At 61.7% G+C, this 93,540-nt stretch carries 77 protein-coding genes and 1 other RNA gene; 55 read left to right on the top strand and 23 right to left on the bottom strand.

Going from position 1 to position 93,540, the window contains the following annotated elements; genetic code table 11:
- The coding region (locus ABSB13_RS00835) for a PaaI family thioesterase (RefSeq protein WP_428104633.1) at positions 1–350 on the top strand (350 nt) is incomplete at its 5' end.
- A 118-nt stretch (positions 351–468) separates the two neighbouring features.
- On the opposite strand, the gene ABSB13_RS00830 is transcribed toward ABSB13_RS00835, so the two are convergent.
- Positions 469–903 (bottom strand): STY0301 family protein, encoded by a 435-nt coding sequence (locus ABSB13_RS00830; protein ID WP_428104631.1) that lies wholly within the window; start codon positions 901–903, stop codon positions 469–471.
- A 485-nt stretch (positions 904–1,388) separates the two neighbouring features.
- The gene (locus ABSB13_RS00825; protein WP_428104629.1) at positions 1,389–1,562 is read right to left on the bottom strand and encodes a hypothetical protein; all 174 of its coding nucleotides are present in this window, start codon (positions 1,560–1,562) and stop codon (positions 1,389–1,391) included.
- Between the two features lie 408 nt (positions 1,563–1,970).
- On the opposite strand from ABSB13_RS00825, the gene ABSB13_RS00820 reads away from it, so the two are divergent.
- From ABSB13_RS00820 to ABSB13_RS00770, 11 genes are all read left to right on the top strand, one after another.
- Complete coding sequence (locus ABSB13_RS00820; RefSeq protein ID WP_428104627.1) at positions 1,971–3,380, top strand: 3-oxoacyl-[acyl-carrier-protein] synthase III C-terminal domain-containing protein; 1,410 nt, start codon at positions 1,971–1,973, stop codon at positions 3,378–3,380.
- Positions 3,381–3,398: 18 nt separating this feature from the next.
- Complete coding sequence (locus ABSB13_RS00815; RefSeq protein ID WP_423949223.1) at positions 3,399–4,583, top strand: acetyl-CoA acetyltransferase; 1,185 nt, start codon at positions 3,399–3,401, stop codon at positions 4,581–4,583.
- A 467-nt stretch (positions 4,584–5,050) separates the two neighbouring features.
- The gene (locus tag ABSB13_RS00810; protein ID WP_428104624.1) at positions 5,051–5,827 is read left to right on the top strand and encodes a COG4705 family protein; all 777 of its coding nucleotides are present in this window, start codon (positions 5,051–5,053) and stop codon (positions 5,825–5,827) included.
- Positions 5,828–6,258: 431 nt separating this feature from the next.
- Positions 6,259–6,351 carry a K(+)-transporting ATPase subunit F gene (gene kdpF / locus ABSB13_RS00805; RefSeq protein WP_428104622.1) on the top strand — a complete coding sequence of 31 codons (93 nt, stop codon included), beginning with the start codon at positions 6,259–6,261 and terminating at the stop codon, positions 6,349–6,351.
- A 25-nt stretch (positions 6,352–6,376) separates the two neighbouring features.
- Positions 6,377–8,104, top strand: coding sequence for a potassium-transporting ATPase subunit KdpA (kdpA, locus tag ABSB13_RS00800; RefSeq protein ID WP_428104620.1), 1,728 nt, complete (start codon positions 6,377–6,379; stop codon positions 8,102–8,104).
- Between the two features lie 16 nt (positions 8,105–8,120).
- A complete protein-coding gene (gene kdpB / locus ABSB13_RS00795) occupies positions 8,121–10,163 on the top strand; it encodes a potassium-transporting ATPase subunit KdpB (RefSeq protein WP_428104618.1) in 2,043 nt (680 codons plus the stop codon).
- A gap of 10 nt (positions 10,164–10,173) precedes the next feature.
- The gene (gene kdpC / locus ABSB13_RS00790; RefSeq protein WP_428104616.1) at positions 10,174–10,758 is read left to right on the top strand and encodes a potassium-transporting ATPase subunit KdpC; all 585 of its coding nucleotides are present in this window, start codon (positions 10,174–10,176) and stop codon (positions 10,756–10,758) included.
- Between the two features lie 18 nt (positions 10,759–10,776).
- A complete protein-coding gene (locus tag ABSB13_RS00785; RefSeq protein ID WP_428104614.1) occupies positions 10,777–11,937 on the top strand; it encodes a histidine kinase in 1,161 nt (386 codons plus the stop codon).
- Positions 11,934–13,721 (top strand): sensor histidine kinase, encoded by a 1,788-nt coding sequence (locus tag ABSB13_RS00780; RefSeq protein ID WP_428104612.1) that lies wholly within the window; start codon positions 11,934–11,936, stop codon positions 13,719–13,721. Before ABSB13_RS00785 ends, ABSB13_RS00780 begins: the two co-directional genes overlap by 4 nt.
- A complete protein-coding gene (locus tag ABSB13_RS00775) occupies positions 13,721–15,052 on the top strand; it encodes a sigma-54-dependent transcriptional regulator (RefSeq protein WP_428104610.1) in 1,332 nt (443 codons plus the stop codon). The genes ABSB13_RS00780 and ABSB13_RS00775 overlap by 1 nt, the downstream gene beginning before the upstream one ends.
- A 55-nt stretch (positions 15,053–15,107) precedes the next feature.
- Positions 15,108–16,049 carry an aldo/keto reductase gene (locus ABSB13_RS00770; RefSeq protein ID WP_428104608.1) on the top strand — a complete coding sequence of 314 codons (942 nt, stop codon included), beginning with the start codon at positions 15,108–15,110 and terminating at the stop codon, positions 16,047–16,049.
- Between the two features lie 162 nt (positions 16,050–16,211).
- On the opposite strand, the gene ABSB13_RS00765 is transcribed toward ABSB13_RS00770, so the two are convergent.
- The 3 genes from ABSB13_RS00765 to ABSB13_RS00755 all read right to left on the bottom strand — a co-directional run bounded on the left by ABSB13_RS00765 (position 16,212) and on the right by ABSB13_RS00755 (position 28,347).
- Entirely contained in the window at positions 16,212–17,087 is an 876-nt protein-coding gene (locus ABSB13_RS00765; protein ID WP_428104606.1) for a hypothetical protein, read from the bottom strand.
- A 307-nt stretch (positions 17,088–17,394) separates the two neighbouring features.
- The gene (locus ABSB13_RS00760; protein ID WP_428104604.1) at positions 17,395–26,217 is read right to left on the bottom strand and encodes a glycoside hydrolase family 94 protein; all 8,823 of its coding nucleotides are present in this window, start codon (positions 26,215–26,217) and stop codon (positions 17,395–17,397) included.
- A gap of 198 nt (positions 26,218–26,415) precedes the next feature.
- Positions 26,416–28,347: a pyruvate kinase gene (locus tag ABSB13_RS00755; protein ID WP_428104602.1), complete on the bottom strand. Its 1,932-nt coding sequence runs from the start codon at positions 28,345–28,347 to the stop codon at positions 26,416–26,418.
- Positions 28,348–28,688: 341 nt separating this feature from the next.
- Between ABSB13_RS00755 and ABSB13_RS00750 the strand changes: the two genes are divergently transcribed.
- Positions 28,689–29,513, top strand: coding sequence for a hypothetical protein (locus ABSB13_RS00750; protein ID WP_428104601.1), 825 nt, complete (start codon positions 28,689–28,691; stop codon positions 29,511–29,513).
- Between the two features lie 4 nt (positions 29,514–29,517).
- Here ABSB13_RS00750 and ABSB13_RS00745 read toward each other — a convergent pair whose 3' ends face one another.
- Complete coding sequence (locus ABSB13_RS00745; protein WP_428104600.1) at positions 29,518–31,599, bottom strand: tetratricopeptide repeat protein; 2,082 nt, start codon at positions 31,597–31,599, stop codon at positions 29,518–29,520.
- A gap of 39 nt (positions 31,600–31,638) precedes the next feature.
- On the opposite strand from ABSB13_RS00745, the gene ABSB13_RS00740 reads away from it, so the two are divergent.
- Together ABSB13_RS00740 and ABSB13_RS00735 are read left to right on the top strand one after the other, a co-directional pair.
- The gene (locus ABSB13_RS00740) at positions 31,639–32,538 is read left to right on the top strand and encodes an RluA family pseudouridine synthase (protein ID WP_428104598.1); all 900 of its coding nucleotides are present in this window, start codon (positions 31,639–31,641) and stop codon (positions 32,536–32,538) included.
- 269 nt (positions 32,539–32,807) lie between these two features.
- The gene (locus ABSB13_RS00735; protein ID WP_428104596.1) at positions 32,808–33,197 is read left to right on the top strand and encodes an Hpt domain-containing protein; all 390 of its coding nucleotides are present in this window, start codon (positions 32,808–32,810) and stop codon (positions 33,195–33,197) included.
- 11 nt (positions 33,198–33,208) lie between these two features.
- Here the strand turns inward: ABSB13_RS00735 and ABSB13_RS00730 are convergent, their stop codons facing one another.
- Complete coding sequence (locus ABSB13_RS00730) at positions 33,209–33,790, bottom strand: HdeD family acid-resistance protein (RefSeq protein ID WP_428104594.1); 582 nt, start codon at positions 33,788–33,790, stop codon at positions 33,209–33,211.
- A 143-nt stretch (positions 33,791–33,933) separates the two neighbouring features.
- Positions 33,934–34,170 carry a hypothetical protein gene (locus ABSB13_RS00725; RefSeq protein ID WP_428104592.1) on the bottom strand — a complete coding sequence of 79 codons (237 nt, stop codon included), beginning with the start codon at positions 34,168–34,170 and terminating at the stop codon, positions 33,934–33,936.
- A gap of 249 nt (positions 34,171–34,419) precedes the next feature.
- Here ABSB13_RS00725 and ABSB13_RS00720 point away from each other — a divergent pair, with 249 nt between their 5' ends.
- Positions 34,420–36,210 (top strand): B12-binding domain-containing radical SAM protein, encoded by a 1,791-nt coding sequence (locus ABSB13_RS00720; RefSeq protein ID WP_428104590.1) that lies wholly within the window; start codon positions 34,420–34,422, stop codon positions 36,208–36,210.
- A gap of 72 nt (positions 36,211–36,282) precedes the next feature.
- On the opposite strand, the gene msrA is transcribed toward ABSB13_RS00720, so the two are convergent.
- The gene (gene msrA, locus ABSB13_RS00715) at positions 36,283–36,918 is read right to left on the bottom strand and encodes a peptide-methionine (S)-S-oxide reductase MsrA (RefSeq protein WP_428104588.1); all 636 of its coding nucleotides are present in this window, start codon (positions 36,916–36,918) and stop codon (positions 36,283–36,285) included.
- A 198-nt stretch (positions 36,919–37,116) separates the two neighbouring features.
- On the opposite strand from msrA, the gene ABSB13_RS00710 reads away from it, so the two are divergent.
- From ABSB13_RS00710 to ABSB13_RS00685, 6 genes are all read left to right on the top strand, one after another.
- Positions 37,117–37,779 carry a ZIP family metal transporter gene (locus tag ABSB13_RS00710; protein ID WP_428104641.1) on the top strand — a complete coding sequence of 221 codons (663 nt, stop codon included), beginning with the start codon at positions 37,117–37,119 and terminating at the stop codon, positions 37,777–37,779.
- A 113-nt stretch (positions 37,780–37,892) separates the two neighbouring features.
- Positions 37,893–38,159: a hypothetical protein gene (locus tag ABSB13_RS00705; protein WP_428104587.1), complete on the top strand. Its 267-nt coding sequence runs from the start codon at positions 37,893–37,895 to the stop codon at positions 38,157–38,159.
- 117 nt (positions 38,160–38,276) lie between these two features.
- Entirely contained in the window at positions 38,277–39,278 is a 1,002-nt protein-coding gene (locus ABSB13_RS00700; protein ID WP_428104585.1) for a hypothetical protein, read from the top strand.
- A gap of 79 nt (positions 39,279–39,357) precedes the next feature.
- Positions 39,358–39,855 (top strand): TlpA family protein disulfide reductase, encoded by a 498-nt coding sequence (locus tag ABSB13_RS00695; RefSeq protein ID WP_428104639.1) that lies wholly within the window; start codon positions 39,358–39,360, stop codon positions 39,853–39,855.
- Positions 39,833–40,507: an SCO family protein gene (locus tag ABSB13_RS00690; protein WP_428104583.1), complete on the top strand. Its 675-nt coding sequence runs from the start codon at positions 39,833–39,835 to the stop codon at positions 40,505–40,507. The genes ABSB13_RS00695 and ABSB13_RS00690 overlap by 23 nt, the downstream gene beginning before the upstream one ends.
- A 118-nt stretch (positions 40,508–40,625) precedes the next feature.
- The gene (locus ABSB13_RS00685) at positions 40,626–41,135 is read left to right on the top strand and encodes a cytochrome c oxidase subunit II (protein ID WP_428104581.1); all 510 of its coding nucleotides are present in this window, start codon (positions 40,626–40,628) and stop codon (positions 41,133–41,135) included.
- 306 nt (positions 41,136–41,441) lie between these two features.
- On the opposite strand, the gene ABSB13_RS00680 is transcribed toward ABSB13_RS00685, so the two are convergent.
- Positions 41,442–44,240 carry a vitamin B12-dependent ribonucleotide reductase gene (locus ABSB13_RS00680; RefSeq protein ID WP_428104579.1) on the bottom strand — a complete coding sequence of 933 codons (2,799 nt, stop codon included), beginning with the start codon at positions 44,238–44,240 and terminating at the stop codon, positions 41,442–41,444.
- 428 nt (positions 44,241–44,668) lie between these two features.
- Here ABSB13_RS00680 and ABSB13_RS00675 point away from each other — a divergent pair, with 428 nt between their 5' ends.
- The 4 genes from ABSB13_RS00675 to ABSB13_RS00660 all read left to right on the top strand — a co-directional run bounded on the left by ABSB13_RS00675 (position 44,669) and on the right by ABSB13_RS00660 (position 49,926).
- Positions 44,669–45,070: a DciA family protein gene (locus ABSB13_RS00675; protein WP_428104577.1), complete on the top strand. Its 402-nt coding sequence runs from the start codon at positions 44,669–44,671 to the stop codon at positions 45,068–45,070.
- A gap of 191 nt (positions 45,071–45,261) precedes the next feature.
- Entirely contained in the window at positions 45,262–46,929 is a 1,668-nt protein-coding gene (locus tag ABSB13_RS00670) for a DUF1800 domain-containing protein (RefSeq protein WP_428104575.1), read from the top strand.
- A 90-nt stretch (positions 46,930–47,019) separates the two neighbouring features.
- Positions 47,020–48,240, top strand: coding sequence for a DUF1501 domain-containing protein (locus ABSB13_RS00665; RefSeq protein ID WP_428104637.1), 1,221 nt, complete (start codon positions 47,020–47,022; stop codon positions 48,238–48,240).
- A gap of 54 nt (positions 48,241–48,294) precedes the next feature.
- Complete coding sequence (locus ABSB13_RS00660; RefSeq protein ID WP_428104573.1) at positions 48,295–49,926, top strand: N-acyl-D-amino-acid deacylase family protein; 1,632 nt, start codon at positions 48,295–48,297, stop codon at positions 49,924–49,926.
- Positions 49,927–49,979: 53 nt separating this feature from the next.
- Here the strand turns inward: ABSB13_RS00660 and ABSB13_RS00655 are convergent, their stop codons facing one another.
- On the bottom strand, positions 49,980–50,648 hold the full coding sequence (locus ABSB13_RS00655; RefSeq protein WP_428104571.1) for a HEAT repeat domain-containing protein: 669 nt from the start codon (positions 50,646–50,648) through the stop codon (positions 49,980–49,982).
- Positions 50,649–50,807: 159 nt separating this feature from the next.
- On the opposite strand from ABSB13_RS00655, the gene ABSB13_RS00650 reads away from it, so the two are divergent.
- The 6 genes from ABSB13_RS00650 to ABSB13_RS00625 all read left to right on the top strand — a co-directional run bounded on the left by ABSB13_RS00650 (position 50,808) and on the right by ABSB13_RS00625 (position 55,662).
- On the top strand, positions 50,808–51,803 hold the full coding sequence (locus ABSB13_RS00650; protein WP_428104569.1) for a DUF3108 domain-containing protein: 996 nt from the start codon (positions 50,808–50,810) through the stop codon (positions 51,801–51,803).
- A 48-nt stretch (positions 51,804–51,851) separates the two neighbouring features.
- Complete coding sequence (locus ABSB13_RS00645; protein WP_428104567.1) at positions 51,852–52,493, top strand: 2-hydroxychromene-2-carboxylate isomerase; 642 nt, start codon at positions 51,852–51,854, stop codon at positions 52,491–52,493.
- Between the two features lie 16 nt (positions 52,494–52,509).
- Complete coding sequence (gene thpR / locus ABSB13_RS00640; RefSeq protein WP_428104565.1) at positions 52,510–53,151, top strand: RNA 2',3'-cyclic phosphodiesterase; 642 nt, start codon at positions 52,510–52,512, stop codon at positions 53,149–53,151.
- 148 nt (positions 53,152–53,299) lie between these two features.
- Positions 53,300–54,367 carry a recombinase RecA gene (gene recA, locus ABSB13_RS00635; RefSeq protein WP_428104563.1) on the top strand — a complete coding sequence of 356 codons (1,068 nt, stop codon included), beginning with the start codon at positions 53,300–53,302 and terminating at the stop codon, positions 54,365–54,367.
- 81 nt (positions 54,368–54,448) lie between these two features.
- Positions 54,449–54,661 (top strand): helix-turn-helix domain-containing protein, encoded by a 213-nt coding sequence (locus tag ABSB13_RS00630; RefSeq protein WP_428104561.1) that lies wholly within the window; start codon positions 54,449–54,451, stop codon positions 54,659–54,661.
- Positions 54,652–55,662 carry a DNA methyltransferase gene (locus ABSB13_RS00625; protein ID WP_428104559.1) on the top strand — a complete coding sequence of 337 codons (1,011 nt, stop codon included), beginning with the start codon at positions 54,652–54,654 and terminating at the stop codon, positions 55,660–55,662. The genes ABSB13_RS00630 and ABSB13_RS00625 overlap by 10 nt, the downstream gene beginning before the upstream one ends.
- On the opposite strand, the gene ABSB13_RS00620 is transcribed toward ABSB13_RS00625, so the two are convergent.
- Together ABSB13_RS00620 and ABSB13_RS00615 are read right to left on the bottom strand one after the other, a co-directional pair.
- Positions 55,650–56,330 carry a hypothetical protein gene (locus ABSB13_RS00620; RefSeq protein WP_428104557.1) on the bottom strand — a complete coding sequence of 227 codons (681 nt, stop codon included), beginning with the start codon at positions 56,328–56,330 and terminating at the stop codon, positions 55,650–55,652. The genes ABSB13_RS00625 and ABSB13_RS00620 overlap by 13 nt on opposite strands.
- Positions 56,331–56,349: 19 nt before the next feature.
- Positions 56,350–57,330, bottom strand: a complete 981-nt coding sequence (locus ABSB13_RS00615; RefSeq protein ID WP_428104555.1) for a DUF445 family protein — start codon at positions 57,328–57,330, stop codon at positions 56,350–56,352.
- Positions 57,331–57,546: 216 nt separating this feature from the next.
- On the opposite strand from ABSB13_RS00615, the gene alaS reads away from it, so the two are divergent.
- The 9 genes from alaS (at position 57,547) to ABSB13_RS00570 (ending at position 69,800) form a co-directional block, all read left to right on the top strand.
- Positions 57,547–60,204: an alanine--tRNA ligase gene (alaS, locus tag ABSB13_RS00610; RefSeq protein WP_428104553.1), complete on the top strand. Its 2,658-nt coding sequence runs from the start codon at positions 57,547–57,549 to the stop codon at positions 60,202–60,204.
- A 114-nt stretch (positions 60,205–60,318) separates the two neighbouring features.
- A complete protein-coding gene (locus ABSB13_RS00605; protein WP_428104635.1) occupies positions 60,319–61,332 on the top strand; it encodes a PhoH family protein in 1,014 nt (337 codons plus the stop codon).
- Between the two features lie 5 nt (positions 61,333–61,337).
- Complete coding sequence (gene ybeY / locus ABSB13_RS00600) at positions 61,338–61,880, top strand: rRNA maturation RNase YbeY (RefSeq protein WP_428104551.1); 543 nt, start codon at positions 61,338–61,340, stop codon at positions 61,878–61,880.
- Positions 61,877–62,431, top strand: coding sequence for a hypothetical protein (locus ABSB13_RS00595; protein WP_428104549.1), 555 nt, complete (start codon positions 61,877–61,879; stop codon positions 62,429–62,431). Before ybeY ends, ABSB13_RS00595 begins: the two co-directional genes overlap by 4 nt.
- A gap of 2 nt (positions 62,432–62,433) precedes the next feature.
- Positions 62,434–64,053, top strand: coding sequence for an apolipoprotein N-acyltransferase (gene lnt, locus ABSB13_RS00590; RefSeq protein WP_428104547.1), 1,620 nt, complete (start codon positions 62,434–62,436; stop codon positions 64,051–64,053).
- A 71-nt stretch (positions 64,054–64,124) separates the two neighbouring features.
- A protein-coding gene (gene prfB, locus ABSB13_RS00585) for a peptide chain release factor 2 (protein ID WP_428104545.1) occupies positions 64,125–65,253 on the top strand; the annotation gives its coding sequence in 2 pieces (ribosomal slippage) (positions 64,125–64,181 and positions 64,183–65,253; 1,128 coding nt in all).
- A gap of 107 nt (positions 65,254–65,360) precedes the next feature.
- A complete protein-coding gene (locus ABSB13_RS00580; RefSeq protein ID WP_428104543.1) occupies positions 65,361–67,754 on the top strand; it encodes a penicillin acylase family protein in 2,394 nt (797 codons plus the stop codon).
- Between the two features lie 92 nt (positions 67,755–67,846).
- Entirely contained in the window at positions 67,847–68,566 is a 720-nt protein-coding gene (locus ABSB13_RS00575) for a glutathione binding-like protein (RefSeq protein WP_428104541.1), read from the top strand.
- A gap of 457 nt (positions 68,567–69,023) precedes the next feature.
- Complete coding sequence (locus tag ABSB13_RS00570; RefSeq protein WP_428104539.1) at positions 69,024–69,800, top strand: adenosylcobinamide-GDP ribazoletransferase; 777 nt, start codon at positions 69,024–69,026, stop codon at positions 69,798–69,800.
- Here the strand turns inward: ABSB13_RS00570 and coaE are convergent.
- Genes coaE through ABSB13_RS00555 form a run of 3 tightly spaced genes read right to left on the bottom strand, consistent with a single transcriptional unit; the run spans position 69,797 to position 74,664 of the window.
- The gene (gene coaE, locus ABSB13_RS00565; RefSeq protein WP_428104537.1) at positions 69,797–70,402 is read right to left on the bottom strand and encodes a dephospho-CoA kinase; all 606 of its coding nucleotides are present in this window, start codon (positions 70,400–70,402) and stop codon (positions 69,797–69,799) included. The genes ABSB13_RS00570 and coaE overlap by 4 nt on opposite strands.
- A 30-nt stretch (positions 70,403–70,432) precedes the next feature.
- A complete protein-coding gene (locus tag ABSB13_RS00560; RefSeq protein WP_428104535.1) occupies positions 70,433–72,211 on the bottom strand; it encodes an ABC transporter ATP-binding protein in 1,779 nt (592 codons plus the stop codon).
- The gene (locus ABSB13_RS00555) at positions 72,211–74,664 is read right to left on the bottom strand and encodes a glycosyltransferase family 2 protein (RefSeq protein ID WP_428104533.1); all 2,454 of its coding nucleotides are present in this window, start codon (positions 74,662–74,664) and stop codon (positions 72,211–72,213) included. The genes ABSB13_RS00560 and ABSB13_RS00555 overlap by 1 nt, the downstream gene beginning before the upstream one ends.
- 165 nt (positions 74,665–74,829) lie before the next feature.
- On the opposite strand from ABSB13_RS00555, the gene ABSB13_RS00550 reads away from it, so the two are divergent.
- Positions 74,830–76,125 (top strand): YhjD/YihY/BrkB family envelope integrity protein, encoded by a 1,296-nt coding sequence (locus tag ABSB13_RS00550; protein WP_428104531.1) that lies wholly within the window; start codon positions 74,830–74,832, stop codon positions 76,123–76,125.
- Between the two features lie 36 nt (positions 76,126–76,161).
- Positions 76,162–77,046 carry an alpha/beta fold hydrolase gene (locus tag ABSB13_RS00545; protein WP_428104529.1) on the top strand — a complete coding sequence of 295 codons (885 nt, stop codon included), beginning with the start codon at positions 76,162–76,164 and terminating at the stop codon, positions 77,044–77,046.
- A gap of 86 nt (positions 77,047–77,132) precedes the next feature.
- Here the strand turns inward: ABSB13_RS00545 and ABSB13_RS00540 are convergent, their stop codons facing one another.
- Entirely contained in the window at positions 77,133–77,882 is a 750-nt protein-coding gene (locus ABSB13_RS00540) for a tRNA1(Val) (adenine(37)-N6)-methyltransferase (RefSeq protein WP_428104527.1), read from the bottom strand.
- 232 nt (positions 77,883–78,114) lie between these two features.
- On the opposite strand from ABSB13_RS00540, the gene ABSB13_RS00535 reads away from it, so the two are divergent.
- The 5 genes from ABSB13_RS00535 to ABSB13_RS00515 all read left to right on the top strand — a co-directional run bounded on the left by ABSB13_RS00535 (position 78,115) and on the right by ABSB13_RS00515 (position 82,727).
- Positions 78,115–79,413, top strand: coding sequence for a 4Fe-4S binding protein (locus ABSB13_RS00535; RefSeq protein WP_428104525.1), 1,299 nt, complete (start codon positions 78,115–78,117; stop codon positions 79,411–79,413).
- Positions 79,414–79,620: 207 nt separating this feature from the next.
- Positions 79,621–80,043 carry an Hsp20/alpha crystallin family protein gene (locus ABSB13_RS00530; RefSeq protein WP_428104524.1) on the top strand — a complete coding sequence of 141 codons (423 nt, stop codon included), beginning with the start codon at positions 79,621–79,623 and terminating at the stop codon, positions 80,041–80,043.
- A 141-nt stretch (positions 80,044–80,184) separates the two neighbouring features.
- The gene (locus tag ABSB13_RS00525) at positions 80,185–80,745 is read left to right on the top strand and encodes a LemA family protein (protein WP_428104522.1); all 561 of its coding nucleotides are present in this window, start codon (positions 80,185–80,187) and stop codon (positions 80,743–80,745) included.
- A gap of 28 nt (positions 80,746–80,773) precedes the next feature.
- Positions 80,774–81,799 carry a M48 family metallopeptidase gene (locus ABSB13_RS00520; protein ID WP_428104520.1) on the top strand — a complete coding sequence of 342 codons (1,026 nt, stop codon included), beginning with the start codon at positions 80,774–80,776 and terminating at the stop codon, positions 81,797–81,799.
- 67 nt (positions 81,800–81,866) lie between these two features.
- Positions 81,867–82,727, top strand: a complete 861-nt coding sequence (locus tag ABSB13_RS00515) for a nucleotidyltransferase domain-containing protein (RefSeq protein ID WP_428104518.1) — start codon at positions 81,867–81,869, stop codon at positions 82,725–82,727.
- On the opposite strand, the gene smpB is transcribed toward ABSB13_RS00515, so the two are convergent.
- Positions 82,724–83,215 (bottom strand): SsrA-binding protein SmpB, encoded by a 492-nt coding sequence (smpB, locus tag ABSB13_RS00510; RefSeq protein WP_428104516.1) that lies wholly within the window; start codon positions 83,213–83,215, stop codon positions 82,724–82,726. The two genes, ABSB13_RS00515 and smpB, sit on opposite strands and share 4 nt — an antisense overlap.
- Positions 83,216–83,348: 133 nt before the next feature.
- Between smpB and ssrA the strand changes: the two genes are divergently transcribed.
- Positions 83,349–83,706, top strand: a transfer-messenger RNA (tmRNA) gene (gene ssrA / locus ABSB13_RS00505).
- 190 nt (positions 83,707–83,896) lie between these two features.
- The gene (locus ABSB13_RS00500) at positions 83,897–84,730 is read left to right on the top strand and encodes a high-affinity nickel-transport family protein (RefSeq protein WP_428104514.1); all 834 of its coding nucleotides are present in this window, start codon (positions 83,897–83,899) and stop codon (positions 84,728–84,730) included.
- Between the two features lie 61 nt (positions 84,731–84,791).
- Here the strand turns inward: ABSB13_RS00500 and ABSB13_RS00495 are convergent, their stop codons facing one another.
- Both ABSB13_RS00495 and ABSB13_RS00490 read right to left on the bottom strand, forming a co-directional pair.
- Positions 84,792–85,529, bottom strand: coding sequence for a potassium channel family protein (locus ABSB13_RS00495; RefSeq protein WP_428104512.1), 738 nt, complete (start codon positions 85,527–85,529; stop codon positions 84,792–84,794).
- Complete coding sequence (locus ABSB13_RS00490) at positions 85,526–85,648, bottom strand: hypothetical protein (RefSeq protein WP_428104510.1); 123 nt, start codon at positions 85,646–85,648, stop codon at positions 85,526–85,528. Before ABSB13_RS00490 ends, ABSB13_RS00495 begins: the two co-directional genes overlap by 4 nt.
- A 244-nt stretch (positions 85,649–85,892) precedes the next feature.
- On the opposite strand from ABSB13_RS00490, the gene ABSB13_RS00485 reads away from it, so the two are divergent.
- Both ABSB13_RS00485 and ABSB13_RS00480 read left to right on the top strand, forming a co-directional pair.
- The gene (locus ABSB13_RS00485; RefSeq protein ID WP_428104508.1) at positions 85,893–86,699 is read left to right on the top strand and encodes a response regulator; all 807 of its coding nucleotides are present in this window, start codon (positions 85,893–85,895) and stop codon (positions 86,697–86,699) included.
- 179 nt (positions 86,700–86,878) lie between these two features.
- Positions 86,879–87,562 (top strand): HAD family hydrolase, encoded by a 684-nt coding sequence (locus ABSB13_RS00480; protein WP_428104506.1) that lies wholly within the window; start codon positions 86,879–86,881, stop codon positions 87,560–87,562.
- A 22-nt stretch (positions 87,563–87,584) separates the two neighbouring features.
- Here ABSB13_RS00480 and ABSB13_RS00475 read toward each other — a convergent pair whose 3' ends face one another.
- The 3 genes from ABSB13_RS00475 to ABSB13_RS00465 form a co-directional block, all read right to left on the bottom strand.
- The gene (locus ABSB13_RS00475) at positions 87,585–88,283 is read right to left on the bottom strand and encodes a pirin family protein (RefSeq protein ID WP_428104504.1); all 699 of its coding nucleotides are present in this window, start codon (positions 88,281–88,283) and stop codon (positions 87,585–87,587) included.
- A gap of 13 nt (positions 88,284–88,296) precedes the next feature.
- Positions 88,297–89,556: a cytochrome P450 gene (locus ABSB13_RS00470; protein ID WP_428104502.1), complete on the bottom strand. Its 1,260-nt coding sequence runs from the start codon at positions 89,554–89,556 to the stop codon at positions 88,297–88,299.
- Positions 89,557–89,619: 63 nt separating this feature from the next.
- Complete coding sequence (locus tag ABSB13_RS00465) at positions 89,620–89,814, bottom strand: ferredoxin (protein WP_424673732.1); 195 nt, start codon at positions 89,812–89,814, stop codon at positions 89,620–89,622.
- A 229-nt stretch (positions 89,815–90,043) separates the two neighbouring features.
- Here ABSB13_RS00465 and ABSB13_RS00460 point away from each other — a divergent pair, with 229 nt between their 5' ends.
- The 3 genes from ABSB13_RS00460 (at position 90,044) to ABSB13_RS00450 (ending at position 93,511) form a co-directional block, all read left to right on the top strand.
- Positions 90,044–91,993 carry a S9 family peptidase gene (locus ABSB13_RS00460; protein ID WP_428104500.1) on the top strand — a complete coding sequence of 650 codons (1,950 nt, stop codon included), beginning with the start codon at positions 90,044–90,046 and terminating at the stop codon, positions 91,991–91,993.
- 103 nt (positions 91,994–92,096) lie between these two features.
- A complete protein-coding gene (locus tag ABSB13_RS00455; RefSeq protein WP_428104498.1) occupies positions 92,097–92,939 on the top strand; it encodes an LLM class F420-dependent oxidoreductase in 843 nt (280 codons plus the stop codon).
- Between the two features lie 113 nt (positions 92,940–93,052).
- Positions 93,053–93,511: an RrF2 family transcriptional regulator gene (locus tag ABSB13_RS00450; protein WP_428104496.1), complete on the top strand. Its 459-nt coding sequence runs from the start codon at positions 93,053–93,055 to the stop codon at positions 93,509–93,511.
- Positions 93,512–93,540: the final 29 nt, after the last annotated feature.

The raw sequence follows: 93,540 nt of genomic DNA, 5'->3' as shown, positions 1-93,540 counted from the left end.
CGGGACACGTGCACGGAGGATTTCTGGCCGCCGCGTTTGACGAAGTGCTTGGAATGGCGCAGTCGCTGACGGGCAATCCCGGCATGACGGGGACGCTTACGATTCGTTACCGGCGGCCGACGCCGTTGCTGACCGAGCTTACCTTCGAGGCGTACGTCGATCGCGTCGAGGGGCGCAAGATTTTCACCCACGGAACGCTGTCAGCGAACGGTCTGCTGACGGCAGAAGCCGAGGGACTGTTCATCGCAGTCGGGCAGGAGCGTTTCGCCGCGATGGCGGCGCTGGTCACCGCGCGCGCAAATTCGGCGGATGAAAAAAAATCCGCGGAAAAGGCCGCGCTTGAGAAGTAAAGAATAGGCAGTAGCCGGACGGAAACTATAGAAAGGATTACTCAATAGAGCATGCGCGTCATTAGCGCATGTATCGCGATATACTATTCAGAGAGTAATAAGATCGTCAGTCGATTGGCTATTCGCAGTTCACGCTCTTGACTACACGGCGGCCCTCGCCGCCGAAGCGAACGTTGCGCTCGTAGGCTACATCGCATCGCGAGACATTCACCGGCAAGCGCTGGTAGATCTGTGCCGTGGTGTTCGCATACTCGCACTGCAGCCAGTAACCGCGATCACTTTTCGCCAATTTCCAGGTTTGGAAGACCATGGCATCGGTCGTTTGCTCGCTGTCGGGCACGAGCGAAGCCTGCTCGGCGGGCGGACCCTCGAAGATAGTGACGCCCGCAATCGCGGTATTGTAGCCGGAGAAAGTAACGGTCCAGTTCGGAGCCGGCGCCGACGTTTTCTGTTCGACGGCGAGGGTGGGAGGACAAGTCGCCTGCGCGCAGGCGAGATGCGGCGCCGCAATCGCGCACGCGAAAGCAATCAGGTTGAGCGTAATTCGCTTCATCTCGTACCTCCCGGGCAGGCGCGAGTTTAGATTGCGGCGCGAAAAAAAACGAGAGGGGGCGGACCCACGAAAACAATTCGCACTCCGCCCCGCAGATGGGGAAAGTCGCTTGCGGCGTCAGCGCCGGATGCGGGTATGGCCGAGCGGGGTTACCGCTCAGCCTTTGGTCTCTTGTATAAGGGCTTGGCGGGGCCTACCACTATCACAATCGCAATTACCACTCCCGCCAGCAAAGATACTGCTTCCATCATCATGATCATGTTCCGAACTCGCTTTCGCGCGCGCGGATCCCGCGATCGATCCGACAGCGCGCGATTTCAGGTCGATTGTCCTTCGCCTTGCCGAGCGCACGTGCAAGTCGCTCATGCGTTCGTGCCGCAACGCGCGCATCTGTCGAGGAAGTAACTCAAGAACGCTTCGGGAAACCGATCGAAGTCGATTCGCTCGACCGAATTCCTCCCGTGCGTGGTATGCGATGCGTCGATTTAGAGGCCCACAAACGAGAGAACGATGTACGCCAGCGTCAGGAATGCGAACGCCGCGCCGGGCAATTCGCTGAGCAAACTGTTTTGCGCAATACGATTGGCAGCGACAGTCTCGGTCTGCTCCCTTACCTGCTGAAAGCCTGCGAGTCTCTGATTAGCCGTGGTAGCAGCCATTTTCCTCACCTCCCGTAAAATTCGCCGTCAGCAGGGGGAGAGCAAGGCTGATGCCAAAGACCCAAGCGTTCATTTCATTGGACTATTTTCGATAGGCGCAGTCTTTATCATTTGCGATTCGCAAAAAGTTAGCAGCGAGTCGCGAAACCTCGGCCATTTGCATAGAGACCATCGCTCAAGCTGGCTCGTCGATGAGAAGCAGCGGAGCGACTGCATGCAGCGCGATCGCGCCATTAAAATTGCAGCTATTGTTACGAATGCGTTACGCACGCGGTCGCGTCGCGATGGCTCCCACGGCGTACGCGCCGGTTCAAGTCGAGCGATGCGCAAGTGCGGCTCATAGCCGCCCGGCGCCCGAGCGCCGGCTTGAGTTGACGGCGTGGCCAGACTCGGCCTTTAATGCCCGTCATGGCTGGAATTGTTTCTTACGGTTCATACGTTCCGTACCGACGCCTCAAGCGCTCCGCGATCGCCGCCGTCCTGGGCACGCCCGCCGGCAAGGGCGAGCGCGCAATCGCGAGCTTCGACGAAGACAGCGTATCGATGGCGGTCGAGGCGGCTCGCGATGCGCTGAAAGCCGCGCCGCCTGGCGATGTGCAGGCGCTCATCTTTGCAACCACGACGCCGCCCTATGCGGAAAAACTCAGCGCCGCGGTGATCGGCGCAGCCGCGATGCTGCCGGCGGAAATTCGCGCGTCGGATATGACCGGCTCGGTCCGCGCCGGATTGTCTGCGCTGCTGCAAGGCGCCGATGCGATCGGCGGCGGCGCCAGGCGCGCGCTCGTCGCCATCGGTGATTGCCGGCTGGCAGCGCCCGAGGGCAAGGCCGAGCAGACGACCGGCGACGGTGCGGTCGCTTTCGTGCTCGGTGCGGAGCGCGTGATCGCCGAAATCGAGGCCAGCGCCTCGCTGACGCGCGAGTTCCTGGACAGCTGGCGAGCACAGGGCGAGCGTTTTTCGCATTCGTGGGAAGAGCGCTTCACGCTGACGCAGGCGCATTCTCCGCTGCTCGGCACGGTGATCAAGAACGTGCTGGAGAAGGCGAAAGTCGCGCCGGGCGATCTGTCGAAGGTAATCCTCGACGCGCCCAACGCTCGTGCGGCCGAGGAAATCGCGCGAGCGCTCAAAATCGATCCCGCCAAATTCTCAGATTCATTTGCTTTGACCGTGGGGCAAACCGGCGCCGCGCACGCGGGCCTGATGCTCGCGGCCGCGCTGCCATCGGCAAAGCCGGGCGACAGGATACTCGTCGCGACGGTGGCCGACGGTGCCGATGCGATCTTGCTGCGCGTCACGCCGGCCAACGCCGGCTTCAAGCCGGTGCATTCTGTCGGCCGCATGATCGAGTCCAAGGGCGACGTGTCTTACGCCAACTATCTCAAGTGGCGCGAAATTCTGCCCACCGAGCCGCCGCGACGCCCGGATCCCGACCGTCCGGCGGGACCACCGATGATGCGCTCGGAGAAGTGGAAGTTCGGATTCATCGGTTCGCGATGCACCAACTGCGGGACTCCGCAGCTTCCGCCGCAGCTGGTCTGCGTGAAATGCCATCAGCGCGGCAAGATGGAACCCTATGGATTCGCCGACCGCACCGCGAAAATCGCCACCTACGCCATCGATCGCCTCGCCTATTCTCTGAATCCGCCGACTGTTAACGTCGTGCTTGACTTCGCCGGCGGCGGCCGCTTCCTGTGCGAGATGACCGACTGCGAACCCGACAAGGTCGCGATCGGCGACGAAGTCGAAATGACGTTTCGACGGCTCTTTACCGCCGACGGCGTCAACAACTATTTCTGGAAAGCGCGCCCCAGGCGTTAACGCCGAGGAGAACCATCAATGGCTAGCAAAGGAATCAAGGACCGCGTCGCGATCGTCGGGATGGGATGCACCAAGTTCGGCGAGCATTGGGACAAGGGGACCGAAGACCTGCTGGTGGATGCCGCGTACCAAGCCTATGAATCGGCGGGCGTCGAGCCCAACGACATCGATGCGTACTGGCTCGGCACCATGGGGTCGGGAATCTCGGGTCTGACGCTCTCCGAGCCGCTCAAGATTCAGTACAAGCCGGTCACTCGCGTCGAGAACATGTGCGCGACGGGATCGGAGGCGCTGCGGCAGGCGTGCTATGCGGTTGCGTCGGGCGCGTTCGACATTGCGATGGCGATCGGCGTCGAGAAGCTCAAGGACTCCGGCTACTCGGGATTGGTGATCAACAATCCGCCCAACGACGGCACCCAGGGCAGCATGACAGCGCCCGCGTCGTTCTCGCTGCTGGCGCCTGCCTATTTCAAGAAGTACGGACTCGACCCCGACAAGGGCAAGGACGTGCTGACGCGCATCGCGTGGAAGAATCACAAGAACGGCGCGAAAAATCCCAAGGCGCAGTTCCAGAAGGAAGTGTCGCTCGAGGCAATCAAGAACTCGCCCAAGATTGCCGACCCGCTCGGAATCATGGATTGCTCGGGCGTGTCCGACGGCTCCGCGGCGGCGATCGTCGTCCGCGCCGAGGACGCGCACAAGTACTGCAAGAATCCCATCTATATAAAGGCGCTCTCGTTCATCGCGGGGCCCGCGGAAGGACCGCTGTCGCAGGACTACGATTTCACGACCTTCCGCGAAGTCGTCGCCACCGCCAAAGACGCCTACGCGCAGGCCGGCATCACCAATCCTCGCGAACAAATCAGCATGGCCGAGGTCCACGACTGCTTCACGCCCACCGAACTCGTGCTCTATGAGGATCTCGGCTTCAGCCCGCGCGGGACCGCATGGCAGGACGTGATGGACGGGTTTTTCGATCTCGAAGGCAAGCTGCCGGTTAATCCGGACGGCGGTCTCAAGTCGTTCGGCCATCCGATCGGCGCGTCGGGCCTGCGGATGATGTACGAGATGTGGCTGCAGATGCGCGGTGAGGCTGGACCGCGTCAGATCAAGAATCCGAAAGTCGGACTGACGCACAACTTAGGCGGCGCGCCGGGCCGATGCGTCAGCTTTGTGTCGGTGGTCGGCAGCCAGGTCGGCTAGCCGCATCGTCATTCTGAGCGACGCGAAGAATCCCGGATCTCACTTTGTCATTCTGAGCAGAGCGAAGAATTCCGGGCCTTTGTGGCACTATTACTCAAACGAATAGCCACAGCAGTAGTAGTGCTAGTGTGTATCTACTATGCGGGCGAATTTATTTCAGTTAAGTATCGAATTCCCGCGAGCCGAGAGCCTTTCGGAACCGTGCAGATCAACAAGTATTACGCGGTACCTCAGAAGAGCGGTAAGACCGAGTTCGAACCGGGCGAGCCTGAGACTCAGACCTGCGTTAAATCGATTTTCCCGCACCTCGGTTACAGCCCATGCTGGTACGTCAAGCGGCACAGAAACCAGCAGATAAATCTCTGACGTCGCAATCCGAGTCCCCGTAGCTGACAAGAGAGTTTTGGCTAATCGATGGTGGTGTTGGCGGGACCTGACTACCAGCCGCTGCGCGGAGAGACGATAGCATGAGCAGGGTTACCGAGATCAGTTTGAACAAGGTGCCAGAAGTTACCCTGGCTTTCTGGGTCATCAAGATCGCCGCAACTACGATGGGTGAAACAGCCGCCGATGCGGTATCCATGACGATGCATCTGGGGTACGTGATCGGCACCGCCATTTTCTTCAGCTTCTTTATTGCCACCGTCGCAGCTCAGGTCACCTCGAAATCCTTCCATCCATTTCTGTATTGGGCCGTTATCGTCGCAACTACCACCGTGGGCACAACGATGGCGGACTATGCGGATCGTTCTCTCGGAATCGGTTACACCGGAGGTTCGCTGACCCTCTTCACGATGTTGATGCTGGTTCTTGGGATATGGCGGTTCACCATGGGCTCTGTGTCCGTCAACAACATCACGTCGCCCAAAGTCGAAATGTTCTACTGGACGACGATTCTATTCTCCAACACGCTGGGTACCGCCCTTGGCGACTTTCTAGCCGACGATTCCGGACTCGGATTCGCAGGAGGGGCGCTGGTTTTTGCCGGCGCGCTGGTGCTGGTCGCAGCCGCATACTTTTATACCAGGACGTCGCACACATTGTTGTTCTGGATGGCGTTTATCCTGACCCGCCCGCTCGGCGCGACGCTCGGCGATCTCCTGACCAAGCCGCATGCGGATGGCGGCTTCAATCTCAGCCGCATCAGTTCTTCTTTAATCATCGCGATTTTCATGATCGCTTGTATTTTGTTCACGCCCCAACGAGCGGGGATTCATCCGGGACAGCAGGAAGCGAACCCGTGAGAGAACGCTGGGCGACGCATCGGTGCGTTTCGGCAATTTCGATGAAGTTTGCATTGAAAAGCATGATGCATTTTGAAATGTCATGCGATTGATGGATGCAAAAAGCCTTGCGAAATTTGAGTTTCTGCATTGGCACGTGCGGTGCTGATAATCGTGTCGCAAGAGATGCGACGGAGGGTAGCCGCTTAAATGAAACAGACCGTAGTAGCGACGATGCGCCATATGTTTGCGATCAAAGTACTAGACGGACCGGACGGCCATGCTGCTTGGTTACCGCGGGAACGCTCTCGTCGCTCCGAATTGTGTCCACACTAACAAGCCGCATTAAACTTTACTAAGTCGAGAAACATTATGTGGGATTTGATTTCAATTCTCGGCGGCATCGCGTTTTTTGCGATCGCGATCGCCTACGTTTGGGGGTGCGACTCCTTATGAGCCCGGTTGAAACGATTCTTGGAGGGGTATGCGCCGTGTTGCTGGGTGCTTACCTGATTTACGCGTTGCTGCGTCCCGAACGATTCTGAACCGCACTAGCCGGTACATACCTACATGCTATTCAATTCGGTTATCCAGGTCATTGTTTTTTTCTTGATCGTCGCGGCGATCAGCGTGCCATTGGGCTTGTACATGGCGCGAGTGTTCTCGAACGAGCGCACCTTTCTGGACCCGGTGCTCTCGCCAATCGAGAAATTGATTTACAAGCTCTGCGGGATAAGCCCAGGCGTCGAGATGGGCTGGGCGGGATACGCGGTGTCGATGCTCGCGTTCAGCCTGATCTCGATGATCTTCCTGTACGCGGTGCAGCGGCTCCAGTACTACCTGCCGCTGAATCCGCAGGGACTCGCCGGGGTGCCGCCGGGACTTGCGTTCAACACCGCCGCAAGCTTTGTGACCAATACCAACTGGCAAGCATACTCGGGCGAGCAGACGCTGAGTTATCTGACGCAGATGGTCGGGCTGACGTCGCACAACTTTCTCTCGGCGGCGGCTGGAATCGCGATGGCGGCGGCGGTGATTCGCGGATTCGCGCGCCGCAGCGCGAAGACGATCGGTAACTTCTGGGTCGATCTCACCCGCGCGACGCTGTGGGTGCTGATCCCGATCTCTCTCATCTTCGCGCTGGTGCTCGTTTGGCAGGGTGTGCCGGACAACCTAAGTCCGTATGTCAATGCGACGACGCTCGAGGGCGCTTCGCAAACGATCGCCGAAGGGCCGGTGGCGTCCCAGGAAATAATCAAGGAACTCGGCACCAACGGCGGCGGCTTCATGAACGTCAACTCGGCGCATCCGTACGAGAATCCGACGCCGCTGACGAACCTCATCGAGATGCTCGCGATCTTCTCGATCGGCGCGGGCCTGACCCACACCTTCGGCAAGATGGTCGGTGACCGGCGCCAGGGATGGGCACTGTTCGCAGTGATGGCGATTCTGTTTCTCGGCGGCGCGACCACAGCCATTTGGGCCGAGCAACGCGGCAATCCACAAATCAGCGCGATTGGAATCGATGAAATTGCCTCTGCTGCGCAAAGCGGCGGTAACATGGAGGGCAAGGAAGTCCGCTTCGGAATCGTCGAATCCGCGCTGTGGGCGACCGTTACCACCGACACCTCGTGCGGCGCCGTCAACGCGATGCACGACAGCTTTACACCACTTGGCGGGATGGTGCCGATGGTCAACATGCAGCTCGGGGAGGTGATCTTCGGCGGCGTCGGCTCGGGCCTTTATGGAATCATCGTGATGGCCGTGCTGGCGGTGTTCATCGCGGGTCTGATGGTGGGGCGGACACCCGAGTACCTGGGCAAGAAAATCGAGGCGCGGGAAATGAAGCTCGCGATGCTCTACGTGCTCATCTTTCCCACCGTCATCCTGATACCGACGGCGCTGGCGGCCGTCTTGCCCGCGGGCCTGTCGAGCATTTCCAATCCGGGGCCTCATGGCTTCTCGCAAATCCTGTACGCATACACCGAAGCGGGCGCGAACAACGGCTCCGCATTCGGCGGGATCAACGCGAACGTGCCCTTCTACAACGTGTCGATCGCGATCGTGATGCTGCTCGGCAGGTTCATGATGGCGATCCCGGCGCTTGCGATCGCGGGCTCGGTCGCGGCCAAGAAATCCACTGCCGCCAGCGCCGGGACTTTCCCGACCGACGGCATCCCGTTCGTGTTCCTGCTGATTGGCGTAATCGTGATCGTCGGCGCGTTGACATTCTTCTGCGCCGTCGCGCTCGGACCGATCGTCGAGCAACTGCTGATGATGTCCGGGAAACTCTTCTAGGTCTGGTGTTTCAACCATGAGTGATCGTAAGGCTCCCGCACTTTGGAATCGCGAAATCGTCTCGCGCGCGTCGATCGAATCGTTCATCAAGCTCGATCCGCGCCTGATGATCAGGAATCCGGTGATGTTCGTCGTCGAGGTCACCAGCGTGCTGGTGATGTTCACGCTGCTTCGCGACCTGCTGGCTCATCGGATGGCGCTGGCCGGGTTCGAATTTCAAATCGCCCTGTGGCTGTGGTTCACCGTGCTGTTCGCAAATTTCGCCGAAGCAATGGCGGAAGGCCGCGGCAAGGCGCAGGCCGACAACCTGCGCAAGACTCGCACCGAAACCCAGGCCAAATTGATCATCGAAGGCAGCCAGACGAAACTCGTGCCGGCCGCGCAGCTCCGGCGCGGTGACGTCGTAATGGTCGCCGCCAACGACGTCATTCCGGGCGACGGCGAAGTCATCGAGGGCATCGCCGCGGTCAATGAGGCCGCCATCACCGGCGAATCCGCACCCGTGATTCGCGAAAGCGGCGGCGATCGCAGCGGCGTCACGGGCGGGACCACGGTGATCTCCGACTGGATCAAGGTGAAGATCACCGCCAACCCGGGCGAGACCTTCCTGGACCGCATGATCGCGCTGGTCGAGGGCGCGCAGCGTCAGAAAACGCCCAACGAAATCGCTCTCAGCATTCTGCTGTCCGGCCTCACGATCGTTTTCCTGCTCGTCGTCGTTACGCTCTACCCGTTCGGGCTGTATGGCGGCACGCGGCTGGCGCTGCCGGTGCTGGTGGCGCTGCTGGTATGCCTGATACCGACGACCATCGGCGGATTGCTCTCGGCGATCGGAATCGCCGGGATGGATCGCCTGGTGCAGCACAACGTGCTCGCGATGTCGGGCCGCTCGGTTGAAGCAGCCGGCGACGTCGATACCCTGCTGCTCGACAAGACCGGAACCATCACACTCGGAAACAGGATGGCGGCGGAGTTCATCCCGGTGCAGGGCGTGGATAAGCGCGAACTCGCCGAGGCCGCGCAACTCGCATCGTTGGCCGACGAGACTCCCGAAGGACGCTCGATCGTCGTGCTGGCCAAACGCGAATACAACCTGCGCGGCCGCGAACTCGGCGAGGACGGCGCCACCTTCATACCGTTTTCCGCGCAGACCAGGATGAGCGGCGTTGACATCGGCGGGCGTCGAATCCGCAAAGGCGCTGCCGACCAAATCATACGTTTCGTCCAGGAAAATCGCGGCACGCCGCCGACGGACTTGAAGGCGATCGTCGAGCGCATCGCGCGCAGCGGTGGGACTCCATTGGTCGTCGCGGACGAGTCCAAGGCGCTCGGCGTGATTTATCTCAAGGACATGGTCAAGGAAGGAATCCGCGAGCGCTTCGAGCGGCTGCGTGCGATGGGTTTGCGCACCGTCATGATTACCGGCGACAACCCGCTGACCGCCGCGGCGATAGCCAAGGAGTCGGGGGTGGACGACTTCCTGGCCGAAGCCACTCCCGAAACCAAGCTGCGCCTGATTCGCGAGGAGCAGAACCAGGGCAAACTGGTGGCCATGATTGGCGACGGCACCAACGATGCACCCGCGCTCGCGCAGGCCGACGTCGGGATCGCGATGAACGCGGGCACCCAGGCCGCGCGCGAGGCCGGCAACATGATCGACCTCGACTCGAATCCGACCAAGGTGATGGAAGTCGTCGAGATCGGCAAGCAACTCCTGATGACGCGCGGCGCCTTGACGACGTTTTCGATCGCCAACGACGTCGCCAAGTACTTCGCTATCATCCCGGCGCTGTTCATCGTCGAATATCCCCAGCTGCAGCGGCTCAACGTGATGCATCTGGCGACGCCGCAGAGCGCGATTCTGTCGGCGGTAATTTTCAACGCGCTGATCATCGTCGCGCTGATTCCGCTGGCGCTGCGCGGCGTGCGCTACCGTCCGGTCGGCGCGGCCGCCATTCTAACCCGCAACCTTTTTATCTATGGCGTCGGTGGCGTGATCATTCCGTTCATCTTTATCAAGGCCATCGACATCATAGTCACGGCGCTCCATCTCGCCTGAGGTCAAATCCGTGCGAAACTTCATAACGGCACTCGTTGCGACTACCGTGCTCACCGTACTCACCGGCATCGTCTATCCGCTGGCAGTATGGGGCATTGCGCAAACGATTTTCCCGGCCCAGGCAGGCGGCAGCCTGATCGTTGCGGGCAACAAGGTCGTCGGCTCTAGCCTCATCGGCCAGAATTTTTCGTCGCCCCGCTATTTTCAGAGCCGGCCTTCCGCCGCGGGTGACAAGGGCTACGACGCCGCCAACTCGAGCGGCTCGAATCTCGGGCCCACCAACAAGGCGCTGATCGACGCGGTCAAGTTGCGGCTGAAGAGTTTCATCGAGAGCAACCCCGCCGCCAATCCGCGCCAGGTTCCGGTGGACCTGGTGACGGCTTCAGGCAGCGGCCTCGATCCCGAGATAAGTCCCGCCGCCGCCGACCTTCAGGTGGCGCGTGTTGCCCACGCGCGCGGCATAAGCGAAGATCAGGTCCGGCAGTTGATTGCCGAGAACACGCGGCCGCGATCGGCGGGAATCTTCGGTGAGCCGGGCGTAAACGTCCTGCTGCTGAACCTGGCGCTCGATCGCGCCGCGGGAAGTCATGGCTGAGCAACTCCCGCGACTTGAATGGACGATGAAAAAAGGCCTGAGCCCGAAGCTTTTCTCGATCTTGTGCCCCAAACTCAACGGGGACGGCTCAAAATCTATATCGGCGCCGCCGCGGGCGTAGGCAAAACATACAGGATGCTCGAGGAGGCGCATCAGCTCCGCGATCGGGGAGTGGATGTCGTGCTTGGCTTCGTTGAAACGCACAACCGCCGCGAGACGGAAGAGCGGATCGGCAACCTCGAGATCGTTGCGCGCCGCAAGATTTCATACCGCGACGTTACGCTGGAAGAGATGGACGTCGATGCGATCATCGCGCGCAAGCCCGAGGTTGTTATCGTCGATGAGCTCGCGCATACCAACGTCCCCGGCTCCAACCACGAAAAGCGCTACCAGGACGTCGAGCAGATCGTCACGACCGGCATCAACGTGATTACCGCCATGAACATCCAGCACGTCGAAAGTCTCAACGCGGTGATGAGGCGCCTCACCGGCATCGACGTGCGCGAGACGGTACCCGATTCGTTCCTTGCGCGCGCCGATCAAATCGTTGACATCGATATGCCGATGGAGGCGCTGCGCGAACGACTGCGCGAGGGGAAGATTTACCCGCAAGAGCAGATCGAAAATGCGCTGAAGAATTTTTTCAAACCGAGCAATCTTGCCTCGCTGCGTGAACTGGCGCTGCGCGAGGTCGCGCGCAGTCTGGACCGCCAGCGCGTCGATCGCGAAGCGCTCAAGCGCGAGGGCGGCCGCCACGCGAACGTGATCGAGCGCATCATGGTCGGAATCTCGTCCAACGCCGCCGACACCGGACAGCTGCTGCGCAAGGCTTCGCGCATCGCCGGACAGCTCAACGCCGAATGGTTCGCGGTGCATATCGAGACGCCCGCCGAGTCGGTGAAAAATATCGGCACCAGCGATTTCGTCGCGCTGCTCAACAACATCAATGTGGCCAGCGACCTCGGCGCAGAGACCGTGTGGCTCAAGTCCGACAATGTGGTCAAGGCGTTGATCGACTTCGCGCACGACAAGGGCGTGACCAAGCTAATCGTCGGCCGGACCCATCAGCCGCGATGGCGCCGGTGGCTCAAGGGCGACGTGCCGGCGCAGCTGGTTGCGGAGGCGCGCGACCTCGACGTGGAAATCGTCGCGACCGAAGAACGGGAGGAACCGCGATGAGCGCGCCGTCGCTGCAACGCCAAATTCGCAACGGTACCTTGCTGATGCTGGCGTTGGTCGTTGTGCTGGGACTCTACACGCTGCCGCGGGTCTACTCGCTTGGCGGGGCAATCCGCGAGACCCTCTATCGCAACTACATCAGCATCGAGGCCGCACAGAACATGCACGCCGCGCTCACGACGCTGCAGGTCGCCGAGCGCGACGGCAAAGCCAGGGACGTCCTGCCCAGTGCGCGGCAAAATTTCATGCAGTGGATCGACGTCGAGAATCACAACCTTACTGAAAGCGGCGAGCCTGAACTCGCCGCCGATATCGCCCGGCGGGGCAACCATCTGTTTGCCGGCATCGCCGCCGCGCCGCCCGGCGCGTTTCACGATCGCGAATTCGCCGAGTTGAACGGCCGCCTCGACGATCTGATCGCGATGAACAGGGTCGCGATGTTTCGCGCCGATAGCCGCTCGGTAAGGCTGGGCCGGCGGCTCGCGTACGAATTCGCCGGCGGGCTTGCGCTGGTGCTGCTGGTGGGCGCCGCCGTCTCGTGGGGGCTGGGCTGGCGGCTCTCAAACCCACTCACGGAACTTGCCGAGCGGCTGCGCGGAATCAGTCAGCGCAAGTCGCAGGTGCGGCTTGGCCCTCAGCCGCTGGCCGAGCTCGAGGCGGTCGCGCGCGAGTTCAACCAGATGGCCGAGCGACTCGAGCAGTACGACAAGCTCAACGTCGAGCGGCTGGTTTACGAAAAGAGCAAGACCGAAGCGATCATCGAGAGCCTCGAAGACGGGGTCGTGCTAATCGACACGGAAGGAATCGTTGCGCACATAAATGAGATCGCGTCGCTGATCCTCGGCGTCGATCTTCAGGACGCACTGGGCAGTCCGTTCGACGATCTCAGCAGCAACCATCCTCATTACCTCCGCGTTCGCGATGCGCTGCGCACACTGCAGAGGGCCGGGCCGGCCGGCCAGCGCACTGAAATCGAACTTCACGTCCGCGGCCGCGCTCATTCCTACGTGCTGAAGGCTGTCCCGCTTCATCATACGGTCGGCAAGTCGCTCGGCACGCTGTTGATTCTGCAGGACGTGACCTACATCCGCGATCAGGATCGCGCCCGCACCAACCTGGTCGCCACCCTGTCGCACGAACTCAGGACCCCGCTCACCTCGCTGGCGCTGTCGGCGGAGCTGCTGAGCCGCGAGATGCCGGATTCAAATCCGAAGAGCAGCGAACTGCTGCAGGTGATCCTGGAAGAATGCACGCGGATGCGTCAGCTTACCGACAACCTGCTCAACCTCGCGCGCGGCGAGATCCCCGCGATCGCCGTCCAGCAAGAGCGTCTCGATCTTGCCCGGCTGGCGGCCGACGTGACCAGGCGCTTCGCAATCCAGGCGCGCGAGAAGCACGTCGAGATCCAGGAGCACATCGGAGCGGTGCCCGAGATCATTGGTGACCCGGTCAAGCTCTCGTGGGTGATTTCAAACTTGCTCGGCAACGCGCTGCGCTACACCCCGGCTGGCGGAACTATCACAGTCTCGACGCTCGCCGCCAAGCAGGCCACGCGGCTGGAAGTCACCGACTCGGGGCCCGGAATTCCGCCCGAGCTGAAAGACTATATTTTCGAGCGTTTCGTGCAGTACGGTTCTGGCGGGCTCGAAAGGGGATCGGCCGGGCTGGGTCTGTCGATCGTCAAGGAAATCGTCGAGGCCCATGGCGGCAGGATTTTCGTCGAGAACGCCAACTCTCACGGCTCCCGATTCATCGTGGAAATTCCCGCCGCGCAGGAGATTTGATGGCCAAGCTGCTCATCGTCGATGACGAGCGCAATATCCGCCGAAGTCTCGTCTCATTTTTCGAGTCGCTTGGCCACGAGGTTCGCGCGGCCGAGAACGGCGAGCAGGCCGTGGCTCTGCTTGCCGAGACGCAGTTCGATCTGGTTCTGACCGACTACCGGATGGCCGAGATGAGCGGGCTGGAACTGCTGCGCGAGATCAAGCGGCGCGCCCCCGAGTGCCTGGTAATTCTGATGACTGCTTATGCGACCGTTGAAAATGCCGTCGAGGCGATGAAGTCCGGCGCTTACGATTACGTCACCAAGCCGTTCTCGCTCGAACAGATTCAGCACACCGTCGATCGGGCGCTGCACGTCGGGGTGCTTCAGGTGGAAAATCGCGTACTGCGCAGCGCCATCGATGAGGAGCCGTTGCTCGACTCGCGCAGCCCCGCGATGCAACACCTGCTCGAAACTGCCCGTCAGGCCGCCGCCAGCGACGCGACTATTCTGCTCACCGGTGAGAGCGGCACCGGCAAGAACGTTATCGCGCGGCAGATCCATCGATGGAGCCGGCGCCAGAGCAAGCCGTTCGTCATCGTCAATTGCACCACGCTCTCGGAAGAACTTCTCGAGAGCGAGTTGTTCGGGCACGTCCGCGGTGCGTTCACCGGCGCGGTCAAGGACAAGCCCGGGCGGCTCGAGGCGGCCAACGGCGGGACCGTTTTCCTCGACGAGATTGCCGACTTGACGCCGACGCTGCAGACCAAGTTCCTGCGCTTTCTGCAGGATCAGAACTTCGAGCGCGTCGGCGGCGAACGCACGATTCACGTCGATGCGCGAATAATCGCCGCGTCCAATCGCGACCTCGAGTCCGAAGTCGCCACGCATCACTTTCGCGAGGATCTCTATTACCGCCTCAACGTCATCACCCTTCGCGTGCCTCCGTTGCGCGAACGCCGCGAGGATATTCTGCCGCTGGCGCAATGGCTGCTGAGCGTCGCCGCCGTGCGCAATTCGCATCCCGGCCTGGCATTTTCACCCGGAGCGACCGCGGCGCTCACGCGCTATCGATGGCCCGGAAATGTGCGCGAACTTCGCAACGCGATCGAGCGCGGCACCGTCCTGATGCACGGCGAGACGATCGCCCCCGATGACCTGCCCGATTCCCTGTTTCACGATTCGCCCGAGGCGCTCACCGGCATCCCCAACGCTGCCAGCCTCGATGAAGTCGAGCGCGGCCACATCGCGCGCGTGCTCGCCGCCAGCGCCACGCTCGAAGAAGCCGCCGACACGCTCGGCATCAACGTCACGACGCTGTGGCGCAAGCGCCGGCGCTACGGAATCGAATAGCCGCAAGCGGCCGCGGTTGGCGGGATGCTGAAGCCGCACGCCGAAAGGAGCAATCGTGGAATATCGCAAGCTCGGCAACTCGGGACTCAAGGTTTCGGCCGTCGGACTGGGATGCAACAACTTTGGCATGCGATGCGACGCGGAGCAGACGCGCGCCGTGGTGCATCAGGCGCTCGACGACGGCATCACGCTGTTCGACACCGCCGACATATACGGCAATCGCGGCGGCTCCGAAGAGCTGCTTGGCAAGGCGCTCGGAGATCGCCGTCGCGAGGTCGTCGTCGCGACCAAATTCGGCATGGCGATGGGCGACGGTCCCTATCTGCGCGGCGCGTCGTACCGCTACATCATCGCAGCCGCCGAGGCGAGCCTTAAACGGCTGGGCACTGACTATATCGATCTCTATCAGATTCACGCCCCGGACGCGGAGACGCCGCAACAGGAAACGCTCGAGGCGCTGAACGATCTCGTTCGCGCCGGCAAGGTCCGCTATATAGGATGCAGCAACTTCGCCGCGTGGCAAACCGTCGATGCGCTCTGGATATCGCGCAGCCGCGGACTTGCCTCGTACATCTCCGCGCAAAACCAGTACAACTTGCTCGACCGCCGCATCGAGCGCGAGCTCGTCCCCGCATGCCGCCAGTTCGGAGTAGGTATCCTGCCTTACTTTCCACTGGCTAGCGGATTTCTGACCGGGAAATACCGGCGCGGCGCCGAGCCGCCAAAGGGCACGCGGCTTTCTCTAGTGCAACGGATGGCGCAGCAGGCCCTCACCGACGAAAATTTCGCGACGCTCGAACGGCTCGAGAAATTCGCGAGCAGCCACGAGCACACGATGCTCGAGCTCGCCGTGGGATGGCTCGCGTCGCAGCCGGAGGTTTCCAGCGTAATTTCCGGCGCGACCAGCCCCGAGCAGGTCACCCAGAATGTGAAGGCGGGAAATTGGAAATTGTCCGCCGAGGAACTGGCCGAGGTCGACAAGCTCACCCGCCGCTAAGCGACATAGGTCGCTCCGGTCAATCGCCGCTATGAGTGGAGCGGCGTTGCCGATTTTCTATCTGCAGTTGACATGAAGCGGCCTCGCCGGCGTAAGGACCGGCGAGGCCATTCGATCTGAGTATCGCGCGATACGCCCGTTCAGGCGGTATCGCGCCCGCGGTTATTTCTTCGCTTCGCGCTCTCCGCCCTCGTGACCCGCACTCGCTTGCCTGTTCTCTTCAGGTCGCTGGCGAGACGACTGCTGCTGGTGGGCCGCCGGCTGATGTGCGGCTTGCTGCGGACGCGCCTGCTGCCGTTGTTGAGTGGCCTGCGGTTGACGGTCCTTCTGCTGGACTTGCGCCTGCTGGCGAGCCGCTGGCTTCGTCTGCTGTTCGCGCGACGCTTGATCCTGACGATTCGCCTGATTCCGCTGGTCGGTTGCAGCCTTGTGCTGAGTCACCTGCTTGGGTTGATTGGAGGCCTGTTGCGGGCGACTGGGCTGAGTTCCCTCGTTCACCGTCCGCATGACGGCCCGATGGTTTTGCGGCTCAGTGTTACTCACCCAGTTTTGGTGTTGGCTAACCCAGTTGGGATGGTTTGCGGTAACCCAACTCGGGTTCTGGTTGTACCACCATTGGCCATAATGCCAGTTGTGCTGGGCGTCGTAGGCGCCGTCCTGAACAAGCCACTGCGAATCCCACGATATCCAATTCGGATGATTGGCGTAGAAGAAGTCAGGATTGTTCTGATGCCACCAGTAGGCATCGTGCCAGGTGCCGTAGTTGTCGTAGTCGCCATCCTGGATGAGCCACAGCGCGTCCATCACGGCCCATTCCGGATGATTGGCGTAGAACCACATGATGTCGTGCTGATGCCACCATCGGGCGCCATGCCAGGCGTGACTATTGTCATATGCGCCCCATCCGGCTTCTCCGGGGCCTCCGTAGTAGCCCGGGCCGGCGTAGCCGGGACCGTATTGCGCGAACGCCGGCGCTGCGAACGCGAGCACCAGAATGGCGCCAGACAAGGTAATCGTCTTTCTCAGTTTGTTTTTCATCAATTTTATTTCCATGGGCAACGAATACCGTGAAACCGGGTCGCCGCGCGCGGATCTCCTCGAGCCTTATGCTTTGACGATTTGCGATGGTCTAGCGGAACGTGGTCGAAGGCGAGCGGAAAGGCCACTGTTGGGCTGGATCAGAGTCGGCCTCGAATCCTATATCGATTCCGACCAGTTGATAATATATTTAGAAATTCGAAATGTCAAAATGATTAATACTAGTATCGTGAATACTGTTCTCAAGGGAACGAACTAGTTGAATATATTTCCAATACTCACTTTACTATCGCCGGTCGTCGCACAATCAGCCAAGTACAATCCGCACTCGATGCGTGATGCCGTCGTCGGCCAGCGCGATTTGCGCCGGGCGCCCGGCGAGCGCCTTGCCGTCGAGCTCCACGCTGCTCACTCCGCGACTAACGCTGCGTGGGTTTTTGACCGCTATTTCATATCGGGTCGAGCCGTATCGATAGACGATCTCGAACCCCGGCCACTTGCTCGGGATGCAGGGATCGATCAGTAGCGCTTTGCCGTGGAGGCGAAAGCCCAATATCCATTCGAGACCCGCCCGATACATCCATCCCGCCGAGCCCGTGTACCATGTCCATCCTCCCCGCCCGACGTGCGGCGGCATCGAGTACACGTCGGCGCACGCGACGTACGGCTCGACTTTGTAGCGATGGATTCCGGCGCGCGTGTTCGCATGATTGATCGGGTTCAATAGCGAGAACAATTCGCCCGCCTTGTCGCCGTCACCGAGCATCGCAAACGCGATCACGGACCACAGCGCGGCGTGCGTGTATTGGCCGCCGTTCTCCCTGATGCCGGGCGGATAGCCCTTGATATATCCGGGGTCCTGCGGAGTGCGATCGAACGGCGGGGTGAACAGCAGCACCAGGCCGTCTTCGCGACGGACCAGGTATTCGTCAACCGCCGCCATCGCGGCAGCAGCGCGGACCGGACTTCCGGCGGCGGAGATTACGCTCCACGACTGCGCAATCGAATCGATTCGGCATTCGAGATTGCCAGCCGAGCCGAGTGCCGTGCCGTCGTCGAAGTAGCCGCGCCGATACCAGTTGCCGTCCCATCCTTCGCGCTCCAGCGATCCTGCAAGCGCGGTTGCGTTGCGCCGCCACGCCGATGCGCGCGCCTCCTCGCGGCGGATTTCCGCCAACGGCGCAAACTCCAGCAGCGTCGTGTAAAGGAACCAGCCGAGCCACGTGCTCTCGCCCTTGCCCGCCTCGCCGACGTGGTTCATGCCATCGTTCCAGTCGCCCGACCCGAACAGCGGGATCCCGTGGATGCCAACCGCGAGGCTATGGTCGAGCGCGCGCGCGCAGTGTTCGAAGATCGTGCCGCGCTGCTCGGAGACCGTGGGCTGAAAGAACGATTCATCCTGGCCGGGATGCAGCTCCGGACCGTCGAGGAAGGGGACTGTTTCGTCCAGAATACCCAAGTCGCCCGTCACCTCAATATAATGAGCCACCGCGAACGGCAGCCAGACGCGATCGTCGGCGATGCGGGTGCGGACTCCCTGGCCCGCGGGCGGAAGCCACCAATGTTGCACGTCGCCGGCGACAAACTGGCGCGCCGCCGCGCGGATCAGTTGCTCCCGCGCCGTGGCGGGCTGCGCCACCGTCAACGCCATCACGTCCTGGAGCTGATCGCGAAAGCCGTACGCGCCGCCGGCCTGGTAGAAGGCCGATCGAGCCCAGACGCGGCACGCCAGGGTCTGATACAGCAGCCATCGATTGAGCATGACGTCCATCGCACGGTCTGGAGTCTTTACCTGAACTGTGTTCAGCAGGCCGTCCCATCGATGCACAGCGGCGGACAAAACCGAATTGAGGTCCGCGCCGCGATATTTTTTAATCGAGGAAATCGCCGCCGCCCTGTTTTCCGCCTCGCCGAGAAAGAAAACGACCTCGGTCACAGCGTTGGATTTCAGCGACAGGGTGGTTTGCAGCGCCGCGCACGGATCGATCGCGGCTCCGGCCCTGGCGTACAGCGGCTTGCCTTCCGCGAGCGCCGCGGGATTGTCCAGCGTGCCGTTGCGGCCGAGAAACTCGGTTCGGTCCGCCGTCCACGACTGTTGCTGGCCGTTCAAGTCTGCGAATGCGATTCGGGTTCCGTATTCGGTGCTGAAGGAGTTGCGCGCGAGTACCGCGTGGGTCTCGGGCTCGATCTCGGTCACGATGTACGGCGCGGATGCGCCGCGCGCAGTGCCGAGCACCCATTCCACGTACGCGGTGATCGACAAACGCCGCGCGCGCGTCGAAAGATTTCGAATCCTAAGCCGCGAAATCTTGATCGAGTCGTCCAGCGGCACGTACTGCGTCAGCTCGAGCGATATACCGTGGGCGGTGTGCTCGAAGACGCTGTAGCCGTGGCCGTGGTGAACGACGTACGGCGCGACATCCTCGCGAATCGGGTTCGCGGTCGGTCCCCACAGCTCATCGGTATCGAGGTCGTGAACGTAGATCACCTCGCCGGGACGGTCACTCACCGGATCGTTTGACCACTGGGTAATCTGATGCTGCTGGCTGTTGATTGCCCAGGTGTAACCCGCGCCCTCGACCGAGACCTGGAAGCCGAACGATGGATTTGCGATCACGTTGATCCACGGCGCCGGCGTCCATTGTCCCTCGCCGAGAGTCGTCACGTATTCATGGCCGTCGGCCGCAAACCCGCCCAGGCCGTTGAAAAATTCGAGCTCGCGCCGCGGCGCTGAGGTCTCCGCCCGGCCTGCCGCGGGGGTTCGCCGCCGCGGCGGCGCCGCCGCCGGCTCGAACATCTCGAGGCGTTTGACTTGCTCGGATAACGTCCCGCGGCGGCTGAGCAGCACCGCTCGCGCGACGGTCTGCAAAACGTTTCGCAGCTCGACCGAAACCAGATCGGAGCGCAGCACGAACACATTTCCGCATGCGCCTTGCCCGTCGGAAGACGAACGCGCCGGATCGGACCGAACCATGGCCTCGAGCGCGATTTGCAACTCTTGATCGTATGACGGGGGCCGCTCGTTCAGGATCACCAAATCGACGCACAGCCGCTTCATCCGCCAGTAATCATGGGCGCGGACCAGCTCGCGCACGATCTCCAAATCCCCGACCTCGTCGATCCGAACCAGCACGATGGGCAGGTCGCCGGAAATCCCGCTGGGCCACAGCTTGGATTGTCCGCCGGCGCCGCGCTTGAGCAGGTCGGAGGAAGGCCGCAGGGTCGGATCCGAGTAGAGCACGCGATTGGCGATGCGCTGAAAGAGATGCGCTTCGTCGGCGTCGACCCGCAGGTGATGCAGTTGCACTTGCGCCTGCGTCCACGCCAGCGTCACCGCGCGCTCGAAGGCGTTCGAGTCGTGATGCTTGTCCACCAGGTCGAGCGCTTCGGCCCGGGTCGGCGCGACGATGGTCCAAAACGCGACCCGCGCCGTCGCTCCCGCCGGTATCCGCAGCCGCCGGCGAACGCTGAAGATCGGATCGAGAACGGTGCCCACCGTGTCCGAGAGCGGGCGCCCGTCGATCACCGAAATCGCATCGCGGACATCGCGCCCGCGCCCAAGAAACCGCGCGCGGTCGGTCTCGAACTGTATCTCGCCGACGGATTCTCCTTCGGCCACCGCCAGATGCGCCGCCCAGATCGGCGCGTCGGTGGGCGAGCGAGGCCGCCGCGTCGCCAGCAGCGCGCCGACCTCCGCATCGAACTCCGTCTGCACGAACATCTTGGAGAAGGCCGGATGCGCGGTGTCCGACGCCTCGGGCGCCAGCACGATTTCGGCATACGAGGTCAGCTCGACCTCGCGGACGCGATTGCCGAGATTGGAAATCGACACGCGCCGAACTTCGGCGTCATCTTCGGGCGACACTGCGACTTCGAGCGTGGTCGTTATGCTGCCGTCGCGGCGCACGATTTCCGCCCGATCCTCGGAGAACTCGACTTCGTAGCTGTCCGCCTCGACGCCGGCTGGTTGAAAACCCGCCGACCAGACCTTGCCGCTGTTCACATCGCGGATGAAGACATAGGTCCCCCACGAATCGCAGGTCACGTCCTCATGCCATCGCGTCACCGCCAGGTCGTGCCAGCGGCTGAAGCCCGAGCCGGCCGCGGTGATCATCACGGTGTACTTGCCGTTGGATAACAAATGAGTGCGCGGAACCAGATCGTGCGGCGAATGGAAGCGGCGAATCGTCGGCGGAGTGCTCTCGCGGACGTTGGCTTCCGCCTTGACCTCTTCGGCACGCGGGCGCGCCACCGCGACGTCGCGCGGGGTTCGCTCCTGGAGCAGCAGCTCAGTGGCCTGGATTATGGGTTCGGTGTGAAAGCGCCTGCGCATCGCGCCGGTGTTGAGCGCGTCGGCAAGCGCCACCAGCGTCATCCCCTGGTGATGCGCCATGTATGCGCGCACGATGGCAACGCTCTCGCCTTCGGGAACGCGCGACGGCGTGTAGTCCAGCGCCTCGTACCAGCCGAAATGCCCAAGCCCGCCGGCGGTCAACAGCCGCGAGAAATTATGCGCGGCGGCTTCCGGATCCACCATCGCCGCCAGCGCGGTAGCGTAGGGTGCGATCACCGCGTTCTCGCTGAGCCCGCGCTTGAGCCCGAGTCCGGGCACCCCGAAGTTCGAGTACTGATAGGTGAGCTCGAGGTCGCGCGCGTTGTACGCGGATTCCGAGATACCCCACGGCATTCCAAGCTCGGCGCCGTACTTCATCTGCCGGCGAACGATCAGCCGATTGGTTTGCTCGAGCAGGCTGCCGGGCGGCGCGCGCATCACCAGCGACGGCATCAGGTACTCGAACATCGATCCCGACCATGAAATCAACGCCGAGCCGCGATCGACCGGGGTCATGGCGCGCCCGAGCCGGAACCAGTGCTTGACGGGTACTTCCCCCTTGGCGATTGCGACAAAACTCGCCAGCCGCGCCTCGGAAGCAAGCAAGTCGTAGCAGTTGGGGTCGAGGCTCCCGTCCGTGACCCGGTAGCCAATCGACAGCAGTTGGCGTGCGGGATCGAACAGGAAGTCGAACTTCATCGCGTCGAGCATCTTGCCCGCGGTTGCGGCCACGCCGGTCAGTCGCCGCTCGAGCGCTTTGGCCGCATCGCGGGCGCCGGCAAGCGCATCGAGCGCCGGGTCGATCGATCCCGTCGCGGCGCCAATCGCGCCGGCGGCGGCATCAGCCACGCTGGCGGCGGCATCAGCCGGGTGCTCGCCGTTGTGGCGCTTGAGTCCGCCGATCGCCTCATCGTACAGGTCCGGCAGATCGCCCAAAGCCGGTATCGAATGGAGTTGGGACACGGGATCGTCGAAAGCCGCGTCGTCAGCACTGCGAGTTGGCCACGGCTTGAGCAATTCGACGTCGCGTCGATGACTGCGGATGGATGCGCGGAGCGCTTCAGCCCATGCGAGCACGTCGCCGGCGGCGGAGTCGGCGCGCTCCAGGGTCAACGCGCGCGCAATGTCGCTGATCGAATCGCTCTGAATCCCGAGTTCGGCCAGCCACGCGGTGAGTTCCACCACGGATTGCGGCTGCGACTGGATAAGCGGCGCCATGGCGTCGAGCGCTTCCTGGAGCTGCTTTGGAGTGACAGTGAGGCTTCGGCGGTCGGCGGCCAGCGGGACCAGCGCCTCGCGAACGAGCGCGATCGAGTCTTCGATTCCCTTGAGCCATTGGCTACCCACAACCGGCCGCGCGATTATCTCGCGGCATGCGTTGCCGAGCGCGATCAGATGGCCCGCGAGATTGCCACTGTCCACCGACGATACGTATTTGGGGTCCAGCGGCCGCAGATCGCGGGTGGCGTACCAGTTGTAGAAATGCCCGCGGAACTGCTCCAGGCGCTTCATCGTGTCGAGCGTGGTGCCCAGCCGGTCGACGGCTTCATGGGTTCCTATCCAGCCGAAATCGTGAGCCGCGATGACCGAGAGCAGATACAGTCCAAGGTTGGTGGGCGAAGTCCGATGAGCCAGCACGGGTTTGGGGTCTTCCTGAAAATTGTCGGGCGGGAGCATGTTGTCTTCCGCGGTCACGAACTTCTCGAAAAAACGCCACGTGCGCCGCGCGCTCAGTCGAAGCGCCTTCGTGTCGGCGAGCGAGAGCGGCTTGGTGCCTTCGATTCGCGGCGGAAGACTTGCCCATCGCGCGACGGCCGGCGACAGCATCCACAGGATCACGAAGGGAGCAGCGATTAATCCGCCGCCCCGGCCTGCGAATGCGACGAAGATCGCGGCAGCCGCGCCGAGCACCGCGGCACCGGCCATCATGGCGTAAAAGCCGCGAACGTCGAGACGGCTCGAGCGCTTGGCTTGCGCCGCGGTCGTCCACTCGAGCATCAAGCGATGACTCACGTACAAGCGGTAGAGCGTTCGCGAAATTGCGTCGCTCATCAGCCACGCCTGATGCGCAAGCAAGGTCAGCATCATCGCGAGCTGCGCGAGCCCGACCGCCAGATCGGTGACGACCGCGCGGATATGGCTGCGCTTGGATATATCGCGCCGCCGCGGGATGATTCCGGTGAGGAACGGAAGCATCGGCGCAGTCGCGATCGTCGCGACAATGAACCCGGTCCAAATCAAAGCGGCGGGTTCGGGGAGCCGCCATCCCGCGATCAATGCCAGCAACAACGTCGGCGCCGACAGCGTGCGGCGCAGGTTGTCGATCATTTTCCAGCGCCCGAGCGGCGGGATCGAAGAGCGGGCGTCGCGCGGGGCCGTCGATGCCGCGGCGGCGCTGGAACCATGGCCGAGAATCCACGGGATCAATTGCCAGTCGCCGCGGGCCCATCGATGCTGCCTTGCGGCGGCAACGTCGTAGCGCGATGGAAACTCCTCGACCAGCTCGATGTCAGAAACCAATCCCGAGCGGGCGAAAGTTCCTTCGAAAAGATCGTGGCTCAGAAGCGTATTGTCCGGGACGCGGCCCGCCATCGCGTCTTCGAACATGTCCACATCGTAAATTCCTTTGCCGCTGTAAGAGCCCTCATCGAGAAGATCCTGGTAGACGTCGGAAACTGCGAACGCGTACGGATCCATGCCCCTGGTGCTGGAAAAGACGCGCTGGAAAACCGAACCCTCGCGGCGGGTCGGCAATGCAGCCGTGATTCGCGGCTGCAGAACCGCGTGACCTTCGACGACGCGGCCGGATTGCTTGTCGAATCGCGGAGCGTTCAGCGGATGCGCCATTTTGCCGACCATCCGCTTGGCGGCGCCGCGCGGGATGCGCGTGTCAGCGTCGACCGTGATCACGTAGCGGATGGCGTCGGGAACCGCCGGCGGATGTCGATCCGATGCGGTAAACGTCGTATCCGTCGCGCCGCGCAGCAGCCGATTCAGCTCGTGCAGCTTGCCGCGCTTGCGCTCCCACCCCATCCACACACCTTCGGCTTCGTCCCAGATGCGGCGGCGATGGAGCAACAGAAATCGCTTGCCGCCCGGCCCCGGCCCGTGACGTTGGTTCAGGCGCGCAATCCCGGCCGTGGCGGCAGCGAGCAGGTCGTCGTCGCCGGGCGCGGATTCGGTGGCGGAGTCGGTCCAGTCCGAGAGGATCGCGAAGTACAGCTCGCCGTCCGAACTGGCCAGGTAATGAACCTCGAGACGCTCGATCTGCTCGTCGATCTCGTCGCGCGTGGTCAACAAAGTCGGCATCACGACCATCGTGCGCAGGCTCGGCGGCACACCATCGTGAAGCTCGAGGGCGGGAATGATCGCGGGGCCGATGAAAGTCGTGACGCCACGATTGACGATCGCGACCGCCGCATCGGTGGCGGGGATTATCGCGAGCATCGCGAGAATCAACCGGGGCCATTCACCGATTTGCGCGTCGGCAATGGCAAGCATGGCGACTGCGACGATGATCGCGGTAACCACCGCGATCGTGCCGAGGTAGCCCGCGATTCCGGCGGCCGCGTGGGCGCGAGCTACCCAGTCGCGGACCGGGGCGCGAAATCCCAGTTGCGCTTCCAGAGAGTGACGCCCCTCTGAAATCAGGTAGTAGCCCGGATGGTGCTCGCGACGCGCCCTGGCGCCGTCGCCGTTTGGCACTTCGGACGCCGCACCCCGCGCAGAATCAATCGCACTTTGAGCGACCTCGATTTCGGTGTGCCCCGAACCTCGTGCTAGTTCTTCGATCGCATGCCGGTAGCGATCGCGGGTGGCAAAGTCCATCGCGGCAAAGTCGCTGGCCGCGCGCAGCACCGCATCGACCGCGCTCACGCTCTCGAAAAAATCCGCCCAGTCAACCGCGGACATCAGGCGCATGCTGGTGATGACGTTGCGGACGGTAACGTTCATCGCGCCCTGTCCTTGATGCACCTGACGGACGATCTCGTCTGCCGTGGTCCCCTGCGCCAGCAGCCGCTGGTCCAGCCAGCGCAGCGCCGGCGTCACCTTGGGATCCTGATCGCGCAGGCGCTGAACCATCTCCACCGCGAAGGCCGCCGATAGCGGCGACTTACCCAAATCCTTGAACACCGCCTCGACAGGCTCCGCGTCGCGGCCGTTGGATCCGAGCAGCCGGTTCGCCAGCAGGTCGGCATGGCGGCGTTCGGCACGGCTGTGTCCCATCTGTTCAGCCAGGCGGCGCAGGTTTTCGACGAGCACGATCCGAAGCGTAATCGCGACCGCCCATAGCTCGCCGATCGTCAGCGGCTGCACCCGCTGGTAAGCCTGCACGAACTTGGCGAGCGTCTGCGTATCGAAGTGGCTGTCGGTATGCGCGACGTAGGCCCACGCGATCCCGAAAACGCGCGGATAGCCTTCCAGCGGGCCATCGGCGAGCTTGGGCAGTTGCCGATAGAATCCGCGCGGCAGGTCGTCGCGAATTTCGCGAATCTGCTCTTCGACGACATGAAAGTTATCGACCAGCCACTCCGCGCCGGGCGTTATCGCGCGTTCCTCGCGGATTGCGGCCGCGATGCCGCGATACGCCGCGAGCAATACTCGCGCGTTGTCGCGCACCCGAGCCGCCATCGGCCGTCCGCGGCCGGGGTAGGCCGTGACGCGCTGCGCGACCGCCAGCGTCTCGCCATGCTGTTCCAGGCGCTCGACACTGAACAGTTCCGCACGGATCGGCTCGTCGATATGCGCGAAAGAGGCTGCCGGCTTCTTAGGCGCGCGAAAAAATACGAAGTTCAAAAAAACCTGCCTCTCGATCCGGACGATCCGGCCACGGGCTGACTGACGCGCGAGCTACGCAATAAAAATGCGCACGCGATGCAACGAAAAGCGAACGACGAACAACCGCGTTCGTGCGTCGCCCCGTCGCTTAGAATATCAGAACGCGGGCCGCGAGCCTCGACATGAAGCTCGCCAATTTACCTGGCCCGAGTCAGGCTACAATTTCTCGGATTCTTCCGTCGCTCTCAAATGCAGCGAGCGCAGGCGCGACGACTTCTTGGACTGATGGTCCTGCATGCGGCGCAGGATGTCGTCGAGCGCGCTGACCGCCGCGACGATGTGAGGTCCCTTGTTCAACATGACGCATTCCGCACGTTCTCCCATCGCCGCGTCAGTAATTTCCGCGCGAGATGCCTGACCTTTCTTGGCGAGCGACTCGAGCACCTGCGTAGCCCATACGACGGGCAAATGCGCCGCCTCGCAGATCCACAGAATTTCCTCCTGAACTTCCGCCAGCCGTTCATAGCCGCACTCTACCGCCAGATCTCCGCGTGCGATCATGATACCCACTGGTTGCTGCCGCATCGCAGCGAGCATGAGGTTAGGCAAACGCTCGAAGGCCTGGCGCGTCTCGATTTTCAGGATGATTCCCAAATGACCGCCGCCAAGCTCCAGCAGTCGCGATTGAAGCTGAACGATGTCGCGCTCATGGCGCACGAATGACATCCCGACCAGGTCCGCGTGTCGAACGATAAACTCAAGGTCTTCGAGATCTTTCGGCGTAAGTGCGGGCAGGTTGATGCTCGTATCGGGCAGATTAATACCCTTGTCGACGCCGAGGCGACTCCCGCCTGCTTTGGCCTCGGTAATCTCGATGCGAAGCGCGCCAGGTTCGACCTCGCTCACGATTCCACCTATCTTGCCGTCGTCGAACCAGACTTTCTCGCCCGCGCGAACCATCGGGAAAACCTCCGGCAGCGTGCACGAGATCGTCGCCGGACTGAGCGTCCGGCCGTCCGAATCGATCGAAGCGCTCTTGCCCACGATGGGTTCACCCGTGAGCAGCAGGAAGTCGCCTTTGCGAAGCAGGATTCCTTGGTCGCGGCGCGGTAAATCTCCGACCTGCGCTTCGCGCTTTGCGTCGCTGCCCACGTCGACGCGGATCAAAACTGTTTCCGGAGTCACGTACGCGGTTTGGCTGCATTGAGCCCATCGCCCGGCCTCGCCAGTGCCGACCACTTCGAGAACTCGTCGTTTCCCGCGTGCATCTTTGAAGTGAATGCGTTCTCCTGGTTTGAGATCATCAAGCCATTGCGCTGGCACGGGCAATGCCGCGTCGGCACCTGGGGGAGCCGGACGGCCTGGCTGGGCAGCAGTAAGCCAGATTCGCGCGGGTTCCGTCACGCGTCCAAAACTATCGCGCCCGGGATGCCACACGACCACCTGGGGCCCCGGCTCTGTCGGCCCGGTTCGGAGCTTCGGCCCGGCAATATCCATTAGAATACGGCAGGGCAAACCCAATTCCTGGCGCGCGCGCTCCAAATGATTGACCATTCGGTCCCAGATTTCCGGGGTATCATGCGCGCAGTTTATCCTCATGCAGTTCATTCCGTGGGAAACGAGGTCGCGCACCAACGAATAGTCATCGGCAGCCTCAGCCGACATCGTCACCATGATGCGGACCGCGCGATGCTCCGGCGCAGGACCGAGCAGCGCCTCGGTATTCGCCGCGAGGATCGACCTGCCCTCGCGAAAGCCCGGAGATTCCGAGGGCGCCGGCGCTTCAATCTGCCGCCCTGCCATATGATGGAGAGCTACGAGCACGGCATCCAGCGTGCTCATCACATGGGCTTCTGTCCTGCCGAGCGATGAGAGACCGAGAGCCGCGAGTTCGTCCTGGAGCGTCCGAATATCCTGGCGTCTAAGCGCGAGATAATGGATCAAATTGATCGCGCTTTTTCGATACGCGGGATGGACAGTCGATGCGCGCTTGTGAAGTTCGCTTTCGTGCCCGATCAGCGACCGGCGGATTTCACCAAGCCTCGAGATTAGAGCTTGGAACGAATCCGGGCTGGCTAAAGGCGATTCGAGTTCATCTTTCACGGCGGCAATAGGATTCGTGCAATCGACGTGCCGGTTCGAGTTCATCTTGCGTAACAAAGCGAACATCTGCGCGACTTCGTGGAAGCCTTGGCAAAGTCATTAGATTGGTTAATTTAAAATGTCATTCGCTTAGATCCGGCGCTGTCGCCCATGGCATCACCGACTTACTCTGCTGATGCGTATCGACACAGTTGCGCAATCTTCGGATTACCGAGGCGGCCTTCCTGCGTCATCCCGAGCGAAGCCCAGCGACCCCGGATCCTTCTCCTAAATTGCCTCGCCCGAGTAAGGGTTCACTTGCCAGTGCGTGATCCCGTTGCCAGACTCGTGCACGATCGAACCGATTGGTCATGCGGTGGCGAACGGCGAAAAGTGAAAAGTGAAAAGTGAATAAGCAAACAAACAGTCAGCGGCGATTCACGGTGATCGAGCTGCCTGTCTTCCCCATCGTGGCGGATTCATTGGGGTTGCCGTTCAAATATCTGCCGGAACTCGTAAAGTATGGCGGCGTACCATTTCTGCTGATGCTTGCGGTAAGTGCGATCAGCTTTCTGCTGGCGCGCGAAGACGCGTCGAAGAATGCAATGAGTGCCTTGATGGCGGTTGCGCATTTTGTTCTGTTCACGCCGTTTTCCGTAACCTGGTCGAAGCTGGCGATCTATGGCCGTCCGGCTATCGCAACCGACCCTCCGTTCGCCTACTCGCGGACTCAATGGCTATACCTGCTGGCGACCACCGTGATGGTGATCTCGCTAGTGATCATTGCCGGCTCCTCGGTCGCACTCGTGCGCTATGGGCAGCGAAACTTTGACCACGAGGTCGTGATGTGGGCGGGAGTGCTGATGGTCGCAGGACTTGTTCTGTTCGCGATCGGATTCGTCCGGCTCTCCTTCGTTTTTCCGGCGATCGCCATCCGGAAGTATGCGGGAATATCGGCCGCATGGAAGCAAACCAGGGGAAATATCGAGCGGCTCGCCGCGATCATCGTTCTCTCTTCCGCTCCATACTTCGTCATCCGCCAAATTCTCGACTCGCTAATCGGATATCACCCGCCCGGCCTTGCGGCGGCCACCCGGGGATCTCTGGATATGCTGCTGATCGCGATGGCGACGACGGCGCTCGCGGGGCCCGCGCTCGCCTACAAGAGGGTCGTTCTCGACGAACACGAAGAGGCGCCCGCGCTGGGCGGGGCCACTCCGAGCCGCGAGTAGTTTTTCAACTGCCCTTCCAGCCGCGCTGATGCAGGTCGTCGAGCGCAATCTTGAGATTGTCCTGTATCTTTCCCCACAGTTCCGGCGACTTATCTTTCGACAACACGGTCAGCGCGTCACGGTAGTTATCGACTGCTTCCTTGAGATGCCTGACCCCTGCGTCCCGCTCGCCGAGCTCAACCAGCGCGCCGGCCAAGTTGTACTTCGTCCATGCCCACGCGATTGGATTGAGGTCCGGCGTGATGACCTTGAGCGCGTCATGGTAGGCGTCGATCGCCTGCTCGATATAATAAGTGTCCGACCCGGTTTTCTCCCCCAACTCCGAGAGGGCATTTCCGAGATCGGCTTTTGCAGTTGCCCAATCCGTCGGTTGATGCTCGATCGATAGCTCCTCCAAGGCGGCGCGAAATGCGCGAGCGGCTTGGTCCGCGTACCCGGAGTTTTCGTCAAGGTTGTTCAGTGCCAGATATGCATTACCGAGATCGATTTGGATCCCTGCCCAGTCCTGCGGATTGGTCTGGCGCGGGTACCCATCGAGGATTTGCCGGTATAACGCGACCGACTCTTTCAATACGTCGCGATTCGAGGTTTTATCGCCTAGCTGGCAGAGGCTCTGCGCGAGTTGGTGCTGAGCTACCGCCCAATATATTGGCCATGTCTGCTTGCGATAGAACTTCAATGCTTCCCGATCGGCCGCGATTGCCTCGTCGAGTTCTTTGGTGCCCGGAACCCGGTCGGCCATCGTCGCAAGGGTGTTGCCGAGGTAGCGTTGAGCGTCTGCCCAGTAAACCGGGTAATAGCGAGGGTCAAATCCTTTCAACGCCGCGCGATAACAATCCACCGCCCGACGCAGGCTCTCCACGCCCTCTTCATGCGCTCCGATTTTCTCGAACGCGATTCCGAGTCTGAATTGCACCTTTGCCGAATCGAGCCGATCAGATCGTGACTGATATACTGCGAGCGAGTTCTGGTAAGCCGCCACCGCCGGCTGTAGAGGCGCAGCCTGCAGGTTGATGGCGGATAGATCGCTCAGCGCGGAACCAAGATTTTGCTGCACCATCGCCCATTCGAGCGGATCGCGTTCGCGCGTCCAATCGGCCTGCGTCCGCTGAAAGTAGGCGATGGCAGTATGAAGGGAATCTTCGGACCTGAGCTCGCGGCCAGAGGTGGTGTTGGCGAAGCCGAGCACCAGGTTGACTCGCGCGCGCGTGTCGGCGCTCCAGCCCGCGGTCTTGCGCGGATCGTCGGCGATAGCGCGGACCTGCTTGATCAAAGGCTCCAGCGCGTCGCCAAATTTGTAATCCCACTGCTGCATGAACTCGCCGCTTTGAGTCGCGACGATCAAACGCAGCACCGTGCACAGATCGTCCATCGGCAATTCCGGCAGCTTGAAGTCGGCTGGAAGGTACGCCCCGCCGAATTGCGCGTTGCTGCCGAAACTCGTCTCGTAGAGTGGGCCGACAGCCGGCTGTGCGACGCCCTTCGCGCCGCCCCAGATCAACGCATCGACGCGCACATCGGTTACCGCTCCAAGCGCGTCAAGGTGCGCGATCCCTTGCGGACGGCCCGAAACCGCAATGATGCGATTCAGGATGACTGGCGTGATGTGCAGACGGCGGTCGAGGTCAGCCAGCGCGTCGCGCAACCGCCCTTCGAGTTGCTTGCCGTCGTCACCCTCGAGATGCGCGATCGCGACGACGACCTGGATTCGCCAGCGCTTCATGTCCGGGTAGGCTTCCGAAGCTTCAGTAACGACCTCGCGCGGGCTACGAAGATAGATCGAGGCACGCTGAATCAGTAGGAACGGCAGACAGGCTAGGGCGACGATGCCCGCGATTCGTCGCACCGCCTTATATCGAAGCCGTCGCCGCCCAATCTGAACCCGAGCTCTCGACCAGAACGTCAAGCCGAACCCGATCGCCCCAATCGTCCCCGGAATAGCCGTGACGATGACTAAATCGGTAACCAGCCGAGCATGCGGCCAGATGAAAACAACCAGCAGCGCGATTCCAAAGGCGCCCGCCACCGCGCGTGCGCGGGTAAGCCACGGAAACCTGTCGGCGATATGTTGATTCGGGCTGCTCATCTTGCCGCTTCATCGATAGTGGGCGACCATATTACCGCAATGCCTACGCGTGACCATCAGTTCAGCGTCTCGTCGCGATGCGAACTGCTGCCGTATCTGATCGGCCTGCCACTGGGACTGTCGCGCAAACAGGCGAAGGATCTTCTGCGCTTCCGGGCGGTGAGCGTAAAGCGAATGACCGCCGTCAGGCATGATACCCAGCTGGAGCCGGGCGACGTGGTGACTATCGCCGCGGGCAAGCAAATCCCCGCCGCGTCGATCGAGCGCCAAGGCCTGAAAATCATTTATCTCGACGATGATATCGTCGTGGTCGACAAACGAGCGGGGCTGCTTTCGATGGGATCGGAAGGCGAGAAAGAGAGAACCGCGCATCGGATCCTCAACGAACATCTTAAGGCGCTCACAAAATCGCCGGCGCAACAGGCCTTCATCGTGCATCGACTCGACCGCGAGACCTCCGGCTTGATGATGTTCGCAAGAAGCCGCCCGATCCAGGCGGTCCTTCAGCAGAATTGGAAGGACGTCACCAAAAAATACCTTGCCGTCGTGGAGGGCGCGCTCGCGAAGGCCAATGGCACGATTCGGGACAATCTTGTAGAGAGCAAGTCATTGCGGATGCATCGCGTCGAGCGCGGTGGCGAGCCGGCAATCACGCACTATCGGGTCTTACGAACAGGCCAAGACAAGTCGCTGGTCGAGCTGACGCTCGAAACCGGCCGCAAAAACCAGATTCGCGTGCAGATGGCCGGCCTGGGTCATCCGATCGTCGGTGATCGTAAATATGGCGCGACGATCGATCCGGCGCGGCGCCTCGCGCTCCATTCGTGCGAGCTCAAGTTTTGCCATCCGGTGTCGGGCGCCTCGATGGATTTCCGGATCGCTATGCCAAGCCGGCTGATGGCGCTGATCGAGGTGCGCGGAGTCGCGCGGGCAAAGTGAGCATGGCCGAATTCCGCCGCGGCAAACAAATGACACTGCGGCGCGATTTTGACGACTCTCGCGGCTCGCGATGGGACCGGGTATCGACGTTCAAAACTTCCAGGAATTCATAAGGCGCGCGACTGCCCGCCACAGCCAATCATTGCAGGCGTCGGTCCCGATTTGCACGCCGTGGTATCGCGGCGGCACGCAACTTGGATCGATCAGGCGCGAAGGCATGCTGTGCGCGCTTGGTGGGATTGAGCGAACCAGGCACCGGATGAAAAAGAGTGAGCATTGAAACCGCGAGGGTTCCGGCGATCGACATGCGGGCGATTACTCAGCTCGCCGAAAGCGATGAACTGGGCGAGCAATTTGTCGCCGAGATCATCGGCGTGTTCCTTACCGATTTAACCGAACGGGTACACGCAATCGGCTTGCAGATGAGCCGCGACGACCGCGCCGGAATTGCGGCGACCGCACACGCGGTCAAGGGCAGCAGCGGTCATTTTGGCGCGCTGCGCCTTATGGAGTTGTCGCATGAGATCGAAGCGCGGGCCAGGCACGGGCAGACCGACGGCCTTCAGACGGCGATCGGTTCCATGGTCGTGGAAGCGCAACGAGTCCGCACCGCGCTGGAAGCTTATCGATCCAACTATATGCGCGGCCCTGTGGGTTAACTGGGGCAGGATCACGGACCTGCGGTTTGAGCGGTTGCAGATCCTCCGCTGCCCCCGCTGCTCAACGCAAGCATCACTTCGGTCCAGCCGTCGAAAATCATATCGATGCCGATGAATAGTCCGATGACCCACAGTCCTGAACTCGGCCACCAACTCATGATCGAAAATCCGAGGAACAGCGAAATTGCGCCGTTCAGGATCAGCCATCCCCGATGATGGATTGGAGTCGAAAAGGCTACGAAAATTCTAAAAGTGCCGGCGACGATCAGCAGCATCGCGATCATCAAGGTGAGCGTCACGGCCGCCACTCCCGGATGCGTGATCATCAGGATGCCGGTCACCGCGTATAGCGCGCCGCCCATGAGATTAATGAAGAAGCCGCCCCAGGCGCGTCGCGCGAATCCGTGAACGATTTCGAACAGGCCGCCGAAGATCAGCAGCCATCCGAGGAGCATCACGGAAACCATCGTCATGAGTTCGGTGCTACCTATCGCAATGGTGCCTATGACGATCAGCACCGCTCCCAGGCAGAGGAACCAGGTACGATGCGCCCTTACTTCTTCGATTCCCAACTGCGATACAAGCAAAGCCATCCTGATCTCTCCTTGATTACCTGGTTTGAGTAAACAAGTTGCGCATCAGCTGGCGGGCGGCTGCAATCGCCTCCCGCCGATTGGCGCTGCCAACTCGCGCGGACAGCGCAGGCTTATGTCTTCGCGTCGATTCGAGCAGTTTGCTACAGAGCCTTCTTCCTGCGCTCTGCCCAACGCTTCTTCATCGCGATCGACAACCGCTTTCTGCCTTCCGGCGTCAGGCCTCCGCGCTTGCGCCTCTTCGGCGTGGCCGCCTTTGGCCTGCCGGCGCGCGTCTTCTTGCCGCCCCCTGAAAGGGGATATCCCACCAGCGCCGCAATAGCTCGACCGAGCCGGTCGGCCTCCTCCTTCAACTCTGTCACTAATTTATCCAGGTCCAAGATTCGCTCCTTTGACGCGCTTGCTATATGCAGCTCGCGCCGTTGTGTAACCGCTCATTATGATTCGCGTCCTATCAATACTCTGATAGGAGTGCATGCCAACTTGTACCAGCGCAATACCTACTCTTTCTCCCGGCTCGATCCAATCCGCAGAATATCGAGGTTCCTCCGCGCGAGCAGCGGACAATGCCGCAGGTAGCCAGAATTGTGGATAACCAATAGAGTAAATTGCTCATGCTTGGGAAAAAAATGAAAGAAGCGGGTCGCACCGCGTTTCTTGTCGAGCTGATCAAGCCGTCGCATTACGACGACGACGGCTATCTCATCCAATGGTGGCGCGGCTTCGTGCCGTCGAGCTCGCTGTCGAGTATCTACGGCCTCGCGCTCGACGCGCAGGCGCGGTCCATCCTCGGCGCGGGAGTTGATCTCGAGATCGCGGCGCACGACGAAACTAACGCGAAAGTCCCGGTGCGTTCGATAATTCGCCGGTTCAAGCGCAACTCGAACCGTGGCGTCGTGCTGATGATCGGAGTGCAAACCAACCAGTTTGCCCGCGCGGTTGATATCGCGCGCGAACTGCGCACCGCGGGAATCCAGGTCGCGATCGGCGGATTCCACGTCAGCGGGTGTCTCGCGATGCTTCCCGAGATGCCGCCCGAGATGAAGGACGCGCTCGCGCTCGGAATCACTCTGTTCGCCGGCGAGGCCGAGCACCGGCTTGACGAGTTGCTCGTCGCTGCGTTCGAGGGCCGTCTCCCGCCGGTTTACAACTTCATGGCCGATTTGCCGGCGATGGACGGCGAGCCGCTGCCGTTCCTTCCGATGAAATACGTCAAGCGCTACGCCGGGGCGCTCGGATGCTTCGACGCGGGGCGCGGATGCCCGTTCAGCTGCAGCTTCTGCACGATCATAAATGTGCAGGGGCGCAAGTCGCGGTATCGCAGCGCCGACGACATCGAGCAGTTGATTCGCGCGCACGCGGCGCAAGGCGTGCGGAGCTTCTTCATCACCGACGATAATTTCGCGCGCAATCGGAACTGGGAAGCCATCCTCGACCGCATCATCCTGCTCAAGCACCGTGACCGGCTGAAGATAAACATCATCATGCAGGTCGACACCATGTGCCACAAAATTCCGAACTTCGTGGAGAAGTCGGTGCGCGCAGGGTGCAAGAAAGTTTTTATCGGCCTCGAGAACATCAATCCCGACAGCCTCAAGGGCGCATCGAAGGGTCAGAATCGCATCACCGAATACCGCAGGATGCTCCAGGCGTGGAAGCGCGCCAAGGTTCTGACCTATGCCGGCTACATCCTCGGCTTCCCGTCCGACACCCCCGAGAGCATCGAGCGTGACATCCAGATCATCCAGCGCGAACTCCCGATCGACATCATGGAGTTCTTCATGCTGACGCCGCTGCCCGGCTCCAAGGATCACCAGGAGATGTACCTGCGCGGCGAGCGAATGGAAGCGGATACCAACAAGTATGACGCCGAGCACGCGACCGCCGATCATCCACGGATGAGCGCCGCCCAGTGGCAGGATATCTACCAGCGGGCATGGCACCTGTACTATTCGCCGGCGCACATCGAGACGCTGATCAAGCGGGCCGCCGCCAGCGGAATGCGCACGCGGCGGATCGCCTCGATGATTTTCTATTTTTATGGGAGTCACGCCTACGAGCGGGTGCATCCGCTGCAAGGCGGCGTTATTCGCCGCAAGCCGCGCACGCAGCGCCGTCCTGGTTTTCCGCGCGAGAACGCGCTCAGATTTTTTCTGCGGCGCGCGCGAGAGATGTCAGCGACCTATGTGCCCGGCCTGTGGTTTTTCTGGCGGCTGGAGCGGCTGCGACGCAAGATCGAGAACGATCCGGCGTCGAAGGATTATACCGATGTCGCGCTCAGCCCGGTTGCTGATGGTGAATTCGGCCCCGAGCTCGAGCTCTACCAGACAACGGATTCAGCGCGCCGTGCCGCCGATCAGGCCCGCACGCGCGCCGAGGAGATGCGTCAAATCGAGAGTCGCGGCGACACCGTCGCATGATCGCGCCGCGATCGTTTTGCATCGCACGCTGGCCTGCTCCACGCGGAGTAGTATGCTTCTCCGCCTTCGGGATTATGGCTGATACAGGCCGGGGAAGTCTTGCCGGAGCCGTTCGAGTTTCGGCATATCGTTGACGACGATGTAGGGATTATCCGGGTGCAGAGCCAGATAGTTTTGATGATAGTCTTCGGCCGGGTAGAAAGCGGTGAGCGGAACTACCTTGGTTACGATTGGCTTGAGGAATGAATGCTTGCGTTCGAGTTGGGCGATGTAATCATCGGCCATCTTCTTTTGATCGCCGTTCTCATAGAAAATCGAGGACCGATATTGAGTTCCTGAATCCGGGCCCTGTCGATTCAGCTCGGTCGGATCGTGCGCGACGAAAAAAAATACTTTCAACAGATCGTCGTACGAAACCTTCGAAGGATCGTAAGTGACCTGCACCGACTCAGCATGCCCCGTCGTTCCCGTGCCGACGGTTTCGTAGTTCGCGGTGTCGGCAGTTCCTCCCGCGTATCCGGAAACAACTTTGGACACCCCCTTCACATGCTTGAAAACGCCGTCCACGCCCCAGAAACAGCCGCCCGAAAAAACCGCAGTGGCGCCGCCGTTGCCCGCGGCTTCGGCCGAAACGCCAATCGGCGTCAGCGCGAACAAAACGCCGCCGGCCAGCAAGACCGTTAGTATCCACTTCGTTCGTGACGTCATCGGTGTGGTTTCTCCGGGTGCATGGCGCGTATGTTTCCCCATGCTCATTCATACTAGCATCCAGCAATTCTCGAGGAACGCGGCGTACCGCGACTGGCTTTTTGACCATCGGTATTGAACTCTGAGCAAAGTCCATCCATGCGATTCGCGCCGATACTTCTTGCTCTAGTCACGCTCATCTCCACCGGGTTGGGCGGCATGGCGGCCATTCGGTTGCGCGACCGGCTTCATTTGCTGCTCGGCTTCAGTTCCGGCGCGGTGTTGGCGGTGGCGCTGTTCGACATACTGCCGGAAGTCTTCGCTTTCCCTCACGGCTCATCGTACATGCCGATCACCGCGCTTGGATTCCTTGCCTTCTTCGGACTTGAACGTTACACGGCAATGCACCGTGCGCGCGAACATCCTCACTTGGCGCCATCTCATGAGATGGAGCTTGGCGCGATGTCCGCGGGTGGCCTGGCCTTTCACAGTTTTCTGGACGGCGTTGCAATCGGTGTCGGCTTCCAGACGAGCGTCGAGATGGGACTCTTAATTGCCTTCGGCATAATCGCGCATGATTTCAGCGACGGACTGAACACCGTGACGGTCGTTCTTGCGCATGGAAATTCGCCCAGACGCGCCATTTTCTGGCTGGTAGTGGATATGTTGACGCCGGTCCTCGGTGCGGCCTCGACGCTGATGTTCAATTTGAGGGCGGGACTCCTGCCGTGGCTGCTTGCATTTTTCGCCGGTTCTTTTCTTTACATCGGCGCCTCGGATCTACTGCCGGAAGCTCGCGAACATGACTCTCCATTGGTTGGCGTCGCCACCTGTATGGGGATGCTCATAATTTTTCTGATTACCCGCTTGCTGCGCGGATGAAACGAACATAAAGCCAGCGGAGCTTGAACGCGAGCGGGGATTGCTTTAGAACTGGTCGCTGCGACATGAGGCAGTTGTTTTCAAAGGCGGACTTGCGGGACCTGAGTCTAATTGTGGCCATCGTCATGTTGTTGGCCAGCGTTCCCTCGAATCCCGGCCTGATCGTCGTCTCCGGACCGAGCCGGCCAGAATTGACCATCAACATTTGCCAGCCGATTCAAATGTTCGACCGCGTGTCGAACACCTTGATTGCACGCCCTGCGACGGCTTTGCCGGAGTTCATTCTCCGCGCGCTGGGCTCGACTGCCGTGAAGAACGCAGTGCGACTAGTCGATGTTAAGGTCGCTCCCGACACCCCGCCGCCAAAGCACTTCGCCTAGGAACTTTCGTTCGACGGCGTTCCCGATATGGGTTCCCGGCGCCGCAAGATGTCTTGGCGCGATGGTTTCTCTTTCAGGCAAGCGGCGCATCGCAAGGTGTCTGCTGGGAGATGTTCTATGCGACGGATTTCTGAGCTTGGCCCTTTGGCGGGAGTGGCTAACTCCCTGCCTGGCGCCGCCAAAGCTACCCGGCGCTTTTTGCTGACTGCCCTTCTGCTCGTAGGTCTAACGCCCGGTCTGAGCTGGGCCTGTGCATGCGGGTGCGGTGTCTTCGAGGTAGCGACGCCCTCGCTGCTTCCAACCGGCTCCGGGGGGATGGTGTGGACCGAGTACGATTTCATGAACCAGTACATAGACTGGCACGCGACGCAGCCAGCCTCCGGCTTCTATAATAACGACAAGAAGCTGGCGACCAACTTCGTTACCGTCGGCGGCCAATACATGTTCGATCGGAGCTGGGGCGCGATGCTGGAAGTGCCCTACTGGGAAAGGAACTACCGGGGCGCCTACAGTGGTAACAACGACGATGTCCATTCGTACGACTCGAACTCGATAGGTGACATCCGCATCATGGGTATGTGGACCGGCTTGCAGGAAGACATGTCGACCGGTTTTTTGGGCGGCCTCAAGGTTCCGTCGGGCGACTGGCACTATCCGAAATGGGATCGTGACACCCAGATTGGGACGGGCAGCACCGACTTGCTGCTCGGCGTTTACCATCTGGGCACTATTCCGATAGTCAGACTGGAGGATCGGCCCTTCGGCTATTATGTACAAGGCATGTACGACCAGCCGTTCGCGTATCAGGACCACTACAAGAACGGCCGCGAGTTCGACTCAGGGTATGGGGCATACTACGACTTCGGTAAGGTCGGTTATGTAACGGAACTTGCCCCCATGCTGACGTTTCTGGTCAGCGACCGCGCCCGCGACCGTGGCACCAATGGGGACGCCTATGACAGCGGCTACTTCAGAGTACAAGTTGCCCCCGGTTTTGAGACGGCATTTAAATCCCTGAGGTTCTATACCGATATCGAACTGCCAATATTTCGGAACATGAACGGCTATCAGTTGTCGGCGCCCTACGCGATCAAAGCAATCCTGAGTTATAGCTTCTGAAGCGAGGAAAGCAATCGTGAGGCGAGCGACATTGTGGCCTGCTGCAGCAGGAGTCGGCATGATCCTATGTGTGGCTGCAATGGCGTTTGCTTCCGCGACTGTTGGTAAGGCAGCGCCGGCGCTGGCGGTGCCCGAACTGGATGGTCAGGCATTCGATCTAAGTGCACAGCACGGGAGAGTCGTAGTGGTAAACTTCTGGGCCACCTGGTGTCCGCCTTGCCGAGAGGAAATGCCGGCTCTCGACGCGTTCTATCGGCGCTATCATGGCCAGGGGCTCGAGATGATAGGTCTCAGCACCGACCGCCCGCACGATCGGTCCGACGTGACCAAGGTCATGCAATCATACAGCTATCCGGCGGCGGTGCTGGATGACGCCAAAGTCAACGATTTCGGCTCGCCCGATGTTCTGCCCGTCACATTCGTTGTGGATCGCAGCGGAGTCATCCGCGCGAAGCTGACACCCGACCAAACGCCGGTTACCGAGAAGAGTCTATCGGACGCCGTGCTGCCGCTGCTGGCGGAGAAACCCGCGACGCAGACTTCAGGGAATCCAGGTGACCCCAACGCTAAGCCTTAATCTCAAGAAGCAGAGCTTCAGTAGAGTCCTTTGCCTGACGATGCTGGCTGTCATCGTGAGCGCGGTAACTCTGATTGGTTGCCGTCGGCCGGCTGAAGATATCGGGGAGCGCGGAGGATTCCCGGTGCTCCATACCTCCGACTGCTTACCCGACATCACGTTGGTCGATCAGCATGGCCGCAACGTTTCGCTGGCCTCGCTGAGAGGGAAACCGGTGCTGTTCGATTTCATTTACACCAACTGTCCCGGACCGTGTCTTCTGCTCACGGCCCAGATGAAACAGATCGCGAATCGACTCGGTCCCAAGCTCGGAACCGAGGCCCGCATCGTGTCGATCACGGTCGATCCCGAACACGATCACCCGGAGCAGCTTCTCGAATATGCGAACAAGCAGGGCGCCGACGTTAGCGGCTGGCTGTTCCTGACTGGAACGCCCAAACAGATCGACGACGAGATGGCGCGATTCAACGTGATTCGACAGCGCGAACCCGATGGTACGGTCGATCACGTTCTCGAATTCTTCCTGGTCGATGCCAACGGTAATGCATTGCTTCAGTACCTGGGTCAAAAGGCCGATCCGGGTCGGGTCGCGAGCGACGTGGAGCGAACCGTGGCGCGCGAGCCGGTCACGGGTGGCGACAGCGGCAATTAGGCAGTACCCTTTAAGAAGTGAACGCATGAAATCGTCGAGGCCATTGGTAGGAGCCATGATAGGTCTGGCATGCATCTGTGCCGGAGCGGTCCTTCTAGGTCGAACGCTCGGTGCTGGCGTGACCGGGCCTACGCTTACGGTCCGAGTGGTCGCGCATCAGTGGTGGTGGGAATTCGATTACCCCTCTCTGGGCATCAGGACCAGCGATGTTTTGCACGTTCCAAGCGCTACCAACGTTCGGCTCGAGCTTGCTTCCGCCGACGTGCTCCACAGCTTCTGGGTGGCTGGGATGAAGGACCCCGTAGAACTCGTGCCCGGCAAGACGCGCCCGCTCGATCTGGTCGTCAAATCACCGGGCGAGCTCCACGGAAATTGCGACTCGAGTTGTGGCTGTGCAACCGTCTGCATGCGATTTCGCGTGCTGGCGAGCAGTCCCGGCAGCTTCGATCAGTGGGCGGCTCGCGAGCGTTTGTTCCCCTCGGAGTTCAAGCCGCCGCATACGAGCGTTGCGCCAGCCTGCGCTTTGAATAGCGGCCACGATGGCCACGCGGGGCGCGATTCTCCCGCCGGTCATTTGCAGCGGTTGCTTGATGAAGCCGAATCAACCGACAAAATCCCTTCCCACTGACTACGCCAATCCCTCGCCCGTTATTTCAGGCGAGGTAAGAAAAAATTTGGGGGCTGGGATTGCTCCCAGCCCCCTGCCGTCACCACATCCGCCGCCCCACCACAACCTTTAAGGGCGCAGCCCCTGCCGCGCCTGCATTTAAGGTGGGTCCCGGAGAATTCGTCATCCACAATTTCTCCGAGGACTGGCTAAAACTCTTCGCGCCGCCGCTGGTACCTACCTACCCGTCCCCATCCACCTCATTCTCATCGCCAGTCTCTCGAAAGCCTCCCCCGCCAATTCTCCGGGACCCTTGAAACTCCTTCTTTATGAGCACCCGCTGGTGGTGCCGCAGTTCATGCACTTGTAGCAGGCGCCGTTGCGCACCATGATGCTGCCGCAGTCGGGGCAGGGAGGCGCGTCGGCCTGATTGATGAAGGCCTGGCGAATGCCGCCGTCCTTGCCGTCGCGTAGACTGGCCACAGGAGCCATCGCTACAGTCGCCAGCGGCGCGTGCGCTGCTTCGGATTTTGCCGACAGCGTTTTCTCCGACTCGATAATTCCGACCTCGCGCTTTGCTTCCTCGTCGAGGAACTTCGACGCCATCCACCGGAACAGGTAATCGACGATCGACTTGGCGTACGGGATTTGCGGGTTCTTGGTGAAGCCCGAGGGCTCGAAGCGCATGTGCGAGAATTTGTCCACCAGGAACTGGAGCGGAACGCCGTACTGGAGCGCGAACGAAATCGCGGTCGCAAACGAATCCATCAGGCCCGAGATCGTCGAGCCCTGCTTGGACATCGTGACGAAGATTTCACCCGGGGTGCCGTCCTCGTACATGCCGACGGTGATGTAACCTTCGTGGCCGGCGATATCGAATTTGTGGGTGATCGATTTGCGCTCGTCGGGCAGCTTGCGCCGCTGCATCCGATCGTCGGTCGGCGCGATCGACGCCACCGCGTCCACCGCTTTTTCTATTTCCTTCCTGCCCGTGTTGAGCGGCTGCACGCGCTTGGATCCGTCGCGGTAAATCGCGACCGACTTGAGCCCGAGCTTCCACGCGGTGACGTAAGCCTCGGCGACTTCGTCCACGGTCGCTTCCGCGGGCATGTTGATGGTCTTGGAAATCGCGCCCGAAATGAACGGCTGCACCGCGCCCATCATCTTGAGGTGCCCGTTGTAATGAATCGTGCGGGCGCCGGCGCGCGGCTTGAAGGCGCAATCGAAGACGGCGAGATGCGCGTCGGCGAGCTGCGGCGCACCTTCGATAGTCTCGTTCTCGTCAAGATATTCGACGATTTCCTGGACTTCCTTCGAGTCGTAGCCCAGGCGCTTGAGCGCGCGCGGGACGGTGTTGTTGACGATTTTCAGCATCCCGCCGCCGACCAGCTTTTTGTACTTGATGAGCGCGATGTCGGGCTCGATGCCGGTGGTGTCGCAATCCATCATGAACGCGATGGTGCCGGTCGGCGCGATCACCGTGGCCTGCGAATTGCGATAGCCGGCGGAAATGCCGAGCTTGAGCGCGTCGTCCCATGACTCGCGCGCGGCGCGAAGCAGGTCGAGCGGAACGTAGGAAGAATCGAGCTTGTAAGCGGCGGCTTTGTGCCGCTCGATCACTTTCAGCATCGGCTCGCGATTGGGCGCGTAGCCGGCGAACGGACCCATTTGTTCGGAGATTCGCGCCGACTGGAGATAGGCCTCGCCGGTCATCAGCGCGGTAATCGCGCCGGCGTAGCTGCGGCCCTGGTCGGAGTCATAGGGCATCCCAAGCGCCATCAGCAGCGCGCCCAGGTTTGCGTAGCCGAGCCCGAGTTCGCGGTACGCGCTGGCGTTCCTGGCGATCTCGTCGGTCGGATACGAGGAATTATCGACGATAATGTCCTGCGCCGTGATCATTACGTCCACCGCGTGGCGGAATGCGCGCACGTCGAACTCGCCGCGGTCGTCGATGAACTTCATCAGGTTGAGCGAGGCGAGATTGCAGGCCGAGTTGTCGAGATGCATGTACTCGCTGCACGGATTGGAGGCGTTGATTCGTCCGCTGGCCGGGCAGGTGTGCCAGAGGTTGATCGTCGTGTCGAATTGCATCCCGGGGTCGCCGCATGCGTGGGCGGCCTCGGCGATCATGTGGAGCACCTTGCGCGCGGGACGGGTCTCGGCGACCTCGCTGGACCTGACGAAGTGGGTCTGCCATTCGGCGTCATCGAGCACCGCCTGCATGAACCCATCGGTGGCGCGCACGGAATTGTTCGCGTTCTGGAAGAATACGGAGCCGTAAGCCGGCCCGTCGAGCGAAGAGTCGTAGCCGGCTTCGATGAGCGCCCAGGCCTTCTTTTCCTCTTCGACCTTGCACTTGATGAAATCGACGATGTCGGGATGATCGGCGTTGAGCACCACCATCTTGGCCGCGCGCCGCGTCTTGCCGCCCGACTTGATGACGCCGGCACTCGCGTCGGCGGCCTTCATGAACGACAACGGTCCCGACGCGGTGCCGCCCGACGTGAGTTTCTCGCGGCACGAGCGCAGTGCGGACAGGTTCACGCCCGCGCCGGAGCCGCCTTTGAAGATCATGCCTTCGTTGCGGTACCAGCTCAGGATCGAGTCCATGCTGTCATCGACCTTGAGGATGAAGCATGCAGAGCACTGCGGCTTGGCCTCGATGCCGACGTTGAAATAGACCGGGCTGTTGAACGAGGCCTTCTGATTGAGGAGCAGGTACTTGAGCTCGGCGTGGAAGGTCTCGCGTGCGTCGGCGCCGGCAAAGTAGCCCTGCTTCTCGCCCCATCCGGTGATGGTATCGACGACGCGGGAGATGAGCTGGCGGACGCTGGTCTCGCGCCGCGGCGTTCCGAGCGGGCCGCGGAAATATTTCGAGACCACGACGTTGGTCGCCGTCTGCGACCATCCGCGCGGTACCTCAACGTCTTTCTGCTCGAAGACTACGCGGCCGTCTTCGCCCGAAATGACGGCGCTGCGGAGATCCCATTCGACCTCGGAATATGGATCGACGCCGGCGGTGGTAAAGAAACGCTCGAGCACGATACCGCGGCCGGGCGCGGCCGAGTCGGCGGGCGAGGGGTTGGCGGCTGGCGCGCGGTCGGTTATTTTTGACTTCGAACCCATTTCCAGATCTATCGCTCCCCCGCCCATCACCGCATCCTCCCCACCCCAGTTACATACGCGTTAAGCCCGCATTCAATCTAGAAGTTGCTCAGCAACTCATGAGCTACTCGTGGGCGACAATATGCGCGCGAGCCATACGGCCTGTCAAGCCCCAAACCCCTATAGGTAGTGTAGGACGATCTGTTCATAAACCATATATTAGGTTGTTGATAACTTTTGGTAAATCTTCGCTTCTATTTGAAATTCATGAGCAGCCGCTGGTCCAAAATTAGCCTGGCTAATAGAAGTTATGCTCGAATCCGGCGACTCAGGTGCGTGCCGAAAGTCTCCCGCCAAGCGCCTTGGTATGCGTGCGATGCGTGGGGCGCTATCGTGAAGCGCTCATGCCGACTCGACGCCACAGGGCTCCTGAACAGATCGGAGCCGCGATGCAGCCGCTCCTCGATCGCATCGACCGCGAAGGTCATTTCGCGATCGTGCGGCTGGCAAAAGCATGGCCGGAGATCGTCGGCGAGGCGATCGCGCGGCGCACCGAAATCGTCTCGCTGAAATTCCACACCGCAGTGGTGAAAGTGTCGGGTGCGATGTGGATACAAGAACTGAACCTGATGAAGTCGCAAATTCTCGCGCGCGTGACACAGAGGTTGGGCGACGACGCCGTGCGTGAGCTGCGATTTGTGCAGGGACGGCTCAGCCGGCGCGAGCGGCCGAAATTGCGCACGGTGCCGCGTGCGACGCGGAAATCGATCGAGCTGCCGGAGTTGAAGGATCCCGAGTTGCGCAAGGCGTTCGAGCGGCTGATCGAGGCGTGGGGCCGGGCGTCGAGATGATGATGGGCAGGGCTGAGCCCTGGGCGTGGCGACGGCAGCGCAGTATTAAGCCGTTGGCAGGGGCCGCGCGCGACAACGGAGCGCGGCCTTAACATTGGGTGCAGGGGTCACCCCTGCCTGAATCCGCGCGGGCGCGCGTTCGTACTAAATAATCGAGACAGACAGGCCGTCGTCGAGAGAGGCAGGTCGTGGTGGAATCAGCCGAAGAATCAAAGCGGGACCGGATTCTGCACGTACTGAACCGCGTCGGGTTCGGTCCGCGGCCGGGCGACTTCGAGCGCGTCAGCGCGATGGGACCCGGACGCTATGTGCAGGAGCAACTGCATCCCGAGTCGATAGCGATTCCCGGCGATCTGATCGAGCGCGTCAACCAATATCGCACGATCCACAGGTCTCCGATCGCGCTGTTCGTCGAATATCAGCGGCCGATCATGGAGGCGCGCAGGGACGCCAGGGCCGAGAGCGGCGGCAACAAGGCGGCGATAAAGGACGCGACCAAAGACTTGAGAATCCAGCAGCGGATCGTGATGCGCGAGGCGGTCGAGGCGCGGATGATCCGCGCGATCGAAGGGCCGCGCCAATTGCAGGAAGTGATGACCGCGTTCTGGTTCAACCACTTCAACATCTTCGCCGGCAAGGGGCTGGACAACATCTGGACGGGTGTGTTCGAGGAGACTGCGATTCGGCCGCATACGATGGGCAAGTTCCGCACGCTGCTGGGCGCGACCGCGCATCATCCGGCGATGCTTTTCTACCTCGACAACTGGCAGAACACTGCGCCCGGCAGCGCCGGCTCGAAGGGGAAGTTCGAGGGAATAAACGAGAACTACGCGCGCGAGCTGATGGAACTGCATACGCTGGGCGTCAACGGCGGATACTCGCAGGCCGACGTAATCGCGCTGGCGCATATCCTGACGGGATGGGGACTTCCCAAGGGCGGCGGTGGTGGCGGCGGAAATCGCAGGCCCGGCGCCGCGGGCATGCAAGGCGCCGGGATGGGCGGATTTTTTCCATTCATGCGGCGTCGGCAAAACTTCAGGCGGCCGGGCGCGGCGCCGGTCGATCCGAGCGGCTTTTACTTCGACGCCCAGCGCCATGATTTCTCGAGCAAGAATTTTTTGGGGCAGGAAATCGAAGGCGGCGGAATCGCGGAGGGCGAGCATGCGCTGGACATCCTGGCGAGCAGTGCCGCCACGGCGAAGCATCTGAGCTTCAAGCTTGCGCAGTACTTCGTCGCCGACGATCCACCCAAAGCGCTGGTGAGCCGGATGGCGGATCGCTACCTCGCGACCGACGGCGAGATTCGCGCGGTGCTCGAGACGATGTTCACGAGCGCGGAATTCCGGGACCCCCGATACTACGGCGCCAAATTTAAAACGCCCTACGAGTACGTGGTCTCGTGCGTGCGCGCGACGGGCGTGCCTGTGCGCAATTACCGGCCGCTGTACGGCACGATGCAGATTCTCGGGATGCCGCTGTACGGATGTCAGACGCCCAACGGCTACGCCAACACGCAGGACGCGTGGCTCAATCCCGGCGCGATGATGACGCGGCTCAGCTTTGCCACGGCGCTTGGCTCGGGCAATCTGCCGCTGGAAAATCCGCCGTTCGAAGAAAACGCGGGCGGTGGTGCGATGCGCCGCGAGCCGGCGGCGGTCCCCAGGAATGGCGCCGGCAAAGTGAACATCAAGTTCGACGCCGGGCCGCACGGACCCAAGATGACGCCACCCGATCCCGCGCAACTTGCGGCTACGCTCGGCAATTATTTTTCACCGTCGACGGCCAACGCCGTGGAGGCGTCGCCGACGCAACTTCGCGCACCGCTGATACTAGGCAGTCCCGAGTTCATGAAGCGCTGAGAGTTTAAAATGGGAAAAAAACTCCAACCTATCGATGGATGCGTGGTGTGCAGTCCCGGCCCGGCGGCTTCTTTCAGCCGGCGGGCGTTCATGCGCCGCGCGGCGATTCTGTCGGCGTCGGGAATCGTGTTGCTGAGCCCGCACGCATGGGCGGCGCGCTCGCTCGACGGCGCCAGCAAGCGAAGGCTCATCGTAGTCTTCCTGCGCGGCGCGGTTGACGGCCTGAACGTGGTCGTGCCGCATGGCGAGCCGGCGTACTACGACGCGCGCCCGACAATCGCGATCGGACGCATGGGCGCGGACGGCGGGCTCGTCGATCTCGACGGCCATTTCGGGTTGCATCCCGCGCTCGCACCGCTGGAGAGCCAATGGCGCGACGGCACGCTGGCGTTCGTGCATGCATGCGGCTCGCCGGATCCGACGCGATCGCATTTCGACGCGCAGGACTTCATGGAGAGTGGCACCCCCGGCATCAAGTCGACGCAGGATGGATGGCTGAATCGAGCGCTGGCGGTGATTCCAGGTACGCATGGCCCGACCGAGGCGTTGAGTCTCGGTCCGACGGTACCGCGAATTCTAAGCGGCAAGCTGCCGGTCGCGAATGTCGCACTGGGGCGGGCAGCGGAGCGGCCGATGCCGATGGACCGGCCGGTGATCGAAGCGGCCTTCGATCGGCTCTACGCAGGCAACGACTCGATCAGCCGCGCCTATCGCGACGGACGCGAGGCACGGATGCGCCTGATGAGCGAACTGGCGGGTGACATGGCGCAGGCCAATGGCGGCGCGCCCTCGCCGGCTGGATTTTCCGACGACACCGACCGACTGGCGCGTCTGATTGGCCGCGATCCCACGATTCGCGTCGCATTCATGGCGCTTGGCGGCTGGGATACGCATATCAGCGAAGGCTCCGCCAACGGCCAGCTCGCGGGACATCTCAAGCCGCTCGGCGAAGGGCTGGCGAGCCTGGCCAGGCAGCTTGGGCCGAGCTACCAGGACACCGTCATCCTGGTGATTTCGGAGTTCGGCCGCACCATGCACGAGAACGGCAACGGCGGAACCGATCATGGGCACGGCAACGTGATGTGGGTGATGGGCGGGCCGGTGAAGGGCGGAAAAGTTTACGGAAAGTGGCCGGGTCTGTCGCCGGGGAGCCTGTACCAGGAGCGCGACCTGGCGATCACGACCGACTTTCGCGAGCCGATCGCGGCCGTCTTGCGATCGCACATGCAGTTCTCTGATGCGCAGATCGATCGAGTATTCCCGGGACGTCCACGTTCCACCGGCCATGTCGATGGATTGATCAAGGTGTAATCCGCGCAGGCGCGGGTTTGCGCTGCGCGCCACGATTCGCGAATAATCCCGTTCATGAAATATGACGTAGTCGTCCGCAACGGCGTCGTGGTCGATGGCAGCGGCGCGCCGCGCTACCGCGCCGACGTGGCAATCAAGGATCGCAAAATAGCCGCGCTGATCGATCCGGCCGACGCCCCGAGCGCCTCCGCGGCGCGCGAAATCGATGCGACCGGACTCGCGATCGCGCCGGGCTTCATCGATATGCATTCGCACTCCGACTGGGTTCTGCCGGTTGCCGATCACGGGAAAATCCTGAAGCCATTTCTGCTGCAAGGCGTGACCACGTTTGTCGGCGGCAATTGCGGCTTCTCGGTGGCGCCGGTGATGCGCGAGCGGAATCGGATGCTCGACGAGTCGGGCCGCCTATGCGCCGAGCGGAAGTTCGATTGGGAATGGGAAGACGTGGCGGGCTTCGCCGCGTATCTGAAGCGCCGCGGGCTCGCGCTCAACGTCGCGCATCTGGCGGGGCATGGCAGTATCCGCCTGAGTGTGATGGGCTCGGACGCCGGAGAGCCGTCGGCCCAGCAGTTGCGCGCAATGCAGGCGATGGTCGAAGGCGCGATGGCCGATGGCGCGGTGGGGCTTTCGTGCGGGCTTGGCTATTTTCCGGGGATGATCGCCAAGCCGGCCGAGCTGGGATCGCTGGCCCGGGTGGCTGCGGCGGCCGGGGGCGTGCTGACCTCGCATCTGCGCGCATACACGGAGCGCTCGTTGTTCTTCGACAGCCGGACGGTTCCACACAACATCCTGGCCGTGCGCGAGATGGCCAACGTCGCGCGCGAGGCGGGCGTACCGCTGCAAGTTTCGCATCTGATTTTCGTTGGCCCGCAAACCTGGGCGACTGTCGATGACACGATTGCCGAAGTCGAGCGTCACAAGAGCGACGGCGTCGATATCGCGTTCGACACTTTCCCTTACACCTGCGGCAACACGACGATTCGGGTCATTTTTCCGGCGTGGGCGCAAACGGGCCTCGAGGGCTTGCTCGATTCATCGGAGGGTTGGGCGAAATTGCGCGCCGGATTCCGCCCGCTCGCGCCGTTCATCGCCGACGCGGTTCAGCTCATGTGGGCGGTCAAGCCCGAACTCAGTCATCTCGAGGGCAAGTTCTTCGGCCAGATTGCCGATGAACTGAAGCTCGATCCGATCGATGCGTACCTGACGATCACGCGTGAGAGCGGGACGCGCGCCCGCGTGCTGAACCATCTATACAGCGGCGACGACTACGGCGACGAGCGTGCGCTGCGGGAAGCGATGAAGCATCCGCTGAACATGTTCGAGATGGACACGATTCTGACTTCGTACGGACATCACAATCCCGCCAGCTTCGGCACCTACCCGCGAATCCTCGGGCATTATGTGCGCGAGTTGAAACTGCTGACGCTCGAAGACGCGGTTCACAAGGCGACCGGGATGGCGGCGAAGCGGATGCGGCTCGGCGGGCGCGGCCTGGTGCGTCCGGGATACGCCGCGGACCTGGTGATATTCAATCCGGAAACGATCAGATGCGCCGCGGATTCCAGAACGCCGACAGTCGCGCCGGTTGGAATCGAGCATGTGATGGTCAATGGAAGCGCGGTGGTCGCCGACGGCAAGTGGTGCGGCGACGGCGTGATGGCCGGCGAATGGATCGGCCGAGGATAGACGCGCCGGCGCGCTGCAAGAACGGGAGCAATCGCGGGGGGGCAGGGGCGCGGTCAGCGCTCCGAGTCCTGCATCTTCTTGTCCATCTCGCGCAGTTTGGCGAGCTTCTGATCGGTCGGCTCGTTCTGCTTGTTCGAATCGGAAGCCACTGTCTTGGCGCGCTCGGTCGGCAACTGGCCGCTGACCTTTTGCAGCGCTTCCTTCGCCAGCCGACGGACCATCGGGCTTTGATCCTCGGCAGCGACCGTGTTCAGCAGCGAGACGGCCTTGTCGCTTCCGATCTCGCCAAGGGCGAAGACGGCGGTGCCGCGGGCGCGCTCGTCCTGATCCTGGCCGAGATACTGCATGACCGGCATCACGCCTTGCGCATCGCCGATCCTGCCAAGCGCCGCCACCAGATGCAGCTTGACGATGGGCTCGGTGGAACGCAGGAACAGCATCGAGGACATCGGCGGCACGGACTCATTGGCTTCACGCGCGCCGAGGATGTCGACGGCCTTGATCTTGACACGCGCGTCGGGGTCGGACAGCGAGGTCATCAGGATCTGGTTGACTTCCGGATCCTTCAGATAGCGGAGTTTCAACAGCTCGGAGACGCGCACGGCGGGGTCGGCGTCCTTGAGGCCCAGCTTTACGTCCTTGATGATCTTGAACGGCGTTTCCTCGGTCGCGCGATTCTGCATATCGTCAACGCCGGGTTTCACTTGCCCCTGATGCGACATTGGACTGGAACTGAGAGCGCTGCCCAATCCCTGACCGCCATACTGCGCAAAGGCGAGGTGCGGTACGGCAAGAGCGACGCCAAGCGCGAAGACAGCAAATAAATTTCGCGTGATAGTCATTTCCCGCACCTCTGCAATCGGCCAGAATTATTGGTGATTATGACAGGTATTGCAAGGAAGCATGCCGCCCGGCCACGGCGCGCTAACGCTCATGCCGGTGCGCTGGCGAGCATTATAGTCGCCGCGTTCATGCTCATGATAGTCGCCACCGGCGCGGGCGCTATCGCGGGGCCGATACTGGCATCCGGGCCATCGGATTCGGATCCGCCGGCCCAGCCTCAGCCGGCGCCGCCCTTTCACAAGCATCGCCATCTGCCGACTCCGGCGCCGACCCCGATGGCGCTGCCGCCCGAGGTCAAGGCGAAGGTCCCGGCGTACAAACCGGGGCCGATACCGTTTCACGACGGCGAGCAGTTGATCTACCAAGCGTCGTGGGTCGGGATTCCGGCGGCGCAGGCGCGTCTCGAGTTCCACAAACCACAAAAAAATCCTTCGCGATGGACCGGGGAAATCTGGATCGAGACCAACCCGTTTGCCGATCTGTTCTACAAGATGCGCGACTACATGCGAGAGAGCATGGCCGACGACACGCTCCACACCAGCGGTGTTTATCTGGTCCAGCACGAAAAATCGCGGCTCAATTACTACGACGTGACGATCGATCGGCCCGCGCAGACGGTCACGATGACCAAGAAGAATCACAAGGGAACGCAGAGCAAGGAATTCATCGCGTCAGATCCGTGGGGACCGATATCGGGCGCGATGATGGCGCTGACGCAGAACCTCGAGCCGGGCAAGACCTATGCGTTCGACGTGTTCAGCGGCAGCCAGCGCTATGTCTTCGCATTCGAGGTCGAAAAGCGGGAGAAGATTCACCTCGCACTCGGCGACTTTGAAGCGTGGCGCATCGTGCCCGACGTCTGGTACGTCAGCGACGGCTTGCTGCGCAGCCAGGCGCACGGGACGGTGTTGTGGATATCGGCGGACGAGCGCCACCTGCCGCTGCGAATCGAGGCGCAGGCGTTCATCGGGTACGTGCGGGCGGATTTGATCAAGATCGATGGCAAGGGCGGAGTCGAGAGTGCGCAGAAGTGATGGTTCCGCGGGTTGACTGAGCTACTATGAGTTGGGGGGAATCGGACGATGCCCAAGAAGCTCGAATTTTTTTACGACTGCTCCAGCCCGTGGACGTACCTGGCGTTCACCAAGATCGAGGACGTCGCGCGACGCCACGATGCGGAACTGATCTGGCGGCCGATCCTGGTCGGCGGCCTGTTCAACACGGTCAATCCTTCGGTGTACGAAAGCCGCGCCAAGCCGGTCCCGGTCAAGGCCCGGTACTACGTCAAGGATCTGGCCGATTGGGCGCGATTCTACGGCCTCAAGATCGGCAACCCCACGGTGTTCCCGGTCAATTCGGTCAAGGCGATGCGTGGCGCGTTCGTCGCCGACGAGCATCGGGTGATCTCGCGTTACTCCAGGCGCGTGTTTGAGAGCTATTGGACGGACGACAAGGACATCAGCAAGGACGACGTACTGCGCGAAATCGTGCGCGAAACGGGCCTCGACGAAAAAGAATTTTTCACCAAGATCGCATCCGATGAGTACAAGGCCAAGCTGCGCCAGAACGTCGAGGAGCTGATCGCGCGCGGCGGTTTTGGATCGCCCACGATGTTCGTCGAGGGTTCGATGTTCTTCGGCAACGATCGGCTGCCGCTGGTCGAGCATGAACTGGCGGTAGGAGTCGGCGGGGCCCTGGACGAAGGATCGGGCGGCTCAACTTGATTTCAAGCGGGATCGAATGACGCATTGGGCGGAAGATCAGGCGCCAGCGCATCTGCGCGACGACCTCGGGGATCGCGAAGCCGGGAGAGTGCGCGCGTTCGTCGCAGTCCGGATGAACGAGCAGGTCGAGGAGTCGGTGGCGGAGACGATCGGCGAGCTGAAGCGTCCACGCGACGGTGTCCGATGGGTGCCGCGGGCAAATCTGCATATCACGCTCAAGTTTCTGGGACCGGCGGTGGATTCGCATCGATTGCAGCGGCTCACCGCCGGGCTTCATCAGCTTGCGGCCAGGACGGCGCCATTCGAGGTCGCCGCGGCGGGAGTCGGCGCGTTCCCCGACCTCGAGCATCCGCGCACGATTTGGGTGGGATTGCATAGCGTGGAATCGGGGGTGCTTGCCGCGCTCGCCGCGCGGGTGGAGACGGTCGCGGCTGACTATGGATTCGAGCGCGAGAAGCGGCGCTGGAGCGGGCATCTGACGATCGGGCGGGTTGGCGATCAGCCGATCGCGGCGAAAATTCGCCAGGCGCTACACGCGGCGCGGGACCGCGAGTTCGGCGTCTCGAGGATCGAATCGATCACGCTCTACCGCAGCCATCTCGGGCCCGGCGGATCCAGCTACGAAGCGCTGGCGACGTTTCTGTTCCAGTCGCGCTAACCGGGTGTCACGCTTTGTTCCCTTCGTAACATCGTCGTCAGCTTCTCAACACCCCTGTGGACACCAGCGCCGGTGCGGATAGAGCTATCGACGCGAGTTTGTGGCAAGATTCGCATCGCGATAGACAAATCCCGCATGGGCATAATCGATGGCGATAGAGATCAAAAGTAAAGCGCTCGACCTGGCGTTGAGCCAAATCGAGAAACAGTTCGGCAAGGGCTCGATCATGAAGCTCGGCGAGCAGGCGATTTCGGCCGATGTCGCGGTCGTATCGACCGGCTCGCTCGGACTCGACCTCGCACTGGGCGTGGGCGGATTGCCGCGCGGGCGCGTAGTCGAAATATACGGCCCGGAATCGTCGGGCAAGACGACGCTGGCGCTGGAATGTATCGCGGAAGCGCAGAAGACGGGCGGTACCTGCGCGTTTATCGACGCGGAACACGCGCTCGACGCGGCCTACGCGCGCAAGCTCGGGGTCAAGGTCGAGGACCTGCTCATCTCGCAGCCCGACAACGGCGAGCAGGCGCTGGAGATCACGGAGACCCTGGTGCAATCGGGCGCGATCGACGTGCTGGTAATCGACTCGGTGGCGGCGCTGGTGCCGCGCGCGGAAATCGAAGGCGAGATGGGCGAGCCGCAGATGGGCCTGCAGGCGCGCCTGATGTCGCAAGCGCTGCGCAAGCTTACGTCGATCATATCGCGCTCGCGCACCATCGTGATCTTCATCAACCAGATCCGGATGAAGATTGGCGTGATGTTCGGGAATCCGGAGACGACCAGCGGCGGCAACGCGCTCAAGTTTTATTCGTCGGTGAGAATCGATATCCGGCGAATCGGCACGATCAAGAACGCGACCGAAGTGATCGGCTCGCGGACCAAAGTCAAAGTGGTGAAGAACAAGGTCGCGCCGCCGTTTCGCGAGGCCGAGTTCGACATCCTGTACGGCACCGGCATTTCGAAGGAAGGCGAGCTGGTCGATATGGCCAGCGAGCACGGTATCATCGAGAAGCTCGGCGCCTGGTACTCCTACAACGGCGAACGAATCGGGCAGGGACGCGAGAACGCGCGCGATTTGCTCAGGGCGAATCCGAAGCTGGCCGACGAGATCGAAGCCAAGGTGCGCGCAAAGCTGGCAGCCAGGCCGGTCGCGATACCGCCCGACGCGGCGGTCGAGGAGCCGGCGGAGACCCCCGCGTCGCCGCCAAAGAAAAAGTGACGCGGGCGCTGCCGCGGCTATTTTCTCGTCTTCTTGCCCTGCAAGACTTGTAGTGTTTGATAAGGTTTGATAAGGTTCTGAATGGGTGCGAAGTCGCCTTCTGGGTTGCTCAGCGATTTTCTTACGGTAAGGGCCGCAGCTTTGTACTTGGGTGTCTCGGCCTCCACCCTTCGGAACTGGGATCGCGCCGGGAAGCTGAAAGCGTTTAGGCACCCTATCAATGGGTACCGGCTGTATAACAGGAAGCAACTCGATAAGCTGCTGGCAAAGGTTGTCCGAGGAAAATGGGGTTGAATGACAGCTTTCTGAGCTTGGGACTCGACTTGAAGTCCCACCGGATTGGTCAGTCCCTACTGCTTTATGGCGATTGCTTCGATTGGCTCGCGCGCTTACCGGAAAACTCGATCCACGCGATCGTAACGGATCCTCCTTATGGCGTGAAGGAATTCGACGCCCACGAACTCGAGAAACGCGCCAGCGGGAAAGGGGGAGTCTGGAGAATTCCACCTTCCTTCGACGGTTCAATCCGGGCGCCACTACCACGCTTTACCGCGCATTCAGAATTGGAACTCAAGCGACTGTCTAAATTTTTCGAGGATTGGTCGCGGCTGATCCTTCGGGCGCTCAGGCCCGGAGGGCATGTTTTTGTTGCTACTAGTTCTGTCGTGGCGGCGCTCCTTTACGAAGCCGTCCGAAAAGGTGGCCTCGAGTTTCGCGGGCAAATCATGCGAACAGTTCGCACGCTGCGTGGTGGTGATCGTCCCAAGAACGCACACGAGGAATTTCCCGACGTGTGCGTTATTCCCAAGGGGTGTTATGAGCCTTGGGGTTTATTCAGAAAACCAGTTCTGCCGGGAATGAGAGTAGCCGACTGCTTGCGAGATTTTCAGACTGGTGGTCTGCGCCGGCTGGGGAACGGAAATCCTTTTGAAGATCTGATTCCAAGCGAACGCACACCAGCGCGGGAAAAACAAATCGGCGATCATCCCAGCCTTAAGCCCCAGAGCTTCATGCGGCTCCTTGTTTACGCCTCTCTGCCTCTGGGAACCGGGGTCGTCGTCGATACATTCATGGGCGCGGGAGCGACAATTGCGGCCGCGGAAGCGCTTCGTATCTCGTCGATCGGAGTTGAACGAAACACTGAGTACTTCAAGCTGGCGGTCTCGGCTATACCTCGCCTCGCGGCGTTAGAGATCCCGGGCGTCGATGAGCTGTGCGGCAGGGGTCAGGGAGGACTGTTTAATGGACCCAAACGTCCATCAGTTTCGCGCGGCAAGGCCATTCAGGCGAGATAAATCCAGTTGCTCTTGAGTTTTTCTTCACCCGCTTTTGTGACGGCGGCAGTGATTGTACGCCGGCTAGTTTCACTCCGGCCCGAGAACTTCCAGTCGGCGATCGCTAACTTAGCCAAATAAACGGCCCGAAATTCAAACGGTACTGGCTCAGCGTCGTGCGCCGAGGAGCTGTTGACTTTGAATACAAATACCATGAGCCAGCATGCCTCCGCGTTGTGCCCTTGCCATCCGCCTGGATAACGGGATGCCTTTACCTCGATGCCTGCCGGGCCGTGTAGAACCAGATCGTCAGGGTAGCGCCCGTGCGGAACCAAATCGGGATGCCCGTTGTGATACCGGTTCTTGACGAGTTCCGGGCAGTATTTGGGTATCGACGAGACAATGAATTCACCAACGAGACTCGAAAAGTTCGCCGGCATCATGAGCATCTCAATACGCGGCAAATCACGGGTCCTGAGCTGCCCGTTCAGGAAGCCCAAGAAATCGATGAAAGCGACCATCGATTTTTGTACCGCTCTGACCGTGCAGCCGTAGGGAAACTTTGAATGTGCATTGAAGCGGCCTGAATCGACCGGGATCGGGGCGCAAGCTGCTTTTTCTAGTTCACTCGTAGACAGTTGCTGATCCTCCGACTGGCGGAGATTAGGCAACAAATCGTGTCGATGCAACCCGACCTCGATTTGGCGGTTACATCGCCAGGTGGAAGTGGGCGAGGATTGCGGGGCCGTTGTGCGAAAGGATTCGCGATAGCGCGAACAGCAGCCCGAAGAACGCGCCGAACAGGCCGCCGTTGACGCGAATCCAGTCCAGATGCGTGCGCGTCTTCGATTCAATCTGAATTCTGATCTGGTCGTCGGAGAGCCGCGCCAGATTCTCGCGGACCATCTGCGTTATCTGACCGCGGCTTGATTCGACGGTCCTGCGCACCAGGTTGTCGATCAAGCGCTGCGCAAATTGATTCGCGTAGCTCTCGGGATCGTGAAGCTGAATCCCAAACTCGTGAATCGCGCTTTCGAGCGTGTCGCGAAGCTCGGGGTCGTTTTGCAGCTCGGGCAGCCGTTTGCGCAAATTCGCCGCGATACGCGCGCCAATCGAATCCGCGCCGAGCCGATTCATCACCGCGTAGATCCGCGTGACCGTCTTCGGCAGCATCCGCTTGAGGACGGCTTCGAGGCGATCGCGTTTCTCCGGCGATTCCAGATATTCGATCGCATTGCTCAGTATCCGCTCGAGACCGGCCTGCCCCAGCACGTCGTGCAGCTTGAGCTCCTGGAGATACGAGCCGAGGCGGCCGACGAGATCCATATCGCTCAGCTTGCGCCCGATCATCTGTGGCGTGAGCCATTCGTTCTCGATAGTGGCGGCGATTCCGTCGATCAGCTTCGCGCGATTACGCGGCAGCACGCCGGAGTTGGGCAGGTACCATCGCCGCTCGAAGATCATCTTGAGCGCGATATAGTCGCACAGGCCGCCGATCAGCGCCGCCTCCGCTATCGAGACCGCGATCTCCGACGAGGTTCTCCAATGCGTGAACATCAGGGCTGCCAGGCTCACCAGGTAAACGAACGCCGAAAAAGCCAGCGTCAGATCGCCTTTGTGGGAAAACAAAAAATTGGTGAAGGAGAAATGCTCGCCGGTGCGGGTGCCCGCGTCGATACTGATATCCATGGCTCCAGTGTGGCCGACCTTGCGCGCCGCGCCAACCGGCAGGGGTGACCCCTGGCCGTGGCGACGGCAGCGCAGTATTAAGCCGTTGGCAGGGGCCGCGCGCGACAACGGAGCGCGGCCTTAACATTGGGTGCAGGGGTCACCCCTGCAACCCACGGGGGGTTCACATTCAATCAATTGAGTGATTCACCCTTCCGCGGCTAGAATGCATTCTTCATGCGCTGGACTACTGCAAAAGTAAGGCAATCGTTTCTCGATTTCTTCGCCGCGCGCGGTCATACGATCGTGCCGTCGGCGTCGTTGATACCCAAGGGCGATCCCAGCCTGCTGTTCACCAACGCCGGGATGGTGCAGTTCAAGGATTATTTCCTGGGCGTGCGCACGCCGCAGCACCTGCGGGTCGCGGATTGTCAGAAATGCCTGCGGATCTCGGGCAAGCATAACGATCTCGAAGCGGTCGGCCGCGACACATACCATCACACTTTTTTCGAAATGCTCGGCAACTGGTCGTTCGGCGACTATTACAAGGAAGAAGCGATTCGATGGCATTGGGAGCTGATCACCAAGGTCTGGGAGATCGATCCGAAGCTGCTCTACGCGACCGTTCACAAGGACGACAAAGAGGCCGAAGACATCTGGCTGAAGATGGGCGTGCTGCCGCGCGAGCGGATTCTGCGATTCGGCGACAAAGATAATTTCTGGGAGATGGGCGAGACGGGGCCGTGCGGTCCCAACTCGGAAATCAGCATCGACCGCGGTCAAGGTGCCTGTAACCCTGAAAAAAATCACGCCGGCCAGAAATGTTTCGTGAACGTCGATGGATGCGAGCGATTCATCGAAATCGGCAACTTGGTTTTCATTCAATACAACCGCGACGCGTCGGGCGCGCTGATGCCGCTGGCGAAGAAGCACGTCGATACGGGGACGGGCTTGGAGCGCGTCGCAGCGGTGTTGCAGGGCCTGGAACAGGGCAGGGTGCTCGGCAACTACGACATCGATCTGTTCCAGATGATCATTCGCCAAGTAGAACTGAGAGGTGAAATCTACGGAGAGCCGGTCCAGTACGGGCCTGATGCCGAGAAAAATGTTTCTTTTCGAGCGATCGCGGACCATGCGCGCGCAATCAGTTTCCTGATAGCGGACGGCATCAAGCCAGGGAATACAGACCGCGAGTACGTGCTGCGGCGGCTTATGCGTAGAGCGATTCGTCACGGCCGGAGGCTTGGGATACACGGCGATATTCTGCAAGGCGTTTGCACCAGCGTAGTCGAAGCAATGGGCGATGCTTATCGTCAACTGCGAGAAAAAGCGGGAGAAATTGGTGAGGTTACGGCTGCCGAGTCCTTCCGCTTCGATCAGACTCTTGATCGCGGATTGGAATTAATAGCTGGCTGGCTAGAGCCAAACCATGGCCGAAGATTTCCTGGAGAGTTAGCGTTTCGCCTACACGACACATACGGGTTTCCCTTAGACCTGACGCAAGACGTGCTTCGGGAACATCACGTCGACGTGGATGTAGCCGGGTTCGACCGGCTGATGGATGAGCAGAAAGAGCGTGGGCGCGCCGCACGCAAAGATGACGTGGGCGCGCCGGAGATCAGTCTCGGCGCCGGCACTGCGTCGCGATTCGTCGGCTATCACCGCTACGAGGGTGAGTCCGAAGTGCTCGCTGCCGGCGGCAAGGACGGCGAGCACGTAGCAATCGTCGTCGCGGAGACGCCCTTCTATCCCGAAGGCGGCGGGCAGGTGGGAGACCGTGGAGTAATCGAGACCGCGTCGGGCGCAATTCTCGAAGTGTCGGACACACGCAAGGCCGACGGCTCTATCGTTCATGTCGGGCGGATTCTCCGTGGCGAGGCCGGCGACTTCGCACGCGGCGCGCGCGTGAAGCTCAAGATCGATCGAATCAGGCGCGACGCCGCGATGCTCAATCATTCCGCGACGCACATTTTGCATTACGCGTTGCGCGATATCCTGGGCAATACCGTGCATCAGGAAGGCTCGCTCGTCGATCCCGACAAGCTGCGCTTTGACTTCGCGCATCAGGGACCGGTCAAGGACGACGCACTGGCGACGATCGAGGAAGAGATCAACGCGCGCATCCGCGAGAACGCCGAAGTGACGACCGAGGAGATGGCTTACGACGACGCAATCAAGGCGGGCGCGCTCGCATTTTTCAGCGAAAAGTACGGCGACCGCGTCCGCGTGGTCAGGATGGGCGATTTCTCGGTCGAGCTATGCGGCGGCACGCATATCTCGCGCACCGGCGATGTCGGCGTTTTCAAACTCGAAGCTGAGTCGGGCGTAGCGGCGGGAGTGCGGCGAATAGAAGCGGTGACCGGCCAGGGCGCGCTCGAAACGATTCGCAAGCGCGAGAAGATCCTCGAGGAAATCGGCGCGCAACTCGGCGCGCGCGACGGCGCGGCGGTCGAGCGGCTCGAAAAACTTCTGGCGCGCGAAAAGGAGCTGGAGAAAAAGCTCCGCGCGATGGAGCAGAAGCTGGCCGCGGGTGGGGGCGCCGGCGGCGCAGAGGCCGAAGAAGTAGTGCGCGACGTCGGCGGCGTCAAAGTCGTGACGCGCAAGCTCGACGGCGTCGATCCGCGCACGATGCGCGAGATGGCGGATCGGATGCGTCAGAAGCACGGCTCTTGCGTGGTCGCGCTCGGCTCCGACTTGGGCGAGGGCAAGGTGGCGCTCCTGGTCGCGGTGACGGCTGATTTGACGGCGAAGATCAAAGCGGGCGACATCATCAAGAATATCGCGCCGATCGTCGGCGGCACCGGCGGCGGGCGGCCGGATCTCGCGCAGGCGGGCGGCCGCGACGCGTCGAAACTCGACGAGGCGCTGGCCAAAGTCGCCGCGCTGGTGCAGTAGTTTTCGGAACCACTTTCATACGACCGGCGAAATGATTACGATTAGCTTCGTCGGCGCTTGAACGACTGCCGGCGGGCGAAAGCAACGAAATCAGCACCTCAAGAGGCCCCGGCGATTCCCCAGTTAGCCACCGAAGATTCGCTCGAACTCCATTTCGACGATCCGCGCCTGTTCACGGATTTGCTCGGCCAGCACGACGCGCACGTCCGCACTATCGAGGCGACGCTCGGAGTCCGGATTGGCGTGACCGGAACCTCGCTGAAAATTTCGGGCGAGCACGCCGAGCAGGCGCTCGCCGGCAAGGTGATCGGCGAGATTTACGATCTGCTCAAGCACGGCTACCCGATCTATCCGAGCGACGTCGAGTACGCGATTCGAATTATTCGCGGCGACCGCAACGCCGAGCTGAAAGACATTTTTCTCGACACGATTTACGTCTCCCCGAACAAGCGCGTCATCTCGCCCAAGAGCATCAACCAGAAACTTTACATCGACTCGATTCGCAGCCACGACATCGTTTTCGGCATCGGCCCCGCGGGCACCGGCAAGACCTACCTTGCGATGGCGATGGCGCTGGCGGCGTTGATGAAGAACCAGGTCACGCGGATGGTGCTGTGCCGGCCGGCGGTCGAAGCGGGCGAGAAGCTGGGCTTCCTGCCGGGCGATCTCGCGGAGAAGGTGAATCCGTACCTGCGGCCGCTCTACGACGCGCTGCATGACATGGTGGATTTCGATCGGGCGCGGCGGATGCTCGAGCGCGGGACTATCGAAGTCGCGCCGCTGGCGTTCATGCGCGGGCGCACGCTCAACGACTCATTCATCATTCTCGATGAGGCGCAGAACACGACCTCCGAGCAAATGAAGATGTTCCTGACGCGGCTCGGCTACAACTCCAAGGCGGTCATCACCGGCGATGTCACGCAAATCGATTTACCCAGCGGCAAGCTGTCGGGCCTCAAGGAAGCGAGCATTGTGCTCGGCAACACGCCGGGGATTTCCTTCGTGAGGTTCAACGACCGCGACGTCGTACGGCATCGGCTGGTGCAATCGATCATTCTGGCGTACGAATCGTTCAACACTGAAGCGCCGGGGTCGGCGCCGCAAACCGGCGGTAACCATCGGGATTGAAGCGCGTGGCGGTGGAGTTCCGATGCGCGACGGCGCGCGGACGATGCTACGCGCGCGGGCTTCGCGCCGATGCGGACCACCTCATGCGCGCGGTGGGGCTTGCGGATTGCGAGCTGTCGCTTACGCTCACGAGCGATCGCGTGATCCGCAGGCTCAATCGTGATTTCCGGGGAATCGATGCGGCCACCGACGTTCTTTCCTTCTCGCAGATCGAGCAGGCAGGCGCCGCGCCATTGGATCCCCGCAGCGTAAAGAACAGTCCGGGGCTTCCGGTCGGAGACGTGGTGATCTCGATCGATACGGCAATCCGGGATGCGCGCGAGTTTCGCGTGAGCCCCGCGTCGCGACTGCGCCGGCTTCTGATTCACGGATTTTTGCATTTGATCGGTTACGACCACGAACGCTCGGCATCCGACGCGCGGCGGATGTTCGCGCGCGAGCGAACGCTGGCGGTGAAGATCGGCGAAGGAGGCGTCGTCGGGTCGCGGCGCACTCCCGGCGATCGACGCAAACCCAAAACCGCCGGCCGGCGCGAATCGCCGCGATGAAACGCGAGCCCGCCAGGATTCCCGCGGTCGCGATGCTGACGCATTTCACGCGCGCCTCGACGGCCGCGTCTGCCCTGGACAACCTGGTGGCGATTCTCAAGGATGGGGTCATTCGCGGCGGAAGCCGAATGGTCCGCGGCGCGCGTCCCGCGGTTTGCATGTTCGACGTGCCGATTGCCGAGCTGCGCACGATCCTCGACCGGCGCAATCGTCGCCGTTATGAACCATTCGGGATCGCGGTGGACAAGCGGTATGCTTTCACGATGGGTGCGCGGCCGGTTATTTACCTGCCATGGCGCGAGGCGGAAAAAATCCTCGCTCCGGAAGAGAGTTGGCGCGTGGTGTCTCTTGAAATCGATAAGGATCCGCCGGTCGATTGGAGCTTCGAGCGCGAATGGCGCGCCGCCGGCGATCTCGCGTTCGAGCCACCGCTGGCGGCTGCGCTGGTCGAAACCTGGAGGGACGTGGACGAGATTTTCGAGCGCTTCAACGGCCGGCCGCCCTGCGCCGGCGTGATTCCGATTGCCGAGATGTTTGGCTCCCCCGCCTGACGATGTCGTCGAACAATGCAACGCGCGCGGCGCTCGCCGTAGCCAGCGGTCTCGCGCTGGGACTGGCATTCCCGAAGTTCGATTACGGACTGCTGGCGTGGGTGGCCTTCGTGCCGCTCTTTTACGTGATCGAAGGCGAAAGCATGCGGCGCGTATTCGGGTGGGCATACCTGCAAGGTTTCGCCTCTTACGTCGTATCGCTCTACTGGATTCCGATTCCACTGCACGACTTCGCCGACGTGCGAATGGAGTTCGCGATCCTTCCGATGCTGCTGCTGGCGGGCATCGTTGCGATCTACACGGCGGCTGCCATTTGGGCGGGTGAATTCGTCGCGCGGCGGACGCGAATTCCGGCCGTGCTCACGATGCCGGTGGCGTGGACGGCGGTCGAATGGATTCGCACCTATATCCCGGTCGGTTTCCCGTGGAATCTGCTCGGCTACACGGCTTACCGCAATCTGGAATTGATCCAATTCGCCGAATTCACCGGCGTTTACGGTATTTCGGCGCTGATCGTGTTCTTCAACGCGGTGGTGTATGTCGTGATTTTCCGCCGCGGCGTCTATCGCTTGCAGACCATCAGCCTGAGCGCGTTGACCGCGATAATGATCGCGCTGGTCGGGTTTGGCGCGTGGCGGATCAGCAATCTGAAGGACGCGCGGAGCACGGGCAGTTTCAAGGTCGCGATGGTGCAGGGGAATATCCCGCAATCGCTCAAGTGGGATCCGAAGTTCCTGCCCGAGAGTTACAAAGTCTACCAGGACGAAACCGCGAGCGCGGCCAGGCGCGGCGCCGACCTAATCGTCTGGCCCGAGGCAGCGGCGGTGTTCCTGTTCGAGCCCGACGATCAATATCCCGCCGAGCTCGCAAACGACGCAGCGTATCGCACTGCGCTGCTCACGCTCGCGCGCAATATCGGTGAGCCGGTATTGTTCGGAGCACCGGCGCTGGCACGCCAGGACGGTCGCCTGGGATTTTACAATCGCGCGTACCTGGTGTCGGGCAAGGGCGAAGTGGCCGCTCATTACGACAAGATCGAGCTGGTGCCGTTCGGTGAGTATGTTCCGGCTCGTGCGATCCTCGGCTACTTCGTCAACCGGGTCGTGGAAGGCTTCGGCGATTTGGTTCCCGGCAAGGAGCAGACACTGTTCGACGTCAAAGGCGCGCGACTCGGAATTTTGATCTGTTACGAGAGTATCTTTCCCGATTTTACGCGGCGCGAAGTGAACAAGGGCGCCGATGTGCTCGTGAACATCACCAACGACGCGTGGTACGGCGAGAGTTCGGCGCCATTCCAGGTGCTCGCAATGGCGGCGATGCGCTCGGTCGAGACGAAGGTCCCGATGGTAAGGGTGGCGAACACCGGAATCAGCGCGCTCATCGAGCCGTCGGGGCAAATCACAGATCGCACGCCGTTGTTCACCCGCGGCACGGTGATGGCGGACGTGTCGTGGCGGCCGGTGCGGACGGTGTACACGATCGTGGGCGATTTGTTTGCGGAGATTTGCTGCGTGCTGACGGCGATTGGATTGATCCTCGCGTGGCGATGGCCGCGCCCGGCAACGCTTGAAGTCGCGGCGGTTCGATCGCCGCGGCTGCCGGCCAATGGCAGGCCCCATTAATGCGAGTGGCGTTTCGTGACATAATACTGATGTTGGCCGGCGGACGGCGCCGGCGTGAGGTGTGATTTTCGATGCTCAGCGACATGAGACAGCAGCTTTCCGAGTTCGACGACCGCGCCGAAAAGCTCGGGAGGCGTCTTTGACGTCCCCGCACTGACTGCCCGCCAGAACCAACTCGTCGACCAATCCGCCAAGCCCGGCTTCTGGGATCGGCAGGACACCGCACAAGCAGCCCTAAAGGAGCAGGAACAGATCCGCGCTCAGCTGGCGGGCTACAAGATGCTCCGCGACAAGCTGGACGAGGCGCGCGTGTTCCTGCAGATGGCCGAAGAAGAGGGCGCCGACGATTCCGAAGCGGCGCGCGAGAGCGCAGCCGCCCTGGAGGCGTCGCGAGCCGAGATCGAGCGCCAGGAACTGCGACTGATGCTCGGCGGCGAGCACGATCGCCTCGGCGCGATCGTTTCGATACATCCCGGCGCCGGCGGCATGGAGGCGCAAGACTGGGCCGAGATGCTGCTGCGCCTTTATCTGCGATGGGCCGAGCGGCGCGGCTTCAAAACCGAGATTGCGGACTTGCAACCGGGCGACGGCGCGGGAATCAAGAGCGCAACCGTCACGGTCGAAGGAGACTTCGCGTACGGATATTTGAAGGCCGAGGCCGGGATTCATCGGCTGGTGCGAATCTCGCCGTACGACGCCAACGCGCGGCGCCATACCTCGTTCGCGTCGGTCTTTGTCTTTCCGGCGGTTGACGATACGATCGAGATAACGATCAATCCCGCCGACTTGAGAATCGACACGTTCCGCGCATCGGGTGCGGGCGGACAGCACGTCAACAAGACCGACTCGGCGGTACGATTCACCCATCTCCCGACCAATATCGTCGTTACCTGCCAGAATGAACGCTCGCAGCACAAGAACCGCGCGATGGCGATGAAGATATTGCGCGCGCGGCTGTTCGAACTCGAGCAGCGCAAGAAAAAAGAAGAGCTCGAGAAGTTCAGCAAGGACAAAAAGGAAATTGCCTGGGGTAGTCAGATTCGTTCGTACGTGCTGCAGCCCTATCAGATGGTCAAGGACCATCGCACCGGCGTCGAAGTCGGCAACACCGGCGCGGTGCTCGACGGCGCGATCGACGAGTTTATCCAGGCCTACTTGATGGGCGTGCGCAAGGGCGACGCCGCGTCGGTGCCCAGTTAGGCTTGCGGCATCGTCTCCGCTGATCCAGTGTGACCCCGATGGCGGAGCATCCGAGCGAAGGTCCCCGGCGCCCTCGGTATCGTTTGCCGCGCGCACGCAGACGCGCGGTGGCCGGACTCGTGGTCGCGTTCGTCTTTATCGCCGTGACGGCGGGGTTGTTCTACCAGATGACCCACAGCGGGCTCGCGCCGGAGTCGGGCGTCGTGCATCTCGCCGGGCTGATTGCTCCGGTCAAGGTGATTCGCGACCCGGCCGGCGTGCCGCATATCTATGCACAGAACCGGCTCGACCTCGCGCGGGCGCTGGGCTACACGCAGGCGCAGGACCGGCTGTTCCAGCTCGAGATGCGCCGGCGGCTGGCCGAGGGCCGTCTGGCTGAAGTGTTTGGCGCCGACCTGGTCGAAAGCGATTACGTCTATCGGCTGTTCGATCCTGAAAAATTCGCACGCGACAGTGTCGCGACCTATCCGCCCGAGATGCGCGCGCAAGTGGACGCGTTCGTCGGCGGCATCAACGCTTATATCGACGGGCATCAGGACAGTCTGGAGCCCGCGTTTCGGCTCCTCGGCATCAAGCCAGCGCATTACACGGCCGAAGATCTCGAAGCAGGCGCGCTGACGATTGCGACGTTGCTCGGTTACAACGCGACCGAGGAGTCGCTGTATATCAACCTTGCGCCGAAGATGGCGCCGAGTGAGATCGCCGCGCTGATGCCGGTGTATCCGTCGCTGCCGCTGGAGGCGCCGCCGCCCGAGACGACCGCGGTGTTCGCAAGCGCGAAGCTGTCGGAGAATCTCCCGTCCGGCTTCACGCTCGCGCCCGGCTTCGCGCGCATCGGGCACATGGGCATCCCCGCCAGCAACAACTGGGTGATCGATGGCACCAAGTCGCTGTCGGGCAAGCCGATGCTCGCGAGCGACCCGCATCTGCCGCAATCGATCCCGTCGATTTGGTACGAGGCGGTGCTGGTGACTCCCGACGGCTTCACCTCGGGCGCGCTGGCGGCGGGGTCCCCGGCAGTCGCGATCGGCACCAACGGGCATGTCGCGTGGGGCGTGACGAGCGTGTGCGCGGATGTGATGGATCTCAGCCTCGAGCATCTCTCGGCCGACGGCAAAAGTTACGAGTTCCAGGGAAAATGGCTTCCGCTGGAGCGGCGCGACGTGACGATTCACGTCAGAGACGCGAGCGACGTGACGCGGACGATCCTCTCGACGCGCCGCGGCCCCATAGTCAGCAACGTGCTTGCGCGCGAGGACAACCCGCTCAGCGGCGTCAAGCTGCGGGGAAATTACGCGCTGTCGCTGCGATTTGCGGGACTGACTCCCGGACCGTCGGCAGCGTCGGGATTCGGCGCGGCCACCGCGCGCACGGGAAAGGAGCTGGTCGAAGCGTATCGTACCTTCACGACGACGCCGCTCAATCTCGTTTGGGGCGATGATTCGGGAAATATCGGATGGCATATCGTTGGCGCGGTACCGAATCGCGCCGGCTTCGATGGCAAGTACCCGACCGCGGGATTCACGGGAAATTTCGAATGGAACGGAATGATCCCGTTCGACAGTTTGCCGCATACCGAGAATCCGCCGACACATTTCATCGTCACTGCGAACAATCGCCTGGCCGACGTACCGTGGAATGGAAGTTGGATCGCGCCGTGGCGCTACGATCGCATCTCGGATTTGATCCGCGCGCGCGACAAGATGACGGCGGCCGATTTCAAATCGATTCAACGAGATCGGGTGTCGATCTTCGCGCTCAAGCTGCGCGACGCGCTGGTACAGGCGGGCGACGGCGGCGACGAAGACGTGCGATGGGCGCTCGGCGAAATCCGCGGATGGGACGGTGCAATGACGGCGAGCAGCAGGCCGGCTGCGATTGTCGCGGCGACCGAAGTGACGATGGCGCGGCGGGTGTTCAAGCCGCTGCTCGGCGACGACTACAAATCGTTCATGCTGCTCGAGGACGGCGGCGCATATCCGGCGAGCGAAGACATGATCGTGCGGCCGGCGAGTCCGCTGTGGCCCGGCGGCGCCGACAATGCGAATGCGACGCTGCGCGCGAGTGTGAAGGATTCGCTCGCGCTACTCGCGCAGCGCCTCGGCACCGATCGCGACAAGTGGCGATGGGGCGCGATGGAGACGATCGAGTTTGCGCATCCGCTGGGCGAGCGCGGCGGCGTGCTCGGATGGTACTTCAACCGCGGGCCATACCCGACGGAGGGCGGGCGGCATACGGTAAACAACTCGTGGTTCGATTTGGGCGATGAGACGGATCAATTCACGGTGACGCAGATTTCGTCGTACCGGTTCATCACCGACCTTGCCGATCCCGAAGGCGCGCTCGGAATGAATCACAGCGGCGAATCGGACCATCCGGCGTCGCATCACTACGACGATATGATCGGCCCCTGGAGCCGCGGCGAGTATCATGCGCTCGATCCGAGTTTTACCCGTGCGCAATCGTCGGCCGAGGGCCAATTGGATCTGATGCCGCGCTAGCCAGGTTTTCCGTTTGCGTCGCGCGCGGGACTGATCCAAGTTGCAATATGAAACGGACGCTTCGTTTCGAATAAACGTACAAGGAGTTGCCGATGATCGACGTATATTTCTGGCCAACGCCCAACGGCTACAAGATCACGTGGATGCTCGAGGAAGTCGGCCTCAAGTACAATGTGATCCCGCTCAATATCGGCGCGGGCGAGCAGTTCAAGCCCGAGTTCCTCAAGATCAGCCCGAACAACAAAATGCCCGCGATCACCGATCCCGACGGCCCCGGCGGAAAACCAATTTCGATTTTCGAGTCGGGCGCGATCCTGATGTACCTGGCCGAGAAGACCGGCAAGCTGATGCCGTCGGAAACGCGCGGAAAGTACAACGTGATCCAGTGGCTGATGTTTCAGATGGCGAGCGTCGGCCCGATGCTCGGCCAAGCGCATCACTTCCGCCGCTACGCGCCCGAGAAGCTCGAGTACGCGATCAACCGTTACACCAGCGAAGCGAAACGGATTTACGGCGTGATCGACAAGCGCCTGGGCGAAGCGAAGTACCTGGCGGGCGATTACTCGATCGCCGATATCGCGACCTACCCGTGGCTCGTGCCGCATTCGATGCAGGGACAGAACCTCGAAGATTTTCCGAATCTGAAGAAATGGTACGACGAGCTGCGCGCACGGCCGGCGACCCAGAGCGGTTTCGCCGTGATGAGCGAGGTTGTGGAAAGGATGCGCGCGGCGACGCAGGCGAATCAACCGGCCCATGACAAAAAAACGTGGGACATACTGTTCGGCGACAAGCAGTTCGAGAAGCGCTAGCAGGGGTGACCCCTGCACTCAGCATTAAGGCCGCGCTCCGTTGTCGCGCGCGGTCCCTGCCAACGGCTTAATACTGCGCTGCCGTCGCCACGGGCAGGGGCTGCGGCCCCTGCACCCAGTAGTGAGAAGACGCGAAAATCTGCGCAGCGCATCTTTTCGCGACTACGCGATAGAAGGGCCCGCGGCAGGGCTGAGCCCGGCACCCAGTGTCCATCGCGAAATCCCGAGGACGGGCTTTCGCTCTCAGCCTTGAGAGAAAAGGACGCTTCGGCGGACTTTTCGATTAACAGTGGGTGCAGGGGTCAGCCCCTGCCGCCCACCGCGCAGGTGATTCTTCTGTCGCGCGCGGGGTGACCTCCCCGTATTAAGATAAGAAATGACGCGGGACTTCGTCCCTGTTAGAACTGGTTACGGGGAGAGTGATTAGTCAGATTTCGTATATTGAACCGGGGTCGCGATGGAATCGGCGGGCGATACGAGTTTTCCAAGTGTGCGCGAACTGCTGTTCGAAGCCGTGCTGGCATCTGCGACGCTGACGCTGTGGCCAATCCTCGACGAAAGATCGCAGGGCACCGCCGCGCAGCGCTCGCGCGCGACGGTCTATTTCCCGATTGTCGGATTCGTCCTCGGCGCAGTTCTCGCGATTGCCGATCGAACCGCCGGCCTGGTCTTCGGACTGGTCGGACGCTCGTTCGTCGTGCTGATAATAGCGGTGGGGCTGTCGCTGGGGCTGGCAAATCGCGGAGTCGCGGACACGGTGGAAGTGCTTCGCCGCGGCACCCGGCCAGCCTCGACCGGACTGGCGCGAATTGGACCGGTCGGCGCGATTGCTGCGATCGGAGCGTTCGCATTCGAAATTTGGTGCTTGTCGCGAATCACCGACGACGCGGGACGGGCGGCGGCGATCGTGATGGCGATGATGCTGTCGCGATGGGCGATCATTGCGATCGGCTACGGGCTCAAACCGCTGGAGCACTGGGGCCTCGGCATCCCGTACGAAGGCGGCATTTCGTTTCGCGAGTTTTCCGTCTCCAGCGCGGTCGCGCTGGGACTCACGATGGGGTTGTATCAAAACGTCGGACTGGCGGTGATCGTCGCGCTGGCGCTGACCATCCTGGCGGCGCGGCTGGTGCTCAGCCGGCGCATGGGCGGGGCCTCGGGTTACATGCTGGCGGGAGGGTGTGCGCTGGTTGAAGTGGTTACGTTCGTGGTGCTGGCGGCGCTTGGCGCCTAACCGTTTCGCTTGAGCGCATCGGACCACACCGATTTCAGCAGGTCGCGCAACTCGTCGAGCGATCCATTGTTCTCGATCACGAGGCTGGAATGCTTCGCGCGTTGCTCGTCGGGCAACTGCGCGCGGATGCGCGCCTCGGTTTCAGCCGGTTTGAGCCCGCGTTGGCGCTCGATTCGAGCGACCACTTGCTCGCGCGAGGCGCGCACCAGCCAGATTTCGTCGAACAGCGGCTGCCAATTTGCCTCGATGAGAATGGCAGCCTCGACCACGATCGGTATCCTGGCACCGCGCGCGCGCAATTCGGCGACGTTGCGGCGGATGCTCTCGAAGGTGGCGGGCCATACGATCGACGTGAGCTTGCCCAGTTGCTCGGGATTTCCAAACACGACGGAACCGAGTTTCCTGCGATCGATCGTGCGATCGGGAGCAACAATACCCGCGCCGAAGGCCGCGACGACCGCGTCGTAGGCGGGACCGCCGGGAGCGTAAGTGGCGTGCGCGATTTTGTCGGCGTCGAGAATCGGCGCCCCGAATTCGCCGAGGATCTGCGCGACGGTGCTCTTGCCCGAACCGATTCCACCAGTGAGGCCAATTGTAAGCATCTATCTTCCCGGCAAATGAGCGCGGCGGCTTCAGCCGGCGGCTTCCCGGCTCCACGCCTGAATGCTGTAGAGGTAGCTGAAGAAGCCGCCTCGAGCCAGTAACTCGCTGAAGGTTCCCTGCTCGGCAATTACGCCGTCGCGCAGCACGAGTATTCGATCGGCGTTCTGAACCGTCGAGAGCCGGTGCGCGATCACCAGCGTGGTCCGTCCGCGCATCGCCTCGTGCACGGCGGCGAGCACCATCGATTCGGTTTCAGAATCCAGCGCGCTGGTCGGTTCGTCCATGATCAGAATCGGCGCGTCCTTGAGCAACGCACGCGCGATGGTGACGCGCTGCGCCTCCCCCTCGGAAAGACTGTGTCCGCCCTGGCCCACCACTTCGTTGAGACCGGCCGGCAACTTGGCGAGCACGGGTCCGAGCCGCGCCATTTCGATCGCGCGGAGCACTTGCGCGTCGTCAGCCACCGGCTTTCCGAACGCGACGTTGACGCGCATCGTGTCTCCGAGCACGAGCGGCGGCTGCAGGACCATCGCGATGTTGCCGCGGATCGAATCGAGGGTGAGGTAGCGGGTATCGTTGCCGTCAATCTTGATCGCGCCTTGCTGTGGTTCGTAAAAGCGCGCGAGCAGACTGGCCATCGTGGTTTTTCCGGAGCCGCTCGGACCGACGATCGCGACGGTCTCGCCCGGCGCAGCCTTGAAGCTGATCCCCTTGAGCACGGTGCGGCCCGGTTCGTAGCCGAACACGACATTGTCGAATTCGATCTCGCCGCGGGGGCGGGCAAGCGTCTGCGCGCCCGCACGATCCTTGATTGCGGGATCTATTGCGAGCAACTCGAGGCATCGCCTGAGTCCGGCCTTCGCGCCTTCGATCTGTCCGTAGGTTTGAGAAATCTGGTTCACCGGCGCGTAGAGCGAGGCGAGGTAAGTCGTAAAAACGATCAGCTCGCCGATCGTGAGCCGCCCATCAAGGACGTGCTGCGCGCCGAGGTAAATCACGACGGCCGTGCCGCACGCGATCAACACGCCGACCGCGCCGGCGTAAATCGTTTGCAGCGTGTACAAGCGCAAAGTCGCGCCCAGACTTTCACTGCTCGATTCGACGAACTCGCGGTACGACTCGGCCTCTCGAGTGAAGGCCTGCACGACGTGAATCGCGGCGAGCGCGCTGTGCGCGACGGTGAACAGACGGCTCTCCTTGATTCGCGCGCCGCCGGCGATCGCGTCGATTCGACCGCTGATCGACATGATTAACAGAATCAGGAACGGCACTATGGCGAGCGCCACGAGCGTCAGCGTCGCGTCCATCCTGATCATCACAACGAACATCTCACCCAGCAGAATCAGCGACGACAACACCGGGAAGAATCCATTCATTGCGATGGTTTGAATCGAGTAGGTGTCGTAGGTGATGCGCACCATCAAGTCGCCGATTTCGCGGCGGCGATGAAATGACAGCGATAGGCGCTGCAAATGATCGAACAGGCGCGCGCGCAACTCGTTGACCATCCGCTGGCCGATCGAGACGGTGACGTAATTCGTCATGACGTTGAGCAGGCCGAGCAGCGCGTAGAGGATGACGAGGCTGATGCACGCGGCTGCCAGAAGCTCGCCGCGCGGCATCGGTGGAATCCATTTGCTCACCATCGGCGCGCCACGCAGCACATTGTCGATTACGATCTTGAGCGGCCACGGCTTGAGCACCTCGGTCGTCGCGGCAAGCAGCACACCGCCGATCGCGATCGCGAGACGGCCCAGATGCGGACGCATCCTGCGAATAACGTGGCCGTAAAGTTCCAGCGTGCGCATCAAGCGTCGCCTTCCGAGCGCGTTGCCATCGAGATGCCAAGCGATCCAGCTACTTCGGCGGCGCAAGCTTTGATGATCGCGGGGATACGCCGCGCGCGATTGATCGCCAACAGCCCGACTGCGATTGCGGTGCATACTACGCCGGCGATTCCCGCACGCACTGACAATCCCGCGGCCAACAAAACGAGCAGCGCGATTGCCGTGAAGATCAGCGCCCGGCGCGGCGCCGATCGAAGACGCCAGAGCAGCGCGATGCGTCCGTCGTTCCGGAGCAACGCATTTATCGGCACGCGAATCATCGGCGCAACGACGATCTCGAGATCGTAGGACTGGAAGCCGTCGGTCTCGGCCACTGCGACGCCGCGGCGAACCAATGCATCGCGGATGGCGGCAAGTATCGTCGCGGAATCGATTCGCACGGCGCCGTCTGACATGACGAACTCGAGCTGGGCGTTTAACTTCAGCGGACCGTTGTAATCTCCATTGACAGTCGCGGGCTCGAATCGCCATTTGACGCGCTCGCGCGCAAGACTGCGAACGGCAGGGCCGAGCAGATTGACGATCCATAGATAGATTCGCGCCGCCGGGCCGCGATGCGCGCGCGGCAAAGGGGCAGACGCCGCGCTCGCCCCAGCGGCCAGCATCGAGAGTGCGATTCCACCGGCGCCGAGCACGCCCAGCATGCGATTGACTCCGCCAAGGATCAGAAAAATCAGCGACAACCCGACCCATTGAATGGTCAGCGGCAGGTCGGCGTACGAGTTGCCAGTCGAATAGACGGTCTGAAAGAGGCCGCGGCCGAAAGCGCCGTAATAGACGCGCGCGCCGCGGAACATCGAGCCGATCCATGACGGCCCCGCGTAGATCCCGTCCTGGTCAGCGATCCGGAGCGGAAATTTGCGCAGCAGCAAGCCCTCACCGGCGCCGTAGCCGCGCTGCTGGCGGAGGTAGGCGGCGAGAGTCGCACGCCGCTCGTGAATCACGACCGCTCCAGGAGCGTACGCAAGCGTTTCATGCGACGCCGCAAGGCGCCAGGAAAGATCCACGTCGTCGCCGGCGGTGGTGAACATCGGATCGAAGCCGCCGACCTTCAGCAGCGCGGCTTTGGTAATCGCCATGTTGCATCCGCACAGTTGCGCGAGGCGATCGTCGCCGGCACGCACCTCGCGCGGCAGTCCGGGCGCGGCAGCCATCGCGGCGGCGCGAGCAGATCCGGGAGCGGGGGCGAAATTCGGGCCGGCCGCCGCGGCCGCATCGCGACGCTTGACCGTCTCGACCAGATGATACAGCCAATCGCGATCGGCACGCGCGTCGGCGTCGATGAACGCGACGACATCGCCGGATGCGGCGCCGACGCCGGCGTTGCGCGCGGCGGCCAGACCATTGTGCTCGACGCGAATCGCGCGGACTCCGGCGCGGCTGGCGATTTCAGAAGTCGAATCAGTCGATCCGTCGTCGATGACGATTGTTTCGTAGTCTGGATAGTTGAGCTCGCGAATCGAGGAGAGACATTCGCCAAGTGTCGATGCGGCGTTGTAAGCGGCTACCACCACGCTCGCTTTGGGAGCGGCCGCAAGCGGAGGCGGCAGATTGCCGCCGAAGACCCTGGCGACCGCGTCGAAGGCGAGTTTGGGCGAGCGATCGCGGCGGGTCAGTCCAAATGCCCAGTCGGTGATCTCGGATCCGCCGGTGTGCCATTCGTCGGTGAATGCGAACACGATGAAGCCGGACAATCCCAGCTCGAACGCCCCACGGCACTGCCATGAAAGGAGTTCGGCCTGATGTTGCTCGCCCTCGCGGACCGTATCCATGCCGGTTTCGCTGAGCACCAGCGGCAGTTCGCCGGATTGTCCCATCAGATGGGTCAGGTAACGGCGGAAGTCTTCCTCGCGATGCAGATACACGTTGAACGAAATGAAATCGAGAAAACTCAGATCAAGATACTCGGCTGACGGATAGTTCGAATAGGTGAAAAGCGCTCCGGGGTCGATCTGTTTTCCGATGTCGCGAAGTTCGGCGAGGAAGCGGCTGACGGCGCGCGGCCCGTGCCAGCGCACGATATCCGATCGAATCTCATTGCCGATGCTGTAGGCTGCGATGGTCTCGCCGAATTCGCGCGTCTCGAGAACCGTCTTGCGGATCGCGTCGCGGATGTCGCGCATCATGTCGCGTGAATCCAAAAATGCCATGTGAAACGGCCACGGGACGCCGAGCATCATGCGCAGTCCAGCCTTCTGCGCCTCCTCGACCATCCACGGCGGCGGTGGAACGTAGAGACGAATCAGATTGGCGCCCAGCCGGCTCATCAGGGCGAAGTCGGCGGCGGCGCGCTCGGGCTCGGGATATCTTTCGCCGCGGGAATTCGCAGCAAACGGGCCGTACGAAACGCCGCGAAGATAGAATTTCTGCGCGCCGTCGAGGAGGTATTTTCCGTGCGCTGCCAGCCGAGCCATGAACGATGAGCTAATCGCAAAGCGCACGGGCGCGCAACGCGCCGCGCGGCCGCACGCTTGACATCGCGCAAGGCATGCCCTGACAATCGATTCGTGAAGGGCAAATCGGCGGCGGCGCAATCCTGCGGTGGAAATCGCGGATGAGTATCGCAGCCGTAATCTGACGTGGCGCGACGCACACCCGGCTGGCTCGAGAGCAAGACCCTGGACCTCAAAGCCAGGGCATCGCGGCACACAACCGCGCTTCACGTCTGGCACGTCCTGAACCACACGGTCGAAGGATTCATCAGCAACAACGATCTGCTGCGCGCGTCCGCGCTGACTTTCACGGTCGCGTTGTCGATCGTGCCAATTCTTGCGCTGGCATTTTCCGCGGTTAAAGGATTCGGCGGCGCGCAACGATTGCGTCCACTGGTCGAGCAATACCTGGGACTCGGCCCATCGTCGTCGCAGCTGATGGGCTACGTCGAGAACGTGAATGCGGCCGCACTGGGTTCGGCGGGCGGCGCGTTCCTGCTGATCACGGTTATTTCCACGATGGGCACGGTCGAGCAGGCGCTCAACACGATCTTCAGCGTGCCGCAGAGCCGCAGCTATTTTCGCAAGTTCTCCGACTACTTGAGCGTGCTGTTCACGGTGCCGTTCCTGATCGTGGCGGCGCTGGGCGTGACCGCGGTATTCTCGGTGCGGATTTCGCAATTTCCATTTATCACCCAACTACTGCCGTACTTGTTCGTGTGGGCCGGATTCTTTTTCCTGTTCGTCTTTTTCCCCTACACCAAAGTCAAATATGTTCCCGCGCTGATCGGTTCATTTGTGACCGCGGTGCTGTTTCAGCTCGCGCAGTGGGGATACGTGCGCTTCCAGGTAGGTGTCGCCAACTATCGGGCAATCTACGGCGCGATGGCGACGCTGCCGATTTTCCTGGTCTGGATCTACATCGCGTGGTCGGTGATTCTGTTTGGCGCCGAACTGACCGCGGCGGTACAGCGCGGTGACGTGCCGCCGATGCTGGGGCCAATGTCGCCGGATTTTCTGTATTCGGCGACGATGCACATCCTGATCCGGGTGGCGGATCGCGCCTTTCACGGCGGTGACGAAGTCACGTCGTGGACGCTTGCCCGCGAACTCTGCGTCGCGCAATCCGCAATTCTCCCGATTCTGGACGGACTCAAGGCCGGCGGCTTCGTAATCGAGGCTGATTCGAGCGCCGGTCCGCTGAATCAGGGGCTGTTTCTGGCGCGCCAGTCTTCGACGATCGTCCTGGCGGACGCGCTCAAATCCGTCGAGTTCGATCAGGGCGCCAGCGGCGGCGATCCGCGCGTCGACCGCGTGCTGGCGAAGATAGGGGCCCTGCGCAACGACCTGCTCAAGACGCTTACACTCGAAGACATCCGCTCTCCCGAGGCCAAGGCCGTCGATCGGGAGCCGGCGGCGATCGAGAACAAAGCCAACCACTGAATTCGTCGCGAGTGTAGTTCCTCGCAACAGCGAGACATGGAAAAAATCGAACCCCGGGACAGCAGCTCGAAATTCAGTGAACCGGTGTCGAGCTTCGTGAACGTCAACGGCCTCCGGATGCATACGCTGGACTGGGGCGGCAACGGCTCGCCAATCGTGATCCTGCACGCGACCGGATTTCTCGGCCGCATCTATCGGCCGCTCGCAGAGCCGCTGCGCGCGATTGGTCACGTGTACAGTTACGATCAGCGCGGCCACGGCGACAGCTCGGCGCCGCCCGACGGCGACTATAGCTGGGACGCGACGATGCGGGACCTCGAAGGGTTTATAACTTCGATGGGATGGTCTGGCGTTAGGGCGGTCGGCCATTCTGCCGGCGCGACGGCGATCGGCGGGCTTGCTTGCGAGCGCCCGGACCTGATCTCACGCGCAGTCCTGGTCGAGCCGGTAATCTTCGAGTCGCCGACCGCGCCGGAGCTCGGATGGCGCGGTCCGTTCGTCAAGCGGACGCTGAAGCGCAGGCGCATTTTCGACAGCGTCGAGGCGATGTACTCGAGCTTCCACAATAAGCCGCCGTATAACACCTGGGACAAGCAGATTGTCCGCGACTATTGCCAGTTCGGGACGCGTCCGACGAGCGACGGCCGGCGCGAACTCAAATGCGCGCCCGAGGTCGAGGCAAAATTCTATGAAACGGCGCGCGACTTCGACGGACTCGGGCGAATTTTACGCTGCGCGGCGCCGCTGTTGATAATGTTCGGCGCGCGCGAGGATTCGCTCGGCGCAGTGCTATCCGGAAAAGTCGCGAAGCAGCTCAAGAACGGGCGGGTGATCGATGTGGCCGCCGCGGGCCATTTTATGCCGATGGAAATGCCCGGCTACGTCGCGGATCAAGCGAGCGAATTCCTTACGTCTGAGTAATGGTTGCGCTCGATCCAGAACCCTCACCTACCGACCGCCAGGCGGTCGGCCTCCTCTCCCGTAAAATAACGGGCGAGGTATCTCAGTCAGGGCGAACTGAGTATTGCGCGCGCTTCGCTGGTGTATATCCCCGGACGTTCGTAGAGAATCAACGGTGGCTCGATAGCTACTTCGATTCCGCCGCCGGCGCGGGCCTCGATCAACATCACCGATGCCGGCATCGCAATCCGCGGATGAACGAAACGGATGCGCTTGGGCTCGAGCTGCTTCGAGCGCATCGCGGAAATCAGCTCGGCGCTTCTGCGTGCGGTGAAGACAAATGCAACCCGCCCGCCGCGGCGGGCGTAGCGGTGCGCGGCCGCGACGAAATCCATAAGCACGGCAACGGCAGCGCTTTCGCCGCGTGCCACGCGGCGGCCGTGATCGGGATTCTCGCGGCCGGCGGCTGCTGCGCGATAGGGAGGATTGGCGACGACCAGGTCGAAACTTGCAGGCTCGACGCCTGCGATTTTTCTCTGCCGAAGGTCCGCACAAACCGCATTCACCGACTCGATGCCGTTGATCGCGGCGCTGCGGACAATCATGGCCGCCAGTGGCGGCTGGATCTCGATCGCGACGACTTCGCGCGGTCGATAAAGGGCGGCCATCATGATCGCTACGACGCCGCATCCGGCGCCCAACTCGAGCACTCGCTCGCGCGTACTGGCGCGCGCGAAGCGGCCGAGCAAAATCGCCTCGACCGAGAAGCGGTACCCATGCCTGGGCTGGATCAGCGCGATACGCCCGTCCAGGATCGTGTCGCGAGTTTCGTTTTCGTTGCTTGAAATCGCCGTCATGAATGCCGCCGAAGAAGCACAGCTTTAAGATGGCCCGGCCATTCGTGCAAGAGATTGCGACCGCCTCGAAAACCGCCAGCCCCGCCTTTCCCGGCTCGGCTGGAAGCATCGGGGACCAAAACCTGCTAGAGGCTTGTAGCACGAGGCCGTTGGGTCTATACGCCAAGTTGGAACCGGTGAGTGAAAACCAAATCCCGGTTCGGCGGTCTTGAGGGAGGTTCGGATGGGGCACTTGGGCCATCTCAAGGATGAGTACCGCGCGTACGTGCGCCGCCTGGAGGCTACCCAGGTTGCGCTCCCGGAGCCGCACGATCCAGCCGCCTGGAATGGTTGGAAGGAAATCCTCGAAATCCTCTATACCCCCGAGGAGGCCGAGCTGGCCTCGCGGATGCCGGTCATGCCTACCGGGCTTGACGGCATTGCTCATCGCCTGAACCTTGCCCCCGCGGCGCTCAAGCCCCGCTTGGAGGCCCTCTGCGACCGCGGCCTGGTGCTCGACCTCGTCCATCCCGAGACCGGTGATACCAAGTACGTGCTGGCGCCGCCGATGGCCGGCTTCTTCGAGTTCTCGATGATGCGCGCGAAGGACTCGATCCCGAAAAAGCGCATGGCCCAGGCGCTCGACGCTTACGTGCACGGCGATGACACGTTCGTGCGCGAGGTCTTTGGCGAAGAGACGGTAATTGGGCGCGCACTGGTGCATGAGTCGGGGCTGGCTGACGACGTGCCCGAGGTGCTGGACTATGAGCGCGCCACCGCCGTCGTTGGCGACGCGCAATCCCGCTCGGTGTCGTTATGTCACTGCCGCCACAAGGCCGAGCACCTCGGCAAAGCCTGCGACGCGCCGCAGGAGATTTGCATGTCGCTCAACGCCGGCGCGGACTTCGTCATCCGTCGCAACTTCGGCCGCGCCATCGATCGTTCGGAGGCGCTCGACCTGCTCGCCGCCGGGCGCGCCCGCGGCCTGGTCCATATCGCCGACAACGTCCAACAGCAGCCGACCTACATCTGCAGTTGCTGCGCATGCTGCTGCGTCCAGCTTCAGTCGATCAACCAGTTCGATCTGCATGGCGTGAACCCGAGCGGCTTCAAGCCGCACTCCGATCCCGACAAGTGCGCCGGATGCGCGCGGTGTGCGCGGGCATGCCCGGTCGGCGCGATCACGATGCGTCCCGAGCGTAGCGAGGCGCGGCGCACCAACGAGCTGCACCCGCTTGTCGACGAGGATCGATGTATCGGCTGCGGTCTGTGCGCCGACGCCTGTCGCAAGCATGCGATGCGCATGCGGCGCGACGGGAAGCCGCCCTACATCCCGCGCGACACGCTCGAGCGCACGCTGCGCATGGTGATCGAGCGCGGCCGGCTCGCACAGCTCCTATTCGACGAGGGGGCCGGGCGCGGCGCGCGTTTCTTGAACGCGGCCTTGCGCACGATTCTCGCGCTGCCGCCGGCGCAGCGGATTCTGGCCCGGGAGCAGGTGCGCTCGCGGTTCATTCGCGCGGCGATCGGCCGGGCCGGAGACCTGACGTAACCGAAAATCAGCTCCTGACGCATCGATGATGCAGTCCTCCGATCAGCGGCACCGCGGCGATTGGCCTTGACGGCCGCGAGTTCGTACTTAGCTTGAGATTGTGGGACGCAAGGCGATACGTGCGAAAGAGGTTTTTAGTTTTCGCCGCGCCGGGCGTCCCGAAATAAAACATCACCCCGGAGACAAATACCGGCAGGAGGCTTTTGCATGGAAGTGCTGATGAATAACTGTCTGACCCCCAACGATTCTCTTCTGCGCCGCTGGAACGTGCTGTGGAACGAGCTCGAACCCGCGCGCAAGGCGGCGCCGGCCGCGGACGTCGTCGAAGATGCGGACGGCTATCATTTCTACTTCGAGATGGCGGGCATCGCGAGTGAATCGGTCGATGTTCGCGTCGAGGACGGAAATCTGGTCGTCGAGGCCGAGCGCAAACGGCCCGAGTGGTCGAAGGACGCCGCAGTCCATCTGTCCGAGCGGGCGTACGGCACAATGCGCCGCGCGTTCACGATGCCTGAGGACGCCAGCCACGACGGAATCAAGGCGGCGTACAAGGACGGCGTGCTCGAAGTGACAGTGCCAAAGCGGCCCGAGAGCAAACCGTTCAAGATCAAAGTCGAGTTCGAAAACTAGCAGGCGCAGTGGGCGCTTCGAGCCACGGCCAGGTAAGCTTTAGCGCCAGGCGCCGGCGGGTCGTAACGATCGATACCGCCGGCGCCGTGGGCGCAGCCGGCGAAGCCACCTCAGGCTGATCTCTCGACGGAGGAATCGCAGATGGTGTTTTTGATTATCGTAGTGGCTATCGTCGTGTGGGTAGTCTTTGCATACAATCGATTAGTCAGTCTGCGCAACCAGGTAGATAATTCGTGGCGGCAGATCGATGTACAACTGAAGCGCCGTCATGATCTGATTCCGAATCTCATCGAAGCCGTCAAAGGCTACATGCAGTTCGAGCGCGACACGCTCACTCAGGTCGTCGAGGCGCGCGCCAAGGCTGTCAGCGCGCCGGACCAGGCCTCGCGCATGGCGGCGGAGAGCCAGATCACTACCGGGCTGGGTAAACTGATGGCGGTGATGGAGAACTATCCGCAGCTAAAGGCCGACGAGAACGTGCTCAAACTGCAGGAAGAGCTGACGACCACGGAAAATCAAATCGCGTTCGCCCGACAGGCATACAACGACGTCGTGCTCGCTCTCAACACGCGCATCCAAATCTTCCCGACGAATCTCATCGCCAGCAATTTCGGTTTCAAGGCCGCGGAATATTTCAAAGGCGCTCCGGAAGAGCAGGCGGTTCCCAAGGTTGACCTTTCGATGACCACGCCGCGCGCCTGAGCACAAGCGTCGCCGGCGGGCATGCTCGATGGCATCAAGCAACTTCAGGAGTCTCGAAGCGACCAATCGCCGCGAGACCGGAGTGCTGGTCGTCGCGTTCATGCTGCTGTTCGGAGCGCTTGGGCTTGGTCTTGATTTTGCGGCGCGCGATATTGCGATCATCGACGGACAGCTGATCGGCTTCCCGGTACTGACGATTGCCGCGCTGGTTTTCGCCGGCGTGCAATCGATCGTTTCGTATTACAGCGGCGCGTCGCTGGTGCTGCTCTCGGTTCACGCGCGCCCGCTCACGCCTGACACGCCCAAACATCAGATGGTGCTCGATGTGATCAGCGAAATGGCGACTGCGGCGCGGATGCCCGCGCCCAGGCCGTATCTCATCGATGATCAGTCGCCGAATGCGTTCGCGACGGGGCGCGACCCGGCGCATTCGGTGATTTGCGTCACCCAGGGACTGGTCGATCAGATGGATCGGGAAGAGTTGCAGGGAGTGATCGGGCACGAGATGTCGCACGTCGCCGACTACGACATCCGCACGATGATGATGATCGCGGTGATGGTCGGTGGAATCGCGATGCTTTCGGATTTCGTGTACCGCTGGATGTTCTTCGGCGGATTCGGCGCGCGCGGCAGGAGCAATTCCGGTCGCGACAATCAGGCGGCGGTGCTGATCACGGTTGCGGTGATCGTGCTGGCGGCGCTGGCGCCGATCTTTTCGCAGTTGCTTGCGATGGCGGTGTCGAGGCAGCGCGAATATCTTGCGGATGCGTCGTCGGTTGAGTTCACGCGCAACCCGCGAGCACTGCTGCGCGCGTTGGAGCACATCGCGAAAATTGAGTCGCCGCTGAAACAAGGCACCGCCGGCACCGCGCATCTGTTCATCGTCAATCCTCGCGAGGGCATCCGCGAAGACAGCGAAGGATTCTTTGCCAACCTGTTTTCGACGCATCCTCCGCTGGGCAGGCGCATCGCAAGGCTGCAGGCTTTGCTGGGTGCGGCGGGCGCGGCCACGCTCGACGCGCAGGCCGGCGCCGATACGTCAGCCGGCAGCTAGAACTGGGGTCGAGACCGCGACGGCGCTCGTCGTTGCTCCATTCGGACGCGCGACTTAAGCTCGGCGGGTGGCAAGTCGGAGCGAAATCGAAGAAGTACTCAGTCTGGTCGCGGGCCGCGTCGCGAAGATCGACGGTGTAGCCGCGATCGTGCTTGGCGGATCACGCGCGCGCGGCAGCGCGGACGAACGATCGGATATCGATCTCGGAATCTATTACGACGGCGCCCATCCATTCTCGACGGCGGCTCTAGGAGCGGCTGCGCAGGAACTGGACGATCGCCATCTTGATGGATTGGTGACTTCGTTTGGCCAGTGGGGAGCGGGGGTGAACGGCGGCGGATGGCTCGAGATTCGGGGCCATCAGGTCGATTTCATTTACCGTGAAATTGGCGCGGTGCGCGAGGCGATCGAGGACTGCATCGCCGGACGCCCTCGCAGCATTTATCAGCTTGGTCATCCGCTCGGATTTCATATGCAGATTTACGCGGGTGAAGTTCATGTATGCCGTCCGCTTTTTGATCCGGCGGGTACGATCGCCGATCTCAAGTCCCTGGTACGCGAATATCCCGAAAAATTTCGGGCCGCTTCCGTAGCCAAGCATCTCTTTGACGCGGAATTCGAAATTTCGATCGCGGCGAAGCCAGCCGAGCGCGCAGACGTGATGTACGTCGCCGGATGTCTGTTTCGCGCGGCGGGTTTCATGACGCTGGTGCTCTACGCGCTGAATCGCAGATTTTTTCTCAATGAGAAAGGCGCGTTCACGGAGTCGCATCGATTCGCGATCAAACCGGCGCGATTTCACGATACCGCCGCGCGCGTGCTGGGAAGCATCGGCGCTACTCCGGCGGAACTATCGGCGAGCGTCGCCAGCTTCCAGAGCCTGGTTGCGGAATTGAGTCAACTCGCGACGAGCCCGCAGGCGCGCTAGCGGTTGCGTCCTTTCAGGGCGCGCTCGATTTCGCGATCGGAGGTCTTGCGCGCGATCGCCTCGCGTTTGTCGTAGGAGTGCTTGCCCTTGGCGAGCCCCAGTTCAACCTTGGCGCGGCCGTTTTTGAAATATAGTTTCAGCGGGACGATCGAATAGCCCTTCTCGCGCACCCGGCCCCACAGGCGATCGATCTCGCGGCGATGCATCAGGAGTTTTCGCGCGCGAGTTTCCTTGTGGCTGAATTGGCCCGCAGGAGCGTAGGCGCCGATATGGACGCTCTCGAGGAACGCTTCGCCGTTCTTGATGCGCGCGTAACTGTCGCGCAGATTTGCGCGATGCGCCCGCAGCGACTTGACCTCCGTGCCGGTGAGTGCGAGGCCGGCCTCGAGCGTCTCCTCGATGAAGAAGTCATGCCGCGCCTTGCGGTTATCGGCGACCAGATCGAATCCGTCGCCGGATGGTTTGCCATTGCGGGTGTCCCGTGCCATCGCAGGGCGAGTTTATCCGCAGGCGGCGATGCAGATAAGGGGGTCGAAGGCATGGTTGCGAACGCGCCGATGGAGCCTTAGATTAATGATGTAACCGTTTCGACTGGCCTCGTATCGAAAACCCACGATCCGTGGGGGCGAACTGGATTCGACGAAGACAATATGGCCATGGTCGCACGCCGGGTGCTGTCGACCCGTAAAACAGGCAGACTGCGAAATTTACCCGCAGACAATAACGGTTACGCTCTGGCGGCCTAAGGGCCGCTAGCGTCCCGCCGCTGCTCGCCCATGGCAGCGGGTCGGGGCGTCATTTAGTGGGCTAGGGAACCGCAGTTCACCGGCTGGGCGGCGTCCCGAAAATTCAGCCGGCTGGCGTCAGCAAAGCCCGTCTGTGGGCGTTGCGGACGCGAGCTAAAATTCGCAGACTAAGCGTGTAGTGGCCGTCGCCGGAAGGCCTTCGGACGGGGGTTCAATTCCCCCCGCCTCCACCACAAACCGATTCGCACGGTGCGGATCGCGTCAAAATCGCCGCTAAGCCGCGATGAGCCCGAGTTTGTGCGCCATTGCGCGCTTGACCGACCGGCAGCGAAATCGTCGAGCCGCGCGGCGGCCGTCGTTGCACTTCGCCCAGAATAATGGGCGTACTGTCGGTTGGATCGATCGGCTGAAGGAACCAACCAGATGCTCCCTGCTAATGCCGCGCCGCTGGCAATCGCGCTGCTTGGACTGGTGCTCGGAATGCGCCACGCCACCGATCCCGATCACGTGATCGCCGTCACGACCATTCTGAGCCGCGAACGCCGCCTGCTCGCTGCGGCGCGGATCGGTGTCATATGGGGACTCGGCCACACGCTGACCGTGCTGCTGGTGGGCGCCGCCATCATAGTTTTCAAAATTGCGATCCCGGCCCGGCTCGGACTCGCGATGGAATTTGCGGTCGCGGTCGTGCTGATTATGCTCGGCGTCGGCTCGGCAGCAAGCTTGATTCGCAAGGCGGCGACTCGGATGCGCGCGAGTTCATCGGAGGATGAAGGCTTGCTCGTCCATGCGCACGCGCACGCTCACGACGGCGCCGTGCACCTGCATTCACACGTTCACGTTCATGCTCACGAAGATAGCGACGATGCGACGCATCACGATCATTTCATCCCCGCCGGCACATTGCCGCCGTTCGCCGCGCGCCGTCCGCTGCTGAGATCGTTCGCAGTGGGCCTCGTCCATGGACTCGCCGGCAGCGCCGCGATCGCGTTGCTGGTCCTGAGTGCGATTCCGCAGCCGCTGTGGGCGACGCTCTACCTCGGGATTTTCTGCGTCGGCACGATCATCGGAATGGGGCTCATCACAACCGCAATCGCCACGCCGTTCATGGTCGCGTCGCGGCGAGCGTCCTGGCTCCATCAAGGCCTCGTCACCGGCTCTGGACTACTGAGTTTCGGCTTTGGCCTGTTCCTCGCGTACCAGATAGGTATCGTTGACCATCTGTTCAGCGCCGCTCCCATCTGGATTCCGCAATGAAGGACGCGGTCGTGGAGTGCTTCTATACTGTACGATACGAAGCAGTTCGAGCGACGTCCGGCTAACGCTCCTCTTTCATCGATTGAGCGATCTCGAGACCGACCAGCCGCGCAATCAGAATAGCCATATACAACTGGCCGAATACCGCCTCCATCACCGAGAGGCTGCGGGCGCCCTCGGAGACCGGCAGGATATCTCCGAAACCCGTCGTCGTCAGGCACACAAAGCTGTAGTAGATGAAGGTGCGAAACGAGGCGAGCAGAGGCGACATGATTCCCGCGGTACTGTGGAGAACCGCGTTGCTGAACGAACCGGGATGCAGCAGTTCGACGATTGCGAAAGCATAGGCCCACGCGACGCCCATCAGCAGGTAAGCGCAAATTGCGGCGCTTATAGTGTCGAAGGTAACGCTCTTTACGATGAACAGCCTGGATACCAGGGCAAAGACCGTCACGGTCAGGAACAGACACGAAGAGATCGCGCCGGCCATCTCGAGCGTTGGGTTCGCCGTGAATTGCAGCACCAATCGGCTTCCGATCGAAGGTACCATCAGTATCAGCGCAATCGTGAAGTAGGTCTTGGTCGTGCGAAATGCGTAAAGAGCGGACAGCAGCACAAGAGATATCGTCGCGGCCGCAAGAATCTGCTCGAAGGCGTGGCCCGAGAAAATCGGCTGAGCGACCAGCAGCAGCAGAATCGCCGCGAGCAGAATCGTAAATCTGCCCGGCCAGTTGTGCCGCGCCAACCCCAGCCGTCGCCATAGCGCCGAAGGGCTCAGGAAGCTGGTTTTCTCGCTCATAATGTATCCGTGTCGCGCAACGGGACCGGCGGTGTCAAGGCGAGCATTGCGCCCGCGACCAGCGAGGCTGCCATCAGGACCATCCCGCCGCCAAAGCTATGCGTCGTCTGCTTGACCATCGTGTCTCATCATGTCTCAAAGTGCGACATGGCTGTCTCCGCTTCGGTCACCCATTGACCTTGTACGGCCTGCTCCGCGACGTGGTCTGGCCACGGCTCTGCGCTACGTGAGGCTTTGCTTGTCATCGCCGCAAGGCACGCACGTTGCGTATGAGCGCAGGGTCAATCGCGCCCGGGGGAGTGCGTTAGCACCAGGCAGATCGACTGTTCGGCTTTTTTCGGCGGCAAGGAGGACCGAGGCGCCATGGACCAGATCATTAAACAATCGATAGCCGGCAGGAGATTCGCCTTGATGGGATTCGAAACGCCCGAAGCGGATTCGATCATCGCGGTGTTGGGAACCGCCCGTGGAATCGGCCACGTGGTCGGAGCGGCGCCGAATATTCCCGGGCTCAACTCCTTTTCTCCTTTCGATGCTTGCTTCATCAACGCTTCGGCCATCGGCATCGGCGATCAACCGTCCCCGATCGAAATGATCGCGCGCAGCCGCAAGCCCGCGGTCATCATCGGCACACACCAGGAACTGGTGGCGCGATTCACGGTGATCGCCGGCCTCAACCGCGACTTCATGACGCGCCCGTGCCAGCCCGACGAATTGTTGCTCAGGGCCTACCGCGTTCTCAGATTCGTCGAGGCTGCGGCCGCTGCGATTCAACCTTCAGCTCGAAACGGTGCCCGGCGCGTAGTACTCGCCGATGACGACGCGACCACCGTCGTTATGATCTCAACGATCCTGAAGCACTTCAATTTCGAGTGCGATGTCGCGCACGACGGTGCGCAGGCATGTGAAATTGCCCGTACCAAGAAACCCGACCTGGTGCTCATGGACGTGGCGATGCCGCATATGAATGGGTTCGAAGCGCTGACTGCTCTGCGCAGCGATTCTGCCACCAGGAGTATGCCGGTAATCCTGGTCAGCGCGCATCGCGACGAAGCTGAAGTGGTTAAGGGTTTCTCGCTCGGCGCCGATGACTACATCACCAAGCCCTTTAACTCGGGCGAACTGATGGCGCGGATCAGCCGCGTCTTGCGTGAGTCGGAAGAGCGATGACCGCAACCGTCTGACTCTCCCGGTTCGCGCGTAACCACCTGTATTCATTCGCGACTCGAACAGCCAGGCCCTGCCAACCCCGGTCGTCGTGCTCATCGCTTGTCATGTAGCGGATGGCTAATCCGTTTGGCTTGAAGGCCAACAATCGCAATCATTGTCGGCGGAGGACCTTCAAGCCGATGGCCGCAGAACATGTCGTTTTTTTATTTGACGTCGATAACACCCTGATCGACAACGATCGCATCGTTGCCGACATGAAGCGCGATCTCGAGCGCAACATCGGCCACGACCAACAACAGCACTACTGGGAATATTTTGAGCAGTTGCGCACCGAGCTCGGCTACGCGGATTATCTCGGCGCGCTGCAACGCTATCGGGTCAATCATCCGCGCGACTTCGGAATCATCGCCGTGTCGTACTTCCTGATGAACTACCATTTCGCGAATCGGTTGTTCCCCTGCTCGCTCGACGTGATTGAAAAATTCAGACAATACGGCGAGACGGCGATCCTGTCCGATGGCGACATGGTCTTTCAGCCGCTCAAGATCGAGCGGTCGGGACTGCGCGAAGCCGTCGATGAAAACGTGATGATTTACATCCACAAGGAACAGGAGCTCGACGACGTGCGGACCCGCTATCCCGCCGATCATTACGTGTTGATCGACGACAAGCCGCGAATCCTCGACGCGGTGAAGACGGCGTGGGGCGCGCGCGTGACGACGGTGTTCCCCCGCCAGGGGCACTACGCTGCCGATGCGAAGGAGACGGCCAGGTACCCGGTGCCCGACGTCACGGTGGATAGAATCGATCAGCTGCGCGACTACGATCTTGCGCGCCTGCGTGCGGGATCGCGCCCCGGCTGAGCGCTCGCGAGGCGCTGCGCACTCACGCGAGATCGAACAACAGGACCTCGGCGGGAGAGTTGGCGACTATCGTCACTTGCTCTTCGTCGCTGACCGCGGCGCCGTCGCCGTCCGCGAGCGTGACACCGTTGACCGCGACTTCGCCGTGCGCCACTTGCACCCATCCATGGCGGCCCTTCTTCAGATTGGTCCCGGCAGTCTGTCCGCGCTCGAGCTTTGCTACCGACAGCACGGCGTCCTGATGAATTTTCACGGACTGATCACGGCCATCGGGAGAGCCTACAGTCGCGAAGCCGGCGCGCGCCTTCGCCTCGTCGATGGTCCGCTGCTCGTAGCCCGGAGCGATTGCGCGCGTGGAAGGCGTGATCCAGATTTGCAGAAAATGAACCGGGTCAGCTTTCGAATGATTGAATTCACTGTGCGTGATTCCCGCCCCGGCACTCATTCTCTGCGCTTCGCCCGGTCGAATGATCGAGCCGGTGCCAAGGCTGTCCTTGTGTTCGAGCGCGCCTTCGAGAATGTAGGTGATGATCTCCATGTCGCGATGCGCATGGGTGGGAAAGCCCGCGCCGGGGCGGACGCGATCCTCGTTGATTACGCGCAGCGTGCGAAATCCCATCTGGCCGGGATCGTAGTAGTCGCCGAACGAGAAAGTGTGGCGGCTGTCGAGCCAGTCGATCCTGGTGCGACCGCGGTCGGCGGACCTGCGCGGAGTTATCATCGAGGACCCGCCCTCAGGCGGCGCCGGCCGCCGGCTTCATCTTCATCCGGATCGGCATGTGCTTGATTCCGCCGACGAAGCTCGAGCGCAGCCGCTCGACGGGACCCGCGAGTTCGGCGTCATCGAGGCGCTGCGCGAGCTGGCTGAAAATCACCTTCAGTTCGAGCCGCGCCAGATTCGCGCCGAGACAGAAATGCTCCCCGAGGCCGAATGCGATATGCGGATTCGGATCGCGGCTGATGTCGAACTTGAAAGGCTGCTCGAAAACTTCTTCATCGCGGTTCGCCGACGGATAAAACAGGCACACCGATTCGCCGGCTTTGATCTTCTGGCCGCGAATCTCGGTATCTTCGGTCGCGGTCCGCGCGAACTGAATAACCGGTGTCGTCCAGCGCACGATCTCCTCGACGGCCGAGTCGATCAGCTCGGGATGGCGCTTGAGCTTTTGCCACTGCTCCGGATGCTCGATGAAAGCCAGCAGACCGCCGGTGGTCGCGTTGCGCGTGGTCTCGTTGCCGGCCACCACCAGCAGGAAATAGTACGACAGCATTTCGAACTGCGCGATCGGCTGGCCGTTGACCTTGCCGTTGGCAACGACGCTGGTGATGTCGTCGGCCGGGTGCTTCATCCGGTCCACCACCATGTCGGTGAAATACTGGAACAGGCCCAGCCGCGAACGATCCATCGTCTCCTGCGCGGTCGTTCCAGCCTGGAATTCGGGGTCGCCGCCGCCGATCGTCTCGTTGGTCCATCTGAAGAGTTGTTCCCAATCTTTATGCGGAACACCCAACAACTCGGCGATGACGGCAAGTGGAATCTTCGACGATACGTCGATGACAAAGTCGCACTTGTCGCGCCCGGTCACGTCGTCGAGCACCTGTCGCGTGATGTTCTCGATTTCAGGCCCCAGCGGACGCACGCCGCGCGGCGTGAAACGGCGGCTGACCACCGCGCGATATTCGCCATGATCCGGTGGATCCATGTCGAGCAGATGGCGGAAGGGCGGCGTCGGACTCCGCTCCAGCCCCATCTCGTTGACAAACACCAGCAAGCGCGGACCGTTGAGGAACAGCCGCGGTTGCTTGGCAATCTGAATGATGTCGGCGTGCTTGGTGATCGCCCAAAATGGATCGGTCTTGGGGTACTCGCACCAGAAAACCGGTTTGTGCTTGCGCAGATACGTCCACTCGCGATGCGGATAGCCGTTTTTCGCGTAATGGTCGGGTCCAATGATGTTCAACGATTCCAGTGACAGTGCGCTTTCAGTTTCCATTGAAGAGTGTCTCCGCGATCCCGCGATTTCCGTCTCGATTCCGCATTCTGAGCTCTCGGGCCTCTAGTCGTCGCTGACCGTGATGGCCTGGCGGGGACACAGTTTTGCCGCAAGCTTGACCTTTTCGCGCATGCGCTCGGGCGGATTGTCGATCAACAGATGGCTCTTGTCGTCGTCTCGCACCTCGAACACTTCCGGCGCCGTCTGCTGGCATCTCGTGTTCCCCTCGCACAGTTTCTGATCGACAACGACCTTCATTTGATGGGTTCTCCTTTTTCGCCGCCCGGCGAATCGATCATATAAGAGGGCAATTCCTGCGACTAGGAGCGCGCAGCCGCGAATAAGTACCTGACGCGCCGCGCCACGGCCGGCCGGTGAGGGTGCGGGCAATGCCTGCGCACCCTTCATTGCGCGATTTTTTCTGTCATCCTTGTGATCGATGTTCGGATTCGCGCAGAAGTTTTCGCTGATAATTGCGCTCCTCACGATGACTTCGACAATTCCCCCGCCTGCCGGCTTTGCCCAGCCGCCGCCGCTGATTCCGCGCGACACTCTGCTCGGCAATCCCGAGCGCGCCAATCCGCATATCGCGCCCGACGGCAAACGGCTGGCATGGCTCGCTCCCGACGAACACGAAATCCTGCAGGTGTGGGTGCAAACCGTCGGCCGGCACGACGCGCGCGTCGTCACCGCCGACCAGAGCCGTGGAATCCAATACTACGGATGGGCGTTCGATTCGAAAACGATCCTCTATGCACAGGACGCCGCCGGCGACGAAAACTTCCACCTGTTCGCCGTCGATCTCGATTCGCACAACGTCCGCGATTTGACGCCATGGCAGGGCGTACGCTCCGAGGTCGTCGCGTCCAGTCCGAAATTTCCCGGCCGGATACTGGTCGCGCTCAATCTGCGCGATCGCAAATTGATGGACGTCTATCGAATCGATCTGCGCACCGGCGCCGTCGAACTCGATACCCAAAACCCCGGCGACGTCGCGGGATGGCTTGCCGACGACGACCTGATAGTGCGCGCGGCCACGGTCACGATGCCCGACGGCGGCACCGAGCTTCGGATTCGCGACCGCGCGGCTGGTCCGTGGCGCACGTTGATGAAAGCCGCGATGGAAGACAACCTGGCGGCGCTGGACTTCAGCCAGGACGGGCGATCGATCTTTCTCAGCAGCTCGATCGGGACGGACACCGCACGCCTGGTGCGCCATGAGATCGCGTCGGGCCATGAAACGGTTATCGCGCACAGCGACGATGCGGACCTGAGCGACGCGATGATTCAGCCGACCCGTCACGTCGTGCAGGCAGCCGCGTTTGACCCCGGCCGGATGCACTGGACCGTCGTCGACCCGTCGGTTCAGGCCGACTTCGAAGCGATCGCGAAAATCGCCACCGGAGATTTCACCGTCGTTGACCGCGACCTCGCCGACCAGACGTGGCTCGTCTCGTTCGTAAGCGACCGTGCGCCGGCGCGCTGCTACTCGTGGGATCGCGCAGCAAGGAAAGCGACGTTTTTGTTCAGCACCCAGCCCAAACTCGACGACGCGCCGCTCGCCGCGATGAAGCCGGTTGAATTCGCCGCCCGCGACGGGATGAAAATCAACGGTTACCTCACTCTTCCCCTTGGCGCGCCGCCCAGGAATCTCCCGCTCGTGCTCGTGGTGCACGGCGGGCCGTGGGCGCGCGACAGCTGGGGCTTCAATCCCTATATCCAACTGCTGGCGAACCGCGGTTACGGCGTGCTGCAGATAAACTTTCGCGGCTCGACCGGATTCGGAAAGAAGTATCTGCATGCCGGCGACCGCCAATGGGGCCTCGAAATGCAGACCGACCTGAGCGACGGCGTCAAGTGGGCCGTGGATCAGGGCATCGCCGATCCGAAGCGAGTCGCGATATTCGGCGGTTCGTACGGCGGCTACGCGGCGCTGGCCGGGGCGGCATTCACGCCCGATCTGTATCGATGCGCGGTGGACGAATGCGGCCCGTCGAATCTGTTTACGTTGTTGGAGTCGTTTCCGCCGTATTGGGAGGTCGCGCGCTCGATCTTCTTCACCAGGGTTGGGAATCCCGGCGCTCCCGGGGACAAGGCGCTGCTGACCACGGCGTCGCCGCTGTTCTCCGCCGGCAAAATAAAAATCCCGATGCTGATCGGCCAGGGCGCAAACGACCCACGCGTGAAGCAGGCCGAGGCCGAGCAGATCGCCGATGCGATCGCCAAGCATCGCGCGAGCGCGGTTTACGTTTTATACACCGACGAAGGCCACGGCTTCGTGCGGCCCGAAAACCGGCTCGACTTCACCGCCCGCATGGAGAAGTTCCTGGCCGACAATCTGGGCGGCCGCTACGAGCCGATGAAAGGCGATCGGATTCCCGGCTCGACCGCGAAGCTCCGCGTCGTCGGCGCGTCGCCGCTGAAGCATCAGAACTAGCATTGCCGCAGCGTGTGCGGGCGCTTCGCCGATCGGTTGTGCTATGAAATCGCAACGGGGCGCGGACGACGACCCGTCGGCGCCTGATTCAGGAGGAATCGCCATGGCCGAATTCGGAATCTCGATGTTCCCGACTGACTACGCAATCCAGCCGATCGAACTTGCGCGCGCGGCTGAAGAACGCGGCTTCGAGTCGATGTTCTTTCCCGAGCACACTCACATACCCGCGTCGCGCAAGACGCCCTTCCCCGGCGGAACCGAATTGCCAAAGGAGTATTGGCATACGCACGATCCGTTCGTCGCGCTCGGCGCGGCGGCGGCCGTAACCAAAAAACTCAAACTCGGCACCGGAGTATGCCTGGTGGTCGAGCGCGACCCGATCACGCTTGCCAAGGAAGTGGCGTCGCTCGACATGATCTCGGGCGGCCGCGTGATCTTCGGCATCGGCGCGGGCTGGAACGTCGAGGAGATGGAGAATCATGGGGCGGTGTTCAAGCGGCGCTGGAAAATCGTCAGGGAAAAAATTCTCGCGATGCGCCAAATATGGACCAGGGAGGCGGCCGAGTTTCACGGCGAGTTCGTGAACTTCGATCCGATTTGGTCGTTTCCCAAACCGGTGCAGGCGGGTGGACCGCCGATCATCCTCGGTTCGCAATCGCCCAGGACCTTCGATCGCGTCGCCGAGTATTGCGACGGATGGATGCCGATCTATTCGCCGCGTTACGATCTCGCCGCCAGCCTGAAAGCGCTCGCCGAAGCGGGGATGAAGGCCGGCCGGAGGAAACTTCCCGTCTCGATGTTTGGCGTCGGTCCCAAAGAGGAACGCATTAAAACATTACTCGACCTTGGCCTCGAGCGGCTGATTTTCGGGCTGCCGCCCGCCCCACGCGATACCGTGCTCCCGATGCTCGACAAGTACGCCGAGCTGAAGGCCAAGGCGCGCTGACCCGAAGCCGGAATTTTCTGTCTGGCGGCGTCTAAATATTTTTATCCCGAGGCTCTTGACTGAGCCAGTCCCGATCCTTACTCTAGCGACCCTATCGATTAAGAGTCGATAAAATGCTTTCGAAAAAGTCGAAATACGCGCTCAAGGCGATGATGGTATTGGCCAAGGAATACGGTCAGGGACCCGTGCTCATATCCGACTTGGCCCAGCGCGAAGATATTCCGCGCAAGTTTCTGGAACTGATCCTGCTCGAACTCAAGAACCAGGGACTGCTCCAGAGCAAGAAGGGCAAGGGTGGCGGATATTTCCTTGCCCGCGATCCTCAGCTGATCAGCGTTGGGCACATTGTGCGCGTACTGGACGGGCCAATCGCACCGCTGCCATGTGTCAGCAAGATGGCGTACATGCGATGCCGTGAATGCCGCGACGAGCGCACTTGTGCAATTAGATTCGTAATGAAGGAAGTCCGCGACGCGACCGCGAAGATAATGGACTCGACATCGCTGGCGGACATGCTCAAGCAGGTCGAGTCGGTAGTTAACGGCAAGGAACCGCTGAGTTTTGCGATTTGAAACCAGGGATGCTCTTTTTTTGGGAATTA

The sequence above is a fragment of the Binatus sp. (SeqCode) genome, assembly GCF_050013435.1.
GTDB lineage: Bacteria > Desulfobacterota > Binatia > Binatales > Binataceae > Binatus.
Note: the sequence above shows the minus strand (reverse complement) of the source record. Positions and strands in the feature narration are given on the sequence as shown.

Coding starts and splice junctions, on each gene's coding strand:
- ABSB13_RS00830 (WP_428104631.1), bottom strand. CDS start 903: ATGAAGCGAATTACGCTCAACCTGATTGCTTTCGCGTGCGCGATTGCG.
- ABSB13_RS00825 (WP_428104629.1), bottom strand. CDS start 1,562: ATGGCTGCTACCACGGCTAATCAGAGACTCGCAGGCTTTCAGCAGGTA.
- ABSB13_RS00820 (WP_428104627.1), top strand. CDS start 1,971: ATGGCTGGAATTGTTTCTTACGGTTCATACGTTCCGTACCGACGCCTC.
- ABSB13_RS00815 (WP_423949223.1), top strand. CDS start 3,399: ATGGCTAGCAAAGGAATCAAGGACCGCGTCGCGATCGTCGGGATGGGA.
- ABSB13_RS00810 (WP_428104624.1), top strand. CDS start 5,051: ATGAGCAGGGTTACCGAGATCAGTTTGAACAAGGTGCCAGAAGTTACC.
- kdpF (WP_428104622.1), top strand. CDS start 6,259: ATGAGCCCGGTTGAAACGATTCTTGGAGGGGTATGCGCCGTGTTGCTG.
- kdpA (WP_428104620.1), top strand. CDS start 6,377: ATGCTATTCAATTCGGTTATCCAGGTCATTGTTTTTTTCTTGATCGTC.
- kdpB (WP_428104618.1), top strand. CDS start 8,121: ATGAGTGATCGTAAGGCTCCCGCACTTTGGAATCGCGAAATCGTCTCG.
- ABSB13_RS00785 (WP_428104614.1), top strand. CDS start 10,777: ATGGACGATGAAAAAAGGCCTGAGCCCGAAGCTTTTCTCGATCTTGTG.
- ABSB13_RS00780 (WP_428104612.1), top strand. CDS start 11,934: ATGAGCGCGCCGTCGCTGCAACGCCAAATTCGCAACGGTACCTTGCTG.
- ABSB13_RS00775 (WP_428104610.1), top strand. CDS start 13,721: ATGGCCAAGCTGCTCATCGTCGATGACGAGCGCAATATCCGCCGAAGT.
- ABSB13_RS00765 (WP_428104606.1), bottom strand. CDS start 17,087: ATGAAAAACAAACTGAGAAAGACGATTACCTTGTCTGGCGCCATTCTG.
- ABSB13_RS00755 (WP_428104602.1), bottom strand. CDS start 28,347: ATGAACTCGAACCGGCACGTCGATTGCACGAATCCTATTGCCGCCGTG.
- ABSB13_RS00745 (WP_428104600.1), bottom strand. CDS start 31,599: ATGAGCAGCCCGAATCAACATATCGCCGACAGGTTTCCGTGGCTTACC.
- ABSB13_RS00740 (WP_428104598.1), top strand. CDS start 31,639: ATGCCTACGCGTGACCATCAGTTCAGCGTCTCGTCGCGATGCGAACTG.
- ABSB13_RS00730 (WP_428104594.1), bottom strand. CDS start 33,790: ATGGCTTTGCTTGTATCGCAGTTGGGAATCGAAGAAGTAAGGGCGCAT.
- ABSB13_RS00720 (WP_428104590.1), top strand. CDS start 34,420: ATGAAAGAAGCGGGTCGCACCGCGTTTCTTGTCGAGCTGATCAAGCCG.
- msrA (WP_428104588.1), bottom strand. CDS start 36,918: ATGACGTCACGAACGAAGTGGATACTAACGGTCTTGCTGGCCGGCGGC.
- ABSB13_RS00710 (WP_428104641.1), top strand. CDS start 37,117: ATGGCGGCCATTCGGTTGCGCGACCGGCTTCATTTGCTGCTCGGCTTC.
- ABSB13_RS00700 (WP_428104585.1), top strand. CDS start 38,277: ATGCGACGGATTTCTGAGCTTGGCCCTTTGGCGGGAGTGGCTAACTCC.
- ABSB13_RS00695 (WP_428104639.1), top strand. CDS start 39,358: ATGGCGTTTGCTTCCGCGACTGTTGGTAAGGCAGCGCCGGCGCTGGCG.
- ABSB13_RS00680 (WP_428104579.1), bottom strand. CDS start 44,240: ATGGGTTCGAAGTCAAAAATAACCGACCGCGCGCCAGCCGCCAACCCC.
- ABSB13_RS00675 (WP_428104577.1), top strand. CDS start 44,669: ATGCAGCCGCTCCTCGATCGCATCGACCGCGAAGGTCATTTCGCGATC.
- ABSB13_RS00665 (WP_428104637.1), top strand. CDS start 47,020: ATGCGCCGCGCGGCGATTCTGTCGGCGTCGGGAATCGTGTTGCTGAGC.
- ABSB13_RS00660 (WP_428104573.1), top strand. CDS start 48,295: ATGAAATATGACGTAGTCGTCCGCAACGGCGTCGTGGTCGATGGCAGC.
- ABSB13_RS00655 (WP_428104571.1), bottom strand. CDS start 50,648: ATGTCGCATCAGGGGCAAGTGAAACCCGGCGTTGACGATATGCAGAAT.
- ABSB13_RS00650 (WP_428104569.1), top strand. CDS start 50,808: ATGACAGGTATTGCAAGGAAGCATGCCGCCCGGCCACGGCGCGCTAAC.
- ABSB13_RS00645 (WP_428104567.1), top strand. CDS start 51,852: ATGCCCAAGAAGCTCGAATTTTTTTACGACTGCTCCAGCCCGTGGACG.
- thpR (WP_428104565.1), top strand. CDS start 52,510: ATGACGCATTGGGCGGAAGATCAGGCGCCAGCGCATCTGCGCGACGAC.
- recA (WP_428104563.1), top strand. CDS start 53,300: ATGGCGATAGAGATCAAAAGTAAAGCGCTCGACCTGGCGTTGAGCCAA.
- ABSB13_RS00630 (WP_428104561.1), top strand. CDS start 54,449: ATGGGTGCGAAGTCGCCTTCTGGGTTGCTCAGCGATTTTCTTACGGTA.
- ABSB13_RS00625 (WP_428104559.1), top strand. CDS start 54,652: ATGGGGTTGAATGACAGCTTTCTGAGCTTGGGACTCGACTTGAAGTCC.
- ABSB13_RS00615 (WP_428104555.1), bottom strand. CDS start 57,330: ATGGATATCAGTATCGACGCGGGCACCCGCACCGGCGAGCATTTCTCC.
- alaS (WP_428104553.1), top strand. CDS start 57,547: ATGCGCTGGACTACTGCAAAAGTAAGGCAATCGTTTCTCGATTTCTTC.
- ABSB13_RS00595 (WP_428104549.1), top strand. CDS start 61,877: ATGAAACGCGAGCCCGCCAGGATTCCCGCGGTCGCGATGCTGACGCAT.
- lnt (WP_428104547.1), top strand. CDS start 62,434: ATGTCGTCGAACAATGCAACGCGCGCGGCGCTCGCCGTAGCCAGCGGT.
- ABSB13_RS00575 (WP_428104541.1), top strand. CDS start 67,847: ATGATCGACGTATATTTCTGGCCAACGCCCAACGGCTACAAGATCACG.
- ABSB13_RS00570 (WP_428104539.1), top strand. CDS start 69,024: ATGGAATCGGCGGGCGATACGAGTTTTCCAAGTGTGCGCGAACTGCTG.
- coaE (WP_428104537.1), bottom strand. CDS start 70,402: ATGCTTACAATTGGCCTCACTGGTGGAATCGGTTCGGGCAAGAGCACC.
- ABSB13_RS00560 (WP_428104535.1), bottom strand. CDS start 72,211: ATGCGCACGCTGGAACTTTACGGCCACGTTATTCGCAGGATGCGTCCG.
- ABSB13_RS00555 (WP_428104533.1), bottom strand. CDS start 74,664: ATGGCTCGGCTGGCAGCGCACGGAAAATACCTCCTCGACGGCGCGCAG.
- ABSB13_RS00545 (WP_428104529.1), top strand. CDS start 76,162: ATGGAAAAAATCGAACCCCGGGACAGCAGCTCGAAATTCAGTGAACCG.
- ABSB13_RS00540 (WP_428104527.1), bottom strand. CDS start 77,882: ATGACGGCGATTTCAAGCAACGAAAACGAAACTCGCGACACGATCCTG.
- ABSB13_RS00530 (WP_428104524.1), top strand. CDS start 79,621: ATGGAAGTGCTGATGAATAACTGTCTGACCCCCAACGATTCTCTTCTG.
- ABSB13_RS00525 (WP_428104522.1), top strand. CDS start 80,185: ATGGTGTTTTTGATTATCGTAGTGGCTATCGTCGTGTGGGTAGTCTTT.
- ABSB13_RS00520 (WP_428104520.1), top strand. CDS start 80,774: ATGGCATCAAGCAACTTCAGGAGTCTCGAAGCGACCAATCGCCGCGAG.
- smpB (WP_428104516.1), bottom strand. CDS start 83,215: ATGGCACGGGACACCCGCAATGGCAAACCATCCGGCGACGGATTCGAT.
- ABSB13_RS00500 (WP_428104514.1), top strand. CDS start 83,897: ATGCTCCCTGCTAATGCCGCGCCGCTGGCAATCGCGCTGCTTGGACTG.
- ABSB13_RS00495 (WP_428104512.1), bottom strand. CDS start 85,529: ATGAGCGAGAAAACCAGCTTCCTGAGCCCTTCGGCGCTATGGCGACGG.
- ABSB13_RS00490 (WP_428104510.1), bottom strand. CDS start 85,648: ATGGTCAAGCAGACGACGCATAGCTTTGGCGGCGGGATGGTCCTGATG.
- ABSB13_RS00485 (WP_428104508.1), top strand. CDS start 85,893: ATGGACCAGATCATTAAACAATCGATAGCCGGCAGGAGATTCGCCTTG.
- ABSB13_RS00480 (WP_428104506.1), top strand. CDS start 86,879: ATGGCCGCAGAACATGTCGTTTTTTTATTTGACGTCGATAACACCCTG.
- ABSB13_RS00475 (WP_428104504.1), bottom strand. CDS start 88,283: ATGATAACTCCGCGCAGGTCCGCCGACCGCGGTCGCACCAGGATCGAC.
- ABSB13_RS00470 (WP_428104502.1), bottom strand. CDS start 89,556: ATGGAAACTGAAAGCGCACTGTCACTGGAATCGTTGAACATCATTGGA.
- ABSB13_RS00465 (WP_424673732.1), bottom strand. CDS start 89,814: ATGAAGGTCGTTGTCGATCAGAAACTGTGCGAGGGGAACACGAGATGC.
- ABSB13_RS00460 (WP_428104500.1), top strand. CDS start 90,044: ATGACTTCGACAATTCCCCCGCCTGCCGGCTTTGCCCAGCCGCCGCCG.
- ABSB13_RS00455 (WP_428104498.1), top strand. CDS start 92,097: ATGGCCGAATTCGGAATCTCGATGTTCCCGACTGACTACGCAATCCAG.
- ABSB13_RS00450 (WP_428104496.1), top strand. CDS start 93,053: ATGCTTTCGAAAAAGTCGAAATACGCGCTCAAGGCGATGATGGTATTG.